Genomic DNA, 103,371 nt, shown 5'->3' with positions numbered 1-103,371 from the left:
CCCCCCACAGGCCAGACAGGCAACGGCCGTCACCACCAGGAGCGGGGAGACGGCAAGGGGCCAAGGGGCGGCGGTGGGGCGCTGCTGAAGCGACGGTAGGGCGGCGAGCTGCCGGGCCGGAGAACCGCCTGACCAACGCCCCGGCCGAGGCGACAAGTGGGCTGAGGAGGAGCGGATCCCCAAACACGCCGAGCGGCACTGGGCCGGAAAGTGGTTGGGCCCCAGCTAGTGCCAGCTCCACAGGCGGGCGCTGAGGCGGGAGCAAAGGCACTGCGGTTTACAGTAGCCAACCCACCCACGCATACAAGACGAGGAAGGCCGAGCGCAAGCGGCGCAACGGTAGGCGGAGATGTTGGCAGAGAGGCAAACAAGACACGGTTGAGCGGCGGCACAGCTGGTGGGGATCCAGCAAGAACGGAAGGGGCCAAGGTTGCGGCGGGGATGGGGCGCGCGTAAGGAACCAGGAGCAAGAGCGAGGCGCCAAAGGGAAAGTGGGGCGGGCCTTTGCTAGTACCGGCCCGACGACGTCGCACAGGCTGACGGGTTACCGAACGATCATGGCGCCCATGTCAGCACCCCAGATGCTCCATGCCCTCCCTTACTGTGTTTAGTTCTCCTCTTTGGTGGCCGGCGTTCCCTCCCTCAGCCTCTATAGCGGCGATTTCGCCTTCGAGTCTGCTCTCAGCGTTCCTCAAAGCAGTGCAGCCGTGATCAACACCGTCGGGCATCTTCGACCTTCCGAACTTCTTCCCGAGCCATCTAACGAACCTTTGCCATCTGCTCTTTTTCGCCACGACCAGCTCCTTTGCCTAGACCTTGAGGTTCCTCCTGCACCGGGGGAAGGGGCAAGGGATTGCCGGCTCTTCTTGGGACTGTCCGATAAACGGTGTGTGGGGGCCGGCGCAACATGAGCAAACAAACCAAACGAAACAAGCATTAAAAGTAAGAAAAGCGCTTGCACACCCAAGGCAGCCAGGGCACGAGGCACGGGACGGCACGCGGCCGCAGCCCGCAGCAGCTCCGACGCGCAGCGCCAGCGAGTCTTCCTCCATGTCTTCCCACACGTCGCTTTGCGCCGTCGCCAGACTGCCCAAAGAACGGCCCGTCAGCTATCGAGCCGCATAGGTCTTCCCGAAAGGAAAAGTCCCACTCTCGACCCTGCAATTCGCAAGCCAAATCGGGCTAAGCAGTTAGACACCCATGCCGTAGGTGTCTGCACTACCGACAGAAAGGCACGACGCCATGGAATCAGACACCCTCAGCACCGTCCTGGAATGCATCCAGGCATTCATCCGACTCATCCCCCACATCAAGCCCGTTATCCGCCATGCCCGAGCTCTAGGGGAGCGGAGGGAGCGGCAGCGCACCGCGCGACGTCGCCAGCGTGGAGGCAACATCGAGACCTAAAGCGGCTCTCAGGTCATCAGAAACGTCTCGCCCCCCGCGAGGAATCGCGGTGGATCGTCGCTATTTATACAAACAGGTGGGGGTGTCGGAATTCCGACACCCCCACCTGTTGGTCAGAAGACTTTCAATTTGAAGCGCCTGCTGGCTGCTTCAAGATCAGGATCGTTGAAGTGAATCGGGCTCTCCTGTAGGAGAACCAGCCCGTCGCCACCTGAGACGTTCAGGTCGTGGTTACGTAGCCATACAGCCCAATTCACGAATCCGCCGTGCCGGCTTCCGAACCTGATGCCATGGGCGTACGAACCATCGAATAGGACCAACTCGCGCAGATGGTCTGCAATCGCAGTTGTCACCTCGCGCCGGTTGGAGCGAAGAAGCCCCGTATCGACGTGAGCCACGCCAAGGTCTTTGAGTGTGTCCGGTATCGCCGCCTCAACGGCTGCCATGGTTTCGGGGTGTTCTACGTCAATCCACCAGCCAGGAAACGGCAGCTCCACGATGTGAAGCTGCCGCTCTGTTCGCCATATCCGGGGCAAGGTGCCCGAGTACATGAAGGACTTCTCCTGCCATTGAGAGGCGACTTCCTCATAGAAATCTTCCAAGCTCATCTCAAGAGCGTCAGCGTCCTTTTGGAGAGGGTCCGTCGTGCCTATCGCGCGTTTGAAGGGGGCCAGGCACTCCGAGAACGCACATTCGGCGGTCTGGGCCAGGTAGAGCGTGGTTCCGATGGTGTCATATCGGCCCCACGCCATCCTGTCCGTCTCGTCACTACGCGCCGGAGCGCTCAACGCCGGATAGCTGCTCTTTTGGACGCGGAAGGATGTTTGCCTCCGTGCCGGTAGCAACCAAAGACCCGTAGTGGGGCAAGCGAAGCCCTCATTTTGGCTCACTCTTTATGCTCCGCCTGCACCCTCAATGAAGGCCGCTACTGCTGCGGCGACTTCCTTAGCGCGATCTTCTCGAATCGCGGTAAGCGGTGTGTCCTCGTCCAGCAGCGGGTTTCCGCCAATGAACCAGCCGCGTGCGATGTGCTCGCCCTCGGCCTGCTCCAGCCGCGTCCAGAGGCGGTGTGCCAACTGCAGGCGTCGCGTAAAGTCGGTGCTTGGCTTCGGGCCATTGGGCTTTGCCCACCGGATCGGCTGCTTCCGATCCTTTGAACCAGTCAGAGCCGCCACAAGCGTAGAACCAAGGGCTTCATTCAACGCCAGGACAATCTGGTGGATGTCCATACGGGCTGTTGCGCCATGAATCTCTGTCTCTGTGAGTATTGCCATACACCGAATCTACACCCGAAATACACCCCATAAGAAAAGAGTGTGGCAAGGATCACACCATGATCGAGCATCACACCCGCTGTCGGGCTGTGCCCCACGTCACCAACCAGCCCACGATCGGCGAACACGCCCAGGATGTCACCGAGGATCAAACCGACCTCAACACACACCCGTTCACCACAACCAAGACCCGAGCCCGAAAGCCCATCTCGGATAAGCGAGCTGACGGCCAGCTCTGGGTAACCAACTCCGAGCCTTAGCAGTGGACGAAATCGGAGACACAGTGCCCTTATGACGCCTTTGTACCACGAGGCTTACGCAGCATCCGAGCAGAGGGAACAGGAATACCGAGAAACCGTGAGAGCCGTTACAGCGGGCTTAAAGCCATAGCCTGATCAGGCCATGGAGGGGTAACTGGCGGTCCTAGTAGGGCCGCGCATATGTGGGAAACCAGAGCCCGACTCCTCGAGGTTATTGTTTTGCCGTAATCGGAAGGTGTCCAATGGCCTCATGAACTCGCACCTGCGCATCCTTTCAGTCGATGGTGGCGGCATACGTGGGTATCTTCCGGCCTTGATCCTTGCCGAGATCGAACGTCGCGCCAGCCGTCCAGCTGTTGATCTCTTTGACTTGGTTGTCGGAACCTCGACTGGAGGAATCATTGCGATAGGTCTGGCGGCGGGGGTGCCCGTACAAGATCTAGCGGAGTTCTATCCCAGATACGGAAGAAGGATCTTTGGCGGCTCCGAGCAGCCCGAATGGTCGAAAAGGCTCTTCGGTACAGGTGCTACCTGGAGTGAGCGGCTTATGGGGCCCGCCAACACCATTGGTGCACCGTTCGGGAGGGATGACCGATGGGGAGGCAACGCCCGCCATCAAGCCGCTGGTTTGGAGGGCGTCCTGGAGGAGGTGCTTGGGGACACGATGCTGTCGCAAGCGCGATTACCTCTGTTAGTGACCAGTTACGAGGCGCAAATGGGACTCCCTGTGGTATTCAGCTCCGCAGAAGCGAATCACGACCCTGCTCGGTTCGATCTACCGCTACGTTCCGTCGCGAGGGCAACATCGGCGGCACCCACCTTCTTTGCACCTGCCATGATGACTTGGGCCGGAGGCCCCCGCCAATTCGTCGACGGTGGGGTATGGGCAAATAACCCGGCGGCTCTCGCAATCACCGAATCCATTAGAATAACGGCCTCCCAGCGACGGACTGGCACCTCTGTATTCCTGGTTTCTCTTGGAACCGGAATGGCCGCATCTACCCCGGCTTTCGCCGGTGAAGGGTCATGGCTTGCTGCCTTTTCCGACCTCGCCAAGATCGCCACGAGTATCACCGGGAGCGACATACTCGCCACCCGTGCGCTCGGCGACTCTTATGCCAGGCTGCAAGTTATCGACGATCGTATCGCCGGTGCCATGGATGATCCCTCGCTTTCACGGTTGGAGGCTCTCCAACAGGCCGCTCAATCTCTCATCCAATCGGAATCAGGCGAAATTGACCGCATTGTGGCCAACATCAAAATCTAGGCCGCGTCAGGACGGCCACTTGCCACAGAAGCAGTTCCAGCGGGCCCCCAGGATGACGCGAGAAGCCGCTGCAGTCTGAATGAGCCGCAATGTCGCCAACGATTTGAGGGAAGGGCCGATGCCGGCCAGCCCTACAGCCTTCCACCCAGGGAACGACTAGCACCTAGGTATGATCTTGCAGGCGCCGGCCGCCCAAGTTAGGTACTTTCCAACCTGGAGTCCGTTATCAACTTGCCCTGCCAGAGTATCCACATGCTGGATCCACGTGCCGCCTCTGGCTTTTGGAACGTTGCGTAGGGCATCGGCCCCTTGATCCGCTTCGCGCATCGCAGTAGCGCAAGAGGTGGCAGCCGAGGTGGCTTTAAGTTGGTTTTGGGTACGATCGACAAGGTCGCTGGTTGGCTCTATCTCAGAGTTTGACTCTGTGGCTTTGTAGGCAGCCAGCATGCACTTCGGAATGGCCGCCGAGTGCCCGGTTCTCCTTTGAAGCGTAAGTGCTAGGTAGTCCACGCCGCGTTCCTGAAGGAACTCTGATGAAAAGTCCTGAGTTGCCCAGGCGGCGGTCAACTCAACGTGGGGGATCCAAGAAATTTCGGTCGTGTTAATGACGGTTATGGATTCCCCAGGAACCATGATTGCGAGATTGGGATCAAGAACCGATTGGAAAATCTGATCACGAAGAGCCCAGCGGAAAAAATTTGCCTTATCAGTGGGTTGATAGACCCGATAGTTGTTTGCTGGTCCTGTGAAATACCAAACCCCATCACTGGTGTTGGCGAGGAATGTCCGTGGTTTGCCGTTAGGTACCGGAATGTCATTCCTATGGTCACAGACCAGAACATCGGCATACACCTTGGCTTCGCTGTCCGTAAGGCCTGTGTACCCAATGCTCCGGTAATCGGGATCCGGACATGGACCCGGAAGATCGGCAGCAATCTGCTCCAGCAGCGCGTCGATAGGGTCTGGTGGAGGCGTGGTTTTTGGGGATGGGATCGGGTCCTGTCGGGGTGGTGGGGTCGAACCCCCGCCTGTTCCGCCGGTTACTTCCGGTACGCAGCCAGGTAGGGTGACTGCCAGCAGAAGCGCCACCACAAATAAGGTCTTTGTTCTCACTGACTTCTCCGCTCACCCTTGAGCTAATGTTGCCAATGCTACGCCTGCGTCCAACCTGCTGTAAGTCCACGCCAAAGAGAACTTTTGACTGCTTGCATTGTCGCCGAAACTGGTTTCGGAAGGGCCGGCGGAACACTGTAAGTTCATTTTCATGAATGTGATCCCAACCGCTACTGCCGAATCGAATCTCAGCCCAGGCCAGGCTGAGTGGCAGCAAGTCAAACAGGCTGACACTGAACTGGTTCCGCAGAAATTCCTCGAGAAGCACCCAGCCCTTCTACCTGGCGCATGGGGCGATATTGGCCCGGGCGGACACCACGGTCCCCTCTACAGCACCGTCTTTCGGCAGCCACCCCTACGAGGTCTCGATGCAAAACTAGTTCCCGACTTCATGTGGATCACACGTTCTACTGTGAACGTATCGCCGATTTGCATCGAGATAGAACGCCCAACCAAAAAATGGTTCACGGACGCCGGACAACAGACAGCAGAACTTACCCAGGCGTTGAATCAGCTGCTGGAATGGAGAGGGTGGTTTAGCGACCCAAAGAACCAAGAAATTTTCGCCGAGGTATACCTAAAGGGCAAGTTCCGGGAACGGGCCCTGACGCCTCAGTTCGTGCTTGTCTATGGCCGAGAGTCCGATTTCACGGCCCCGCACAAGCTGACAACAAAAGCTCGCCATCGCAAAAGACACCTCATGGCCAGACAAGCTGACGAACATCTATATACGTTCGACTCGCTCAGATGGGATACGAGGAACGAGACCATGCTGACGACATCCGTCCACGAAAATGGCCAATTCGAGGTAAACCGAATCAGTAAAGACTTCGAATACCTGGGCGACCCAACAGGCGCATACCACCTAGGGGACATCGAACCGGCACTCGCCGCCAACCCCGAGATAACTACCGCCCGGGCCGACGAAATCCGCGCAGAATGGGCAAAGGAACAGGCGGAGGGCACCAGATTGATCGAAGGAAAAACCCACCGAGAACCCGACTGGTGACCGCTAGACGAAGCGGGCCAGTACGAATGATGGCAGTGACAGCGAGCGCCATGAAGTCAGGGAATGAACGGTAAAGGTGCTGTTCCAAGGTCTTCCTGAGCCGTCAGCTTCGCCGGTCGGGAAAGATGTTTAGTTCCAGTTTCCTAAGAGATCTGGGGAATGCCGAGGACGAGTAGGTGCGACTGGCACCCAACCTAAACCATCTCTCCAGATCCTCGCCGGTCGATGCTTCACTGAGTACACTCGTGATCTCTTGCCCGAATTTATAGGGGTATGCCACTTCAGTTCCGCCCGTCGCGGCCTTGGCGATGACCCGTACTTGCATCGGACCGAAGTGCTGACAGTCGTTGTGTCCTTGCAGGATATTTAGGGCGCTCTCAAACATTTCCTTGCGGGCGCTCCGAGCCTTGCCTTTGTTTGCGGTGATGCTGTGGAAGGCGTGGGGGCCAGTCGATGGGTAGTTTGCGACCACAACCAGGGCATCTGTCGCGGCTTCGATGCGAAGGCTCATCTCGTCCCGTGAGAGCCCAGTAATGGAGGCAATTTCCTCTTTGATTGCTCTCGCGCTGGTGAGGTGGTCGACCTGTCCCGTCCAGTTCGGAATGTCAGGGCTGTTGATGACCCACCCATCGCCGTTTTGAACTGCGGTGATCTTAAAGAGTGTCACTGCTTCTCCTTGGTAGGTGCGTCGTCACAGCGCGGTGACATCGCATGGACAGGCCCAACACCCGTAGGGGTCGCTGTGTTCATCGAGGGTGTGGGTACACGCGTGGCATGGGTGCTCTTCCCCTTCGTCAGACCATGTGAGTCCTTCGAGGTGTTTCGTTAGCTCGTATGGGAGCTGGCCTTGGACCCATCCGGGACAGAGACATGAACCGTCTTCGGAGGTCGGTGCTGATTTGATTTGGTCTTTGATGAGTGCATTGAGAATCGGATAGGGCTTGTCCGAGACGCAGCCTTGATGCCCTTCCGAGTTCCGTAGTGTAGATGGAAGGAATGTCCGCAGGAGTGGCATGTGGTTGTGCCCGAGACCGCGCCGGACCGCAGGAGCGCTTCTCTGGCATTTTCCAGTGTGCCGATGAGTTGGTGCATCACTGCGTTCCCTTCAACCGGTCATGGTGTGTGTCTGAGTTTTCGGCGAGCGCCGAGACCTCTGGCTTTAGCTTTTCGGGGTTGCGGTCTCGTGGTGTGGGTCTTAGTAGCGGACACGTGTCCTCTGTCGATGCGCGCCGTGCGAAGCTGCCCTTATTCACTCCGCCTCGTCAGTTCGTCGGCTGTGTCAATCGGCCAGCATGTGGGGCATGGCGGCTTTGAGGGTTGCGCGAACTTTGGCCATGGCCTCAGCGCGTCCATCTGCTGTTGCATCCTCCCCGGGAATCCCGAGCAGCCCGTCCTCGATATAGAGCCGTGCGCCACTCTCTCGCTGCGTATGTAATCACTTCGCATCTTCCTTGTTTCGACTCATTGTTGCGTGTGGGGCCGACAGACTAGCTGTGGTGTGGGTTCACGGGGCTAATCGTGAGGTATAGGGGCATGTTGGCTGTGCTGTAAGTGGAGGTTCCTTCGGATTCCCAGTTGTCGATGGTGGTCTCCCCTTCCATGGTGAGCGCTGTAATGAAGTATTCGCTTTCGTAGTAGGCCCATTGCCTGATGACGTCGTCCTCTCTGGGGCTTCTTTCCAGGCCTCCAGGATCTGCCGTGCCTGGTCGGTGTTGATCAGCCAGTCGGTGTCGGCCATGTCATCAGGCTTTGCCAGGATCAAGGTTTCGTTCAGGGGAAGGGGCTGGCCTCGATTTTGATCGTGGACATTTGCGGGTTTCCTTTCAAGATGGCAGCGGTGGGCTGTCGGCCCGGGAGAGCGCTCGGTAGGCCAGTGGCTGCACCAAGAGATCCGGTTGTGTTGAAAGGCGGCGGCGACGAAGTCTTTTCACCACGTCCCGGATGCATGAGGTCGGTTACGACGACCTAAACCGGGTGCATCGTGGGTGATCAGTACCCGCCGCCGGTTCCGCCGTCGCTCGGGTTCGCGTTTCGGTAGGTCCCGCCACTCCCCTGCCTCGTTGGGACTGTCGCTTCCCCCTGTGAGCCGGTGGGGACTCCTTGGCTTTCCTGGCTTGGCGGACGTTGGTCACGATGCCGGCACTGAACAGCGCCGCGATGTCTGCGGGCACCAGCCAATTCTCCACGGTCAGCCCGCGTGTGCGCTTGACCTGATGCGTCCGAGTTCGCCCTTGGGGTAGAGGCGTTCGGCGTCTTTCATGAAGTCCTCTTTGCTGATGAGGTTTGACCAGCTCGTGCCCGGTTCACGAGCTGTCACGGCTCGTGCTTGATCCCAACTGTCAGCTTCGATGACCAGCCAGCCGTCGGGGGTGTGCCTGCTCAATCGTTGGGTGGTGTTCCCGGGCGTATCGCGGCCCGAAGGTGACGAAAAATTCCATCATTGGTGCTCCCCTGCTAGCCGATCATCGGTGTGGGCCGGCTGCCGCCTTTGCTGTTGTCAGACTAGCGGCTGTAAGTCTTCCCGTCCGAGGTCATTTAGGTTTTTCCCATGGACACGACGAGAGCATCACTGATCTGGGCGCTACTGGGACTTATGTACGGCGCGCATTGCGCCCTGACCACCGGTGGGACCTGGTATCTCATCGCGTCCGCCGTAATTCTGATCGCCTCCGGTGCTGTCTGCCGTGGAAGCGCGATTCAGATCGTGCGGCGGCCGGACCAGCAGCGCTACTAAGAGCGGGCCATATTTTTGGCTGCATGAACAGAGTGAGTTCTCATGGACGAGTCCATTCCGAGGGCCCTGCATCCACCGGTTGCCGTTGCCCTGGCGAAACTCATCAAGACATTCCCTTGCCCGGAGCGTTCTCGTGCGGCCTGTATTCAGAGCCCAAATGGGACGGATTCCTTCACTGCACTCTGTCACCCGGGGCCAGTCCGTCCTGCCACCGATCAGGTAGCTGCTGACACGCCAATTCGCTCTAGCCTACGCACGCGCACCTGTCTCAAACTAACGATGAGTGCTCGATTTTGCCTGAATGTTGCAAGACATAGTTACGAGAATTGCCCTGCCGCCGCACTTCCACAATTCCGCCGAGAATCCGCGACTGTGTAGGTGAAGCGGCGGCTGTTCGCTCGTTGAGACGTCTCGTTTCCCAAGGCTTTCGAGACGATCCGCAGTGGAGCGGTAAGGGCACCCCGGGCGGTTTTGCAGGCGGGTGTTATAGGAAGTAGCGAGTACCCACATGACGGCCTTCCCGAACAAACGATGCGCCCCAGTTGTCAGCCGAAAAGGAATGCGAAGTCCTGCCATCGGCATCTCGGGGATACCGTTCACCCGGCTGCCCACTTCCCGAAATCTCAACTAAACAGCCCCGTAGAGTTCGTAACAAACTCTACGGGGCTGTTTAGTTGAGATTTCGGGAAGTAGTAATGAGATCGGAAACGACGAGCCGTATGGAGTCCTTGGGTCGTAGTTACTGTTCCTGTCCTGGCAATCCCTCGTATGCGAGGTTGCCGGTTTCCAGGTTCTTGTCGATGAGGTCGGTCAGCTTGTCCAGGAAGTCTTCCCGCTTGTTGACCACGTGTTCGAGGGCGGCGTCGACGTTGTCTTTCGTGATGGCTGCCATCTTGTAGGTGCCGTGGTTATCGACTTTTTCGCCGCGGGCAATTTTGGCTGCCACAGCGACTCCTGCGGCCAGCTCGACTGTGCCGTTTTGGAGCGAAGTACCGATGAAGTCGCCGTTCTTGACGGCGTTGAGCCCGTCCTGGATACCGTCAATGCCGACGATGGGCACGTTCGTGATGCCGGCCTCGCGCAGGGCCTGGAGAGCACCGAGGCCCATATCGTCGTTCTCCGCGATCACGCCCGTGATCTCCGGGCCGAAGGCCGAGATCCAGTTCTTCATTTTGTTAACCGCTTCTTCGCGGCTCCAGTTGGCGGTGTCCTTGGCTAGAACCTTGACGTCCGGGTTCTTCTTCAATACGGATTCGATACCCGAGTAGCGGTCCATCTGCGCCGACTGACCGAGGGGTCCTTCGAGGACGACGACATTGCCTTTGTTACCCAGTTTCTTCATCATCATCTCGGCTTCCTGGGCGCCGGCGGCCACGTCGTCGGGTTGGACGCTGCCTGAGAGGTCAGGGTTTTTGAGGCTAGCGTTGACGTCCAAGATCGGAATATTAGCTGCCTTTGCTGCAGCTACCTGCGGCTGGAGCGAGTCCTGCTGGACAGGAACAATCAGGATGGCATCGACCTTCGCGCTGACGTACTGGTCGATCTGGCTTGCCTGGGTGCTGACATCGTTGTTTGCTGAGTTCCAGAGGACTTCAATGTTGTTGTCTTTCGCATATCGGTCGATGCCTTCCTTCCCCGCAGTGATGAAGGAGGACATGTTGTAGACGCTGACGCCGACCCGTACTGGTTTCTTGCCTCCTTCGCTGGCCGCCTTCTGGGCACTGGGGTCACCGGCGCCGCATGCTCCCAGGGTCAAGGCCAGGGCTCCGGTGGCGGCCACGGCAGTTCCGCGGCGAATAAGCTGGCTAATCTTCATTGATTGGTTTCTCCTTATGACTTGCTTGTTGGTGGGGTGTAGCGGTGGGGTCAGGTTCGGCGTTTGCTGGCCCATACATCGATCGCGACTGCGGTGACGATGAGCACGCCCTTGATGACGTCCTGCCAGTAGGCAGGGACGGTGAGGATGTCCAGGCCGTTGTTGAGGGTCTGGATGAGCAGGAGGCCCAGGACTGTGCCCCAGATGGTGCCGCGTCCGCCCATCAAGCTTGCCCCGCCGATGACGACGGCAGCGATGGCGTCCAGTTCGTAGCCCTGGCCCAGCGTCGGGGACCCGCTGATGACGCGGGAGGAGAGCATGATGCCGGAGAGGCCTGCCAGGGCGCCGCTGATGGCGTAGACACTGAAGAGAACGCGCCCGGTTTTTACCCCGGCGATCTCGGAGGCGAGCCTGTTGCCGCCCACGGCGTAGATCCTCAGCCCGTAGGTGGTGCGGCGCATCATCAACCCGAAACCCACGATGCCCAGGATCATGAGCACAACCGGGATGGTCAGGCCCAGGACCTGGGTGTTGGCGACCTGCCCAAAGGCTGCCGGAAGTCCGTTGATGGGCGCGCCGTTACCGACGACGAAGGCCAGTCCGGAGGCCAGGGTCAGCATTCCCAGGGTGGCGATGAAGGGCGGTACGTTGATCAGAGAGATAACGGCACCATTGATACTGCCGGCTATCAGCCCGACGAGTACAGCGACGAGGACGGAGAGCCAGACCTGGTCTGGGAAGGACTTGGCGAACAGGGCACCGGACATTGCGCTGACGGCGATGACGCTGCCTACGGACAGATCGATGCCGCCGGTGAGGATGACGAGAGTTTGTCCCAGGGCGATCAGGGCGAACGGGGCTGCCGCGATGAGGATCGTTGTGACGTTATCGACCGTGCCGAACCGCGCACTGCGGTAGAGAAAAAAGGCGATCACGAGCAGCATGACGATGACCATCGCGTAGCGAATGGCTAGGTTTTGGAACCATTCACGCGAGAAGCGTTGGGTGGTTGGATTAGCTGGGGCTGGAGGTGTAGTTGTGGTCGACATCGTTGTTTTCCTCTGGGGATTTACTGGGTCAGGCCGCTGGCGAGCCGAAAAATCTTTTCCTGCACGTCGGATCGGTCAAGGTCTTCACGGCTGAGTTCGCCGGCTACTTCCCCGCCTCGCATGACGAGGGCGCGGTGGGACAGGCTGAGTACTTCGGGCATGTCGCTGGAGGCCATCAGGACGGCCATGCCCTGGGATGCGAGCTCCACGATGATGCGGTAGATCTCGCTGCGGGCTCCGACATCGACTCCTCTGGTGGGCTCGTCCAGGAGCAGGACGTCGACAGGGCCGGTCAGCCAGCGTGCCAGCACGACTTTTTGTTGATTGCCGCCGGAGAGGGTTTCCATCGGTTGGCCCAGGCCCCGGCTGCGCAGCCGCACCGAGTCGGTTGCCTTTTGTACTGCCGCGCGGCGGACGCCCTGCTTCAGGAAACCTGCTGTGGAGTAGTGGGAAAGCCTGGGCAGGCTTCCGTTGTCCAGGACGTCCATGGACAGGATCGCCCCGGAGCCTTTACGGTCTTCGGGAACGATGGCGATTTTCGAAGCGATCGCAGCCGACGGAGAGTGCTTTTTGACGGATTGGCCTAGGACCCGGACCTCCCCGCCCATCGTGCGGCGCATGCCGAAGATGGTTTCGAGCAGTTCGGTCCGTCCTGCTCCGACGAGTCCGGCCAGGCCGACGATCTCGCCGCGACGGACTGTAACCGACACAGGACCGCCTGCTCCATCGACGTATAGGCCATCAACCTCAAGCACTATTTCCTCAGCCGGGGTGTTGCGTTCGGGAAACAGGTCTTCGAGTTCGCGGCCGATCATGGCCGTGACTATGTTATCGTCGCTGAGCTCGGCCAGGGGTTTGTCAAGGACTAGGCCGCCGTCGCGGAGGACGATTACCCGGTCGGCCACCGCCCGGATTTCCTCCATTTTGTGGGTGGTGAAGAGCAGTGCCACCCCGCGGTTGCGCAGGTGGCGCATCACCGAAATCAGTCGTTCGACTTCGCGTTCAGCGATGGCACTAGAGGGTTCGTCCAACAGGATGGCCCTGGCGCCGGTGTTGGTAGCCTTGATGATCTCGATGATCTGGCGGATGCCGACCGGCAGGCTCCCCATCCTGGTGGCCGGATCAATGTCCAGGCCGAACACTTTCAGGTTCTTTCGGGCCTCGTCGATCATCCTTTTGCGCTGGAGGCCTAAAGGACCCCGGATTTCACGACCGATGAAGATGTTCTCGTAGACGCTGAGATCCATGACTGATGCCAGTTCTTGGGGAACGATGCTCACGCCCAGCCTGTAGGAGGCCTGGGCGTTGCCGGCGGGAAGGTCGTGTCCCTGAACGAGGACTCGTCCAGCGTCAGGGCGGTACTGTCCCGATGCGATTTTCATCAGTGTTGACTTGCCGGCGCCGTTTTCGCCGGCGAGGGCGGTAATGGTTCCGGGAAAGAGCTGCAGGGACACGTCCTTCAGCACGGGTACTCCGCCGAAGGATTTCTTGATATTGAGGCACTCGAGGCTTATGGGGCTGCTGAGGCCCGTCTCGGGGGACTCACCTGACCGGTGACTCGTCGTTGGGCTGGTCATCTTCGTTCTTTCCGCCCACAAGCACCATCGCCAGGAGCTGATCCATTTCACTGTGATTTCCGGTATGGTCCCGATGGAGGGGACCAGATGGGCCTACTCGTTGAAGGGAGAGGGCGCTCGTGGAGCGTGCTCTCCGCTGGGACGTGTCCTTGCGGCCTGCCCCAGCGGGGTTAGGGCTGGCCGCCGGTGGGTTGCACCCCGTAGCTGAGGAAACCGGTCGTGACCCGCTCCATCTCGTCCGCTGGAAGGAGCGCCGGCTCCCCGACGCTGCGGGCTCTCAGCCAGACATCGCACAACCATTCGAGCTGACGGGCACGGTCGTAGGCCTGCTGGAGGTTATCCCCGACGCAGATGGTCCCGTGGTGCTTCATGACAGCACCCGTGCTTCCGCTCAACGCGTTGGACACATTGTTCACAAGGGCCTCCGTGCCGTAGGTCGCGTACGGTGCAACCGCAACGGACCCTCCGAACATCGCCAGCTGGTAATGCACAGGCGGGACCTCGTCCTGCAGCAGCGAAAGGGCCGTCGCCGCGGTGGAGTGGGTGTGGACGACCGCCTGGGCGCCGTGGCGTGCGTAGCACATCAGGTGCAGGGGCATTTCAACGGTGGGGTTGAGGCGCCCGTCGACCCTCTCACCGTCCAAAGTCACCACGACGATGTCTTCGGCGGTCATTGTGTCGTAATCGGTTCCGCTTGGCGTGAGCAGGACGTTATCCCCGACCCGGCGGGAGATGTTCCCCGACGTTCCGACCACGAGGCGGTCGCGAACCATGCGTTGGGCAAGGTCTACTACGGATTGGCGCTCGTCGGCCAGCAACAGGTTGCTCATGCTGGCAGCGACGGGTCGAGAAGATACTTGGCGCCTTTACCCTGGGCCATGTCTTCGAGGCTCTCGACGAGTGCTTCGAGTGGTCGCGTCTCTGAGATGAGCGTTTCACCATCCAGGTCCCCGGAGCTGAGGAGGTCAAGGGCGACCTTTGTGTATTCAGGTGTGTGATGGAAGACGCCCTTGAGTGTGTACTCGCTGTAGTGCATCGCCACGGCGTCCACAGAGAAGCGGGAGCCGGCTTTCGGGCCGCCGAACAGGACGGCTGTGCCGCCCGGGCGAAGGCATTCCACGGTCTGTTCCCAGACTTCGGGAAGCCCGACAGCCTCGATGGCGACGTCGACTCCTCGCTTGCCGTCTGTGAGCTCGCGGACGGCAGCCGCACGGTCAGCCGTGGTGGCGAGATCGGTGAGGTCCAGGACCTGGCCGGCCCCGGCTTCCTTGGCCTGTTGCAGGCGTACGGCGGAACGGTCGGTGGCGATCACGTTTGCTCCCCGCAAGCGGGAAAGCTTGATGAACATGAGCCCGATGGGCCCGCAGCCGTTGACGACAATCGTGTCTCCGAGCTGCATCCCGGTTTCCGCCATGCCGTGGACGACGGTCGCCAGGGGCTCCAGGGGAGCAGCGGACGCGAAGCTTACCGAGTCGGGAAGGTGGAAGGTGTTCCGTGCCACGATTGCCGCGGGAATGACCACCTGCTCAGCGAAGGCACCGTTGAGGAACTCAAGGTTTTCACACAGGCTGGGGCGCTGCTTCGTGCAGGCCCAGCAGCGTCCGCACGGTGCTGTGTTGGCGGCGACGACGCGCTGGCCGACTTCGAAGCCTTCGACGCCGGTGCCTACAACTTCGACGACGCCAGCGAACTCATGGCCGAACCGGGCCGGGAGGACCGGGAAGAGTTTGGGGTGTCCCCGACGGTAGGACTTGAGGTCTGTTCCACAGGTGGCTGCGGCGCGGACGTTGACGGAAATTTCACCTGGGCCGGGTAGGGGGCGTTCAATTTCCTCGATCGCGAGTTTGCCTGGGCCGCGGAAGATTGCGGCGCGCATGGTGTTCATGGTTTAGTTCTCCTGGCTGACGGGGTAGGTGTTGGAAAGCCCCAGTAAAGGCGGGGCCGTGATGTCCTCCGGGAGGACGTCGACGACACTGATTTCCGGGGAAAGCTGCTGAAGTTCTTCCAGGTGCGTGTCCGAAATGCCGCTGTCGGTGACGACGACGTCGAAGTTGTCGATGGAGCCGACGCGGTATGACGCGCGCTGGTCGAACTTTGAAGAATCGATCATGAGGATCCGGGTTTCGCCGATTTCGGAAAGCATTTTCTTGCGCCGGGCCGTATCGGGCGACGGATGCAACAGCCACCCCTTGTGAACGGAGGCAGCGGAGAGGATGGACACGTCGGCGTTCAGTAGTGCGAGCTGGTCTATGACCGCCGGGCCGTCGAACGAGTCCAGGTTCCGGTCGTACTGCCCGCCCAGGGACACGAGGTCGATGTCGGGGTCAGCGGCTGCTGCGTTGATGGCAGGCAGGAAGTTCGTGATGAGGGTCATCGGGTGAAGGCTGCGGAAATACGGCAGCAGAGCGGCCGTGGTGGTGGAGTCTTCCATGGCGATCGTCATACCTGGACGCAGGTAGGACATGACGCCCCTGGCGATGGCCCGCTTTTGCGCAGTGTTTTGGCGGTATCTCAGGGCAACGTTGCGCTCGTGAAGACGCAGGCCGCCAGCGCGGGCGCCTCCGCGGGTCTTTTCCAGCCACCCCTCATTGGACAGGGCGTCCAAGTCGCGGTGAATAGTCATCAGGCTTACTCCGAAACGTTCGGCCAGTTCCTCGTTGCGTACTGCCCCGGACTCTTTCACGTACAGGGCTATCTGTTCGCGGCGCCGGCTCGGAATGTCAGGTCCCATCTCAACTCCTCGTTGAATTTCGTGGGATCAGAATAACCTCAAAAAAATAACAAAAACAACAGTTGACTTGTTATGTTTGTTGGAGTCATGATGTAGGTCACTACTTTCGCGAGAGCGACATGCATTCGAAGGCGAGGCCTCACCATGCTCCCCCCAACCACCGCCGAACAGCACGAGGTGGTCATCGCGATTGACTGCTCCACGACAGCAAGCAAGGCGGTCGCAGTTGATGCGCAAGGCAACACCGTCGCCACGGGACGTGGCAACCTCACACTCAGCAGCCCGGCAGCGGGCGAATACGAGCAATCCGCCGAAGAATGGTGGCAGGCTACCGAACAGGCCATCAGAGCTGTGACTGCTATCGTGGGCTCCACGAGGATCCGCGCGTTGGCCATTACCTGCCAGCGTGAGACCTTCGTCTGTTTGAACGGTGAACAGCCGATTCGGCCCGCCATGGTCTGGATGGACACCCGGGCAAAGAACGAGGTCCGCGATCTGGGCAACGACCGGGTACACGCGATTTCTGGCCGGCCGGCCGACACTACCCCGAGCTTCTATAAGATGGCCTGGCTCCGCCGTCACGAACCGGTGACTCTGGACTCTGCAGATAGGATCGGCGATGTCTCCGCGTACCTGAACCTGCGCCTGACAGGGCATTGGGCGTCCAGCCGGGCAAGTGCCGACAGCACAGGCATGGTTGACATGGTGCTCGGAACCTGGTCTCGGGAGTTGTGCACCTCAGTGGGCGTGCCGATCGACAAGCTGCCCCGGATCGTCGACCCGGGCGCTGTAATTGGCCTGGTTACCGATGAGCTCGCCGCTGAACTTGGTCTACCCGCGTGCCTCCCGGTCGTCGCAGCTGCAGGAGACGGCCAATGCGCCGCCGTCGGAGCAGGTGTCATCGCACCCGGAAGCGTCTACCTAAACATGGGTACCGCTGAGGTGTGCGGCACCATCTCGGAAGACTACGTCTGGGGCCGCGACTACAGGACTGTCGTAGCCGCAAGCGGCAACGGGTATCTCCTGGAAGCCTTTCTGTCATCCGGAACATATTTGGTCAATTGGTTCTTAGACGGCTTTGGCACGGGCACACCGGCATCTGAACAGATCGCTGATCTGGAAGCCGCCCTCACCGAAATCGGCCCGGGAGCCGAGGGACTCCTCACCCTCCCATACTGGCACGGCGCCCAAACCCCGTACTGGGACAGTGCAGCCCGTGGTGCGGTCATCGGCTGGACGGGAACCCACACCAAAGCCCACTTTTACAAGGCCATCCTCGAAGGCGTCGCCTTCGAGGTGAAGCTGCAGGTGGAAGGACTTTCCCGCGCAGTAGCTGAAAACCCGACCGAAATCCTTGTCACCGGAGGCGGTTCCAGAAGCCTCATCTGGGCCCAGATCGTCGCCGACGTCCTGGGCAGAGACCTCACCCTGTGCAAGGCTCCGGAGACGACAGCGCTGGGCGCCGCCATGTTCGCTGCAGTGGCCGTAGGAATCCACGCCGACCTGCCCGCAGCTGCAGCCGCCATGTCACGACGAGGCGTAACCATACGTCCGACCCCAGCCGCCGAAGCAAAATACGCGCAGCTGTGGAAGGTCTACCAACACCTCTACGAAACCCTCGCCCCGGTGTACAAGGCATTGGACGCCGTCCCCCGCTGAGGGTTTGCCGGTCAAATGGGTGCCACGACGGGAGAATACCCTGCTGTAACAAGGAGATTTCATCGTGGCGGTTGCGATACAGATCACACTTGATGGTCCGAGGGAGGATACGTTCCTCGCCATTCACTACCGCGGGAGCGGGCCCAACGCCTAAGTCCGCACTCATAGGGGCCATGTCTGGAGGTCTTCCGCACCAGACACTCCGCTATCCCTCCGGCTATTCGCCACGGAACTGGTCAGTTCCGGACTGCCCTTGCATATTGTCTCGACCTTGTTCGGCCACCTGAACCTGGAAACTACCCGCGGTGCCGGCTGCGGGTATTAATCGTCTTTGACCCTAATATGGTGTCCTTTGACCAAAACGGAACGAGCCCCCACCGGGCTATCAACAGGCGGCGCTCAATGACTCCCTCATCCAGTCGTTCAGCAACTATCGGAACGTTCTGGGTCGGGGGCGACATTCCGGCTCGGCCCTGGTGGCTGCCCTCAATTTCCTTGGCCTCGAAGTGGCTCGGAAGGTCGCTTGCTGCTTTGGACATCACATATCCGCCGCACATGACCCTATTCTCTCCGCTTAGCCACCCAGTGGGAGCCACTGCGAGCAGCCACCGCTACTTCAGGGCATTTTCCGTTCCATGCAAAGACGTGAATAAGTTCCACCGACTATAGTCAGATCGTCCAAATTTGGCTGAAACGAATGAGCGGAAACTGCGTGGAGGACACCGGGGACAACGGCGCGGCCAACGACGCTACGGATGAGGAAAACCCGGGCAAGGACGAGCAGGAGCATGGCAATCAAAGTCCTGCGCGCATTAGCCGATCCGTCAAGATCGTCCTTGCATCCATGCTTGTCGGCGTTGTCGCTGCTGGAATAGCACGGTGGAACTTCTTACCAGCCAGTAGCCGCTACTTCTTGCCGGCCTCAGCTGACGATTGGGCTGCGTGGGGCACTTGGGCTGGAGCGTTCGGGTCTATTGGTGCTGTTTTCTTTGCCTCGCAGTCGATCAAACATGCGATTGAGGCTCAAAGGGGAACCGAGAGAGAGCTGAAGAAGGACCGTGTACACGACAGAACAGAGCGCGAAAAGGAACGGGCCCTTGTTCGTGAAGAGCGGGAAGCGCTGACGAAGGAAGCTGACCGTATCGCTCTGAATGATGCGCTGAAGCTGACCTTCAAGTATGGGTGGGGCGCGCCGGATGACGCCGAATACTCGGAAGTGCAGTACAGGATTTCGGTAGCGGATCGTGAGCACTACGAGCAATGGTTGGATGCCGTTGAAGAGGACGATGCCAGACAACTTCAGTCCGCCTATGTGCTTATTCAGAACGCTTCGAAGGACAATACCTTCGATGATCTGACTCTGTGGCTCCGCGAGGACACTCTTAATGTGACCGGTGTTGAAGTTGCCGACCGTGATGCACCTCCCCTAAGAAGGAGCAGCGAGTTCCTGGAAGGGGAGCCCCCAAAGTGGCAGTGGCGAACCGACTACGAGCCCGTATTTCCTCCTGGCTCAAACCAGTGGGCACTCGGTTCAGTGTCGCCCGGCAGACAGATGTTGATGAAACTTTCGTTTGCGACTCCGCAGAACTATAACGAGTGGGATCCAATCCATCTATGGGCTGATGATGAGCAGGGCCCTGCGCATCCCCGTCATTTGATTCTTGGGTATCGAGACTCGGCAGGACGCCGCTGGATACGCTCGACCCGCTCTGCCCGGAACCAACCTCACCGGTTGCTGGACGCTACGAGTCTCACCGGAGAGAAGTCAAAGAAATGAACAACACCCCCACTTTTCAGCTGGACACTAGAGAGTCTGCAGAAGAAGTTCAGACCGGCATGCGCTATTTGGCCCAACTGACGGAACGCATGGAACCGATTGTCGGGAAAATGGACACCGACTCTCTTCCTAAACCCTCAGATTCCAGCCTCATCGCTATCGTAGATTCCTTCAATTCCTATGAGCCGCTGCCGCATCAAGTGGAAAGCCTGCTCGCCGTCGCCATCGACAACGTTCGCACCACTCTTTCGCACGTGAAGATGACAGAAGATCTGCCTATGACGGCTCTCTACTCAATGATCCGCTCGGCGATCGAAGCCACCTCATATGGCCTCTGGATCCTCCGCGCAGGAACTCAGGATAAGAACGCGTTCTCTCCCTAAGACTCAGCTACCAGAACAATCAGGACCTTCAAGGCTTGGAGAAAGTCCTGATGACAGGCCGCCAGGAGGCCACTCCCAACACCGGGCGGCAGACCGTCGGCCGCCGCCTACGCGAGCGACAAAGGAATCTTCGTAGCTACGCCAATCACGACATCGAAGCGCGGCCGAAAATCACTCAGACCATCACAGAGGCCGATAAATCCGTGAGTCACCGGAACTTTGTCTCCGGCGTCCAGGCGTGGAAGGTCTGTAGTGGTATAGCTCATGCCAACATGTCGGTGATCCGTGCAGTCCTGGAACGCGTGCCGGTCGGAAACCCCGATTCCTCAGGGATATCTTTCCAATTAACGTCTCGTGTAACCCTGATTGCCGCACTCCTAGGAGCGGCGGTTGAAAACCTTGGAGACACTATTGTCCAAATACGAGCAAGCCTGTCAGCCGCGTCCGGAACGCTCCGGGCGTTTAGAAAACCCGGGTGCCGCCCACACCTGTGGTCGCTCGACTTCGATGCCTCCGAGGAAGACGCTGCCACTTGGTTAGAAGCGGCAAAGGCTAGAGAAGTTACTTTGATAAGCGGTAACCACCTACATTTCAGTGAAGATGAGCTCGACCTCAAGTGCGCAGCCCAACGCGCACCCCTTGTTATTGCCAAGATCCCTGCAAATTTGGTCCCCTCGCCGCGTGCAGCCTAAGTCAGCAAGAACCAAGGGAGCTCCTAGACGGATCTGTCTGGCAGCTCCCAGGATGGTTTCAATGCGGGTTGCCATTGGGTGGCTGGCCTCTCCGTTGGTTCTATGGGTTTGCTGGGCTGCGTCGTTGGGTGGACGCTGGGGGGCGGCCGCGGCCGCCGGCGTTGCGGGTCTCGCGTTCATTCCGGTATTGCTCGATGTCCGCAATTCGCCATAGTGGGCCGTTGGTGAATGGAGGTGGGAAAGTTTTGTCTCGGGACATCGTGACGCGCAGTGATTCAACGCTTCCTAAACCTAAGAGATCCCGGGCGCCGTCAACGTCGACCATGTTTTGCATTGCCGGATGGTCCTTGGGATTAAGCTGTTCGGCGATTGTGCGAATTCCCGCAATTTGGTCGCTGCTCGGATGTTCAATCCCGAGATGTTTAGTGATCATTCTCGCAAGCCACCGGTCGTTCATCGTCTCCACTTCCGTCGGCGGGTGCGGGCAAGGTCTTGGGCCTTACGTTCGCTCTTGGGCCGGTGGGCGTTGAATACTGTCATCCGGATACTCACAATCGGGCTCGCTTTAAGGTCGAGCTCGTCATATCGGCCTTGTGCTTGGGATGCGAGCCAGGCAAGCATGTCGCCGCCGAAGTCATTTTTGACGTCTGCCAGGATGTCGGAGGCGTGGTAACCGGACTTATCACCGATGGACATGACTCGGCCTTGGCCGCCTCCCACAGCGAAGGTAGCTTCGAGCTTTACGCGCTTGTCGTCACGACGCTGGGCTTTTGTGACATTGCGGATTTGGCCCTCCAGTCCGCTGATAGCGGCCTTCCTGCCCTTTGCTCCGCGGGTTTTGGGCATGGTTACTTCGATTTGACGGCCGCCCTCAGGGAAATCCGTTCGGGCAAGGGTGTATTTTCCGCGTCGAGGGACGTCTTTGTACGCGCCAATGGTGTCTTTCGGAACATAGGTGGCTTCGGCTGCACCGCGTTTCGCTCGCACGGGCACAAGATTCCCTTCTTTATCCCTACGTCTGGCGGGTAGGTGACGGACTTCCCCGTGGGTGAACAAGTCACTAAGCGCTTCCCTGTACTTCTCACCGCTCGTCTCGCCCTTGGCGACTTTACGGAGCATTTTCTCGGATCTGCCTAGGCGTTCTCCCATTTCGGCCCAGGTGTATCCGTAGGCTTCCTTGACTTGTTGGACGAGTTGCTGGGGTGTGAGTCCTGACGGATCTGCTGCCATGGTTTAGTCCTCGGGGGTACGGAATTCGTCGTCGAAGAACGCGGCATCGATGCCGGCCTTGACGGCCTTTATGCGGAGTTTGTTGCGCTCATCAGTTGTCAGGGGTGTTTTGACGTTGTTCAGGACACCTTGGAGGCGAAGCCGGCCGACTTTCCCGTCATCTCCTCCCCCATGCCCGGTAGGCAGGGACCATCCGGGGACGAAGGTTGTGTAAATGGCGTCACCGTTGATGCCCAGGAGGGTTTCCGGGGGTACTGTCAGGGCGCCCGCCGTCTCGGGGCCCAGGGCGGAAGGGCCAAGAAGCACTTTCGCCCGTCCACGGGCCCAGACCTGGACGGCAAGTTCTGGACGATAGTAGGGTCGGAGCTGGGATGACAGAGGTGCCGGGACCTCATACACGTATGCCTCGCCCCTGCGTTGGACGGATTGCAGGTATTGGGCCGGGACATCTTGGGGGCTCCAAGCAACGACCGTTGAGCTGCGTCCGCGGGAGGCGAAAGCACCGATGGTTTGGATCAAGATGGCGCGCATCGCTGCGGATACGGCTGCTTTGACCAGCAGCGGCATTTCGGGATCCTCATCGACTGTGTCCCAGATGTTGATGATGCGTTTAGCGAAGGTATCCAGAGGCCGAGCAGCGACCATCGCGGGTTCCCCGTCCTTACCCGTGCCGGGAACAAGCTTTGTGAACTCCACGGCTTCGATCGGTTCGATAAGCCATCCCATTCTTTGGGCGACGTGGATTTCGGACATGTCTGCCCATGCTTCCCCTACCGCTCCAGGCCTGTTTGGGTAGTACCAGTCCTTCCCGGATCCTGGTTGCTGCATTCCAAAGATTCCCACGTGCCGCCAGTCATGCGGCACTGTGAACTTTACGTACACTCGCGCCCGGGCGTAGCGGTCGTGTGCAATCAGGTCAGCTGTGTCGGCCCGGTTCAGGCGCCTCCCGGGTCCGACCCCCAGCTCCCGGCACAGGGAGGCGTACATGCGTCGACCGTCAACGTATGCGAAGGTTTCCAGTTTCGGCGTAGCAGTGGGGTCAACCAGAGGGATGCAGTCCTCATGAGTTGAGAAGGAGGGCCCGGCGACCAGGTGCTCAAGGTGGTGCTGGCCGGAAGTTCTATGCAGCTCCTGGGCAATGTCGTCAGAGACCTGCTCCGGGTCCAGTTTGGGAGGCAGTGAAACTGCCCAAAGGTTGGTCCCGGTGGACGCCGGCGTCTTACCAAGCTTCGCGGGCTTCGTTTCGCCGTGCTTGTCACGTATTGGGAACGCCTTGCCGACCAGATATGCCGTCGCGTCCCACGCCTGGCGGGCCTGCTCAGGATTCAGCGGGACATTGCCGAACCATTCCGCAGCTGTCTTGACCTCGACGCGCTGGCCTGTGGCCTTCCGCTCGAAACGCCCAGTGACTGGTTTGCCTGTCCAGTGTCCTTCCATGCGCCCGTCTTTACCCATCCAGCCCGGCTCCCAGCCGGGTGTTTGAACCAGCAACCAGTGCCGGACCTCACGGTCGCCAGCCAGAGGGTCGTTGTCTGGGACGTTGCCCGTAAACATGATTCGTGCCGCTCCAACGGAAGCTGCGGTGTCCAACATGTCCTGCAGATTTGGGTTTTTCCGGCGTTCCCCGATTTTCGGCGCTACGAACTGGCCGTTGGAGAAAACGCCCCGGCCCGTCGTGTAGTCCGCGAACAAAGTTGGGATGTCCCCAAAGTTCCAGGGTCTGGGCCGCACGAGAGCACTCCGATCATTTTGTTAATTCTCTGATAACAAAAACAGTAGTTGATCCATGGATCGCTGTCCACCTTCGAGAGGTAGTGGAGCGATATCAGTTCTCAAAAGGGTTGTAACCGTTCAGACCCTGGATTCAGCAGTCATCTCAAACCGGATCGGATCGTCCGGCTCGAAGAGCCAGTATGGGTATTCCTCGTCAACCTCGGCGATTTGTCCGGGATGGTGTTGCCTTGATTCAAGCCAGGCGTGCCATCTCACGCGCTGCTTCTTGTAGAGCGATTGCTGTCGGATGACTGCCTCGATGACACCCAGCAGTTCAGCGCAGGCTTTCAGACATGCCGATCCTAGAACCCAGCCGGTTTTGTTCCATCTCGCCAGCCCCCAGGAGGCAAGCGTTTCCAGGGCGCGGTGGATGGTAGATCTTCCGAGACCGGTTGCCTGAACCAGATCTGAAGTTTGTAGTGGGTCGCCGGAATTCTCGAGTTCTTCGTAGACAAATGCAGCGGGAAGGCCTAGTTCCCGAAAGGCAGGTCGAACGGCATGTACCTTGCGGCGTCGATTTGGGGGCAGCTCTCCGACGTCGGGGAGCTGCAGTTCATAGGTATCTGCGTCACGGCCACGCCCTGTGGCGACCTTCCTGATCAGGGGTGCATCCATTTCACTTAGCATCTGGAGCTGACCGGCTACGGTTGAGGGGTGAGCACCGGTGGCCAGAGCATGGGAGCGGACTCCGAAGCTTATTTCACGGGCGCCAGTCTTTGCTGAAGCCTCTTCCAAAGCTCTGAGCATCATTCGCAGCCCCAAGTTGTCTTTAGCTTCCATGAGGCTCCGCTCGCATGCGGACCGCGCCTGGGACCAGGCTTTGAGGAATTCATCATGCGTAGTTTGGTGCCCCCCCTGTGTCTTGTTGTTGCTTGTGTCGGATCTATAGACACTCTTCTGGGCTTCTCCGGTTGTTCCTTTTTGAAGCGAGAGCGCTACAAACTCTTGGGCTTTACGCCACTCTCTGGAGAGAACGGACAACCTTGTTCTAGGTGCGTACTTGGCATAGAGGCCAGCCAGGGCTGGCCAGGCACCGGTGAGCATCCTCTGCTGAATGTCTGTCACTGTCAGGCCGTGGCGTACGGATCCAGCAATTACGGCCATCCTCGCCTCTGAGGGAGAACGGTAGCGGGCGTGGTCGTAGGTGCCTTCTCGTGCGATGCGAAGGACTTGAGAGGACAATCCGATCAGTTGGTCGCGGTCAATCTCACCAAGCGCGGGCGTAGCCGGCTGATTGATTCTGGATCGTAGTTCGGCGGTCTCCTGCCAGAGGGTCCCCCACACGTCTGGGCCGTTTCTTTCTGAAACGGCAAGGATGGCTTCCCCTATTACTTGGGTCAGTTTCTGAACTCCGCCCGAGCGGTGTGCGCTTCCTGGCACGCGGCAGCATCCGGAAGCTACTGATCTGTGGGGAGAAGGATCGATGGTCGTGAAACGGAGTTCCAGAGCCTCTACGAAATCGCGGGCTTCGGTGAACGGAATCGCTTCAGCCAGTGGCAGATAAAGGTGCCGTCCTCCGCTGGGTGAGACGTCTTCAACCCATTGGGCCCCGTTGCGACCCAGCCAATCACGGAGCCCCTCCGCGTCTTTCGTGACGGCGTCAACGCCGCCGCGGCTCGAATCCAAGTCAAGGAAGATTGTCGAGGCCGTGCCTGCGAGGGAATAGACCATTACCGCTGCAGGTGCTGCAGGGCGTCGGGCGCGGAGGTCTTGTTCGCAGCGCGCAGGATAATTTTTGCCTCGGTCCAGCGAGACTCTGACGCGGGTTCGGCCGGCCAAGGCAGGAGCCAGAAGCTCCCATGCGCGGTCTTCCGGCGACACGCCCGAATGGTACGTCCCCTGCGTGGGTGCTTCTACAACTGCTGAAAGTTGTCCTATACTCAAGCTGTAGTCCTTGCTGTAGTGGTGAGGGCACGACAAAGCCCTTTGCGGGGGTTAGCTGTTTACATAAGCGACCGGTTCGGCATGATCGGTGCTAAAGATTTGGAGAATTGATCAGTTGGCGCTGATCGATCTCAATGATTAGAGGGCGTAGGGTCTTGGCGGATCCGGCGCCCTCACTCTTTTAAGTGCCTGTGATGGGCAAAGCCTCCTGATAGTTCGGAGCTGCTGGATCAAGCCACCACTCAGGGAGTCCGTAAGGATCGAGGCGAATGCTGGTGATGAACGCGTTCATCACCTGGGCCATCGAAGTGGAGCCGCCGTTCAGCTTCCCCAGGCGCTTGACCTTGGCCTTGCGTGCCGGAGCGACAAGCCCTGTGAGAATTTCATCGCCGGTGTGATCCTTGGTCCTGTATTTTGCAGGATCACCGTATGTACCAGGCGAAACAGTCTCTGGCATGTGATCGATGATGGCTTCGATCATTCTCGACAGGGTGACCGAAGCTGCGTCGGCCATTTGGTCGGCTTTATGCTTCGCGGGTCCCTCAACATAGACGAGGAATGGCATGTTTCCAAGACCTGTTCCACGCTCGCGTTTCGCTCGCTTCTGCTCCATGAGATTGAATCTACCCCCAGTGACGATTCATTTAACCTATTAAGTCCGGTGGCGTGTCGCCGCGTCTGAACTGGGGCTTCTCTGTCTGGCGAGAGATGTCCGCACTCAGATATGGCCCGCGAAAGGCTTTGTGGCAATTTTTTGCCCACATGAGCGGGTCGTCGTAGAAAAGTATCCGGCCTTGAGGGTGGGTGCGGTCGAGTATCGGCGTGTCCAGGATGGCTGCGGGCAGCTCCCCTGTGAAAGTGTGGCTGCCATCATCGAGAACAACAAGGACTGCCGCGACGGCAGTTGTCTGTCGGTCTGTGGCTAGCTTCATGAAACGAACCTCGATCATCTTCGTACCTCCTTCACTTCAGGCCGCTGGATATGTTCATGCAAGATTAACATATTAGAATTCCTTGTGTTCCAGTTGGCCCGATGTGAGCATCCTTGCGGCTCGTGCTCTTAGCGCTTCTGATCGTTCTGGTTCAAGTGCTTGGGATAGTCCGAAAAGATCGTGGGATCTCAACACGTTGCGTAGTGCTTTGGTTTCATGAGGAGTCAGTGCCAGACCTCCGCGTTGTATTCGGAAGTGGACCAGCATGGAGACGTTGATGGTGTCGCCTGGGCGGGCGAAGGTGAAGCCGTGGTCGATGAGGTGCAGTTTCGAGGACTGGTTATCGATCAGGAGGTTTCCGAGGTGCCGGTCCCGCTGGCCGACGAGGCAGTCAAAGAATGCGGCATCGTCGGCCTCTTCGCGGAGATGGGCTGCGGTGGGGTCGCCGGGGTCCCCTGGTACTCCGAGTGAGAGGGACCCCATTCGATCATCGACAACACGGATTACACAGGGAGGGACCAACTTTTCGTACCGCTTGCCTAAATTTCTGGCTAGGTGCCAGGCCGCGGCCTCATGTACGGGCTGGATTGCGGATTCCTGACCGTAGTCCTCCGCGCAATCAGTGTCCAGCCCGGCGAAGGGTTTGTGGAACGCGATATCTCCGTTATCAAAGCAAGCTATTCGGGTTACGTTCACAGGTCCGTCAAGGGGGTAGTACGCGGACCCGTCGCTGTGCCCGTCCAGCCTCATCGTTCTTTCGAGGTGTCCGGTCAGAAGGGATCCCTCGCGTAGGTGTTGGCCCTGCAGCGACTGCATTGCTTCGATGCTTCTCGCCAGTTCCGGTGTCACCCAGAACTGGTCCGCTAGGTCCAGCTGCCGTATGACAGCCTTGCCATCGTGTTGTTTGGGCTTTGGTGGGTTAAGAATTGCAGCTGGAGCTCCTCGCTGCCGGGCCCATTCCTTCGCTTGCACCGGCGGGAGGACTTTGAGAGCTTCCACGGATTTTTGGTGTTCCGGCTCCTCGGCGGCCCAAGCGAGGATCTGCGCCTTCACTGCCCGGTTGTCCCGCCGGCGCGCGTTGTGAGCGTCCCTGGCGGCCGGACCCTTGCAGCCCGGGCACCGGCGTGCTCCTACTTCCTTGGATCGGCACATGCCTCTGCTACATCCTCTATTCCGCGTCTGATTCCCGGTCTCTCAGGGTGTAGGTATGGGGTTCTGTATTTTTGCCACGGTCGTGAACGCAGAAAGGGCGTTGGCAGCAGAATGCGGCCAACGCCCTTGGTACGTCCCCGATTAGTCGTCGACGCTTCTTCTCCTGACGATCAAAACGGTTCCGGCTATGATCCCGACGGCCGCTGCAGCGAGGATGATAAGCCTCGGCAGATCCAGTCCGATTCCGGTTCCCGGGATCTCGATTAGTGCCTGGGCAGAAGGAACCATGACGTGGCTGGCCAGCAGCCAATCCCTGACCGGATCAAGGAGGGCCCCGAACGGAATAAGGCCCATAGCTAGAGCGAGAAAGCCAATACAGATCAGCTGCATCTGATCCGGGGTCAGGTCTCCACTGCCGCCATTGTTACTCATAGGTGTGCTCCTTAATCAACTGTGGATGGGTGCCGCACCGTCAGTGCGGAATCTGAACTGAGCATGATCGTTTCGGGTTCACCGGAGTCGAAGTCCCTGAAGTCGATGGTCATGACCGAGTCGTCCCTGTAGTCGGGCTCGATCGACTCGACAACGCCCCATTGGCCGATATTCTCGTCAACGCAGAACAGATCGCCGGCGCTCAGATCTTCAGGACCCGAATACGTCTCTGCGTCGTATCCGGTGAACTGATCCTCTTCACCCGCGGCGTCCTCTACTTCCACCCGCTCTGGTTCGTCGACTGCATCCTGGAGCGGCTGTTGTATTGCCCTTGAGAACGCGTTCTTGCGCGGCGTATCTCCGGCCGGGATATGAGCATGCCGCTTTTCGTAGTCCGAGTCGTACTCGATGATTTCGGCCACCGCATAGTCGTCGAACGTCAGCGGGAGGGTTTCACCGTCAAGGTCTTCCTTGGGTTCGAGGACCTCGACCATCTTTCGTGAGTAGTAGGTGACCTTCGGGCGCACTGATTCAACGAAGGCTTCGTCAAAGCCGGGTGAATTGGGATCCGGATTAGGCGAAAAGAACGTTTGTGCTTCCACTGGTCGGGATTTGCTGTCCAAACAGATCGCGCGGCCCCGGGAGGTGCGAGGAATGGCTACGCCAATCGCTGCGGAGTCCCACATCATTTGGGCTCCCTGAGGAGACAATCGGCCCATCGACACCCTGGCGCCGAAGTTGTCGCGCATTTCACCGCCGACGAATTCAACGTCCGGGCGCTGCAGACCCACAATCATGTGGATCTTTGCGGAACGTCCGAGCCGGGCAAGATCTGCGATGAGATCAAGAATCGGTGGCCTGGCAGGCGCCCCTTTGGGCTTGACCTTCTTCCACCACCGTTCAACTCGCTTGAGGAACGTGGTGAGTTCGTCAATCACCAACAGGAGCGGCTCGAAGTCCGCCAAGCTGGCCTGGCCTACTTCTACCTGGCTATACCGTTCTTCCATGAGCTCGTGAGCTGCCAGAACGGCACGCACCTGATGTTCGATCCGGGCGGTAACCAATTCAACGTTTGGCCACCCCCGAAAACCGATGAACTCGATACGCTTGCCATCAATAATCCAAGTACGCCAACCAGCTTGCGTTACACGTTGGGTTACTCCGTGAAGGAGAACGGTCTTACCGGATCCCGTACCACCAACCACCATGAGGTGGGCTTGAACGGCCGGCCACCATTCGAGAAGCTCGTCTTCTTCTGCCACAGCAAGGGGAACCTTGAAATCGGTATAAACCCTGTGGTCGAGAGCAAGCGGCGAGTGCTCCTCTGGCGGCCTGACCATAGTGGGCAGAGGGATACGGCGTTTGAATTCCACCGAGGAATGCTGCAGATCCCAAACAGCCTTGAGACGGCCCGGCAAAGTTGCTGCAATGACCCGCTCGACCCCTGAACGGCGAGACCCAATAGATAGTTTCGCACTTGGCAGTCCGCTGACCCCGATGGTCTTGATGCCCTCGTCATCCTCATTGGTATCAATGGTGACGTCCTTGCCAAAAAGCTCCGTGATGACCGATTCAGCCCTCAAAGCATCAGCGGTCTTTGAAGACTCCTTCTCCATCTCGGTGATATCCAAGCGAAACCGGATGTGCTTACGCCGTCGGTCATGGGCGTCCACCTTATAGGTACCGTCGAAATTCCTGTCAACAACTTCCCCCAGTTTGGCCAGCCAGATACCGTCATGATCGTTGACGGTCCTCCCATACCGGACCGAAACCCTCGCTGGATAGCCCGTGAAACCTTCTCCCCATTTCGAAGCCCTAACCAGGCTTCGGGAGACCTTCCTGACCCCGAGGTGCGGAGCGAGCGCTTCAACAGCATTGTCGACGATGTATTGCCGGCGCCTGTTCCGGACAGCTGCCACAGTGGCTGCCGCAGTCGACAGTCCAGAAAAGGTTGCTGTAGCGATCGCCCCGACGGTAGACCCCTGGATCCAAAGGATGCATGACCCGATGACCCCCAGAACAAGGCACACCAGCATGACGGGCGTCCATGGGTTGTGAGGAGGAGGAAGCTGCGCCCCGGGCGGTTCAGCTGTCTGTGTGCGGCCGAATGCTGAGCTCATAGCTCACCAACCAAAAACGCAACGATGACCCTGGACCAAAGGCGGGATGACCGCAGCGCTTCCTTGTTACGACTGTTCATGATGTCTCCGTGTTTGCGGTAGCTAAATGAGAGCGAGGGATCCGCCGCGGCGGGGCGTATACCGGCTGCCGATGAGTTCGCTGAGCCAGGCCTGAATATGTTCAGGTTCATCACGATCGATGGTGATGGCAGGATTCACGTTTCCCGCGGCCGGCGGGCGCAACCTGGCAATGGCATGGCCAGTCAGATGGAGGGTGGAATCCGGTCCTGGAATGAGTTCGTGGATACGAAGGGCACCGGTGATGAACGTCCCTGTCCCCACTGCCAGGATCTTGCCCGTGCTGACCTCGTCGTAAGGGAAGCCACGATTAGGCCAAGGGCCGAAATACTGCGAAGCCCAACGCGAGTCATCAAGGTGTTGCGGCCCAGGCAACGACTGAGCAGGTGTCTGCGCCAGAGGCAGCCGCCCCTTACAACTGACCTTGGACGCGTTGAGCATCCACTGGATCTGACTGAAAGGGGTATGTCCCCTGGCAAGATACCCAGCCTGCTCCAGCCGATCCACCAAACTTGGACCCACACTCAAGGCGCGGGTCAGCTCGCTCCTGGACAAGGTCCACTGAGTACTCGTCCCTACGCCCTGACGCTTTATGGCAGGCGCATCACGCCGATGATCCAGAAGTTCGACCGATCCCATATGGGCCCCTTGTGTACTCGCAATTTGCAGGTGTACACGGGGTAGGTGCCGGAGAACCGAAGATTACAAGCCCGGCAGGCTACGGATCCGCACGCGAACCACGTGGGGAACGGGAATGCTCACTGACCGGCCAACCTGCCCGGACATGACGACGAACCCAAACATCCGACCCGGCAGAGTCAGGCGCTCGCAGGGGTTCAGCGCTTGGCTCGGGTTCGGCCAGCCACCCTGAACCTGGAATCCATGTGATGTTGGAAGGGGCCGGGTCCGGCGCCAGTGCCGGGTTGACGAGGGCAGCTACGAGTTCCTGCGCATCCGCCACATCTGTTATTCCACCGGTTGATGGCGTGGACTTGGCCAGGGCTTGGTACGTTCGCCTCCATCCTTCGGGAATTGTGAAGGTGGAGACTTCGCCGATTTGGGACATTAGTCTTTTGGCGTCTATCGCGCGCTGGAGTTCGCGGGCGTTGAGCCGTTGGGTTCGGGCGATCACGACAAGGTCAATCAAGTCTTTTGTTCTGCTGCTGGGGACTCCGCCGTATCGCGAGAGAGTGGCGCACACCTTCTCAGCGACCTGGTCGGCCAAGGGGTATAGGCGGTAGGGGTGGGTTGGGATAGGACGCGGCAAATGGATTCGGTTCGCGGGGTTCACCACTTCCGGCACCCCGACCGGTGGAGGTCCCACAACGATATCGACTGGTATGTCCCCGATCTTCTTCCCTGTGTCTGCGTCGTAGGCAGTGAATTGAGCCCTGCGGGTTTGGGTGCCCGGCTGGTTGTCCCCTTGTCCGGTGTCGGTGGTGCGGGCGAGCTCGAAGCGAATGTGATCGCCAAGATCTACTGAAGCTCGTTCTTCCAGAGCATGGAGGGCTTCGTCAAGGTCGGCGGCGCTGGCCGCTAGGTCGAGGTCTTTGGTGCCTCTTGTTAGGGGCACGCGTGCGAGCATGGCGCCTCCGCCCTTGAGCATCCATTCTGATTTCTCGCCGTCGGCGAAGACCCGGGAGAGGAAACGGTCAAACCTTGCTTGAACAAGCTGTGAGTTGATGTCGTGGGCTCCCCCGTCCTTGACGGACTTGGCTGCGGTGGCTTTGAACGCTGCGACCAGAGCTGTCCAGGAGCTGTAGCCGGCTTCAGACACGGGGCGCCCATCCCGAAGGGCTGGTGCCGGCCAGGTCGAACAGTTCCTGCGCCAGTGCTGCGCCGTCGTTGACGTCGTGACCATTGGCGGCTGCGAGAGGTGCAAGATGTTCGACCAGTCGTTGGGGATGGACAAGCCGGCCTTGGGCAATGGCGTCGCGAATGGTGTCGGAGATGAGCGATCTGTCCGTCCAGGATTCGACGAGATCGGCAATCGTTCGCTCGATGGTCAGCGTGGGTAGAGCTTGGACGTAGGTGACGTCCTCGGGGGTGAGGGTTCTGATTTTGATTTTCACTCCGGGCAGGCGCGTGCCTTTGCGGGTTGGTGAGATAAGGGTGTGGCCTTCTGGGTAGAAATCGCCGATACCGTGCAGGAGGGTTGCATCGATTCCGGCAACGACGAGTCCAGGTGCTCCGGTGGTAGTCCGTGCGGCGCTGTCGCCACCGGTGGCCAGCCAAGTTGCGATGATGTCTTCGTGTTCCAGCATGGGCGCACCCGCCATCCGGTAGACGCCTTGGAGGACGCGGGTTATTGCTCCGGCCGCTGACAGCCGAGAGAGCTGCATGCGGGAGATCCCAGCGCGCTCGGCTTGTGAGGTAGTCACAAGCCCCCAGCGCTGCTCGGCAATTGCCCCGAGAAAGGCGACAGTCTCAGCAGTCATGCATCAATTGTATCCATAATAGATACAAATGTTGTAGCTCACATGAAGCTGTGATTGGTGCGTGGTGCGCCTGGAGGGTCAGTTGCGTCGCGTTTCGTTGTTTCGAGATTGGGCCGATTCCATTTGGTCCCAAGTTTTACCCTCGAAGTTATAAACGCGTTTATGGCGGCGAGGGTAAAACTCGAGACCCCGAATCAAGAGAAGTGATCCAGAGTGTGGAGGTGGGTGTTGTCCTTCCAATATGAGGGCACACGAGGTTTCCATCAGCTTGGCCCGCTTGGCACTGGGCAAGTCTTCCCTCCATCCGTATGGCCTTATCGTCGGCGCTGCTTGCAGCATCGCTTACCGTGCTAGCTGATGTGGGGTGTTCTGTGGATGGTCTGGGACCACCGGCGTTGGTCTGTTCACCTGTCTTTTCCCCCGCGGGGTGAGCTCTCCGTGATGACGTTGGGATGGAATGTCGTGGTCACGGTGAGGCCTCCGGGGCGCCTATGCCGGATAGCAATGAGCACACCTGTGGAGCGTATACGACTGGTTGTACAAGCGCGGAGGCTGGTCGTGTTTGGCTTGAAGGTGTTCCTGTGCGCTTGTGGGGTTAGGCGCGCTCAGTGGCTGCCTTGGCCCGCGGTGGTCGTTCCCGCTAGGCCGTGGGCTCGCCTGAGAGATTTGAGAGGGATGCAGCTTTCCAGCTGTCTCCTACTCTGACCAGTTCTACTGTTCGCACGTACGGAGTATCGGCCGCGGCGACCATTGGGTCCTGGCTTTGGGTGGTGACGGTGTAGTCAACGATCATCGTCATCTTGCCGGTGGGGTATTCCTCGGTCCGTCCAGGTTGTGTTCGCAGGATCCGTGCCTCGGTTGTTGAGCGGCCTTCTACGTAGCGCGTCCACTGAAGTCCACCGTCACCTGAAAATCTTGTCGTCAGTTCTGCACCGAATTCCGGTGTGCAGTTGGTCAGGGCGTTTGTCAGCCATGACGAAGCACTGGGGTCCTCGAATGAGCGGCGGTGGTATGAGATGACGAAGTCTCTGGCCGCTGTGTCCAGCTCCGCTATCTGTGCGGTGCTCAGGACGGGATCTTCAGGGGCTGGAGCTTCTGGAACAGTTGCCTGGGTTCCTTGTGTTTCCGGGGTTTCCGGGCCGTTTTGTCTGCCATCTGTCGCTGTTGGTTCTGATGCCTGTGATGGCTGTTCCAGACGTGCTGGTGGCTCGTTGCTGGCTGGTGAGGGCGTCTGGAACAGCCAGATTCCCAAGGCTGCAAGGGCTGCAGCTGCCGCGACGATGCAGCTTGTTATCAGGGTGTGCTTGGTCATGGGGTGGCCTTGAGCAGAGTGAAGTATTCGGTGTCGGTCTCCCACGTGGTGGCGTGTAGGAGCGTCCCTTCCTGAGGGTTCAATGCGCTGTACATCTGTCCGTTGCCTGCATAGATTCCGACGTGTTCCCAGTGCCCGGGGCTGCTCTGCCGTTGCACGACGAGATCCCCTGGCTGGGGGTCGGTGGTTTTGCTTCCGGCCGTCCACTGGTTGACGCGTGGAAGTTTGATGCCTGCCTGGTCATAGATCCATTGGACATATCCCGAGCAGTCCCAGGCTTTGAAAGTGGTCCCGCCCCAGACGTAGTCTCCTCCTACTCCTTGCTTGGCGGCTTCGATGATTTTGGTGCGGGTGCCGGCGTTGTCTGCTGCCGTAATGGGCTGATCGGCCCCTGGAGTGCATTGGGTTGGGATGGCGCCGCCGGCGGATTCAAGGAGTTGCTGGGCGGTTGTCTGCCACTTGGCGTAGGCGTCCGGGAAGGCCGAAACCTGCACGGTCTGGGCGGCTTCGGTGAGGCTCATTTGTTCCCATCCGGGGATATCCAAGAGTCCTCTGGGGGATCCGTGGTTTGGTCCTTCTTTCCCACCGTAGAAGGCCCGGGCTGCGTAGGTGGGGTCCATCAGTTCCTCGACGGTTCCCCAACTGGCCGCGGGGCGCTGCTGGAACGCATTGACGGAATCGTGGTCACTTCCGACTTTCATGTGCGGGTACTTCAGAGATTCAGGGACTCCGGAATTGGCGTAGGTGTTGATCCCTGATTCCTGTAGGGCAACCATGAGCGCGATGAGGATTCCGTTGGTCGGAACTCCGGCGTTTTTGCCTTCTTTGACGATGATGGCCACCAGGTTCATTTGCTCACTGCTGAACGTGAGGGGTAATCCGTTGGGGCCTTTGACCGTAAGGCCACCACCTAAGACAGGGGCTGCTTGGGCTGGGGCATCGCCGGCAGTGGCTCCGCCGGCGCCGAGGGTGATCCCTCGTTCTTTCATGTACGTGTTGGGGTCTACGTGTTGGCCGTTGACGTGGATCTCGAAGTGAAGGTGCGGGGCGGTTGAGGCGCCGGTCGATCCGACACCGGCCAGTTCGTCGCCGGCCTTGACGGTCTGGCCTGCTTTGACTTTGGACGTGCCGTCGGCGGCGTGCCAGTACCAGAATTCGGTGTTGTTTCCGGCATCAATGATGATGCCGTTGCCTCCGGCGTTGCCGCCGGAGTCGACTACTCGGACAGTGCCTGCGGACGCTGAGTAGAACGGGGTACGTTCGGGGACGCCGGCGATGTCTTGGCCCGCGTGGAAGGTCAGGGCTGATTCATCAGGAAATCCGGCGGGCACAACACCGGGGCCGAAGGGGTTGGGGCGTGGACCGTAGCCGGAGGTCAGCTGGCCAACTAAGGGGCTGGCGTACCCTCCGGCGAAGGTGGGGGCGATGCACTTGGTGGAGCCTGTTTGCGAATCTGGTCCGCCTCGAGCGAGCACGGCGCCGGAGCCTGACAGGAAGAAGGCGGCCCCGCTGAAGAAGATAACGGTAACGAAGAGTAGAGCCGCCGCCGCTACTGCGGCGACGGCGATTACTGCCTTTTTCATCTGCTGCCTACCGGCCGTACTGAGCGGAGTTGGGCGAGCTTGGCTGAGAGTTCGACCGAGCGGGCACTGCGCGGGGCCGGCGGGGCTGCCGGGGCCTCAATGATTGTTCCTTCGACAGGCCGATTAACGGATCCGTTGCCCCTTTGGTCAACGGATAGGCGGGGGGTGACTGATCCGTTGCCATGCGAGTCGACAGTGATACGGCGGGTGAGGTTGTCGTGGGCAGGGTCGGGGGTGCTGCCTTGTCCCGTGGTTCGCTGGCCAGTCGCGGGAGCTTCGATCGCCGCTTTGGTGCGGGCGGCTGTGGAGCCGATTTTCGCTGCGGCGCCGACGGCCTTGGCGGCCGGGTGGGGAATGAACTGTGCCGCTGTTCCAACGAAGTCCAGGCTCGTTGCTGTCTTGGCGGATGCTGACGGATTGCCGTCTGTTCCGCCTCCTCCTGGTCCTCCTGGAGCAGGAGTGGGGGGATTGTCCGTGGGGCCTGCGCCGGGGCCGGAGGTCAGGGCGGGCATGACACGGGATCCGAGGGTTGGCGTGGGTGTGATCTTCTCGCCAAGGTCGGTGAATGTGCCTCCCCCGTTGGGAGCCCACCCCAATCCCGGTTGTGGTTGTGGTTGCTGTTGTTTGGGTTTGAGGTTCTTGGTCAGACGGGCATCACGCCAGGCATCTCGTACCCAGGGCTCCACTCGGTTGGTTAGTTGTTTGACGGTTTGGCTTCGGGGTTTTTCGTCTGCTCCGAGGCCGAGTTTCCCCAGACGCTGGGCCAAGGTTTCTCCTGCCTTTTTCGCGCGGCGGTGCAGTCGCCACAGGCCAATGAGGAACACGAGGACGGCGATGTTGACGAACGCCATTTGGAGGACGATCCCGAAGCGGCTCATTAGGGCGGTGATGGAAACCAGTACCTTCATGTAGCCGGCGAGGAAGATGAGGGCGACGACGATCATGACGCAGGAGGAATAGATTCCGATAATCGACCGCCACAGCCCTGTTCTTGACGTTGATGGCAGGACGGCCCAGAGGGACGCGAACATGGCTTTGAGCCCGTTCCAGAGGGATGAGAACACGGAGCTGATGATGTACAGGGACAGGCCGAGAATCAGCAGGTTCATAAAGAAGCTGCCGGACTGGATGTTGGCCATCACGCCGATCTTCGTGATCACGGGCGACTGAACGTATTCCTTGGCGTCCTTGTCGCATTCCCCAACTCTGTCTCGAACATTCGTTTCAGCGACGTTGATGGGGTTCCGGTCATTGAAAGCTTTGTCGAAGACTTTGTCGCAATCCCCGGTCAGGACGTGGCCGAAAGTCACGGTTTGCGCCGGAACTCTGACGAACGTATCCACGAGCTGGGCGATGACGTTCTCGGCAAGTACTTTGTCCGCGGACATGGTCGTATCTGCGGTGGGGCGTCGGCAGTTGCCGCCGGGCATGCACGGTTGTCGGTCTGTAGTGATGGCGACGGAGATCTCACCACCCCAGATTTTGGCTTTGTTCAAGATCCCGTCGGGCCCGGTAATGGTGGCGACGGGGTTTGCCAGGACACCGGTGGCAGCGATGGCGATGACGACGGCGACTACGCATTCGATGAGTCCTGAAGAAAATTTGCCTCTCAGGATGTAAATGCCGGCGACGAAGGCGGTCACCATGAGGGCAAAGGGTATCCAATAGATCTGGTTGACCAGGGCTTGGAAGGAGACAGCTATCCCGTTCAGGGGTGAGGCGATGAATTCGATCCATTCAAAGGCCAGCAGGAACTTCACCATGGCAAAGAGCATGGCGATATAGAAGATGTGCCCCACCCAGAGGAAGTCCAGAATGCTGGTGATCCACATCTTCTGGGGTGTCCAGGCGTCTCCACGGTCCAGCGGCAAGGACATGTACTTATCGATCGGGATTCCGTGAGTGTCATGGATGCCAGCAGTGGGCAGGAACAGTCCGGAGCCCTGGCCGGTGCCGTCGGCGGCGAAGGCGGCCGTGGCTCCGGCATGAATGAGGACAGCCCAGAGGAAGAGAATGCTCATGGTTCGGCGGGTCCGGGGATGCTGATAGAGCCAGAACCGTACCTCTGCGCCGATCCTGGTCAGGATACTGACCCGGAACTCTTCTGGGCGGTTGAAGAGCGACAGGAGCCAGGTCACGCTGCCATCTCCTTCTGCCTGTCGACTTTGGGAGGCGTTGTCAGTACTGCTTTGGCCCGGCGGGGTTCGCGGGGAATTTGGATTTTGACGGTGGAGATCCGGTTCCTGGCGTCGCGGTACAGGCATTCACCACGGCGTTCCAGCGGCACGCCCTGGGCTCCTTGAGGAGACAGATGCTTGGTGACGGTTTCAACCCATTCGTCCGTGTCCATGGAGGCGAACCATCTCAGGTTGTTTCGGGCCAGCGTTTCATCACGGTTCCTGAAGACGAAGCGCTGCGGTATGAGCCCACGGAGCACCTCGGATCCAAAGTCGTTGATGGCGTCGTGGCTTCCCAGTCCGAGCGCGGCTTTGTGCTTGCGTCCGTAGCGGATGAAATCGACGATCTCCTCTTCCCCCTCCGGGGAGGACGTCATGTGGTGGCACTCGTCGACGATCATCAGCGCTTCGCGGGCGTCGTCAGCAAAGCAGATCGTTTTACCGATGCTGGCCAGCAGCGCGTACATGGCACGGCCGAAGATCTTCTCTATGCTCATTTCCTTCTTCAACGACTCGTTGAAGAGCTCATCCTTGCTGGGCAAGTCCAAACCGTGGGTGCAGAACACCACTGCTTGGGATGCCATGGACAGTGCCGGCAGTTCGTCGTTGAAGAGAACATCTCCCAGGTCGATCGTGGCGATGTTCTTCAAACGCCTGGCCATGCGGTCGCAGACGTCGCGGTTACGTGCTGGAATGCCTGTGTCACCTTGCATGTGATCCAGAAGCTTCGACAGGGAGGTCACCCCGTGCTCGATCATGTAGTTGGGTTCCAGCAGAGAGCTGATGAGGTCTCCGTCGTCGCTCATGGTCTGGATCGCGAAGAGCTGAGCGAAGAGTGTTTTCACCATTCGTGAGCCAACTTTCGGACCGAAGATCCTTAGCGGGTCCATGGAGTATTTCGGCGCCATCAGGTCAATGATTGAGGTGCGTTCCGGGTTCAGTGACTTGGCGAAAGCGGCCCATTCTTGGTTGTCTGAGCGGTCTACGACAACCAGGAGCCCGTCACGGTCGAAAGTGTGCCCGGCAACCGTTTTGAGGAACGTCGATTTTCCGGACCCGTTCTCCCCCGTGGCTCCGAAGGAACCGGAAAGGTCTCGTTCCATGTTCCCGCCGATGTTCATCAAGACGGGAGAACGACGACCTGATGAGATGTTGTACCCGGCCATGAACCCGGTGGCTTCGCCTATTGCGTTTGAAACGACCGGTACGCCCATGGCAAATTCGCGCCCTGTGGTGATCTGGGCGAGCTCGTTGACGAGCCGGGAGGCGGGGATCCCTGGGAGCATGGCCCACCACAGTTCTTCTTGTCCTCCGAGGGGTGCCTCGAATTTGAATTCCTTCCGCTTGTAGAAGTCCGTAATGAATTTGGCTTTTGCTTTGGCGTCCACTGGGTTGTCTGCTCCGACGGCAATGATGGTCGTTGCCTGGACTTCGACTTCACTTTCGGACTGGTTCAGCGATGCCTGATAGTCCGCGAGGACTCTTGCAATGTCATCCAGGTCGTTTGTGCTGCCGGTGATGGGATTGCTTTGGCCGCTTTGCTGCTCGTACTGGTCGTTGAGGGTCGATTCAGCGCGGGCATTGCGCTGTTTCGCTTTCTCGGCCTTCTGGATTGTCATCCTGATGGCGAAGTCTGCATCAACGGGCAGATCGTCGATGGCTTTGATGAATTCAACGCCGGGGAACACGAATCCGCCCTGGGGGGTCCCGGTCATGGCCATCAAGACTTGGTACGAGTCAGTCTCACTTTCGACGTGGCCGACTTTGAGGTAGCGGCGTTTGAAGGGCAGCGCACGGGCCGCTGCCGATGTCTGGTCAGACTGTCCGCCTTCGTCGATCCAGGGTTCAGAGAGCAGGGTTCCGGAAATGACCCGGCCTTTCGGGGCGTTGCTCTTGGGTTCCGGTACGGCTACATCGAGGCTGAGGCCGCGCTGCTGCATGTGGTCGTTGATCCACGCCAGTTCGTCTGGTGTTGCCGGTTTTGCCTGAAATTCGCGAGGTATGGCTTTTTCGATCTGTTTAGCCGCCTCTAGGGCGTGCGCGATTTCCGTCGGCGTGGGAACCCGTCGAGGCAGAGCCAGGTGACGTCGGACAATGGCGTCTACTGCGTGGAATTTGGTTTTGACGGCTTCTTTGATGCCGAGATCTGCGATGGGGGCCGCCAGCCAGAAAGCACGTGTACCGACGGGGTTGTTTTCCAGTTCATCCAGACTCAGCTCAACCTCGGTGAGGTACTCGGGGCAGCGATCCATGGGGACCCCGTCCATCATGTTCTCGATGACCACGGCGGGATCGAGGTTGGCGCTGAGCCCGAGCAGCAGTGATTCACCGGTCAGGGACTGGTACATGGCCTGGTGTGCTGCCTTGACGAGCATTTTCGATTCGTGCTTGCCGTACCCGTAGGCGAGAGGATCCAGTCGCCACATGGCCCAGATCATGCCGCCAGTGGTCCACATGAGATGGTCGGCCAGGGACGAGAACGGGATGCGCTGCATTTGGGGTTTCCTCCTACTTGGTGTTCACCTGTGCCAGCAGGCGTTGAACGGCTGATCCACTCATGGGGAGGGGATCCGGTGGCCCTACAGGAGCCTGCGACTCGGGTTCAACTGGAGTAGGTGGGATTGGTTCTGCTATTTCAATGAATTCGGTTTCCGGCAGTGGGCGCAGGCGCGGCGCGGGCCGTGGTCGGGGTTCTCGAATGCTGAGAGATTCTCCGCGGTAGCTTCCGGTGGCGGGCCGGAACACGGCGCCGGAAGCGTCGACCATCACCAGAGCTGGGTTGCGGTTCGTTGAAGGCAGCCGCCCGGTAAACCAGGCCAGTCCCCAGACCACAAGGCCACCAAGGATGATGTCCACGATCGCCATTCCGGTGGTCCATAGCCAGTTGGTATTGAGAATCACGAAACCGGAGACGACCCCCACACCTCCTTGTGTCAGGGTGTAGGGGCCGCCCCAGATTTTGGAACCATCGTGAAGGCGTCCCAGCATCTTCTTGACCTTGCGGGCACGGGTGTAGAACCGACCTACTTCTGTTGTGACGGGGGTAGACAAGGCTCTATTCCAAGGTCAGGAAGGTTTCGTGCCCGGCCGCAGCAGATTGCTCGGTGACCTGGCCGGAGGCTGAACCCGGGAGTTCAGAGCGCATCTGGGTCTCCATCCATCCGATGCCACCGAAGACACCCCAGGCAAAAAGTCCGCCCGCGACGATGCCCATGATGATTCCCGTGAATTTGAACTTCTTCATCAAGGAGATGAAGAATGCCGCGCCGAGGGACACCAGAACGGCCCCGCCCTTCAAGAGGTTGATCAGGTCTGTGATCTTTTGGTTGGCAGTGTCGATGACCCCTGTCGGAACGTGGGTGACAGCGGCTTGGTGAATCTGGGAGACGGTCCCGACAAGGTCAAGGGAGGTCTGCAGGTCGATGGTCATGGCGTAGGCCTTTCTGTTGGTGTCTTCGTTGATGAGGGCTTGTTGGTCTTTTCGATGTCGGGAGTGGGGTTGAGGGCACTGACTTCCCACCGGCCGGCACGGGCATTGAGCGTCATCGCATAGGTCGATGCGCTGCCTTGGTTCTGGGCGGTCTTGAAGGTCACGCCAACGAGGACATGCAGTGTCTCGCCGTCCTTGGGCGCAGCAGAAGGAGTTTTATCGGCGTTTAGGGATCGCAGCGAAGCACTGCTGAACGGGGCCGGGGTTATGGGGGCGATGGCGCTCCCCGGGGTCGTGTACCTATCCAGCCCGCCGGCTCCGGTTGCGTAAGCGGTGATGAACGAGCTCACGGTGGTAGCAGCATCGGAACTGGTCGAGACGGTTTCCGGGTATCGGAGGGTGATTTCTGATGCGGCAGGGACCGGTCCGGATACCGGAGAGGGAAGCCCAACGGGACTGAGTCCGCCGTCGGAGTTCACCACGGCCCGGAAGTATCGGCGCGGCCATGACTCGGTCGCTTTGCCATCCACAACGGCGGTTTCTTTGACGTTTGCGGCCACGGTGACGGCCGTCAGGGTGGAGCCTTCCGGTGTTTCCGTACCCGCCAAGCCAAGATCCCGGTAGACCCATCCAGTAGCCGGAAGCATCCCGACGCTCGAAGCATCAAGGTAGGTGTCCAGGGCGGCATGATCAGTGCTGGAAGCCGACAGCCAGGCACCAACGAAACCCTCAGCGTAGGCCGCCGGAGCGTTGTCAGTATGAGGTTGCTGAACCGTGGAGGCATCGGCTGAGACAGTGATGTCTTTGCTGAGCGACAGCACCAACGCAGCGAAGGCAACCACAACGGTCAAAGCCATGACGAAGTAGAAACCACCAACCAAAGCCTTAGTACCCAGTGAATGGACGCGGCTCATGGACCCGGCCACACTCGGAACTTTGACGTCCTCGGGGGCATCAACATCGGCCTGACGTTTCCATAGCCGCTTCATGAGGACGATCCCCGCTCTGGAGAATGAAGCCGAGCTGCAGCCTGATTGGCCGCTGCCATTGCCGGGGAAGTCAGAACCTCAGCAAGCTCACATTGCCGGGAAGCATCAAAGGGGCGCTCCAGCAGACCGGCTATGCCCCGAAGCATCTTGTCCTCGGCACTAATCGTGACGGCAGCGTCACCAATAAACCCCGCCAGGTTCTCGTCGGAAACAGATTCAGGTAGTGCGGCGGAATCCTGCATCTCATCGCCCATCGAAGCTCCTCATGGATCGTCAGTAATCAGTCCCCCGATCTGAGTCGGGGATGGTCACTGCATGTAGGTGCCTGGATCGATGGCTTTGCAAAAAAACTTTGAAAACTTTTCACCGGGCCCCGTTCCAGAAGTGCGAACCCAGCTCTCACCTACGCGAAAGCCACTTATTCCAGAAGGACTTACACCGCGCGAAAGCAGCGTCTTTCAGCGCGCAGGGAACTGATCCAGAAGCTCGTCCAGAGCTGCTGAGGAGCGTGGTTGGTACCACCACCAACCGCCTCCCGAGGAGCCCTCATGAGCATCAACGAAACAACAACCCGCGCCCGCCGGACCATCGGCCTCATCGGCCGAATGAACCACGAATGGGACACCATCATCGCCCCATCCCGTAAGCACTATGGCGCTCTCGGATACATCACCGGAGCCCAAGCCCTCTCAACGCTCACCACCGCCGGCATACAGGACCGCGACGGGATCTACTGGGGAATGCTCTCCGAAGTCCAGGAAGGCAACAAAGACGCCGAACGCCTCCTCCTCCAAGCCATGCTCGCCAAAGCCGTAAACCTCAGCCGCAACTGCCGCGGGCTTATCGCCATGCCCAGCCAGGACGCCCTCTGCGTCGCCGTGGGAGCCATGTGGGAATCCATCCGCACCTTCCCCCTGCACAAGACAGAAAAGGTCGTAGGCAACCTGGCCATGAACGCACTCCAGATCATCACCCTGACCCACCCAGCACCGGCCAACCTGCCCGACGCACACGAAGACTCCGAACTCGACCGCATCATCGCCGCTGAACGCGAAACCGACGAACACGTCATCCACTCCGCCACACCCCTGGAAGAACTCCTCAAAGTCATCCTCTGGGCTACCGAAACAGGAACCCTCACCCAAGAAGAAGCAAAGCTCCTCGGTAGGTTCACGGTCTCAACACGCGAAGAAAAATACGCGCTCGCAGAGGAGCTGGGATTGGGCCGGTACAGCCTTACGACTTACGCCAGCCTGATCAAGGCCAAGCTTCGTAAAGCCCTGGCAGCAAACAATCTTGAGCGTGGATGCCTTTAGGAACAGGAAGCTCGAAGGGCCCAAAAGTGGCCGCGATTCGCGATGCCCACAAATCCACAACCCGGGCTCGAACCACTACATGGGGAGCTACATGTTTTTTAACACTATATGGGGACCCTCCTGCTTCCCAGTGCTGGCGCGGGAAATCGGAGCATGGCCGTCACAAGATGCACGAGGTCAGGCGTCACAAGATGCACGTGGATAACTTCCGGTTTATTAATGCGCGACTAACAAACCGTCACAAGATGCACGTGGCCTGACCTGCGGAAATACGCGGAATCGCAAGCTTTCTCAGGACCGGAAATGGGTCAAAACCCCTGCGTCACAAGATGCACGTGGAAAAACTCCGTCATCCACAACCAAAACCACCCAGCAGAAGGCAATGGCAAAACGACGGCTACAAGCACCTGCTCGCAGGGATTGTCGTCTCAGAAAGGTTGGTCACTTACATGACAACGCCAGCGGAAGAGCCAGCTGCTTTGATCAGCGATAGGGAGCTGCGGCTCCTCAATGTCGGAGCAGGCCTTGAGCTCTCCCCCGACGGCTCAGAACCTCTGAGCTATTCCGCACGGCTTTGGGCCCAGCTTTCGCTTCCCTACAGAGATCCAGGCCCTGTCCCTGAATGGGTCCGGCGCAACAACAGCATCACGTTGAGCATCAGCCCCGGAATGACCACTGCCAAAGACGGTTCTCGCCGCCCGGCATATCCCTTTGGTGTCATCCCTCGATACCTCATGACATGGATGACAACTGAGGCTGTCAGAACCGGAAGCCGGCAACTCCACCTCGGACCTTCCCTGTCAAAATTTCTTCGGAGCCTTGGAATGAACTCTTCAGGAGCTTCCTCGGCCAGAGCACTGGACCAGCTCCACCGCCTGGCCGTAGCCAATATGAACATTGAGGATTTGAGAACCAGTGGAGACCGCTGGGGCATCGCCGGGGCGAATTTCAACGTTGCGAGCCGATACGAGCTGTGGTTCTCCAAGGATCCCGCCAAAGCTCCGAGCGACATTCTGGGATCAACGATCACGCTTTCCGAGGACTTCTACCGGTCCGTCCTTGAAGCCCCCGTCCCTCTCCGCCCGGAAGCGCTCAGAGCCCTATCCGGATCCCCTATGAGGCTCGACCTCTACGCATGGCTCGTGTACCGCCTTAAGTACCTTGAACGCCCCACTACGGTCTCCTGGGGCCAACTGGCAGGCCAGTTCGGCGCGGACTACAAAGTCAAACGCCAATTCAAGGCAGCCTTTGAGAAGAATCTCCGCGAGGTCTTGGTCCTGTATCCGCAGGCCAAAACGTTCGTCACTGAAACGGGGATACGGCTTCTGCCATCCGCTGAGCACATCTCCGACCGGAAACTCCGCGCCATCTAGGCAAAAGAAATGGGTGGCCGCCGTAACTGGCGCGCCACCCATTAGTTCCTGCTCTCTAAGTTCAGCCTTCTTCAGGGCGGAGGAACAGCTCAAAGACATACGAAACGAACGCGCTTCGGGACGGCGCCCCCGACCAAGCAACCTTGTCAGAAATCCACTTCTCCTGGACCTTGTCCAAGCGAAGCTGGATTTGAATGCTTCCCGTCCCCCTCTTACGACGGACCCTCCGATGAATCCCGGACGGGCCTACGTTCAGCTCAGGACGGAAATGCTTCCGGACTTCTTCGAAATCAATGGCATCAAAGGCATCGAACAACAAATCGGTGTAGGTGACGTCGTCATTGGTCCTGGCCTTGACCAGCTTCAACAGGTCCGGAGGGAGATAGGTTCCTTTGCTCCGAGCCGCCCCGATGACCTGTTCCGAAGCGACGACGCCCTCTTCCACCTCGGCCGGCGCAGGCTGCGGAGCAACCACAGACTCTTCAGCTCCCGTCACCACAAGCGTTTCCGGAGCGGCCGCTGATTCCACAGGCTCATTGACAACGCTGATATTTGTACCACCCGACTCTCGCCTGGTACGGGGCCTCAGAAGCTTGGCCTTGTCCGCCGGTGTTGATTTAACAGGGGCAAAGATGTCCCCAAAACCCTTCTGCGCGTCAGGCATAGCTACTCAGCCTCTCCTTCCAGTTCGCTGATCCGAATCAGAATCTCCTGGGTCAAGTTCTCATAGTCGGCTGCCAGCCCGGACGCATTTGACGTGTGGAACTTCGGCGAATGCTGGATCCCGCGCTTGAAGTCAGCGAACCGAGTCTTATTCGCCAGATCCACCTCACCCTCAAGCTCGTGAATCAACCTGCCGTGCTCGCGAGCATCACGAGCGGCACCCTCAGAGTGACGAATACGTGTAGCAAACACCGGCGCCGCAGTCTCCAGAAGCTCTGAAAGCTCCTTGCGCAGATTCCGTTCAATCTTCCGACTGGTCGACCCCACGTCGAAGAGCACCGCGCCCGCCACGGCAAGACGGGGATTGCGCTCGCGCACGGCTTTGAATCGGTCCGCTACGCCTTCTACGGCATCTGTAGACCCTCCGTCGGCTTTCGAAGGGATTACTACTGCGGAAGCGACGGTGAAAGCTCCCTGGACGATGCTTGCCTCTCCGGGCGAAGTGTCAATGAGGATCAGGTCATAGTCCTCGGCGATTGGTGCTAAGCCCGCGTAGAGGAGATCTGCGAATTCGCCCGATTCCGGGTTGGACATCTGTCGGACCAGCAGCATGCCGGCAATGTCCTGCATAGCTGCCCCGCCCGGTACGACATCCAGGTTGGGGCGCACGTCTTTGAGGATCGGCAACGGCTTAACGTGCACCAGAGCATTGAAAAGAGCCGTACCGTCTTGCCTCACGTAGCCAAAATCGCGGTGCAAGCTGCCTCTGGGATCCAAGTCGATGACCAAGACGTTGAGGTCCTCTGCGGCTTTACCGGCGACGTTGGCGACTATTGAGGTTTTGCCGACTCCGCCCTTGGCGCTCGCAAGTACCACTACCCGGTCAAGGTACCCGGCCGTCCCTCGTCCTCCGTGGGACGTAACGGCCTTTGAAAGCGTGTTGGACATGGGAACTCCTACTGTTTGTGCGGTTAGCACTGCTGACAATCGTGTAGGCGATCTTACGGGCAATATTGCAATTTCCTTGGTAGGCGCGCCCGCGTTGCAGACAACGTTGTCTAAAGCGTGTCTGACGGCTGTAGTCCACGTGGTGACCAACGCGGCGCGTCTTGCGGTCGGGAAAGTATGTCTACATGCGTTTTGGAATGTTGTTCATGTTGTTATTACTGCAGTAGTACCAAACGTTGTTTGTACTGCGTTCGTGTCAACGGTGCTACACGCGGGGCTAAACATGGGTTTTGACGCGTGTGTTCCTACAGAGCTTCACGTATGACGTACCGCATGGCTTCACGCCTTATCTAATGCTTGTTGCAAAATATGGCACCTTCCCACCTACCTCTGTTGATCGGCCCAATCAACGAACTTCAGGGGAAACGGAATATGGTGATTCAGAGAGGTAAATCCTGGCTTTGTCGACAGGTTGTGCACTTCTGTGCCACTAATCAACGTCAGGTGTCTAGAGGAACGGGTAAGCCCGCATCCGCCCGAACCCCATGGAGTTCCGCCAGAGGATTCGGCTTGCCGCTCGTAGGACAATGGAACATTGGGGAAAGTTGGGGGTTAGGTGACATCCAGTGCGCTTCTGAGCGCTTTAAGCAGGGCGTCAATTCGCGCAGCATCTGCACTGTACATGACTCGTTTTCCGTGGCGCTGGTCCATGGGGGAGTCGCCAATGATCACACCCAGTTCTTCTAGTGCAACCAATGCTGCAGCAACAGTGGTCCGGGAAACGTTGAGGTCCTTGGCGATTGTTCCCGTCTGCGCCGGCCCGTTCTTGCGGAGATATCCCAGGATCCCCAGGCGCGTCGTTGTGCCGAAGACGGCGGCAACCTCTACCAGTTGCTCGCTTAGACCCGCGTCGACCACTTTAACCACGCCCTCAATCATGCCGCATCGAAACACTAAACACGCTAACTCATCATTTGACTTGTTGAGTTGCGATATGTTCAGATTACCCCATCGACTAGCTATGGGCACACAAAGCCACAAGGAGGCGCTCCGGTGAGCACCGTTAAGACCCGATCAAGCCGCAGGGCAAGCAGCACCGAATCGGCGCCGCCGGAGCCCCCGGCTTTTTCCGCGCCCTCAAAGCTGGCACGAAAGAGGCCAGCACTTGTGGCTCTTTGCATCGCCTTGGCTTTGGTCGGTGGCCTCGTGACATATTTCGGACTATCGGCCAACAACCAAGTGGCAGTGCTCGTTGCTAAAGACGGTCTGGTCAGAGGCCAGGAGATCACCGCCGCAAACTTGACCAGCATCAACATCGCATCTGATGCAGGCAACGGCGCAGTGCCAATCGAGCAATCTGGATCCGTGGTCGGTCAGCAAGCAACGGTGGACCTGCCGAAAGGCTCCCTCATCACCAAAAACAACGTCGGTCCCAACCTCGGGATAAGGGACGGCACTTCCGTTGTCGGTGTAGGCCTGACCACTGCCCAGGTCCCCTCACGCCAGCTCCAAACAGGCGATCATGTACGAATCATCAGGACCCCCACACAGGGCGGCCAGATCGACACCAAGGCAACGCCCGTGGCCGGAATTGTGGACTCCACACGAGCTGACGATGTCAAAGGTTTGATCATCGTCGATGTCGTCGTCCCCACTGATGCTGCGGCCGAGGTCGTTGCCTGGTCAGCTTCGGGCAATGCGGGCCTCATCCTGGACCCCCTGCAAAACAGCGAGTCGGGGAAGTAAATAATGGCAGCGATCTTCCTATGTAGCGTTACCGGATCACCAGGAGTAACGACTACTGCGCTGGGTCTTGCAGAAGTCTGGCCCCGACCGGTCATCCTTGTCGAAGCCGACACAACAAAGCCCAGCAGCATAATTCCCGGCTACATGCAGGGCGCACTGGACAACAGCCGCGGACTACTGCCGCTAGCCGTCCAGATTCAACACGCCGGACTCACCAACGAGGCGATGTGGGACCAGCTAGTCCCTCTCGCCGCAGATCCCAACCGGGCAGACCCAGCGTCCGGAAAGTACTTGCTCTCCGCAATCTCGAACTCAGCGGCGGCCCGAAACATGGTGGGACTGTGGTCTGACTTGGCTGTACTGCTGTCCCAACAATCCGACAGCGGTGTCGACGTCATCATCGACGCCGGACGATACACCCCTGAAGACGCTCGTACACCGCTCCTGCAAATGGCAGACGCGGTCCTCGTGCAGGCATGCCCGGTCCTGCCGGACATTGCAGCCCTGGTGGATCCGTTGGCCTCAATACGCGCGATACTCACCCGGGTCGGACACGAAGACTACCTAGGCCTGGTCCTGAGGAAAACCGTCGTCGGTAACTACGGCGTCGGTGACATCGAGAAAAACCTGAAAACCCCCGCCGTCGGCAAACTCGGATGGGACCCAACAACCGCCGCCGTATTCTCCCAAGGAGCTCCCAAACCCAGATCCTTCAAGCGCTCGGACCTGCTCTCCGGCCTCGTCGCACTCGCGGCTGCCGGGGATACGCAGATCCGGGACCGGGGACAGCGTTTGGGAAGCCGTCCTTCCCAACACGAGGAGGCACGTCCGTGAACAACTTCGACGACACCCACAGCTTTGACCCTGCGGCAATTCCCTTCTTCCAGTCCAACTCAACGACCCAGCCCGACGCACCTGCTACGCCGTTTCAAATTCCCGCCGCAGCCAGAGCCCACCTGGGTAGGGCAGGTCGTACTCGGGTGAGCCCACCCAACCCGACGTCAGACATTCCCGCGGAAGAGGTAAATCGACGAGTCCCAGCCTTTGAAGATGAAATCCGCGACGTTGGTCAACCCTCCATCGGGGATGAGTCCTTCTGGCTTGCTGTAGCCGAATTCCGACGCAAAGCTGCAGACCGCCACGTGCAGTCCCTTGAAGGCCGGCATGGACTCAACGAGGAAGCTCGCGAAGAGATGGGCCGGCAACATGTCATCGACGTTGTCTCTGAACACGTGGCTGAACAGCTCCGTTCTGACGGCCAGCGCAGCGTGTGGTCTGACAGCTACCACCAACAGGTCATCAAGGCGACCTTCGACCAGATGTTTCGACTCGGCCGGTACCAAGAACTGCTGGATGACCCCAAAGTAGAGAACGTCCACATTCATGGCCACGACCTCGTGTTTGTCGAGTACAGCGACGGGGAAATGGTCAAGGTTGCGCCAGTGGCATCCTCCGACGAGCAATTGATGGAGGACCTGCAGTTCTTCGCCAACCGCAACGGCGATGAGGCGAGGCCATTCTCCTCAGCTCAGCCTGACCTGGATATGGATTTGCTGGGCTACGTTCGCCTCGCGGCTGTTGCGATGCCCATCGCGGAACGTCCCTCAGCGGTTCTGCGTATCCACCGGTACATCAATATCAGCCTTGATCAGCTGGTGGAATTCGGGACGCTCAGCCACGACATGGCCCACCTATGCGAAATGATCGTGAAGGCAAAAAAGACGGTAGTGATATCGGGTGAAGGTGGCGACGGGAAGACGACCCTGATGCGTGCCATGGCCGGAAAAATCGGACCGATGGAACAAATCGTGACCATCGAGAAAGAACGAGAGCTTCACCTGAAGCAGCTCCACGGACGCATCGTGCCACCCTTCGCGCTGCAATACCGCCCCGGTAGTGGAGAGCGGGACGCCTACGGCCATTCCCCCGGGGAGTACACCCTCGAAAAGTGCATGGAGAAAGCCCTGCGACTCAATTCCCGCCGCATCATGGTGGGTGAAGTTCGCGGTCCGGAAATCGTCTCCATGATCCACGCGATGCAGGCCGGCGCCGGAACCATGAGCACCACCCACGCGGATGGGCCAGATGACTGCATTGACCGCCTCGCAGGGCTCGGCATCGAGCGCTACGGTAAGTCCTACATGATGGAGCAGCTCGGCCGGCACATCGACTTTGTGATCCAGATGGGCAAGGGTGTCGATCAAGACGGAAACTCCGTGCGACGCGTGACCCACATCAGCGAAGTGCTCCCGGCAGAAGGGGAGCGGGGCGTTGCAACACAGGATGTCTTCCGTCTGGACCCAGGGGACCGGCAAGCACATTTCCGCCGGCTGCCGTCCAACGAAAGATTGCTGCAGGACCTCATCCGGGCAGGACTTGATGTCTCCAGGTTCAGGGGAGGCCAGCAATGACCCCGGCAATCCTCACAGCACTGGGCGTAGTCCTGGGACTAGGCGGGATCTTTGCTGCCTTGCTGACCTTGGTTCCATCTCCGGAGAACACAGCAACGAAGGCGCCAGGACGGCTTCAGATTCGCCTCCAGAGAATGAGGACAGGGGTTTCCCGCAGGACACGCATCCTCCTGTTGGTGGGAGCTGTCACCGGCGTTGTGTTCTGGTTCGCTACAGGCTGGGTAATCTTCATCGTCGCCATTCCGTTGGCCATCCTGGGTATGCCCGCGATTTTCTCGGATCAAGGTGAAAAGACCCAGACCGACAAGCTGGAGGCCATCGAAACGTGGACGAGAAGTTTGTCCGGGTTGATTGTTACCGGCACTCCACTAGAGCGGGCGCTGACTTCGTCCCTGTCCAACGCCAAACCCGAGATCTACCGAGATGTCTCCAGACTGGTGGCCAGGTTGGAGGGCCGCTGGCCGACGATGGATGCCCTCCAGGCCTTCGCAGATGACCTAAACGATCCAACGGGCGATTTGGTGGTCATGAATTTGATGCTCGCCGCCAAGCAGCGCGGACAAGGGCTTGTAAACGCGCTCAATGACTTGGCTCAAACCGTCTTTGAGGAAGTCCGGGTACGTCGACAGGTCACGTCGGACCGCTCCAAGCCGCGATGGAACGCCAGGGTCGTCACCGGGCTGACAATCGGGCTGCTGCTGGCCATCCCGTTTATGTCAGCGTTCTCTGAACCATACAAATCCCCCATTGGCCAGATCATGTTTGCCGGATGGCTCGGCATTATTGCGCTGATCCTCGTGGCCATGAAGCAAGTGGTCGCCGCCCGGCCGATACCGCGAATGCTTGTGAATACCGGAAGGAGGTCCTGATGATTGTCTTTGTTGGCGGTGCGTTGATAGGCCTCGCCGTATCTCTGGTGGTTGCCCAGGCCCTTCCTTCCCGCCCCAAGTTGGGTGCTGCCCTGGACCGTTTGGGAACAACCACTGCTGCGACTGACGGTGGACGTCGCACCCTCGAAACCCGCGTCGCATCATGGGTTATCCAGCGGCTGCCAGCCATTCCAGGGTTTAGCATTCCCGAAATGGATTTGGCTCTTGTGGGCACGACTGTCCATAAGTTCATCTACACCAAAGCTCTGTGGGCCGTGGGCGGGTTCACTTCGATGATCCTCATGGGACTCTACGTCCAAATACTAGGTATTCTGCCCTTCGCGATCCCTGCCGTATTCGGGCTCGTTGCAGCGGCTACGGCCTGGTTCCTTCCGGACATCTTCCTCAAAGACAAGGCTGCTGCGGCCCGGAAGGAGTTCGTTCGGTGCGTAGCGGTCTATCTGGAGCTCGTCGCTGCCGAGCGCCGCAGCGGTAAGCCGCCGGCCATTGCCTTGGAAAATGCTGCAGCCATCGGCAAAGCCTGGCCCTTCATTCGAATCAATCAGGAACTGACACGGTCCCGGTACGACCACACTCAGCCGTGGGACGCATTGGTTGCTCTATCCAAGGACATCTCCGTGCCGGAACTGGGGGAGGCAGCAAAGATCGTCCGCCTCTCTGGAGACGACGGAGCATCCGTATACGAGGCGCTCCGATCCTCAGGACAAGGCCTGCGAGTCAAAATGCTCAACGAAGAACACACACGAGCAAACAAGGCCTCCGAAAGGGTCACCATCCTGATTTCGGTTCTGGCCCTCATCTTCGGCGGCGTTCTTATGACACCGCTCATTCTCAAAATCATGTAACGCTGGCCCCTTCGGATGAAGGGCCAAGGACACGAACTCAACAACCAACAATTTAGGGAGCAACAGTGAACACCGTAATCAAGATTTACCTTCTGGCCCGAATCCTCATCAACGGGTTGCGTGAAGAAGCAGCAGAACGCTTCGGCCGCCTACGCCTTCGGGCTGAAGCAGGCGATGGCGCGGCCGGGTGGGTGCTGATTCTGATCGGCGTAATCGCCATCGCAGCTATCGTCATTGCCGCCGTCACCGCTTTCGTCCAGTCAAAGACTGCACAACTCCAGTAGAACGAAACCAACCCTTGAAGAAGATGAGAAACCACATGGCCGAAGGCAGAGAACGCGGCAGTGCGCCCGTGGAATTCGTTCTCATCATCCCGGTTGTGCTCTTGATCTTCTTCGGCATCATCCAGGGATCCCTGTGGTACCAAGCCCAGAACGTCGCCCACGCGGCGGCGGCCGCCGCCTACAACGACGCACGGGTCAGCAACGGCTCGGCTGGTAGCGGACAAGCTGCTGGGAGCCAAGTCATTGCAAACCACGGCGGCTCTCTCAATGGGGCCTCCGTATCGGTCAGCCGTACAGCCAACCAAGTCAGTGTCACCGTCACGGGAAGCGCCCCGACCATTGTTCCGGGGTGGGGTGGCCCCTCAGTGACACAGACAGTGTCCGGACCAACAGAACGATGGGTGAACCGGTGACGATGATCCGTGAATTGCTTAGACGATCCGAGGAGGGGAGCTCCTCGGTGTCCTTCGTGATCATCGCTCCCGCCATCGTCTTGGTAATTGGGTTCTTGATCTTCGCGGGGAGGGTATCCGTGGCAGGGAATGTTGTGGAAAGCTCGGCAGCGGCTGCTGCCCGTGACGCTTCTCTGGCCCGCACGGAGGCTGGGGCCCGGGCCAACGCGTCCGAAGCTGCTCTGAGAGTTATGGCCCAGCAAGGAGTGAACTGCTCCAGCCTGAATGTGGACATTGATACCTCCGGGCTTCGTGTGCCCCTGGGAGAAGTAGGGACCGTGAAAGCCACGGTGACATGCCAGGCCAATCTCAGTGACATCGGGATCCCCGGGATCCCCGGTACCAAAACCCTAACCAGTGCTGCGTCGTCCCCCGTGGACGCCTTCCGGCAGAGATGAGAAACCACGTGATTACTCGAATCATGAAGACACTCCGGATGGCCAAGGAAAGGGGTGACGCCGCCGTGGCGTTTGTACTTCTGGTCCCCGTCTTGATCCTGGTCGTCGGCCTCGTCGTGGACAGTGCAGGGCAATTCCAAGCAGCGGAACAAGCAACAACGATCGCTCAGGGTGCCGCACGAGCCGGAGCCAACGGGGGCGTAAACGCCAAGCTCCCAAGCAGCGGTGCGGTCAACATCTCAGCAGGCCAATCCATCGCCGCCGCGAACAAGTATCTGGCAGCTGCAGGCGTATCTGGTTCCGTTGAGGTCAGCGGCCAGACAGTTACCGTCACCGCGCAAAAGGAATACAAGCCAAAATTCCTATCACTCTTCGTCGGCACCCTCCATGGAAAAGGGACCGGGTCGGCGCAGTTACTGAGCGGGCCGTGAACAGTCATGCAGCAGAAGCACTTCAAAACCCCGGTCGTCCCCTCCGATGCCGCGCCTGTACCGCCGGGAACGATGCTCCGAGAGTGTCGGACCCTTCTACTAGCGTTGGCCTCATGAGTATCCGGCAGCGCCTCTATCCATGCCCGGACCAGAGGGCGGTTTTGGTCGAACACTGCCACCATCATCGTTTTGTTTACAACATCGGGCTGGAGCAGCGTTCGATGTGGAGGCGTGACAAGCATCTGCGGGGTGAGCTATCGCCACCGAAAGTTTCCACGCTGACGCAGATGCGGGAGCTCGCTGAGCTGCGCGGGGAACTCGACTGGCTTCGCGCCGGTTCTTCCAGTGTGCAGCAGGCCGCACTGCGAGACTTGGAGCGTGCATTCCAGGCCTTCTTCTCTGGTCGGGCGAAGCATCCATCATTCAAGCGTCGAAACGACCGCGAGGGGTCATTCGTCGTCCGAGACCTGGCTGTGAAACGGCTCAACCGGAAGTGGGGAGTGGTGAACGTCCCGAAGATCGGGAAGGTCCGGTTCCGTGCGTCCCGGCCCTGGTACTGCATCAAAGCCGCAACCAGTGCTCGGGTCACCCTTCGCTACGGCCACTGGCACATCGCCTTCACTACGCCGCCTGCCGCGAAGATAGAAGCCCGAACAAATGCTGTCGTCGGAATAGACCGGGGTGTGAAGAACACACTCGCCACCTCGGACGGAAAGATGCTCCAAGCGCCCGCCTTGACGGACAATGAGCAATTGAGGTTCCTCGCCCTCCAGAAGCAGCTGGCCCGGCAACACAAGGGGTCAAACCGTCGTGGGCGGACACTCGACAGGATGGGCGTACTGCGGACTCGTCTGGAGCAACGCCGCGGAAATTGGGTAGAGCAGACAACCACAACCCTCGCGTTTGCCTATGAATTTGTTGCCGTTGAAGACCTCCGGATCCGCAATATGGTTAGGCGCCCGCAATCGAAGCCTGACCTAGACACAGATAACCCGGGCGCGTTCCTTCCCAACGGGGCACGAGCGAAGGCCGCGCTCAACAAGGCGATTCTGGCTTCCTGCTGGGGCCGGCTTTTAGACCGACTCGGACACAAGATGCCCGACGGGGCCGTGGTCCGGGTGGATCCGAAGAACACAAGTCGAACATGCGCCGTTTGCGGGCACTGTGCACCTGGGAACCGTGAGAGCCAAGCGGTCTTTGAATGCATAGCCTGTGGGCACGAGGCGCATGCCGACTTCAATGCAGCCGCAGTCATCCTTGATCGCGGATTAGCAACACTGGCCCCGGGGCACGGGGCGTCAGGACGTAGAGGTCCAGCGGTTCACGCTGGCAGCGTCAACCAATCGGCCGCGATGCAGCCGAGAATCCCCGACTTTCAGTTCGGGGAGGATGTCAAAGGAAAAGGAACCGGGTCAGCGCCGTTATTGAGCGACCCACGAGAGAGGAACAGATCCAAATGCAAACCAAGAGTTTGAGCGCCCCTTCGATTGGCCTCGCAGCCCTTACGGTTGGCGTCTTGCTCCTCACCGGCTGCACGCAACCTTCGCCCACTCCATCGGCGACCGTTACAAGCAGCGAGACACCTACATCCACGTCACCTACCGCGAGCGCAGCGGCAACCGCGGCTGCTCCTAAGGACTCTGCTGAAGCTATTGCCGCCGCGACGGCTGTCACCAAGGAGTACTGGGCGGTCACGGACCAGATTCTCAATGACGGTGGAAAGAACCCGGAGAGAGTCGATGCCGTCTCAACAGGGGCGGCACGGACTTATGTCCACGATGCAGCGGCTCAGGTTCTAGCAAAGGGTGTGAGTGTGGGGGGAAGCCGGGCTGTGTCTGTAACTCAGTCCTACGCATCTGATGCGACTCCTCCGGGGGGTGCCACGATCAAGAACGGGTTTGTTGGGCTCACGGTATGTAACGACATCAGTGGCAGTAAACCTCTGAATGCTGATGGAACACCGGGCAACAAGGGGGACGTGATGAGGGCAGCGGAAAACATCGAAGTGACCTACGACCCGGCAGTAAGCAAGTGGACGGTCAGCAACTACATCTTGCCAACGGGGGCAGTCATCTCATGCTGAAGAAAGTCTTGACCGCATTGACGGTCGCACTAATTGCAGTAGTCGTTCCGTTCGTTTCGGTGCCAGCAGCTTTTGCAGATGGTGTCCGGTGCAATCTGGGGACTTGCTCTGTCAAGCCTCCTCCTACGTCGGGGACGCCTGGTGGGGGAGCTGTGGTGGTCACAGACCCCGTGACGGGGTTTACTCCGGGGCCGACGTCGTGTTTCCGCCAAGGTGCTGAGGAGACCAAGGAGAATGAGATTCCTTGTAGTGATCCGGAGCGTGGGGCTTATCAGCCTGATCGTGGTTGCTACATGAAGTTGCAGGATCCTCAGGATGCTCCGCCCGCCGGTGGCACAGCCGGTGATGGTGCTTGGTATGTGTGTGTGGATCCGCCGTGTAAGGCCGCTCCTGCTGGTGGGGGCGCGTTGCCGTGTGTCACTTCGGTTTCGGCTCCTCGGTGGTTGACGACTCCGCCGGCAGGGATGAACACGCTTACCCCGGGACAGGCGGCTGCCGCTCTAATCAAGACATTCCAGCTGAAGGGTGTTGAGATCGGTTCGACCACTGAGGAATCAGGCAAGGGCGCAGTAGGTCTGCCCGTGTGGTTGTGGGTCAAGAATCAGGGTGACGCCCTTGCTTGGGGTCCTTACGAGAAGACAGCAACGCTTGGCGGAGTGACGGTGACAGCGACTGCCCGGGTGGCCAACGTTGCGTATTCGATGGGGGATGGGCAGACCGTTGTTTGCACGAACCCGGGGACCGTTTACCTCGAGGGAAATGGGAATACTGACAGCCCTACCTGCGGGTACCGGTACGGGATGATGTCGCCCTCTAACGGTGCCCAGCCGTACACGATTACTGCGACGTCCAATTGGGAAGTTTCTTGGACTGCTACGGGCGGCGCGAGTGGTGCGGTTGCCACCACGACTCAAGGCCAGACCCAGGCAAGGATCGGCGAGCTGCAGGCCGTCAACGTGAAGCGCTGAACTATGACCCGGGACTCACTATTGAGGTCTGACATCAACGGGTATGTGTCCCATTGGGGGAGAAAACGATGAAGACTTTACTGATTTTTCTGGTGTGTGCCGCGTCCGCGCTGTCAATCATAGGTGGCTGGCGACTTCTCACCTCTCCCGGAGTTCGGCGAGAGCTTGGATTGGGCCTTATGGGCGCTGGTGCAGTGGCAGCGGCTTCGCTGTCCCTGCTGGCGGGGTAGGGCGCGCATGCCTGACCCTATGTTCTGTGGCCACAGGGTTTCTGGACGGACGAACTGGGGGTGAAGTCATGGAGATTGCAAAGAGCCTGATCGATGGGCAGGAATGGGACGCGGCCGATTTCTGGGCGCAGAAGGTCCTCCACGACGATGGATGGTTCGCCAAAAGGACCGAGCGCAATAAAGCCTGGGTGTGCATCGGTAACGGCTGCCAGGCCATTGCGTACTTCCGCAGCCCAGCACGGAACAACGGGTCCCCAGCGTTCGGATCTCGGCACCACACACCCGAATGCGACTTCCGCACGCGCACCATCCAAACCGAAACCGACGAGCCCGAAGATGCCGCTGAGGTCGACGCCGTCTACAACGACGGCTCGGACCTAACCATCCGCTACGACCGCCCCAGAAAAATGTCAGTGACCGGTGTCATCGAAGACGAGGGCGGAGGCACCGGCCCGACGGGAAGAGCCCGTCAGGCCTACGTTATGGAAAGCTCCAACCCCACCAACCGCCAGCGCACATCCGGCCTTGCCACCCAACTGAAAAAACTGCGCAACAGCGAGAACTACCCGGCCCCGAACTTCAGAATCACAGTCCCGGACCGGGGACGGGACGTCCTGGCTACGGACTACTTCTGCCGGTTCGAGGACGCAACCGAACAACACGCAGCACCACGGGCCACCGGCGAGGCGCCCCTCATGGCGTTCTGGGGAGTCATTGCACGCCCCACCCTTACAGGGGACGGGACCCTCTTCCTGAACCCAGGACAGCCCAGTGCAGAGCTCATGACCGTCCTGCTGCCGGCGGCCGTCGCAAGCGAATGGCTTGGATACTTCACGGACCTGACCGACCCGACCCAGCTCACCGGCTGGCATCTCATCGTTGAAGGCAGACTGCGTAAGGGCCAACATCGGCTCTTTGTTCGGCTCGAAGACATCGCGAAAATCGACGTCCTACCGCCACTCAAGTGAAGCGCCCCAGTGCAGTACCCAGGTGAAATCAACTCCATCACCCGGGCCGCGGCGAGAAGCTATGCCACGATCAGAAGAAGCAGAATGTCCCACACACCCGGAACCACCTCAATCAGAAGTACTTTTGTCACCGCTGCACGTCAGGCCAGCAAAGGAGTCGGCCTGACCATCGGGGTAGGTGTTCTGTCAGCCTTCAGCTTCGAGTACCTAGCCACCGCTGATCCTCCAGCGCTTGATGCGCCCATCACAGCCAGTACAGAGAATCCCTTGCCCACCGCTGTTGCGACCCTGGTCCTGACTTTGATCATTGTCGTGCTGCTCCTGGCAGGTGGCTGCGGAAAGACGTTCGGGTTGCACCTTCCTCAACGCCGGCGGCCTTGGACGGTCTTCCTGGCCTGCACATTGCTCTCCTTCAGCACCATTCTGGTCAGCGTCACCGTCGTCGATGATCTCATTGAGAAATTGCTCGGTAGAGGACAACCATCCAATATCGCCGCCTCCTGGGCAGAACAGCCAGTGTGGACAAGATTCCTGCAGTCAGCTGACGCCGGCATCTTCGAGGAAGTGATCTTCCTGGCCCTGCCCTTCGGCTTCGTTCTGCTAGGCGCGTCGTTCGCTCGCAGTAGCGACCGACCATTCATCAGTCGCACCTTCTCAAGCCGTAACGCTCTCTGGATGGCAACGGCTCTGGCCACTGCATTCATCATCGTCCGCGTAGCAATGCACACATACCAAGGCTGGGCGGGGGCCCTCACCGTGGCCGTATGGGCCACTGGCCAACTCCTGATCTTCCGATACGGTCTCTCCGTCTGGCCCCTTGTCCTCGCCCACTTCACCTACGACTTCTTCGTCGCCGGCGGAACACTATGGCCGCAGAGCGAAACGTTCACCAACCTCGCAGTGATCCTGGGCTTCCTGACCGGCACAACCCTCCTCCTACTCGCCAGACAAAAACCAGCAACCGAAAGCCATCACCCATCCGTGCCGTCAACAGCCGGCGCCGTTGCCAGGCAACAGGGGCATTCAGGGGTTGATTGAGGATCTGCCCACGACAGCCCCGGAAAGGTCCTTGTCTCCTTTAGGGAGGTCCTAAGCTTTCGGGGGCCGCTTCTTCATGTAGACATGGAAGTCTCGCTTGCCGTCAGTCTTGGCCCAGTTGTCCGAGCTGGCATGCCCGAACTTCTCGACAAAGGACGCGAGGGCTCGATGGGACGCGGTTCGGGGGAGTTTAACGGTGCCTCCGAATTCGGTCAGTTTCTTGTAGGGGGCGCCCATGAGTTCCAGGAATTCCGTCACCACGGCAGTGCTTAGGGTCGTCAGAGCGGGTTCCAGAACGTCGATGAATGTCATCGGGTCAGCTTTCCCGGCTGCAAGGATCCGGAGTGACGCTTCGTCGAGTTCTATCTGCTTGCTGTGTGCGTAGCTTGCTACCTCCGTGAGGCCGGATCGGCTTGCCCCCGGAGCAAATTCGGGTAGGCGTCGTATCACCGCCGCTTTCACGTCCTCAGGCACTGCCTCGCTCGTCATTAGAGGTCCAAGGTCCTTTGCAGGTAAGTGCGCGGGACTCATGTACTTGTGGAAGTTTCTTGAGTGACGGATTGCGAACTCTCGCGTGTCCCAGGCAAGACCTACCGCGGAGTCAAACGATGCGACCTCGTCAACAACGATCCCGTCCCGTATCAAGACACCAAGAAGTTGGCCCTCGGCAACCTGGACAAGTGCGATGGAGATATATTCTTCGAGCTCAAGGCCTCGGACCAGGCGACTCTTGACTTCTGGCTTTAGGAGGGTTTCATCAGCGTTGAGGATGGTGACGGCGAGCGCCTGCTTGTTGTCTTCCGATTCGTCCTCGTAGTCCTGGATTTTATCCGTGGCGTTGAGGAGGACTGCCAGTGCGTCATCGACGCTGCCGAGAGTGTGGAGGTAGTTTTCAAGGTTGCTGAAAGTTGGCAGGAGCCGGTTATGTTTCGCCAGTGCGGGCCACAGGTCGCTGCTCACATCTTGTAGGTTGACGATCCCGCAGTCCGGTGAGGCATCAGGAATCAGGGCTTCGGCCGATGTGACATCCAGCGCGAGGGCTTCCTCGAGGATTTCAACGAACCGGTCCGGGGAGCTGATCGTGTGTGCAGGTGGGGTGGCGTTGGCTATGAGTTCTGCGTACTTGGGGGCGTTATTGAGGGCGTGGTTGTAGACCGTGACGTCGCTGTCTTTGATGGCATTCAGTGCCAGATTCGTCTGTCCATCCAGTGCAACTCGCAGGTTGGTTTGTGTTATCTCGTAGAGGCTGTGTTCTGCAGCGAGCTGCTTGAAGAACTGGTTCAGGGTCGCGATGGTGGGGAACAAGATTCCAAGGGAGACCATGATCTTCACCAGCGCGCCGGCCGTTTCAGTGGATTCGTCGTGGGCCGTGAAGATGCTCATCGAGGTGTAGTTTCCCTTTATGTAGGGCAGGAGTCCATCAAGCTTGTAGTCGATGTTCTCCTCGGCCCCCGACAGTGCCGCGTTGACCAACGTCGCTTTCACGTCGTTCTCCACATGCAGTTTGAGTATCCGTTGGAAGATGTTGGGTGCGCTGGAGGCCATTTTTCGGTAGAGGGCGGCCGGATGTTTTCCGCCTCTCAGGTAAACCTGCAGGAATTTCAGCTCGTCCTGGCCAGATGCCGCGGCGAGATTGCGAACAATGGGGTCGCATCGGGGATCGTCCTTTTCTAGGAGATAGTCCACGATGCCCAAGTTGTACATACTTCGTTCGCGCAGGTTGGTGTCGGGGTCGTTGAGGACAGCGTCGATGTCTTCCGGCTTCGAAAGATCGTAGAAGTTTCCCATGGTGTTGGGGTGTACATGATGGATGATGAAGTTCATTGCCTGCAGGCTGATATGAACTCCCTGGAAGTGTGAAGTGTAGAGGGCAAAATTCCTGTCGATATATCCCTGGGCGACCAGGTCCACTGCCAAACGTGACCCCAGGAGCTCTTTGCAAATGTCGTTGAAATCCCACCTCCTGTTGTGCCGGTCAAGCTTAAGGTCGGGGTGCTGGATGAGTTTGGCCATATCAGCACTCATCAGCACGTTGCGGGTAACCTCGATGGCCTTGAGGCGCATATCCAGCCTGTAGCGGTTGTGCAGTTCCCACTGAGCCGGAGACAGGTCCTCACCCAACTCCTCGCCTACGTCCTCGAAGGTGAAAAAGGCCTTATACCTACCCAGAGCCGTGACTGTGAGGGTTTCGCCTGTTTCGGTGTAGTTCCGCCAGAAACCGGGGGTATGGACTTCAGCGATAGGAACAGGAGTCGACTTCCACGACACGGATGTGACCATGTCGTACGGTTCGCTTATGTTCTGGTTCTGATGCCGGAAAACCCGCTCAAAATACCGCTCCAAGGCCTCGCCCAGAGATTCTGCCATCGACACCGCGGCATCTCGGCGAGAGCGCTTCGCCCGAATATCTTCGGCTTCCTCGTCCAGATTGGTCACGTTCTCCTCTACCAACGCCCGGCTGGCAGCATACAGTTCATCCAGTTGGCTGGTTCCAGCCTTGATCCGCTCAAAATCGGACAGATGGATGTTCTTATAAACGACCATGGCGAACAGGGAATCAGCGTTCAACCCCTCCAACCGGTCTGCGGGTAGCAGCAACTGCTCCCGGAAGACTGCAAACTCGTTATGGATGTTCTTGAGCAGACGCATGTCCACGATGTGCCGCGCAACCAAGTTGATCAGGTCCCGGGAGATCTCGAAGCCGGACTTTGCGAGCATGGCGGTCAAGTGATCGCGGGAACTGCGGTGCGTGATGAAAGGGACCACCGGTATGACGACGTCGAAGAACTTCGTCCGATTAGCCCGCTCGGTTTCTGCTTTGGCGGCGTCAAAGCTCTGGACTGGCCCCTTAACGTTTGAAGACCCAGCACCCTCGGTGCCGAGCTGCTCGAAGATGCTGTCCTTGATGGCGTAAACGAAGCGGATGTTCCGACCGAGCTGCGTCGAGTTGTTAAGAATGGTGTTCAGTTCCCGAAGGGTCTGGAAAATGTGCGGATCCTCGAACCGGTCAATGTCTTCAAAGATCACGACGTCGTACTTCGTGGCTTCAAAAAAGTAGACGATCTCATCCAAGTACTCATCGAAGTAACTGCCGGATGCGTTCGAAAGAGAAATGGTTGCCGGGCCCGCGACGAACTTATCGATCCAGAGACGGTTATGGAAAACCCGTCTCACCCCGAAGAACACCAACGCGACGAACACAAAAAGTGCCAGGTGCATGCCCAGCCGGCCGGAAGGGAAGGTGCCGGCGAAGTTGATCCATCTATCAGTGAACCGCGTGATGTATCCCAGAACGACCAAGACTGCCGAGCCCATCAATGCTGCAACAAGCTCCCGCCGCCACTGGAAGGACCCAAGGCGCCGGTACCTGGAACCGGGAACTTTCTCCTCACGATAGAGGAGCTGCTTCACCAGTTCCTTTTGGATCCGGTTGGTCTTAGAAACAGGTGGGGCATCCCCGGCTAAAGACTCGTCGCCCAATGTAGATAGCGCGAGGCTGAGGATCCTGCTCTTCGGCTTCTGTTTCTTCCACAGTTTCCGCTCGGAATCACCGGCGTCCAGGGCCTCCAAGATGCTGCTCTTCCCACTGCCGTAACCACCGGTTAAGGCAATGTTGCGGATCCGTCCCGAATCCTCGCCCTCAAGGGCATTCTTCAAATGGCGGACGTAAGCGCCGTGCTGCACCTCGTCATACCCAGCCGATAACAGAAGCAAGTTGGTAGAGGTATCTTCTGTTGACGGAGACTCCGCTTCCTCGGCGGGAGATTCAGCTACATGCTCCAGCCCCTCCGTTTCATCGCTCTCGGAAACGGTCTGAGCAACAGAGGCATCCATGCCAATAATCCTATTTGGCAAACACCTCCCTTCTTGACGGCAACGTGACCGAACCACGCTGATCTGGAACCTAACGACCTAGTCATCATTGATCCCGTTACAAGGACAGCTGCACGGAGCCAGAAACACGAGCGTGCTTAGCTGTACGGTTTTGCAATGACGTACGACGCGCTCGCAAAGTTCGAGGACCTTTGGAAGAGGATCGACTCGACACTGAATCCTCAGTGGCAGAAGGACATGGCGAACATAACCAACATGTACGCCAAGGTGGCGATGCCGAAACTCGAGCTGCCGACACTTTCGGGGCCGAAAATTCAAGACATCGTCGGCACCCACCTCAGCGGGCTAGGACAGTCTCCGGCGCTCAATAACGCACTTAAAGCGTACGGAGAATCTCTCGCCTACGTTAGAACCCAGGCTCGCCTCCAAGAGGCAATCAAAGGGCTTAGCCGTCCACTCGATCTGGGCAATCTGGGCGGGGTCACTGTATGGCGTGATCTCCTGGCGGCGGATCCGGCCATACTCAGAGGCGTTGCTGAACACGCCGTTTTTTCAACGGGCATCAGCATGCCTGGCGGTCTAACAGGCGCCCTCGGCCCCAAGGCGAGCGCCGCGGCAGGTCTCTATGGCTTCACACGGTCTGATTCGCAGGGGGTTCGCCTTAGTGAAGATCGTGCTTTGGGCATTGTGCTGGAGGCAACGGAACTCCTCAGCGATGAGGATCGCGTGGCCGCGCTGGCGGATGTTGAGGTTGATGAAGAGCTTGTCGAGGAGCTGGAGGCGTTTTTCCTTACCAGCGAGGCGTCATTGGCGGCGTACGAGGCTGCGACCCGCGAGATCGTCATTCATGGACCAGGTCCGCGGGAAAGGCTGCTGAGGCGCGGGATGGTGGTATTGGCGATCTACTTCGTGCTGTACGGGTTCTTGATATATGGGACCGCTGATGCCAAGCCGGGCCAGGAAGTAACGCTGGCGGATCATCAGGCGGCGGCAGTGAATGCGATTCAGTGGACCGGCGGCGTAGTGGGCGCGGGACTGTTCGTGGAACGACTGATGAGAACCCCTGAAGACGACGAGGAAGACTTGGACGAGGCTCGTCGACGGGATGAGGAGTCATAATTGTCAGCCGTCGGTGAGAGTATCTGGACATGATGTTTGAGGATGACCGGACAGCCGTTCCCCGCGCTTATGTGGCGCTTCCCCACGACCACCTCTATGAGGACCACGATAAGGACCTGACGTCGGCCATCACCTGGTGCCTGAGCCACGCAGACGGGGACCCGCGCGGAGTCGGGATCCAAGCGGGCCGTCGTGACGATCTGGAGGACGCGCCCATGCTCGCTGCCTTGGCCAAGGCAGGGGCAAAGATCTACACGGACTCCCGCGGAAAACTCGATTCCCTCCCATCCGGGCCCGTGTTCCTGTACCGGCCCCAACCGGCGCACTTGTGGCAGGTCGAGAGGAAGCGGATGCCCTCGGCCGTCCTGGCATTCGGCATCACAGGACCCGCCCATCACGACCGGCACTATGGAACTGAAGGGATGGTCGGGGCTCAGCCGTGGATCACGGCATTCAAGCCTGAGCACCTCGGCGGCCCGGTTATTGAGGCCAAAGAACCAGCTATCGCTGACCCCGTCGTCGCGGCTGCCATGGATCATTTCACGAACAGCATTAACTCCAGCACCGGCCTATCGCACAGCAGCGACCACTCCACCGTGACCGAAGGTCTGACCAAGCTAAAGGCAGCTGGCCACCAGTTCGACCCCAACGATCTGCTTGCCGGAGCATTGGCCCGCAACTGGAGAGGCGAGGCAGCCCGGGAGTTACTGAATTTGGCCACTGAAATCAACGCAGGCAAAAAGAAACGCTTCACCACCAGGCTCAACCCCGACATCCTAGAGATCTGGCGGAAGAAAGCCGCAAAGGTAGCGGGTTAGAGTCCAAACCGCTATAAAATCCCACACTATCCACGTTTATCTTGAAATTTAGATAAAAGCCGATAGTGTGGGATTCATGATCTTGAACGCCCCTAATCCCTTCCGGCCCGGAGCTGGTCGGGTGCCCCCGGAGCTAACCGGCCGATCGAACGTGCTCGCAGACTACACAGCCCTTCTTGGTTCCGTGGCCACTTCCGGAGAAGGCGAAAGGCCCTGGATCATTTCCGGGCTCAGGGGCGTCGGCAAGACCGTGTTGTTGAACCAATGCGGCAGAGACGCCATCGACGCCGGATGGATCGTCATCAAACTCGAAGCCTCCAGCAGCCAGCCACTGGCCGTGCAACTGGCCAAGGAAATCTATGTCGCGCTTCGGAAAGCGGCGACAGCGTCAGAGAAGGTCAGGAAAGCATTCAAGGGAACCTTCGCGGTTTTCCGGTCCTTTCAGATAAAGATCGACCCCAACGGCGCCTATGGATTCGGTTTCGATGTCCAGCCGGCGGCCGGTAAGGCCGATAGCGGACAGCTCTCAACGGATCTGGCTGAAATGCTTGAATCACTGGGCCTAGCCGCCCGAGCCGCCGGGTTCGGTGTGCTGTTGGCAATTGACGAACTGCAGGAAGCGCCCATCGCCGACCTGGAGGCAATGAACGTCGCCCTCCACCAGTTGGGTCAAGACCTCCGGCCCGTGCCGCTGATGTTCCTCGGCACAGGGCTACCCTCACTACCAGCAGTCCTGGCCAAAGCCTCCAGCTACGCAGAACGGATGTACCTCTACCGGACGCTGGACGTACTGAGCCCAGAGGACACTAAAGAAGCCCTCGTCGCACCCTCCCAACGAGAGCGCGTGACCTGGTCCTCCGGGGCCTTGGACATGGTCCTGGACACCTCCGGCGGATACCCCTACTTCGTGCAAGCCTGTGGCAAACATATCTGGGACGTCGCAGCATCCCGAACGATCGATATCGACGACGCCCGTATCGGAATCGGACGGGCACGCGACGAAGTCGACGCCGGCCTCTACAAATCCCGGTGGGAACGAGCAACAAGCGCCCAACAGGAATTCATGAAAGCCATGGCCCAGGACAACGACGCCCCCTCCCTTGTCAGCGAAATCGCCGCCCGCCTCGGCAGAGCCCAAACAGCGATTTCCGCCCCGAGACAATCCCTCATCCAAAGCGGGCTCGTGTACACACCCCGCCGCGGATACCTGGCCTTCACCGTCCCCGGCATGGCCGACTACATCAACAGGCACGGGCACTAGAGGCCAGCATGAAAAATGCCATCTCCAAACGCCTGGACCAGGAAACCTCACGGATGCGCGCCAGCGACGGATTCAACCCCTTCCCCCTCGCCATCGCAGCAGCCATAGGAATGGCCGGATACATCCTCATCGCCAGCTCCACAGGAGCCGACGTTCCTTCAGCAGCGCGGGCAGCTGTCCTGGTCGCAGTGCTGGTCTTTGGTGTCTGGGTAGGGTGGGTCGACGCCCGATCCCACAGGATCCCGGACGCCGTGACCATTCCCATGGCGGCCGCCGTCGTTGCCGGCGTCACCACCTGCACGCTGCTAACCGGTGACTGGGCGCTCGCCGGGCAGGCATTGCTGGCCTCGGCAGCACTGGGCATCACGTACCTGGTGGCCGCCATCGCGGGGGGCCTCGGATTGGGTGACGTCAAGCTCGCCGCGATCCTCGGACTTGCCCTGGGCTTCAACAGCTGGACGACTGTGCTGTGGGGCGGCCTACTTGGCCTGGTGTTGGCTCTTCCACACGCGCTCGTAGTCCAAAAATCCCGCAGGCTCATCCCGTTGGGCCCCTATATGTCAGCCGGAGCAATCGCTGCGCTGGCGGCTGATCTCGTCAAGGAATGGATGATGTCCTGATGCCCCGAATGGTAAAGCATCCGGGAACGGCACCTACGTGCCGTAAGTGTAGAAACCATGTCCCACGAAAGGGATCATTGTGAAAATCGTCAAGGGACTGGCTTCCCTGGTACTGCTGCTGGTGCTGGTCATCGGCATCCCAGCGGTACTGGTTCTGATTGTCGGGAATCCTCTGCCATCAGGGGAGACCCTCCAAGACCTGCTCACGACGCCCGACTACGGCGGCCGCTTCCTCTTCGGAAGCTTCCTGCCAATCGTCGCCTGGATAGCGTGGCTGACATTCGCCGCCTCAGTGATCGTCGAAGTCCCATCGGCCGTCGGCGGGATCCGGGCGCCAAGGATCAAAGGCCTGGGTGCACAACAAGCACTGGCAGGTGCCTTGATCGGCGCCGTCCTTCTCATGTTCACCGCAGGCTCGCTCATCTCTGCGCCCAAAGCCCAGGCAACTGCCCCGGAACCATCGGAAACCCAGATCTCCGCCCCCGTGAGCGTCGAAGCCAACACACAAAACAAAGCCCCGGCCCTCAACCAAGCACCCGAGCAGACCAATGCACTTCCAAAACACACCGTTGTGGCGGGGGAGTCGCTCTGGTTGCTGGCAGAAACCTATCTAGGTGACGGCGCCCGCTACGGCGAAATCGCCGAGCTCAACTACGGCGTAGCCCAAGCCGACGGCGGGGCACTCTCAGACGGGCACTGGATAGAACCCGGCTGGGTCCTCAACCTCCCAGCGAGCGCACAGGTCATTGAGAAGCGGGCCACGACGCACGTTGTTGCTGAAGGTGAATCCCTGTCGTCGATTGCGGAGCACTACTACGGAGACGCTGGGGCCTTTGAGCAGATTTTCAAGGCATCGCTGGGCGTGGCTCAGCCTGGTGGCGGGTCTTTGACGGACCCCGACGTCGTACTTCCGGGATGGGTGTTGACCGTTCCCGCTGCTGCGGTTGTTGCGCCGGCCTCCGTCGCGCAAGCGGCCACACCCCCGGCGGTTGCAGCTGAAGTTCCGCCTCCCGTGGCAGCTCCTGCCCCTGCCGTGGAGGCCCCTACGGCTCCCGCGCCGGCCGTAGGGACCTCTGCGCCGACAGTCCCGAGCGTGGAGGCCCCAGCGCCTGCCGTGGAGCCAGTCCCCGCTGCGGCGTCACCCATCCCGGGGGCGTCGTTGTCCAGCGGCCCTGTTGCAGTAGATGAGGCAGAAACAGTCGAAGAGACACCTGCGGATTCTTCAGCTGAGGCCGAATTCCCGGTTCGAACCATTGGCGGGATCGGCGCGCTCCTGGCCTCCGGACTCCTGTCCGTCCTGGGACTTCGCAGAATCGCACAGCGACGGCGGCGCCGTGCCGGCGAGCGCGTGGCTGTACCTTCACGTGAAGACGAGAACCTTGAGCTTCAACTGCGCGCCGTTGAGGAGCCCAAAACCATCGACGATCTGGATCGGGCACTGAAGTTCCTCGCTGTGTGGGGTCAGGATAATTCCATTGCTCTGCCTCAGATGTTCTGCGTCAGAGTCGCTGCCGACGAAATCGCGATCTACCTGGCAGCTCCGGCGCAGCTCCCCACCCCGTTCGTTGCCGTCGATGACAGCAATACCGTCTGGACGATTGAACCGGCGACCATCGGCGATCTGGACCGCGAACCGACAGCACCCTACCCCGCCCTCGTCACGATCGGGCAGGACGCCAAGGACGCTCATTTGTTGATTGACCTGGAATACGTTGGAGCCCTCGGAATCGCAGGTGAAGAGGAACTTGTCTCCAACGCTCTGACCGCGCTCGCCGTGGAGCTTGCCACCTCGAAGTGGGGTGAGCAGTTGCAGGTCACTATGGTGGGTGTCTCCGATGAGCTGCCGGCTGCGCTCTCTACGGGCAAAGTGCGCCATGTCGATGACATGGATGCCCTTTTGGTGTTGCTTCGCGGGAAGGCCAAGGCCACGAAGGAGGCGTTCGCGCGCCTGGGTGTCAGCGGGGTCGAAGAGGCCCGGACCTTGGGTCGGGATGCAGAAGGTTGGATGCCTGAGATTGTCATCCTGGGCCAGCAACCGTCAGCGTCGCAGCGGACTGAGCTCGAAGAGCTGGTCACCGCAATCCCACGAATCGGTATTGCCGCGGTGAGTGCCGGAAAGGTGACAGGGGATTGGGAGATCCGTATCGGCTCCAAGGGTTCAGCGACGCTGGAACCCCTTGGGCTGGAGATGGTCCCGCAGCTGATTACCGACGAAGAGGGCAAGAAGATCATGTCTTTGCTCTCCGTCGCTTCCCAGGACTGCCAGCCGGGCCCGGAGTGGGCTGCCAGCAGCACCCAGGACGATATTGCCGTTGAAGATGTACCCGTGGCAGCAGCCGAAGCCGCGCAGGAGGAGCGCAAACTCTACGCCCTGCCCCCTGAAGATGCTCCTGTGCCTGAACCCGTCCCCGAGGTTCAGGAGGAGCCGGTCCCGTCGGAGCTGGTGGCTCTTATCGATCAGATTGACCCGACAGTTGAGGGTGACGGAGCGCCGATCATTGCGGTATTGGGCACGGTTTCGATCATCAACCCCCAAGGTGAAGCTCCCCGGACGCCGGGATCCGGATCCGTGTCCGCGGCCGCTGTGGCACGCTGCACCGCGCTGGCAGCATTCCTGGCCTTGAACCCAGGGGCTTCGATGGAGACCTACCATGAGGCATTTTGGCCGACGGCTGATCCGAACGGGAAGACGGCTTCTTCGAACCGGAACAAGCTCTCCAATCTGACAAGGAACTACTTGGGCCAGCGTGCCACCGACGGCGAAATGTACTTCCCGCACGTCGGGCCAGCCGACGGCTATAAGCTCCACCCGGATGTCACAACGGACTGGCACGTCTTCTTGGATCTCATCGGCGAGGATCTGGCCAGGACCAGCACGCCGCGCCTTGTGGCAGCCCTCCGCTTGGTCCGCGGCCGACCGTTCAGTGGCGTCAAAGACCAGCTCTATACGTGGTCAGAGCACGTGATTGATGGCATGCTTTCGGGCATTTGCGATGCGGCTCATGAACTGGCCAGAAGGTCCCTGACAACCGGAGATACGGCCAACGCACGACTGGCAGGATCTGTTGGCAGGATTGTGGATCCGGCCAACGAGCAAATGTGGCGGGACGCCATCCTCGCAGAGCACGCAGCGGGCAACAGTGCTGGTGTCGAGGAGCTCGTGTCAAAGCTCCACACGTACCTTGATGGCTTCAACGAAGACTACGAGCCCGACGAGGAGACACAGGAACTCATCGAGGAACTCCGCCGTCACGGTCACCCGATCGCGAGCTGAACAACCACGGCGAGGATCGGACCAGAGCCAAACAGTCAATTAGTTGATATGATATTAACTAATTGAGGGAGTTTGAATGAGAGTCACCAAAGCGAAATTAGTGGATGTGCCAGCGCTGGCGTGGACGTCAGCGCTGGCTTTCACTCGCCTGGAGGGCCGCGACAGGCCACTGCGGGCCGCGCTCGAATACTTCCTTCAACTCACTGCCACGCTGGGACAACAGAACAACGGCAGCCTCTTCCATCACGAACGCGTTGTCATGGTCGGCATTGAGAACCACCGGAAACCACAACTGAGGTCCCGGCTTGTCGGCTCCATGGCGCTCCTCGTCCCCATGCTTGTGGTGTACCTAGTGATTTCCCCGGACACCGGCCCGGTGGTTGGCATCATCGCCGCGATGGTGGTGCTGTTCGTGCCCATGGTGCCGGCCTTCACCCGGATGCTAGGGCCAGAAGCCCGTACCGCCGAACGGGTGCACCAGAAGGCCCTCAACGCACTGCCCGAGGACCGGCAGGTATACACCTACACCCAGTTGGCGCGCCGACTCACTGCCCCGGCAGGATCAGCACAGGAACTCCTGAGGGAAGTCCTTGACCAGCAAGTACCCCCGGGGGCCGCGATCTCCTGTATAGCAGCGGACCGGCGTCTGATCCCGATCTACGAACGATTCGGCCTCCGTCAACAGGGCGACTCCCTGGCCATGCTCACCCCCGAACCCAGCGCTGGGGCAGCCGAGCACAACGGGATGACCCCAGAGGCCGGGGCAAGGGACACTGGAACCAAACGCAACCCGCCGGGTAGCAATATGTAAATCCGGGATCAGGCATACCTACACCTGCCGACGACGCCATATCGGCGTCCACGGCGGGAGCAGGGGCCACTTTCACTGACCACACCTGCGACGCCGCGAAAGGAGGACACCATGGCCACGAACGAAAACAACACCGACGCGAAGATCCAGTTCGGCAAAGACCCGAAGGAAATGAGCAAAGACGAATTCGTCCAACTGCTCAAGGACATCAAAGACGGGACCGTTACACCGGTAGTTGAGATCGACGACATAGGACAACGGAGCAATCTCCAGCCAGGAGACGCGATCGCTTTCCTGCCAGCACCCAACGGGGGTGCCTAAGACATGTGCCGTCCCAAGAGTCACCCCCGCGGCGGCTACCAGTGCAAAGATCCAAACAGCATCGCCGCGGCTGCAGCCGGTGAACTCCAGGCCTACATCGGAGCTACGCCCTTCCGGCCTGAAAGCGCCGAGCTGCTCTCCCTAGATTCCCGCCCCAACTACTACTCCTCAGAAGAATGGCGGGAGTATGACGACACCATCCGAAACGCCGGGGCGTCCCACGACATAGAACTCCTGGACGATAAGCCGGCAGACGGGCTGTGGGAAGGCGAAACGGAACCCGCCGGCGCCTACACGGCGCGAGGATCCGAAGAGTGCATCAGATCCTGGGCCGCAGAAATCGCCGGCCGCTACAACCAGGACTCTGTCATGGTCGCCTTTGTCGACGAAACCGGACCAGACCGGATGTACACCTTCGGCGGAGAGACGAACATCGACGCCGAAGACGCCCTCGACACGCTCAGACTCGCCGGGATCCCCGGCGGCAGAGTCGTCGATGGCAGGTTGCAGATCCTCCAGACCGACGGGCAGCCCGACAAGCTGGCCCTCTACGCCATCCAACGCCGCTACGGCAGCCCCGAATGGACGCCCGTCCGGGCCGAATTCGTAGTAAAGAACACCGACTACGCCAGACACGCCCCCATCCGCGAAATCCAAAAAATTCGCCAGGACTACCGCGAGCGCCACGGGTTCACTGCCCGGACGGAAATGCCGCACATGTCCGATCTCGATGATATTGCCGCAGCGAAGGCCTACGGGGAAGCGGTTCATGATCCTCGGGATCCAGCGGTACGGCGTTCGTATCGTTCCCTGGGGAAACATGTCCAGGACCAGTACTCGGACTTTGTCGCTGCAGGCTTCAGCTTTGAGCCGTGGGAATCAGCGAGCAGTGAGCAACCTTATGCCGACTCGGCCGAAATGCTGGCGGATCTGCGCGAGTCCAAGCATCTGTTTTACTTCCGGACGGAGGTCTCGGACGAGACGGAAGGAGCGTTGCCGGCAGGGCATCCCATGGCCCGCACCATCACCGTTCCAGACGGGCGTGGGGGGAGCCGCCATGTGCCGCTCAACGATGCCTTTCGAGCTGTGCACGACGCGATCGCCCACGGGGACGGTCTGATGTTCGGGCCTGAGGGTGAACGACGTGCGTGGTGGACCCACCGAACGTCCCTTCCCAAGGAAGCCCGGCTCGCGTTGTTCTGTGAGACCAGGGGGCAAAACACTTGGACCAACGCGGGTCCCCACATGAGGGACGGCGATCGGGTACTGCGGCGAGGGGAGCACGGCTGGCTCGCTCAACCTGAACGCCCTTATGCGGTTCAGAAAGCGGCGAGGATCCCTAAAGGTCTCTGCTGACAGGGGAGGTCGTCCGGGGTAGTCCCGCCCCATACTCTTGCAAAGGGGGTGGGACTATGACCCACCGAGGTGACTGGCAAACGGCCGCAGGCCAAACCTCGGGGGAGGGGAGCGGCAATATGGACTTAGCGAGAAAGCGCGAGGCACCATGGTGGACAGATTCCAGGCCGAACTCGCCAAAGAGGCTGATAGACCAATTATTGGATTTGGGTGCTGGTCCATGGCAGAAGCAGTACGGGGACAAGTCCGCCCGCCCGGATACCGTTGGGAGGAACGACCATTAAACCGTCCGCTTGAGCCAATCCGCGCATCATCCCCGGCCCTGTATATGAAGTAGGCATGGCCTGTTTTTGAACAAGGCTGCATGGAACAAGTCTTGTCTGGTCAGGGAACGGATCAAGGTCTTTCCCTGAGGCCACGAGGTCCGTGGGTCGAAAGGGCTTGTTGGCGAGGGCGGCCAGCAGGGGCTCGGCAAGGGTGATGAGGGCCACCATGGCGGCCAGCGGGTTTCCCGGGAGGCCTACAACCAAGCGGCCGCCAGGAAGTTCGGCCAACACTGCAGGGTGACCTGGTCGCATGGCGATTCCGTCAATCAATAGATTCCCGCCGAGATCGGTAATCGCGGTACGGAGATGATCGGTGGCGGATCTGCTGGTTCCACCTGTAGTGATTGTGACGTCGCTGTTTCTCCCATCTGCTGAGCCAGAGAGTGCCGACAGCCAGTCATCGTAGGAATCACCGATGTGCAACTGACCCTTAGGGATACCACCTAGCTGGGGGATGATTGAGCCCAGCGCCGGGCCTATTGTGTCGCGGAACTGTCCCGGTCCGGGACGACCTGACGTAGACAATTCCGAACCAGTAAGGACAAAGTCCACAGTCGGTTTGTTCTGTACCTGCAACTCGTTATGGCCAGCGGCAGCTGCGAGGGCAACGTGCGCGGGAGTGAGGACCGTACCCGCAGGTATGAGCACCTCGCCTGCGTGGGATTCTTCCCCTGCAGGGCGTATATGACTGCCTGGAAGCGTTTCTCCGAGCTTCGCTTCCGGTCTAAGACTGAGGTGCCTGACGCTTGCGGCACCCTCCAGGACTTGGCCGCTTTCTTCGCGAAGGACGGCCGTTGCGCCCTTAGGGATCAACCCGCCGGTAAAGACAGCGACCGCTTGACCTTCCTTAAGTTCAGTTATGCCGCCTTGCCGAGGGGCATGCGGTACAAGTAACCAGGGCCCGCTGCCGCTAACTGACCAGCCGTCCATGGCCGAAGCCGCGTAGTGAGGGAGGTCCTGAAGTGCGTCCACGTCGGATGTAAGAGTGAAGCCAACGGCACTTGTGAGAGGAAGGGCTATCGATGCCAGCGGTGCCGGGTAATCAAAAGCGATTTGCCGAGCCCCCCACCATGAAGTAGTTACGCCCAGTCCTTCGAAGGTCGATGGCCTGTAAATGCCAATGTCTGTTTCTTGCTGCGGCAAGGATGCCTTACCTTCCTGGTCCGGAGGGGATCTGCGGAGCATGTCCAATTGCCCGAAAACGGTGCTTCGGTGAAGAGACCTCCCCAGGTTTCAGGTCACCGAAGCACCAATCACGGACAACTGGACCTTCTTTGCGTGGCTATGAGTTGCACGCGCACTACGGCTACCGCGGCGAGAGCGGAACACTCCATGTAGCAGCTGCCAAACAGAGGGAAAGTCCCTCAGCTCATTGAGCGAAGTCTTCATCAATGCCCGTGATGGCCTGCGGCCAGTACCAGCGCCAGCTTGCAGGCGGTTCACGCCCACGCAGGCACTTCCCTGGCCCGTTCCCATCCCTAGGCCCCCGCCTGTCCAAGGAAGGAGGAACGAAACCGAGCGGCACGTCCTGAGGCAAGCATTGACCTCGCATTTGGCGTTCTATTGCTCCGAAGCCGTCACATCACTTCCTAGCCGTGGTACGAAGCGAACAAACAAGGCCTTATAGCCAGGCGTATTGGATTCTCTTGCCACGTTATTTCTGTGAACCAGAACGTTGGCTTCGGGAAAGTACGCTGCCGCGCACCCCTTGGCCGTTGGGTACGAGATGAGTCGAAAGTTATCGGCACGGCGGTCCAGTCCCTGGAAAGTACTGATCACATCAACTAGTTGACCATTTGTGAACCCTAGCTCTTGGAGATCTTCAGGATTTACAAGAATGACCCGGCGGCCGCCGGATATTCCGCGGTACCTGTCGTCGAGACCGTAAAATGTCGTGTTGTATTGGTCATGGCTACGCACCGTTTGAAGTACGAGATGCCCGTCTGGCGGCGCCAGATACTCCAAGGGACTAACAGTGAAGTGCCCCTTGCCGGTGGTGGTCCGAAAGGAACGGCTATCACGGGGCGGGTTGGGCAATACAAAGCCGTTCCTGGCGCGCACCCTCTTATTGAAGTTATCGAACCCGGGAACCACTCGTTCGATGTGATTCCGTATGACGTCGTAGTCTTCGGCCATGGCCTCCCAACCCACTGGATGGCCAGGCCCGAACGTGGCGTGAGCCATACGTGCGATAATCACAGGTTCGGCGAGGAGATGATCCGAGATAGGCCGCAGCCTGCCCTGAGTGGAATGGACCACTGACATCGAATCTTCCACCGACAAAAATTGTGCACCGTTTGGGTGCTTGTCATCTTTGTCAGTTCTGCCCAGCGTCGGAAGAATCAGTGAGGTTCGCCCGTGCACAATGTGGGAGCGGTTCGGTTTGGTGGAGATGTGGACTGTGAGGCCGGCTCGACGCATTCCTGCCTCAATGGCGTCCGTATCCGGGCAGGCCAGAGAGAAGTTTCCACCCATGGAGACAAACACATCCACTTCTTCGCGTTCGAAGGCTTCCATGGTTTCGACTGCGTCATAGCCGTGATTCCGAGGAGAGACCATGGCGAACTCATTATCCAGGGCGGCCAGGAACTCTTCCTTCGGCTTTTCCCAGATTCCCATCGTCCTGTCGCCTTGGACGTTGGAGTGACCTCGAACCGGACACGCACCTGCCCCCTTTTTGCCAAAGTTCCCTTGCAGCAGTAGAACATTGACCATCTCCCTGATGGTGTCAACGGAGTGGGGCTGTTGTGTTACGCCAAGTGCCCAGCAGAAGATCGATGCCTTTGAAGCGATCAGCATCGATGCAACGCTAAGGATTTCGGACTGTGCAAGTCCGGTTGCTTTTTCCGTTTCCTTCCAATCGATGACTGCTCGTGCCCGGCGATATTCCTCAAAGCCCTCTGTATGTCCATGCACGAAGGCTGCGTCAACGACTGACCCCGGATTGGCGTGCTCTTCTTTGAGCAGGAGGTGCCCTAGGGCTTGAAACAGAGCCAGGTCACCTCCGACCTTGATTTGCAGATACTGGTCGGCTATCGGGGCTCCATCACCGAGCACACCCGAGAGAGTTTGGGGATCTCTGAAGTTGAAGAGTCCGGCCTCCGGGAGGGGATTCACCGCGACGATCTTGCCGCCGTTGCTCTTACACTCTTTGAGCGCGGACAGCATTCGAGGATGGTTGGTCCCGGGGTTCTGCCCGACCACAAATATCAATTCGGCATCGTGGATGTCCTCAAGGGATACAGTGCCCTTGCCAATGCCGATGGTTGAATTCATCGCGCTCCCAGACGATTCGTGGCACATGTTGGAACAGTCCGGCAAGTTATTGGTGCCTACAGACCTGGCAAACAGCTGGTAAATGAAGGCCGTCTCGTTGGCAGTTCGGCCGGAGGTGTAGAAAACGCAGCGCTCGGGAGGCGCTTCCCTTATGCGCTCCCCAATGAGAGCGAAGGCCTCAGCCCAAGCTATGGGACGGTAATGGGTATCTCCTTCACGGAGTACCATCGGTTCGCTCAACCGTCCTTGGTTACCTAGCCAATACTCGCTCTTTCCAGAGAGTTCCTCGATGGAATGGGATTCCCAGAAATCAGCGCCAACCGATCTGACGGTGGTTTCCTCGGCTATGGCCTTTGCCCCGTTCTCACAGAACTCCGCGGCCTTTCTTCGTCCTTGAGACTCTGGCCAGGCACAGCCGGGACAGTCGAACCCGCCACGTTGATTGACACGAAGCATCGAATGAGCGGTTCTGGAAAGTCCTGCCTGGGCTACCCCGCGCTCCACGGCGACTAGTACAGCTTTGACTCCTGCAGCGTGCTCTTCAGGAGGAGCGATCTGCAGGTTGGCTTCGTCAATATCAATGCCAGGGGCGGGACGAGCAAGAAATTTCATGATGGTCACTCAACTCCGAAGGGACGGACGACGGTGGAAAAGCAAGTCTCTACGGTTTTGACTACAAGTAGGCGTTAGACGACAAGAAATTTGCCCTACTCAAGGAAGATTCAAGTCCTAACTATCCGTCTACGACTGGATCCCATGGCGAGGAAGTTAGCCGGGCCCAAGTTCGAATCTGGAAAGAACGCCGTTGTACGAACGACGAGTTACCGGTTCAGGTCTTGCCCACTCGCGCCGCAGTGCGTGGTGGTTTGCGGCTGCCCGCAAACCACCACGAGGTAACACCGAGGACCTTCATCCGGTCCTTGGCCGTATCGGACGTTGTCGCCAAACAACGCCGGTCCAGCATGATCCGGTGTCCGGACCACGGAGTTATCCTAGAGCTGCGCAGCGAGCACTGGTGAGTCAGCGTACAACTTGTTCAGATCTACCCTGCGGTTATCCCGGTAGGGAGCCGGAGCGACGATGGCCTTAATGTGCTTCTGAATCTCGCCGGGGTTTCCCCACACTACGGAAACTTCAGTCCCCAGCTCTGCAAACTCAGGTTCGATAACGACGAGAGACAACATTTCTCGTGAGTGATAGCTGTAACCGCGAGACGTTGCTACTCCCACTTCGCGGCCGTTCTTGAGGACCTTGTCGGCGGTCATAACCGCACGCTGCTCGCGGGGCATTTCCATGAAGTGGTAGGGATCGCCCTGCCTGAACATCGATGAATAGACGTCCAACACATCGTCGGCGTCCCAGACCAGCGTTCTGATAACCCGGCGAGGAGAGGCCAGCTCCTTCTCCAGGGCTGAGCGGCCGATAAAGTCATGATCGAACTTAATGTTCTTTCCCCAGCCAAGTTCGATGGGGCTTCGATACCAGTCTGTAACGTCGCTTCCCTCGAAACTGCCGCCGACGGCGAACTTCGCAGCAAAACCGGGCATGGATGAAAGGAACCCTTCACGGTAGCCCTTCATATCGTCCCCGAAGATGGCCGGAAGGTAGTCCAGACCAATCGTCGGGAAGCAAGCCTCCAAGTGCCCAGTGTTGCTTGCTCGTCCGCCGAGCTTGCGGAGACCAAATTCCTGCCCTACGCGCACAATTTCTGCGTAGACTTCTTCCTGGTGTTCCCGGGGGCCCTGAAGCTCAAAACCTGGCTCTCCGGACATTCCCTGACGGAGGGCGAGGAGACGATGGCCGGCGATCTCAATTTCTGCGTTGTGCATGAACTTCGTGTTCCGAAGATTGCTGCCTGACAGTTTCTCGAGAAGAGGAAGGGCGTTGGGACCCTGAACCTGTAGGTTGTACCAGTCCTCGTGCGTGGATTCGACGTCGTAGTCGCCCGTCCGCAGCACGTGGTCAACCCAGAAGCTGCCCCGACCCATGAGGACGAATTCATCCTCAGCCAGACGTGTGAGGATGCCCTCGGCAATAACTTTGCCTTCTTCATTGCAGTGCGTAGCGTGCTTGGACTGCAGGATATCGAACTTTGCGAAACTGTTGATGACCGTTCCGCTGATCAAGCGGGCAGCGTCGGGGCCTTTGAAGCGTCGCTCCCAAATCCAGGACCAGTCACCGATGGAGCACGTGCGCTTCCACGCCATGCTTTCATCGATCCAGTCCGTAAACTCGATCTCACCGAAACGCTTCGTGATGTAGCCCTCGGGTGTAAAGCGGAATTCTTTCGGATCCATCTTCTTCTTCTTTCACTTTTAATTCGACTTTGAAAATATTTGTTGGCCTGTTAAGGCTTCGTTACCTGATCGGGGTCCGAACCAGCAAATTCAAAGTGTATACAACTATTTTAGAGGGTGAATACACATTGATCAAGGTGCGCAGGTTTCACTGTGCAGGGCAACCTGGATCGGTCTGCACCGCCCAGCGCCTATCTCATGCATCTATGACGAGACGGTTTCGTCGTGCCACCAACCTTCCCAGGCGTTGGATGTGATAACTCCGGCAGGGAAGGATGGCGAAGGCACTTCCTTGTCTGAATTCTTCCCAATGGTGGTTCCGTCGAACAGCAGCGGGAGATTGTTCCAAGGCATTAACATGAGTGCTTTCCTCCGGGTTTGAGATTTCCTTGTCAGGGCTCCTCGTCCCAGAGGGAGCCTTCGAATGCTGTTAGCAGACGACTGTGTCTGCATTCGGGTTGTGAGAGTGGCCGGAAGCCGGGTCTACGCCGTGCCCTCTATGGCAGAAGTTTTCCGCCCCGTCGGTACCGGCGCGTGGATTCTACGACGAAGCGGTGAGTACTGGCGCGGCCGGAAACTTTGAAGCACGCGAGGCGGCCCAATCGGCATAGCTTCGGGGCGGTTTTCCCGTGATGCGCTCGACAGCGTCGGTCAGGCGGGCCGGCGCACCAATGGACTGTTCCGCATAGTTGAGCACCGTTTCTACGTGCTCCTCGGCAAGGCCGTTGGAATGCTGAACCGGGAAGGTTGCCAGCAATATGCCCCTGGCTTCCTCCCGGGTAAGTTCATGGAATTCAAGTTCGCGCCCGATGGCTTGGCCGATGACTCGTACTTTGTCCTTTTCAGTCATCGACTCAGGGCCGGTGCACTCGTAGACGGCTCCACGATGGGCAGGATCCATAAGCACGTTGGCGACAACCGCTGCGATATCCCGCTCGTCCACAGGTGCTGAATTCGCATCACCGTACGCTTGGCGAACGATGTTGCCCATACGTATCTGGGGGGCGATTTCGAAGAACGCGTTACTCATCAGCATGTTAGACCGAACATGCGTCCACCGGAGACCCGAAGCCTCGATCTGCAGCTCAAGCATTTTATGACGACGAGCAATAAAGCCAGGCTGCTTTTCAATGGGTAGATCGTCGCGGACCGGCATGGCAGACAACAGCACTATGTGCTCGACCCCGAGATCTTTGGCGTGCGCCAAAAGTTCAGATGGATCCCGGACGGCCGCTGGGTTGAGAAAGATTGCGTGAACACCTTCGAGGACCTTCCTGACGGAGGTGGGATCTTCCTTGAGGTCGGCGACTACTACCTCGACCTCTTCAGGAAGGTTCGAGGAGCCGACGTCTCGTGTCAGTGCCCTCACTGGCACATCCTGGGCCACAAGGATGTTGACGAGCTCCCGTCCGACGTTGCCGGTAGCACCCGTTACGAGGATCATGGCTTGGCCTCGCTCCCGGACGCGAGCAGAGCGCGTGCTGCCTCGAAGGGGGTGCGATCGAAGATGATCCTGATGTAGCTGATCTTGCCACCTGAGACCTCAAGGTACTCGGTTGTTGGTGCGTGAGCGACCAACTTCGTTTCGTTGTCATAGTGAACGAGCGCTGTATTCTCGTCACCGTGCGCAGCGATTAGGGAAGAACCGGTCAGGATTCCCAGGTACTCCTCAAGCACGCCCCGGTAGTCCTGGGCACCGACAACGTGCCCTGCCCGCGGAGCATCCACCACTAGGTCTTCGGACAGGAGGGCTACGGCGTCATCGATGCGCCCCTCCGTCCATGCGTTGTAGTAGGCAACAGCGACATTCGCTGCAGTTCCCTGATTCGGCATTCTGAAACTTCCTCTCGTACAAAAACGAAACGTGTGTTCCGTCTCACTGAGGAAACTGTGACGTAAGGCACTGCGGTAGACAATCCACTAAACGACGTCCTATCCAAAAAGCGATGAAACGCTGCATCCAGCCCATTTTCTAAGCACCCAAAGCATCCCAGCCGGTGGGTGAGGGCGGTGGCATCCGAGAGACTGGGCCTAGTCACCCACGCCTTCAGAGTGGGTGCTGACTAGAATGTCCCAATACCGATCCACCGAAGTCAGCGCTAACCATCTTGAAGCAACCGGAGGCAAAAGTCGTGTCACTTCGCATGGCCGTGCTTGCGATCCTGGAGGCCAAGCCGATGACAGGGTACGAACTTGCCAAGTTCTTCGATCACTCGATCGCCCACATCTGGCAGGCGAGTCATTCTCAGATATATCCCGAACTCAAGAAATTGGAGCGAGAGGGCCTCATCGAGGCGAAGCAACAGGCGCGCGGCAATCTTGCGACTAAAAGTGTCTATGCAGTAATGCCGGCGGGAGGCGATGAGCTAGAAAGATGGGCCAACCAAGTGGTGCCGCCACTTCACGAGCGGTCGCCGGAACTCCTGAAGGTCATGTATCAGGAATGGGCAAGCTATCAAGTCGCTGAACAACAGTTTGAAGCTCACCGGGTCTATTACCTGCAGCTGTACGTGAAATGGGCGGCACACGCTGAGGACCTACGTCTTGGCAATACGGACCTCATGAGGCACCGTCTCAAAGACGCTTCAGCTGAGGCCTCAGCTGCTGTGCTGGCTTACAAGGTACACGTCTATGAAGGACTACTGGAGCGTGCGCAAATGGAAATCGACTGGGCAACAAAAGGGATAGCCCTGGTGGAGAGACTCCTGGCTGAGGCCGGGACGCCGCCCGGCCATCGAGCCGCATCACCTTCCTCTGCACGCCGCCGCTAGCGTGCGTCATCACGACAAACTTCGGGGTTGAGACTGCCATTTTATGTAACTACTTACCTAAACTTTGACATAAGTTTGGCAGCTATATAGCCTCGTCAAACTACCGGCTCCCACCGATCCAGGGCCGCCGCGCCAAGGAGAACGCAAATGATTACACCCTCGTCCATCAGTGCCTTCGCACAGATTCCTTATTCCCAACCCGCAACTCGAACATCTTCCGATGTGGCCGTGGGAAGGGTTCCGCTGACTCTTGCCTGCGGCGATTACGATCGAACCTGGGCGTTGCGGACAGGATCCGTGCAAATTCCCGGCGTTGCCCTCACCTATCTGCCTTTAAAGGTCGAAGAGACCTTTTTCCGCATGGTCAGTTACAGGGAATTCGATGTGGCCGAACTCTCGCTGTCCACCTACCTCCTGACGCTTAGTCAAGAGACTCCCCCATTTGTGGCCATCCCGGTGTTTCCCTCTCGCATGTTCCGGCACAGCGGCATCTACATCAACACACAATCTGGCATCAGCAGCCCATCGGACCTGTCGGGCAAAGTCGTCGGAGTCCCGGAGTACCAAGTAACCGCCGCTGTATGGATCAGGGGGATTCTTGAAGAACATTATGGTGTCCCTGTGGATTCAGTGCGTTACAGAACCGGAGGGCTTCACGAGACAGGTCGAGTCGAGAAGTTCCCGCTTCGTCCCGGTACTACTACGGAAATCCGCCCCATCGGGCCTGAGGAGACGCTGTCTCAACTGCTCGTGGACGGGGAGATCGATGCTCTCTATAGTCCCCGCACGCCGCAGCCCTTTGTCGACAATCACCCCAACATAGCCCGCCTTTTTCCCGACAGCGGCGCCCAAGAGGCTGACTACTTCCGGTCAACGGGCATTTTCCCGATCATGCACGTAGTGGTCATCCGTCGGGAAGTCTATGAAGCCAACCGCTGGATCGCCCGATCCCTCCAGAATGCTTTTGAAGAATCAAAGCGCGTGGCTGCTGCTGACATCGACCAGACCGTGGCCCTGGGTTTTATGCTTCCGTGGCTGCATGACGAAGTCGCGAGAACACGCTCCATAATGGGTTCCAACTGGTGGCCCTATGGAGTCGGAGAGAACTCAACTACGCTGTCGACATTCCTCCGCTATTCCTTCGCTCAGGGGTTAGCCGACAGACTATGGGAGCCCGAGCAGATATTTGCACCGGAATGTCTCAACGAAGTCAGGATCTAGTTTGGAGACTCTCGCTCATACGACGCTTAAGAGGTCGGTTCACGCCGACTTATAGGTCCTCGCGCTCAATGTCTCCTGGCTCAACTGACCAATAGAAGATCCCGACAAACTCTCACTCAAGCCTCGGAGGCGGACAGTGTTGTTAGGTTGAATGCCACTTCACGCAGCACCTTGATGCGCCTGGGGAAGGCTGTCCAAAGGACGTGAACCTCAGGTAGTGCAACCGGGCCTTTGCAGACACGGGGGAGCGTGATACGAGGGCCGTGAGGGCAGCAGTCCGAAGTGTGTAAACTTTGACCAGGTAGCGTGGCTCCAAGATTAAGGCGGTGTGGGATGTCAGTGCGTGCTGAAACGGCCTATGAGGACCTTGTCGTTCCGAAATTCACAAAAACCCGGGATCTAAGCGTGCAGGTCCATGCATTTCTGCGTCACCTGATCATAGACGAGGTACTGAAGCCCGGCTCCACGCTCAATCAAGCCAACCTCGCCCGAAAATTGGCCGTAAGCCGGATACCGATGAGGGAAGCGTTTCGCATGCTTCAACAGGAGGGCCTTATAGATGTTCAAAAGGATCAGAGGGCCACTATACGTTCGCTCAGCGCGAGTGAACTAGATAACCTTTATGGCACCCGGATCGTGCTGGAAAGTCTCGCAGTCCGCGTAACTGCCGGGAGATTGACCGACGCCGAAGTGCAGCAGGGACGCCGGCTGTTGGAGGAGATGAACGAGGCGCTCACCAGAGCTGATGTGGACACCTGGGTGGAGGCGCACAGATTATTCCATGCAACATGCACGGCCCGGGCGGAAGACCCCTTGTCCCAGTTGATCCAATCACTATCCGAGCGGACCGAACGCTACGTCCGTTTCGCCCAAGCAGCTCATCCTGACGCATTTTCTATGGCACAGGCAGAACATGAGGCAATTCTTGACGCTCTGATCTCCGGCGAGAGAGAAAAGGCGGGTGAGTTGATGGGGGAGCACCTGTCCCATACAGCGAGCCGGGTACTACCCGACTTGGACGAAAACAGTGAAGGCACAACGTTCCACGAGGCGCAGAGAATGGCCGCTAGATCATGATTGTTGCGTTCTCACATGAGTTGGAACGTTCGTAAGTGGACCACGGGCCGGATGCCGGAATTGCTCCACTGAGATGAGCTTAGGAGACTCCATGCCCGGAGCGACTAGCAGGGCTCCCAAAACCTTTGGTCGTGTCAAGGCCAGATGTCGGTGCCAAAGTCCTACCAAAGGCGTGGTTCGGATCTCGATCGCGCACGGTCCATCTGCGCGGCTTATGTCTCGACTTTGACCGGCCCTCTGAATCAGCGGCTCGACCTCGGCGCAGGTATTGAGGTGGAGACCTTCTAGACAAGTCTGACCGGACAGCCCTTGGTTCCCGTACCCGCTCTCCGAGAGTCTGTTGGCACCTGGTACTCGCGAGATGCTTGCCCGAATGCTGGGATGGCTTGTCAGTATCCATCCCCATACGCGAAAGCTTCACTTCGGGGACGTATTTCGTCTCGCGACGTCTGGGCTGCATTTGGTGAACGATCCCATACAAGGCCAGAAGCGAAAGCACGGCGTCTGAGCGCCGATGATGGCGAATTCGACCAATGAATTGACGGTGCGGCAATCGATCGACTGAGTGAGGCTATGCGTGCAGTGCCTACGATTCTGAGGGCGCCGTCCAGCGCCGGGCGGCGCTGAACGAACAGGTCCAAGACTCACAATTCCGTTGAGATTGTTCCCATCTGCCGTAAGGTCTGCTATAAAGTGTATGCACGTAGAGAACAAAAGTCGTTCGTTAATGATCAGGTGTCAGCCAGCCGCGACGATGCGGACGGGCGTCAAACCGCAAGAGCGGAGCGAGGGAGGGACGATGGCGAACCAGCGTTCGTACTGGCTGCATCCATGCAAGCGACCTCCCGTGAGCAAACTCTGCCAGTACATGATTCCAACAGGACTTTTCGTCGCGTCTGCCTCCTGCGGCAGTTGCCTTCCGGCGAGCCGCGGAGAGGCACCCTGTCACCCGTCCTCCCGCCCCTCGACCAAGGGCAGCCATTCACACGCCGTACAGGTGTTGCAAACAACCTAAAGAGAGTTGAAAACAATGAGTGATACGACCTTATCCGTGGGCATCGTTGGCGGCGGTCTTGCGGGGCTGGCCACTGCGGTGGGGTTGACCCGAGAGGGTCACAACGTGGAGATTTTTGAGCAGGCCCCGGCGCTCGGTGAAGTGGGCGCAGGAATCAACATCAGTACCCAGGCGACGAAAGCCCTCATCGGCCTAGGCCTGGGCGACGAGCTTGCGAAAATCGGTAACGTCGTTACCGGACAAACAATGAAATCGATGTACAGCGGTGAGCAAATCACAGAGACCCGCTTTTCCGGTGATCCTTCTTCCGGCGGTCGCTTTTCAGCTCCCTACTACGTGTTTCACAGGGCCGATCTTCTGGGCCTCCTGGCCGATGCCGCCGGCTCAAACCGGATCAATCTTGGACATCGGCTAGCGAGCCTCTCCGAGCATGACGACCACGTGACCCTGAACTTTGAGAACGGAAGCCAACGAAAGTTCGACATCGTTATTGGTGCAGACGGCATTCGGTCTCGCGTGCGCCAGGAGCTATATGGGGTAGACGAGGCCACTTTCACTGGACAAATGGTTTGGCGAGCCCTCCTCAATGGAAACGATTTTCCTAAAGACATTCTTGGGCCCCACGGCTTCACCGGCTGGGTCGGACGCGGCCGCCACATGATGGTCTACCACCTTCGAGGTAGCGATTTGATAAACATCGTCACCCAAAACGATTCGGATTCATGGGTTGAAGAGGGCTGGTCAGTCCCTGGCGATGCGGAAGACATGCGGGCAACGTTCCCTGACGTCGAGCCCGTCCTCCAGCAACTTCTGGCTCGCGTAACCTCCTGCACGAAGTACGGGCTATTTGGCCGGAACCCCTCAAAGGACTGGGGCAGGGGCCGAATTCAAATTATCGGAGACGCGGCCCACCCAATGCTTCCCAATGCTGGACAGGGTGCGGCACAAGCTTTCGAGGACGCCTACGTCCTTACCAAATGGCTGGATGTAGGACGGGATAATCCACAGTCGGCTCTCTCCAGCTTCCGGGAGGTCCGCATACCACGCGCCCAAGCCATCCAACGGCAGTCCCTGCTTAACAGCAAGGTACTCCATGCCGGCGACTGGGAGAAGCGCCAAGCCGCGTTCAAGGAACGCGAAAAAAAGGGAGATACAAACCTCGGGTTGGGATGGATCTTGGACTACGAGCCCGAAGAAGAGTGGTCCCAGGTTCGAACCTACCCACTCTCCGTGGAGGAACCTGCGGCTTAGTTCCAAAGGTAGGTGTCTGCGCTGCCCTGCTCCAGAAAGGTCCAGCGCGGACTGAAGTACTTCGAGCCCTGACAACAGGACCTAGCTTCAGGGCCGGTACCCAATGAACCCGCGGACGAGGCTCCCAGACGGGAGTCGACAAGGATCCAGGGCTGAGACAGTCCGACCGCGGCCAGAGCCGCCATCACATCGGAGTAAAACCATGAGCATTGAAACTACAGCGGAACCGACTTTGGCGCCTCCCAGAAGCGTCACTGGCGAACAACAAAAACGCGGTCTGCTCCACGACCACGCCAGCCTTATCGTCTACGGGCCCGATAAACCTGGGATTGTAGCTGCCGTTACTGCCCTTATTACACGAAACAAGGGCAACATAGTTTCGCTTGACCAGTACACGGACGACCCGACCGGAGGAGCCTTCTTCCAGAGAGTGGTCTTCCACTGCCGCGACCTTAAAGTAGCGATGACTGAAATTGAAAACGATTTGGAAACTACTTTGGGGGCATTGGGCCTCACTTGGAAACTAACAGACCAATCCATCCCGAAGCGCATGGGCATCTTGGCATCGACGTCTGACCACTGCCTGTTGGATCTCCTCTGGCGACATCGGAGGGGAGAACTACCTGTCACCATCCCAATGGTCATCTCAAATCACTCCAATGCCGCCGACGACGTACGCTCCTTTGGCGTCCCTTTCTTCCATGTCCCTTCCTCGGGTACCGATAAATCAGCTGCGGAAGCGCAAATCGTCAAACTCCTCGCGGAAAACGTTGATTTTATCGTACTGGCGCGCTACATGCAGATCCTCTCACCGGATTTCCTCAAGAACGTGGGAGTCCCAGTTATTAACATCCACCATTCCTTCCTGCCAGCATTCATTGGCGCCGCTCCCTACAAAAAGGCCAAGGCCCGGGGGGTAAAACTTATCGGTGCAACGTCCCACTACGTCACCGAGGAATTGGACGAGGGTCCAATCATTGAGCAGGACGTCGTCCGTGTCACGCACGCGGAATCAGCAGCGGATCTCCAACGCAGGGGCGCCGATGTAGAGCGCGCAGTACTTTCGCGGGCCGTTCTTTGGCACGCCGAAGACCGCGTAATTCGCCATCAAAACCAAACCATCGTCTTCTGAGGCACTGCCCAGGATGTTCAGGATCAAAATGACAACAGACTTAGCCGAGGACCACCGGGAACCTGACTCGCCTCCTTTTAGGGAGGATCAATCGAGGTTTTCTCGGCTCCCGTCGGCGGCAGGGAAAGCAACATGACACCCCAACTAGTTGGGAGCCCCACATCTGATGGTGGAACCGGCCTGGCATCCGTCCTCGACGGCAGGGCCTGCGCAGCCGTCATCAAGTCCGAGCTCTCAGGCCGTGTGACCGCACTGCGGGATGGTGACGTAAAGGTTGGTCTGGCGACTGTTCTAGTGGGAGCAGACCCAGCCAGTCAGTCATATGTTGCGGCAAAGCACCGGGACTGCTCGGAAGTCGGAATCGAATCCATCCGTTGTGACCTGCCTGCGTCGATCACTCAGACGGAATTAGAGGACGTGCTGGATGAGCTCAACACGAACCCGGCCGTTGACGGGTACATCGTACAACTCCCATTGCCGCCGCATCTGGATCAAAACTCGATCTTGGAACGAATCTCCCCAGACAAGGATGCCGACGGTCTTCATCCGACCAATCTTGGAAAACTTGTCCTCGATGTTTCTGGGGAATCTGATTCTCCGCTTCCGTGCACTCCCAATGCCATTGTCGAGCTCCTTGGAAGGCACGAAATCTCCTTGGACGGACTCGAAGTCCTTGTTGTCGGCCGGGGGATAACTGTTGGCCGCCCTCTGGGGCTCCTGTTGACGCGCCGTTCGATAAACGCAACGGTTACTCTCGCTCACACAGGTACCAAGGACCTTCCGTCTTTGATCAGTCGTGCCGACGTGGTCATAGCCGCCGCTGGAGTACCGGGCCTAATCAGAGCAAACGACGTTAAACCTGGTGCAATCGTCCTGGACGTCGGCGTCTCGCGGACAATTGACGCAGACACCGGAAAAGCCCGGCTGAACGGAGACGTTTCGCCTGAGACGATAAGGGTCGCGAGCTGGGTTGCCCCCAACCCCGGCGGGGTAGGCCCTATGACTCGCGCGATGCTCCTGGCAAACGTCGTAGACAGTGCGGAACGAAAGGCGGCTGTTTCGCAGCTGGCTCGCTGACCGCCCCTGCCCGTATCCCCGTCAGGGAAGAGCGACCGGAGAGCCGATCGCTGGCGAGCCCATTGACGAGAGCACTTGATCAAGGCAAAGGAAAGTCCAAATGAACACAGTCCTTCCAACTAATAGTCCCGACACCGGGAATTGGCCCGATGTTGTCCCAGTTCCGGATTTCATGAGCGCCGTCGTTTTTCACCGTTTTGGCCCCCCCGACGTCCTTGAAGTGCAGTCAATGCCGGTGCCTGAGATCAGCCCCAGGGAAGTACTGGTAAGGGTAGCTGCAGTGGGGGTGGGCAGACTGCTTGACCTTGTCGCTAGGGCAGGGAAACACCCCTATGCAAAGTTCAATCTCCCGCACATTTTAGGAGCCGAACATGCAGGGACAGTGGTAGCCATCGGCTCGGAAGTTGAGGGCGACGTCTGCGGAACCATTGGGAGCGTTAGGGTCGGCGATCGTGTGGCGGTCTACCCTGGCGTGTCCTCTGCAGATGACGTCGACGCGCAAGAGGGACGTTCGGAGTTTTCTCCTGCCCTGAGCATCATCGGCACCCATCGTCCCGGCGCCTACGCTGAGTATTGCGCCGTCCCCGCTTCCAACGTCTTCGTCGTACCTCCCGGCATGTCGCCGGCCGACGCAGTGGCCGTCATCAACGGCGGCGCCGTTGCCATGAATCAATTCGAAAAGGTCGGCGGAATCCGACCCGGACAACGAGTTCTTGTACAGGGAGCATCAAGTGCGCTGGGTTCGACAACGGCTCTGCTGGCAAAACATCTCGGCGCAGAAGTTATTGCAACCTCGCGGAGCTCTTCCAAGAGGAAACGTTTGCGAGAACTCGGGCTTGAAACACTTGACGTTAGCGACGGTTCCTTCGCTGAAGACGTGAGAGAACGCTTTGGTGACGGTGGAGCGAATCTGGTTGTGGACAACCTGGGCCAACCCGAAATTTGGCAAAAGAACTTCGAAGTCTTGGCTTCCGGAGGGTCTGTGGTCACCTCCGGCGCTTTCCTAGGGCGGGAAGTCACGATCAATTTGCAGCAACTGTACTCGAGAAATCAACGAATAGTTGGTGTCCGGACCGGCAACCTCGAGTCAGCTGCCAAAGTGTGGCAAGAAGCAAGCAGAGGCTTCCGTTCCGTTGTCGACCGCAGCTTCCCCTTCGCCCAAGCATCGGAAGCTCATCGATACATAGAGAACGGCGGAAATGTCGGACGGGTGCAGTTGGCTGTGGGCTGATGTCTCCTTGGACCAGCATCCCAATACTAGCCTTTGACCCAAAAGTACGGGGGCTAGTGCCATCACGCCCAGTGAACCCTTCGGAGATGACTGGGTCGGCCCTTTAAACCGAAAGCTCACGCCAACAAAGAACTGACAACCGCAACCCGCCCTGACAGTACACCGGGCCCTCGGAGGTCCTCAACGGCTCGCTATCAGAGCAACCCCTCTGCCTGCGGACAGCACGCCGTTTGACCCGGCGCTGGCGTGCCATTGTCTACGAGCTACGGCGTCCGCGCTTCCATTAGGAGCGTGCCGTCCAACGACACCGAAACAGGCCCCCGCAGAATGTCGTCATGGACATCGCTCATGAGGTCTGTTTTCTCCAGCTCTCCCGTATCAGGACACCTGAGGCGTAGGCAGCCCGACGGCATCGACTAGCATCGGATTGGTTCAAACTCCTGCGCAGCGATGCCCGCGATTGCTGGCGGCCGGTAACCCTGGCAAGCGCACAGCGCAGCGGCTAGGCCGGGATTGACGGCGTCATCGATCCCCACCGGCTTCTTAATTCAAATTTCGGCTCGCGCTCCTGGCGGGTCGGCGCACTGCCGGCACTTGGCTATGGGAACAGAGAACGGAAGAACGGTGAGTCAGCTCCGGTTCGTGCTCGACGCCTCGTGGGCCGAGGCCCTCGAGGAGTTCCATTCGGGCTTGTAGGTGTACACAACCGGATCCAGTCCTTCCCCTGCGGCGTAGGATCCTCCAAAGACAGTGACCGCTGATGTCATGAGGTAAGTAGATGCCCGAACTACCATTACATCTGGACGCGCATGCGTGACGTTGAATGGGACCAATTTGGCCAACGGAATACGGGAATTAGGCTGCATCGGGTTCGCAATTGTAAGGGTCGTTTCTCCGTTGTTGTTCTCAATCCAAGGATTCAGAACAACAACGGATAGCATTCCGGAATATCCGGTGAACTGAACATGGCCACGGTACCTGAGCGGCCCTGGAAACCTATCAGCTTCGCGGCCCACGGGTGGGCTTGTGTCGAGCGCGAAGTGATACAGGCCCTCGGACGTTAGGGTCGCCCCGTCTCCTACGTACTGCTGGCAGTCAGGAATCCTTGAAACATACCTCAAAAAGCTCTGCCGGATTCCCCAGAGGAGTCCTGGCTCGGGTGCATTTTCAGACATTTGTTACTTCCGCTAGTCTCCGTGGCAGCTTGACGGTTGGCCGTCAGCCGTCCCTTCCTCCTCCCTCTCGAATGCTGAAGGGAGTGGCGGGGTCTTTCCCGGTTGAAGTGTTCTATTGCAAAAAGCGGATGGGAAGTCTCGAAGGACCAAGGTGATGGCCGCCTTCAAGGTGGGAAAAACTGGGTTCTCCCGCCAGCTCAAAGGTGGGAAGTTCGCGCAGTTCGGAGAGCAGGGTTCGCATTTCCATTCTTGCAAGGCCGGCGCCCACGCATCCGTGGATTCCCCAGCCAAATGACAGATGCACCATATCGGACCGGTCCGGGTTGAACGATTCAGGATCTTCGAAGCGGTCGGGGTCGCGATTGCCGGCCGCGTAGGCGAGCAGCACTCGGTCACCCTGGTTCAGGGTCGTATCCCGGACCGTGATGGTTCTCGTGAGTTTTCGTCCAAACAACTGTGCAGGAGCACGAAGCCTAAGGCTTTCCTCCACCACGGCAGGAATGATTCCGGGTTCGGTGCGTATCCGCTGTTGCAGAGAGGGATCGAGGGCCAGCTGGTAAATGAGGTTGCCCACAGCATGCAGCGTTGTCTCATGGCCGGCCACAGCCAGCGACACCAGGACGTTCAGTGCTTCGTCTTCTGCGACCGGCCGTCCGTCCATGGTTGCTTCGTCGTGAAGCCAACCCAGGAAGTTATCCTGGCCAGAATTCTTTTCGTATTCTTCTTTCATTAGCGCGTACAGGGGGGCCCTGGCAAGCTGCATAGGTTCTTGGCTGATGCGCTCCCAGGATGCTTCGGTCAGCGACCTTAATTTCCCCACGGATTCGTTCGACATTCCTGTCAGCTTGGACAGCATCCACAGCGGAAGCGGAAGAGCAAGTTCGGCAACAAAGTCGGCCTGCCCGTTAGCGACTAGACGGGTGAGTCTGCTGCGAATGAAGTCCTTGACGTCTGGCTCAAGCGATTTGACGACCTTGGGTTTCAGCGCGTGAAAGAAGAGTGCTCGGTACTGTCCGTGTTCCGGTTCATCGAAGTCGATGGCCGCCGCCGGTTTGCTCTTGTTCATTGGAATCAGGTGCGCCGATGCGGAAGAGAAGGTCTCAGGCGTTGAACCCGCCGCTACGATGTCTTCAAACTTGGTCATCACCCAGAACCCCCCATGTTCCTGGGAGTAAGTAAGGGGTGATTCCGCGAGCAACTCCCGGTATCGCGTCCAGATTTGGTCGTAGTCCAAGGAAGCGTCATGGTGATCGAAGGACGCGAATCTATTGGTTGCATCGGTTTTTTCTGTTGCGGGTCCCATGAGATCTCCTTCTTTTCGTGGGGACGAACTGGTGTGGGTCACTTGGCGATCAGTGATTTGAGAGGGAAGTTCGAATCTGCGGCCTGGTCGTGAGTGGGGCTGACCCGCGCGGCCAGTAGTTTGCGGGCTTGTATGTGATCCGCCGGCTTTCCGATCGAGTCCACAGCCAGCAGCTTCTCGTCCTGGTAGCAGAAGACGCTGAATTTCCCTTCGGCTACGTCCCCTCTGACGATGTAATCGGTGGCCCCCGCATTTATCCCGGCAATTTGCAGCTTTAGGGCGCCTTGGTCGCTCCAGAACCACGGGATTGCCTCGTATTTTCTTGGACGGCCCGCAATGGTGGCTGCGACGGCACGTCCATGGTCCGTTGCATTCTGTACTGACTCAAGCCTCATCAATTCATTGGTTCGCGAGCTCTTGTAGCGGGCACAGTCTCCTATGGCGAAAATTGCAGGGTCGCTGGTACGTAGGAACTCGTCCACCAATATTCCTCGATCAACATCGAGTCCTGCTGATTTGGCTAGTTCGGTGCGAGGGAGAGCGCCGATCCCGACGATCACAGTGTCCGCCGCGTGCACGTTTCCCGAATCGTCTTTGACGGCAGTGACGTGACCGTCTTCCCCGACGATCTCAGAAACTGACGTCCCGTGAAGGAACCTGGCACCGGAGCTGCGGTGCCAGGAGTCAACAAAATCCGCTGTGGGTTGCGAGGCAACTCTTGCGAGAACGCCGCTGTCCAGATTCAGGACGACGGGGGAGTGCCCGAGCTTGTAAGTCGCCACAGCGCATTCCAAACCGATGAATCCGGCACCGATAATCACGACGTTCTCTGAGTTCGTCAGTGCCTCAGCCAGCGATTTTGCATCGTTGGCGTCGGCGAGTCGGTGGACGCCTTGGAGTTCGGCGCCGGGGACATCCAAGCCACGCGGCACCGAACCGGTAGCAAAAATAAGGTACTCATACTCCAGGAGCATTGGGAGCCCGCGGCTGAGCACCTCCGCCGTGCGGGTGGTCCTGTCAATCGTCAGTACTTTGGAGTCCGTAAGGACTCTGATGTCGGCCAACTTGTAAAATTCCGAAGATCTGATGACCAGTTGATCAAGGGTTGCCAAGCCCAGCAGGTAGTCTTTTGACAACGGCGGCCGCTCGTATGGGAGCCCGACGAATGTATCGATAACGGTGATGGGACCGGTGTAGCCCTCGTCCCTTAGGGATGTGGCGCAGCTGATGCCCGCGTGTCCGCCACCAATGACTATGCAGCCGGCGCTCATCAGTATTGGGTCTCGGGTACGTAGACAGTGAGCTCTTCGACGGGCACAGTCGAACAAAACAGCTGGCATGACAGACGCGAGTGTTCCGTCCGTTCTGTGGCCACGCCTTCGAGCATCTCGTCTTCCTGGTCGCTAATGGGAGGCAGGCTGTCGGCTATGTCCTCATCAACGTATACGTGGCATGTTGCACACTGCATAACGCCGCCGCATTCACCGATAATTCCTTTGACCCTGTTGTTGACTGCAGCCTTCATCACGGATTGAGCATCGTCCGGTATTTCCAACTGCTGGCTACTGTCGTCTCTTTGCTTGTAAGTAACCCTTAACATTGCAAGTCCTTTCGCTTGTTTTGGGATTGTGTGTTGCTGTTTTCCTGGACTTTGTGGGTCGTTTCTGGTTCGCCCGCCTAAGCGCAGTGCCGGTCTCGGTGTTCCAAGGGTTCGGGACGGCGTTGGCCGGATCTGCTCAGGCCAAGTTGCCAGGATGATGCCTTGCAGAAGACTCAGAACATAGGGGCATGCTCGCAGGATCTGGTCGACGTGGTGGCTGCTAAGCCGACTGCCGAACAAGATAGTCCCACGCTTGGCGGATTGCCGGAGGAGAATATATGTGCTCTAGCTTCGCCAATGACTCGTCAGCGTCGGACCAGGACGGCGAACCGCCGTACTGCACAGTAAGTAGCTGTTGTGCGCATGCCCGGTCCAGAATGACCGCTGCGAAGGTTGCTGTCTGGAGGTCCGGTCCCACGCAAACGACACCGTGGTTTACAAGGAACAGCGCTGAGGCTTTACCTAGTGCGTTTGCAACGCTCTTCCCGAGCTCACGTGTGAGGATGAGATCAGCCGTTTCTTCATACCTGGGAACTCCCAGCGGGGCAAAGTAGTTGGCTTCGTGGCTAACCGGAAGAAGCGGGGAACCGCTTGCAGCGAGTGCGACTGCGAATCGGCTGTGAACGTGTACAACGGCGCCTACGTCACTACGTGCTTCCAAGATTTCCGTGTGGATTGGATACTCGCTGTGGCGTTGTCCGCCGCCCTCAAGTACTTCACCCTCAGGAGAAACAAGGTGAACTCTGTCCTTGGATATTTCTTCAAGGCCGAAGGACGCCTGCTTAAGCCAGGCTCCGCGGCCTTCTGGATCCCGAACCGATACGTGACCCCAAATGAGGTCACCGCTTCCGTTCGCTGCTAGAACCTGTGAGGACTGTCCTATGAGAGTCCGGATATGTTCAATTTCTTCGCTCATTGTTAGTCCTCGATATTGATGTGAACGTTTTTGGCCTGAGTGTAGGAAAGAAGCTCTTCCAAGCCTTCTTCCCGGCCGATGCCGCTGTCTTTGACTCCTCCGAAACCGGTCCCAGCAACGTGGCGTGATACTTCGTTCACCCACACGTAGCCGGCCTCCACATCCCGGGCGAAACGGGTTGTAGTCTTCAAACTCTCGGAGAAGACGCTCGCCGTAAGTCCAAAGCGCACTCCATTGGCTATCGATAGTGCGTTGTCGTAGTCAGTGAAGGGCATCGTGGCGAGGATTGGGCCGAAGACTTCTTCCTGCGCGAGCCGGGAAGAAGGATCGACGTTCTTAAAGACTGTCGGCCGGACGAAGTAGCCATGGGCAAAATCGCCTTCATTGAGAACGTGACCTCCTGCAACAACGGTTGCGCCGTCTTCGACACCCACCCGGAGGTAGCGCGACACTTTGTCGAATTGGAGTTGGTTCACGATTGCACCAGTTTGCGTGCTTTCCTCGTCGGGCATCCCCGAGCGCATTTTTTCCACTGAAGCCGCGAGTGCTTCGACGAAGTCGTTGTAGATGTCCTGCTGTACGATCAACCGCGATGTGGAGCCGCAGGATTGGCCTTGCCAGGAGAAGTTCATCCCCCGTTGGGCCGCTTCGATCGCCTTGTCAATGTCGGCGTCGGAAAATACAACAAGGGGGTTTTTCCCTCCCAATTCGAGAGTGATAGTTTTGAGGGTAACCGACGCTGCTGTTGCCTGAATATGACGGCCCGTCTCAGCCGATCCGGTGAAGGCCATCCGTCGGATTCCGGGGTGCCGCACCATGGCATCTCCAGCAGTGTTGCCATATCCGGTAACGACGTTGAAGACACCGTCGGGGAAGACCCCTTTGGAAAGCTCCGCCAGTCGAAGCGCTGAGAGCGACGTGTATTCGCTGGGCTTGACGATTACGGTGTTGCCCGCCGCGATGGGTGCGGCGATCTTGGAGGCCGCGAACATGAGCGGGTGGTTGAATGGAACGATTCGTCCCACTACTCCGTACGGCTGCAAAAGCGTGTAGTTGAGTCTGTTCCACGTGGTGGGGATGGTTTCGCCTTTTGCTTCCAAGACAAGTCCTGCGTAGTAGCGGATTTGGCTGACGGCCGCGGCAGCATCCTTACGCATTTCTCGAATCGGACTGCCGTTCTCAGCAACGTCCAGTGCAGACAGTTCCTCAGCATGTTCCTCCACTACCGTTGCAAATGCGAGGAGGGCTTCGGCGCGTTCCTCGGGGCTTGTGCGTCGCCATAGTTTGAAGGCCGCAGATGCCTCAGCGACGGCCAGGTCTACGTCCTCGACGGTGGCATTCGGGATTCTGGCAATAATCTGACCCGTGGCTGGATTGACGGTGTCGATAGTCTCACCGTTTGATGCAACCCTGGAAACGCCGCCGATGGTCATCGGAACGGTGTCTAAACTGACGGTGATCATAACTGCTCCTTTGTCGGAATTAATTTGTGGGAATTAATCCAATGTCTGTACTTTGGGTGTCTTCCTGCCAGGCTTCAGTGCATCAGGACTTACCCCGGCAATGCGGGGCGGGCTTGCCCGGCGACCCGATTCCCTTGGTCAGTGTCCGGCGTTTCTTCTCTACTGAGCATCCCGAGTCAAGAGACTGACGTTGCCGCGCCGTTTCGGGAATCCGCCGTGATTCTCAGAATGGCCGACAAACCCTCATGACCCAAAGCTTTTCTGCCTGTCAGAACCAACGCCGCCACCCTGCCAAACCATGGGTCCCGGCCTGGCGGTGAGGACTAATAAGAATTTGAACCAAGTGGCCGAAAACACTTGTGCACTGACTTGACAGCATGCTATGAAGTGTATACACACGTAGCCGCCGAGCACAACTGCATATGAAGAAGACCCGGTTTTGACCCCAAGGAGACCCAAGAGCCCCCAAACGCGTAGGCACGAAAGATCTTATTTTGGAACCGGGTCAGTATCGAAGAAGATCGTTCACTTCCAGTTGGCGACCAGCGCGCTGCGAGTCGAAGCCCCGCCACCGATCTCGGGTTCAGCACCTTCCCGGACTTCCGGAAATTGCAAATTCGACAAGGCCTCGGTTCAAAGTCCTGAGACTGGTAGCGGAAAGCTTCTCCATCCTTGGACGTTCGCCCTGAACGTCCAGACAGTAGCCATTGAAAGGTTTTCCATGAGCACCGATTCTCCCCCAAGGACAAGTCTTCAGGACTTCATTGATTCAGCTCCCCTCAGTCGCCGGCAACGAATGATCGTCCTGCTGCTGATGATCGTCATGCTGGCTGAAGGCATGGACTACACGGTCATCGCTCAGATTTTTCCGCGTCTGATTCAGGAGTGGGGGACTCCTGTATCAACGATCACGACCATTGTTGTGGCCTCAAGTGTGACCGTCGGCATCGGCTCGATTGTGGCCGGTCCGCTTGCATACCGACTAGGACGTAAGAACGTCGTGATAGCTTCTGTTGCTGTTTTCAGCGTATGCACCGCTGCGATTGGTTTGGCTCAGAGCATTGAGGTCTTCATGCTTTTCCGCATCGTTTCCTGTTTGGGTATCGGTGCGATCGTGGTGTGCGGCATGACCGCCGTCGCCGATCTGGTCCCTAAGCCCAGACGGGCACAAATGATGACCCTCGCGTTTACCGGCGTTAACCTGGGCGGCATTGTTGGCGGATTTCTTGCTGCCGCGATTATCCCCAAAGCCGGCTGGCCAATGCTTGCGATGGTTGCCGGAGCAGTCGGCCTTGTTTTGATACCGTTTATCGTCGCTGTCATCCCGGAATCTCCGCAGATGCTGATAGCGCGAGGGAAGTCCCCGGAGCTGATCAGAAAATCTCTGGGAATCGTAGTACCAGGGCGCGACTCGTCCGATGTAGAACTAGCACTGCCGAAGACCGAAACTGGTGATAAGAAGAACCTAGGTGCGCTCTTTGTTCGCCGTCTCTTGCCGCAGACCATGGTGATTTGGTTCCTATATCTGATGGTCTACGGCGTCCACACAATCGTCCTGCAGTACCTTCCCACACTGCTGCAGCAACCCACTCCCGGCTTCACGCCCGCTCAGAGTGGACTGGCTTTCGTAACACTTTGCGTTGGTGGCCTCATCGGCGGTGTTGTGACGTCATTCGTCCTAAAGCGAGCGGACCAATTCTTCACTCTGGCAGTCGTCTTCGCTGGCGTCGTGACATTTGCCCTCGTCATAGGACTCGCCGGTTTCAATGTCACCGGATACTTCACCGTGCTTTTCCTCTTCGGCATGTTCGTCTTCGTCCCTGGCACTGTGATCGGCGCCATCGTCGTGCAAATTTATCCGGCCACTCTCCGGGATCCTGGAATGGGAGCCGCAATGGGTGCTGGCAGGGTGGGTCAGCTCCTTGGCGGTCTGGCAGGCGGCGTCATGATCGGGGCCGGTTTCGGGCTTTCGGGTGTGTTCATTGCGCTCAGCCTTCCAATCATCCTGGCCATAGCTACGGTCCTAGGGCTCCGAGGGCTTAGCCGTCGGCTCCAGGCGGAGGATCGAATGCCGGAGCACATAACAACCTAGCAAGGCAGCCGCGGGCAGAACAGAACGAGCTGGAGTGCCGTTCTGCCCGCGGCTGTTTGGGGGAAGAGCCCGTTAGGTTTTGCGGCCTTTAGGCGACTGGGGACCGCTGATTAATCGCTCCACAGCCTTGTTGAAGGCGTAACAGGGGTCGGCAGCCGCCGAACTGAGGTAGACAACCCATTGACCCAACATGGAATTGCTGACGCAGCGCGGAACCAGGTCAGTTTTTCCTAGACGAAGCAGTGACAACAAATGCCTGCTGGCCAGCGGCGGGGTCTATATTGTCGCTGGCCAGGAACGGCACTATGAGGTTCTAGCAGCGCTCTCTTGAAGCAGAGAGCGGGTCCAGCCGCCCCTAGGCAGGGGAGTTGCCGTGCCGCCGAAGACTGGCAGCCGGTAATGAACGCGATTCAAGGAATTGAAGTTACTTCGCCTCAGATTTTTGTCAGAGTTGGCGCTGACGGCCTCATAAAGTTTTACTCGTTCCCGTTTCCTTTGCCGGCCCGAGCGAGTTCGCCAGGTCTGTCAGGTGAGCTCCAGGACCTGTAGGCTCCGCCGCGGGCTAGTCTCAGCGCCATCATCAGGTCGGTGGGTCAACGTCACTCTAAGAAAGTGAAACGTGCCTTGCGTTACTGCGGAAGCAGCGGGATGAACACTGTTCCGTGCCGGGCCGGGCGGTCTCTACGAGTACGGCTGATTCGCGACGGTTGACCGTTTTTGCTTGGTGCCCGCCTTCTGCAGCATAAAGAAGCCTGGGTTTGGTGAGCAACAAGAGGCCGCACCAACAATGACGAAGGTACACTTCAGCATGCGGGCAACCAAGGGCTTGAGGGGCAATGAATAAAAGGTGAACACCCCGGTTAGAGCTGGGGTGTTCACCTTTTGTCGCAGGCCCGGTTCTAGCGTTGGATTGGAACGGAGCGGCTCAGAGTTGAGCTAGCGATCGGTTTCGGAGACTGACGCGGTTCTCCAGACGACCCAGGCCTTCAATCTCGACGCTTATCACGTCGCCTGGAGCTAGGAATTCGCCTCGAGGCATCCCGACTCCTGCCGGGGTACCCGTAAGAATGAGGTCGCCCGGCTCGAGTGTCATATGACGGCTGGCGGCAGCGATAAGTTCCGGGATCCCGGCAATGAGATTCGAAGTGCTCGAATCCTGTTTTGTCTGCCCGTTCACTGCGAGTGTGATACGGAGGTTTTGGGGTTCCCCGACGAGCCATGCAGGTACAATTCCCGGTCCGATGGGGCAGGAACCGTCGAAGGCTTTGTGGGCAAACCAGTCCCAAGCGAATGCGGGAGCCATGGGGTCGCCGCGGTGAAACAGCCCACGGGCGGATACGTCGTTGGCAACGACGTATCCGGCCACGTGCTCCATGGCGTGGGCTGCATCGATCCCTTGGCAACGATCTGCGATCACAACGCCAAGTTCTGCCTCGAAGTCGAGTTTGACCCCCTCGCCTTCGGGAAAGAGAATATCGCTTCCCGTCCCAACAATTGTGGTGGAGGGAGGTTTTAGGAAGAAGAACGGCTCGGAGGGTACGGATGGGACAGTTCCGCCCATTTCCTGTACGTGATCGGAGTAGTTGGCCCCGGCACAAACAATCTTGCGGGGGTAGGTCAGTGGGGCGATGAGCTCAGTCTCCGTGAGAGTTTGAAGCGAATGAACATCCAGATTGCGCAGTTTTGCTTCCCATTGCCTCCACTCGTCAAGTAACTGGGCCGCGTTTTCCGGCCAGCTCGCGGGAAGGGCATGTACGGCGTCCTCGAAAAGGACACCAAGATGCGTGGAATCGGATTCGCTGCGACGGTACTGAATCAGCGACCAGTGTGGTGAGCGCATACGTCTACTTTCTTAGGTTTGAGGAGAGCTAGCGCTGCATCATGTCTGGGTTGATGGGACCCCAGCTGTTCATGGAAGCGATATCTACATCCCAGGTCTTGGGATACTGAGGGTGGTCGGTGTGCCAGGGGCGTGGCTCGAAATAGCCGGCCGCTTCGTCAACGATGGTGTCAAGTTGGGTGAAAAGTTCTACGACGTTTCCGTCGGGATCCTTGTGATAGGTGAAGACATTGTGTCCGGGACCATGCCGGCCGGGTCCCCATTCAAGTTGCCGCTGGTTCGCGGAGAGGTGATCAAGGAGCGTCTGAAGATGGTTGAGATCGCGCATTTCATAGGCAATGTGGTGCATTCCACGTCGAGTCTGTGACGCCATAAAGTTGGCGGCGTGGTGGTCTGCATTGCAGCGGAGGAAGACAAAGAAGTCGCCGATAGTGTCTGACCATTTGAAGCCAAGCAGGTCTTGGTAGAAAGCCTGTGTTGGCCCCAGATCATCTGTAAAAGCAGCCACATGTCCAAGTTTCGTCGGACGCACCGGGCTGTTTGCCGGAGCAGAACCGTGTTCCTGTGTGTTGTACAGGTGAATGGGCGTTCCCGATCGGGGCTCCTCGATGATGAGTACACGAGGGGTCCCGGGAGCGATGTCGGACCGGGACTCTACCTCGTAGCCTGCGCTACGTAAACGCTTTTCAGCGCTTTCCAGGTCTTGAGCTATTTCGTAGCCGACGATGTTCCTCGGGCGAAGGCCACCTTTGGTGAGCACGATGGAGTGGTGCTCAAAAGTCGTAGTCAGATACGACTCCGTATCGGTTTTTTCGACCAGTTTGAAATCAAGTGTCTTGGTGTAGTAATCGGTCAGTCGCTCGAGGTCGGGTGTTTCAAATCCCACATAACCCAACTTTGACACCGTGACCGGAGACTCGGTGCGGTTCGTTTCAGACATGTTCAGCACTTCCTTGGGATGGGGTTAGAGCGTATTTGCTGCTGAGAGAGGCCCAACGGCGTCCGACTTCTGCTCCGCCGTCGAGATACTCCTGGGGAGCGGTTGAATACGGATGACGTGCTGGACCCGGGGTAATGTAGCCAGCAGCCTCAAATTCCGCGCGGTCAATCTGAATGCTGTACGGCATGAACTTCGTTATGTCGCCATTTGGGAAAAGTGTCTCGCTGGCCCACATAATGTCATCATGCACAGCCTTTGCTGTCTGCCAATCGCTGGCGCCAATTGCGCTTCGAAGGGCTATGACAGGTTCCGGGCCGCAGGCGACGTCTCCGCTCCATGCTGCAGGAACCTGCCCTGGAAAGGCCTCGAGTGTCGGAAGCCAATTGTCCGCGGTAGGCAACAGCGCGAATTGACCCTTGACGGCGGCGAGGTCATTGGCGTACGCGTCGTTGCCGGGCAACGCTCCAAGATGCTTTGAAGCGACAATCTGTTTGATGCCAGCGAGACCGCCGTAGGCCTCAGAGGAAATTTTGCCTTTGAATACGCCCGTGTTGTCGTAGATGACCAGGGCCGCATGCGGGATGGCCTCTGCAATGGCTGCGTGATACGAAACAAGTTGCTTATCGTCCAGGGGGAGCCACATAGGGCGCCCAACGAACAACCCCGCGGCCCCGAGGTCCATCAGTGCTCGGCCTCGGGTGATGGTGTCACGGGTGTTCGGTGTTGACGCCCCGCAAAAGACGGGGATCCTGTGATCCACAGCGCGGAGCACGGCGTCGTTAAAGGCCAGAAGTTCGTCATAGGTAAGGGTTGCAACTTCACCGAAGGTTCCATTGGTCAGCAACACATCGACGCCGGAGTCAACGATGCGTTCAACCATGCGAATTGTTTCATCCAGGTCCACGGTGTCGGTGGCAAAAGGGCTGTCGGAGCCCGGTTTGGACGGAGTCGGGAGGATACCGACGATGCCGGTGATGTCGGCTGAAGTTACGGTCGGAGTGCTCACAGTTCATCCTGATCGTAGAAGGCGCCGTGCCGGTAAATTGGCTTCAACGGTGCTGTTGGATTGGCGGGGGAGGAGGCAGCATTCAGAATTGCTTCGGGTTCCTCATATAGAAGCCCGAATGCTTCCAAAGCCGGAATGTCGTGCATCGAAAAGAGCAGAACCGGTTCAGTGGCCGATTTGTTGGTCCACCGGAAGTTGGTCCAGTTGGGCAACACGATTGTGTCTCCAGCCGCGAAAGTGATGCTTTCATCATCGGTTTCGAACGTTCCTTCGCCCGCAATGACGTAGGTGATGGCGCTCGAACTACGGCGGTGGGTCTTGCCATCAAAACCGGGCCCCAGCCGTTGAATCCAGCAATCCATAGTCGGCATGGTCGGTCCGCCGTTGGCCGGATTGGCGTAGCGCAACGCCAAGCCGTCATAGGGATTTCCTGCATCGGGCTCGTACATGTCCAGACGCGTCTTTACTTCGCTCCAGGGGTACCGGACGGGCAGCCGACCGGACCTGCCCCGTTCCCAGGTAGGGCGGAGCCAATGGCTCCGAGTCCCGATGCCCTCGCTGGTGCCTTCCCGAAGTTTTTGGCTGTCTTCGCCATAGGGCTCGTAGTAGACGGCACCCATGGCAAGCAGCAGGCCGATGTCGAGTCCGTCGAGCCAGACAACGTCTTGATCGCTGGGGTTGTGGTGGTCATGCCAGGAGAACCGCGGAGTGATGAGCAGGTCGAAGTCTTCCATGGCGAGCTTCTCACCGTCTACTGCCGTGTAAGCCTCTGGATGACCCTTCGTTACAAAACGGACCGCGCCCATGGTGTGCCGGTGGGACCAGCACACTTCGCCAGATTTTACGAGCTGGAATCCGGCAGAAATGGTATGCGTCGTGGCCGCGGCACGGCCGCTCATGCCGGGATTGATGAAGGTGAGGTGACGGCGGGCAGTGTCCACCGGGCCCAGGGCAACGGTCGCTTCCTCAAGAGCTGTCTCGACATCTTTCCAGTGCCAACGGAAGGGGATCCCTGCAGGACGGGGCCCACCGATTGCGCGCAAGAGGTGCTCCTCCGCGATCCACTGGCCTTGGAGGTTCTTTTGGGCGGCGCGCTGATTGAAGGCTTCCAACGGACTTAGTTCAGTTTCCTGGCTGGTGTTGAGGGAATTCATGGTCGTCTCCTTCGACGCTAAGTGAATACACTACGTTCTGAAGTGTATGTTCTTCCTGACCCGCGGGCAAGGGCTGCTCGGACCGACAGAAACAGCCGGCGCCTTTGCACGGCAGCGCGTCCTGGATCACCTGGTTTCAGTGGCCATTTTCTGGCGAGTCTGAGTCACGGGCTGCGTCCTCTCCCTTGGCCATTGAATCGAGCACAGTCAGATGGTCGGGGGCGAGTTCGAAGTCGAGAATGTTGAGGTTCTGCTGCAGCTTCTCGATTGTGGACGCCCGGGGGACTGGCACTGCACGCTGTTCGATGTGCCATCGTAGGAGAATCTGCCCAGGGGTGCGACCCAGTTCGTCGGCGATCTTCAGCACTCGGTCGTCCTGAAGCAGGGGAGTGCCGCGGCCAAGAGGACTCCATCCTTCTGTAAGGATGCCTTGTGCGGCGTGGAATTTTCGGGGTTCCGTGCGTGGGAGGTC

General features: G+C 58.7%; 94 protein-coding genes (1 of these 94 cut by a window edge). 41 read left to right on the top strand and 53 right to left on the bottom strand.

Features of this window, described 5'->3' with window-relative positions; all coding sequences use genetic code 11:
• Positions 1-569 precede the first annotated feature (569 nt).
• Complete coding sequence (locus KCX59_RS22865; protein WP_179016977.1) at positions 570-794, bottom strand: hypothetical protein; 225 nt, start codon at positions 792-794, stop codon at positions 570-572.
• Between the two features lie 448 nt (positions 795-1,242).
• Here KCX59_RS22865 and KCX59_RS22860 point away from each other — a divergent pair, with 448 nt between their 5' ends.
• Positions 1,243-1,407: a hypothetical protein gene (locus KCX59_RS22860; RefSeq protein WP_179016976.1), complete on the top strand. Its 165-nt coding sequence runs from the start codon at positions 1,243-1,245 to the stop codon at positions 1,405-1,407.
• 113 nt (positions 1,408-1,520) lie between these two features.
• Here the strand turns inward: KCX59_RS22860 and KCX59_RS22855 are convergent, their stop codons facing one another.
• Both KCX59_RS22855 and KCX59_RS22850 read right to left on the bottom strand, forming a co-directional pair.
• Positions 1,521-2,297, bottom strand: coding sequence for an RES domain-containing protein (locus tag KCX59_RS22855; protein WP_179016975.1), 777 nt, complete (start codon positions 2,295-2,297; stop codon positions 1,521-1,523).
• Between the two features lie 3 nt (positions 2,298-2,300).
• Positions 2,301-2,681: a hypothetical protein gene (locus tag KCX59_RS22850; protein WP_179016974.1), complete on the bottom strand. Its 381-nt coding sequence runs from the start codon at positions 2,679-2,681 to the stop codon at positions 2,301-2,303.
• Positions 2,682-2,740: 59 nt separating this feature from the next.
• On the opposite strand from KCX59_RS22850, the gene KCX59_RS22845 reads away from it, so the two are divergent.
• On the top strand, positions 2,741-2,941 hold the full coding sequence (locus KCX59_RS22845; protein WP_179016973.1) for a hypothetical protein: 201 nt from the start codon (positions 2,741-2,743) through the stop codon (positions 2,939-2,941).
• 250 nt (positions 2,942-3,191) lie between these two features.
• A complete protein-coding gene (locus KCX59_RS22840; RefSeq protein WP_179016972.1) occupies positions 3,192-4,208 on the top strand; it encodes a patatin-like phospholipase family protein in 1,017 nt (338 codons plus the stop codon).
• Positions 4,209-4,364: 156 nt separating this feature from the next.
• Here KCX59_RS22840 and KCX59_RS22835 read toward each other — a convergent pair whose 3' ends face one another.
• A complete protein-coding gene (locus KCX59_RS22835) occupies positions 4,365-5,321 on the bottom strand; it encodes a hypothetical protein (protein WP_179016971.1) in 957 nt (318 codons plus the stop codon).
• 97 nt (positions 5,322-5,418) lie between these two features.
• Between KCX59_RS22835 and KCX59_RS22830 the strand changes: the two genes are divergently transcribed.
• Positions 5,419-6,330, top strand: a complete 912-nt coding sequence (locus tag KCX59_RS22830) for a Shedu anti-phage system protein SduA domain-containing protein (RefSeq protein ID WP_218648916.1) — start codon at positions 5,419-5,421, stop codon at positions 6,328-6,330.
• A 103-nt stretch (positions 6,331-6,433) separates the two neighbouring features.
• On the opposite strand, the gene KCX59_RS22825 is transcribed toward KCX59_RS22830, so the two are convergent.
• Positions 6,434-6,997, bottom strand: coding sequence for a hypothetical protein (locus KCX59_RS22825; protein WP_179016969.1), 564 nt, complete (start codon positions 6,995-6,997; stop codon positions 6,434-6,436).
• Positions 6,998-8,518: 1,521 nt separating this feature from the next.
• On the bottom strand, positions 8,519-8,713 hold the full coding sequence (locus KCX59_RS22820; RefSeq protein WP_179016968.1) for a hypothetical protein: 195 nt from the start codon (positions 8,711-8,713) through the stop codon (positions 8,519-8,521).
• Between the two features lie 165 nt (positions 8,714-8,878).
• On the opposite strand from KCX59_RS22820, the gene KCX59_RS22815 reads away from it, so the two are divergent.
• Positions 8,879-9,064, top strand: coding sequence for a hypothetical protein (locus KCX59_RS22815; protein ID WP_179016967.1), 186 nt, complete (start codon positions 8,879-8,881; stop codon positions 9,062-9,064).
• A 739-nt stretch (positions 9,065-9,803) separates the two neighbouring features.
• Here KCX59_RS22815 and KCX59_RS22810 read toward each other — a convergent pair.
• The 6 genes from KCX59_RS22810 to KCX59_RS22785 form a co-directional block, all read right to left on the bottom strand.
• Complete coding sequence (locus KCX59_RS22810) at positions 9,804-10,880, bottom strand: substrate-binding domain-containing protein (protein WP_218648915.1); 1,077 nt, start codon at positions 10,878-10,880, stop codon at positions 9,804-9,806.
• Between the two features lie 50 nt (positions 10,881-10,930).
• The gene (locus tag KCX59_RS22805) at positions 10,931-11,929 is read right to left on the bottom strand and encodes an ABC transporter permease (RefSeq protein WP_179016966.1); all 999 of its coding nucleotides are present in this window, start codon (positions 11,927-11,929) and stop codon (positions 10,931-10,933) included.
• A gap of 20 nt (positions 11,930-11,949) precedes the next feature.
• On the bottom strand, positions 11,950-13,506 hold the full coding sequence (locus KCX59_RS22800; RefSeq protein WP_179016965.1) for a sugar ABC transporter ATP-binding protein: 1,557 nt from the start codon (positions 13,504-13,506) through the stop codon (positions 11,950-11,952).
• 170 nt (positions 13,507-13,676) lie between these two features.
• Positions 13,677-14,336: a class II aldolase/adducin family protein gene (locus KCX59_RS22795; protein WP_218648914.1), complete on the bottom strand. Its 660-nt coding sequence runs from the start codon at positions 14,334-14,336 to the stop codon at positions 13,677-13,679.
• A complete protein-coding gene (locus KCX59_RS22790; RefSeq protein ID WP_218648913.1) occupies positions 14,333-15,391 on the bottom strand; it encodes a zinc-binding dehydrogenase in 1,059 nt (352 codons plus the stop codon). Before KCX59_RS22790 ends, KCX59_RS22795 begins: the two co-directional genes overlap by 4 nt.
• A gap of 3 nt (positions 15,392-15,394) precedes the next feature.
• Positions 15,395-16,237, bottom strand: a complete 843-nt coding sequence (locus tag KCX59_RS22785; protein ID WP_179016964.1) for a DeoR/GlpR family DNA-binding transcription regulator — start codon at positions 16,235-16,237, stop codon at positions 15,395-15,397.
• Between the two features lie 144 nt (positions 16,238-16,381).
• On the opposite strand from KCX59_RS22785, the gene KCX59_RS22780 reads away from it, so the two are divergent.
• Positions 16,382-17,896 (top strand): xylulokinase, encoded by a 1,515-nt coding sequence (locus KCX59_RS22780; RefSeq protein WP_179016963.1) that lies wholly within the window; start codon positions 16,382-16,384, stop codon positions 17,894-17,896.
• Positions 17,897-18,192: 296 nt separating this feature from the next.
• On the opposite strand, the gene KCX59_RS22775 is transcribed toward KCX59_RS22780, so the two are convergent.
• Positions 18,193-18,453, bottom strand: coding sequence for an SOS response-associated peptidase family protein (locus KCX59_RS22775; protein ID WP_179016962.1), 261 nt, complete (start codon positions 18,451-18,453; stop codon positions 18,193-18,195).
• A 155-nt stretch (positions 18,454-18,608) separates the two neighbouring features.
• Between KCX59_RS22775 and KCX59_RS22770 the strand changes: the two genes are divergently transcribed.
• From KCX59_RS22770 to KCX59_RS22760, 3 genes are all read left to right on the top strand, one after another.
• The gene (locus KCX59_RS22770) at positions 18,609-19,673 is read left to right on the top strand and encodes a hypothetical protein (RefSeq protein ID WP_179016961.1); all 1,065 of its coding nucleotides are present in this window, start codon (positions 18,609-18,611) and stop codon (positions 19,671-19,673) included.
• Entirely contained in the window at positions 19,670-20,056 is a 387-nt protein-coding gene (locus KCX59_RS22765) for a hypothetical protein (protein WP_179016960.1), read from the top strand. The genes KCX59_RS22770 and KCX59_RS22765 overlap by 4 nt, the downstream gene beginning before the upstream one ends.
• Before the next feature lie 753 nt (positions 20,057-20,809).
• The gene (locus KCX59_RS22760; RefSeq protein ID WP_179016959.1) at positions 20,810-20,962 is read left to right on the top strand and encodes a hypothetical protein; all 153 of its coding nucleotides are present in this window, start codon (positions 20,810-20,812) and stop codon (positions 20,960-20,962) included.
• A gap of 239 nt (positions 20,963-21,201) precedes the next feature.
• On the opposite strand, the gene KCX59_RS22755 is transcribed toward KCX59_RS22760, so the two are convergent.
• The 19 genes from KCX59_RS22755 to KCX59_RS22665 all read right to left on the bottom strand — a co-directional run bounded on the left by KCX59_RS22755 (position 21,202) and on the right by KCX59_RS22665 (position 42,532).
• Positions 21,202-21,978: a hypothetical protein gene (locus tag KCX59_RS22755; protein WP_179016958.1), complete on the bottom strand. Its 777-nt coding sequence runs from the start codon at positions 21,976-21,978 to the stop codon at positions 21,202-21,204.
• Positions 21,979-21,981: 3 nt separating this feature from the next.
• Positions 21,982-23,709, bottom strand: coding sequence for a hypothetical protein (locus tag KCX59_RS22750; protein WP_179016957.1), 1,728 nt, complete (start codon positions 23,707-23,709; stop codon positions 21,982-21,984).
• A gap of 120 nt (positions 23,710-23,829) precedes the next feature.
• Positions 23,830-25,635, bottom strand: a complete 1,806-nt coding sequence (locus tag KCX59_RS22745) for a helix-turn-helix domain-containing protein (protein ID WP_179016956.1) — start codon at positions 25,633-25,635, stop codon at positions 23,830-23,832.
• A 181-nt stretch (positions 25,636-25,816) separates the two neighbouring features.
• Entirely contained in the window at positions 25,817-26,248 is a 432-nt protein-coding gene (locus tag KCX59_RS22740; protein WP_178993112.1) for a hypothetical protein, read from the bottom strand.
• Positions 26,249-26,279: 31 nt separating this feature from the next.
• Positions 26,280-26,585, bottom strand: a complete 306-nt coding sequence (locus KCX59_RS22735) for a hypothetical protein (protein WP_179016955.1) — start codon at positions 26,583-26,585, stop codon at positions 26,280-26,282.
• A gap of 54 nt (positions 26,586-26,639) precedes the next feature.
• Complete coding sequence (locus tag KCX59_RS22730) at positions 26,640-27,719, bottom strand: hypothetical protein (RefSeq protein WP_179016954.1); 1,080 nt, start codon at positions 27,717-27,719, stop codon at positions 26,640-26,642.
• Positions 27,720-27,860: 141 nt separating this feature from the next.
• Entirely contained in the window at positions 27,861-28,151 is a 291-nt protein-coding gene (locus KCX59_RS22725) for a hypothetical protein (protein ID WP_179016953.1), read from the bottom strand.
• An 11-nt stretch (positions 28,152-28,162) separates the two neighbouring features.
• Complete coding sequence (locus KCX59_RS22720; protein ID WP_179016952.1) at positions 28,163-30,271, bottom strand: type IV secretory system conjugative DNA transfer family protein; 2,109 nt, start codon at positions 30,269-30,271, stop codon at positions 28,163-28,165.
• Positions 30,272-30,373: 102 nt separating this feature from the next.
• Positions 30,374-30,988, bottom strand: a complete 615-nt coding sequence (locus KCX59_RS22715) for a hypothetical protein (protein WP_178993117.1) — start codon at positions 30,986-30,988, stop codon at positions 30,374-30,376.
• Between the two features lie 79 nt (positions 30,989-31,067).
• Positions 31,068-32,126 carry a nucleotidyl transferase AbiEii/AbiGii toxin family protein gene (locus KCX59_RS22710; RefSeq protein WP_370629167.1) on the bottom strand — a complete coding sequence of 353 codons (1,059 nt, stop codon included), beginning with the start codon at positions 32,124-32,126 and terminating at the stop codon, positions 31,068-31,070.
• The gene (locus KCX59_RS22705; RefSeq protein ID WP_179012544.1) at positions 32,119-32,787 is read right to left on the bottom strand and encodes a type IV toxin-antitoxin system AbiEi family antitoxin domain-containing protein; all 669 of its coding nucleotides are present in this window, start codon (positions 32,785-32,787) and stop codon (positions 32,119-32,121) included. The genes KCX59_RS22710 and KCX59_RS22705 overlap by 8 nt, the downstream gene beginning before the upstream one ends.
• Positions 32,788-33,427: 640 nt before the next feature.
• Complete coding sequence (locus KCX59_RS22700) at positions 33,428-34,099, bottom strand: hypothetical protein (protein ID WP_179016950.1); 672 nt, start codon at positions 34,097-34,099, stop codon at positions 33,428-33,430.
• Complete coding sequence (locus KCX59_RS22695; RefSeq protein WP_179016949.1) at positions 34,096-35,682, bottom strand: peptidoglycan DD-metalloendopeptidase family protein; 1,587 nt, start codon at positions 35,680-35,682, stop codon at positions 34,096-34,098. Before KCX59_RS22695 ends, KCX59_RS22700 begins: the two co-directional genes overlap by 4 nt.
• Positions 35,679-37,820, bottom strand: a complete 2,142-nt coding sequence (locus tag KCX59_RS22690; RefSeq protein ID WP_179016948.1) for a hypothetical protein — start codon at positions 37,818-37,820, stop codon at positions 35,679-35,681. Before KCX59_RS22690 ends, KCX59_RS22695 begins: the two co-directional genes overlap by 4 nt.
• Positions 37,817-40,354 carry an ATP-binding protein gene (locus KCX59_RS22685; RefSeq protein WP_179016947.1) on the bottom strand — a complete coding sequence of 846 codons (2,538 nt, stop codon included), beginning with the start codon at positions 40,352-40,354 and terminating at the stop codon, positions 37,817-37,819. The genes KCX59_RS22690 and KCX59_RS22685 overlap by 4 nt, the downstream gene beginning before the upstream one ends.
• Positions 40,355-40,367: 13 nt before the next feature.
• Entirely contained in the window at positions 40,368-40,910 is a 543-nt protein-coding gene (locus KCX59_RS22680; RefSeq protein WP_178993124.1) for a hypothetical protein, read from the bottom strand.
• Positions 40,911-40,914: 4 nt separating this feature from the next.
• A complete protein-coding gene (locus KCX59_RS22675; RefSeq protein WP_179012557.1) occupies positions 40,915-41,289 on the bottom strand; it encodes a hypothetical protein in 375 nt (124 codons plus the stop codon).
• Complete coding sequence (locus KCX59_RS22670) at positions 41,286-42,278, bottom strand: conjugal transfer protein (RefSeq protein WP_179016946.1); 993 nt, start codon at positions 42,276-42,278, stop codon at positions 41,286-41,288. The genes KCX59_RS22675 and KCX59_RS22670 overlap by 4 nt, the downstream gene beginning before the upstream one ends.
• Positions 42,275-42,532: a hypothetical protein gene (locus KCX59_RS22665; protein WP_179012559.1), complete on the bottom strand. Its 258-nt coding sequence runs from the start codon at positions 42,530-42,532 to the stop codon at positions 42,275-42,277. The genes KCX59_RS22670 and KCX59_RS22665 overlap by 4 nt, the downstream gene beginning before the upstream one ends.
• Before the next feature lie 294 nt (positions 42,533-42,826).
• On the opposite strand from KCX59_RS22665, the gene KCX59_RS22660 reads away from it, so the two are divergent.
• Both KCX59_RS22660 and KCX59_RS22655 read left to right on the top strand, forming a co-directional pair.
• The gene (locus tag KCX59_RS22660; protein WP_179016945.1) at positions 42,827-43,594 is read left to right on the top strand and encodes a hypothetical protein; all 768 of its coding nucleotides are present in this window, start codon (positions 42,827-42,829) and stop codon (positions 43,592-43,594) included.
• 449 nt (positions 43,595-44,043) lie between these two features.
• Entirely contained in the window at positions 44,044-44,967 is a 924-nt protein-coding gene (locus KCX59_RS22655; RefSeq protein WP_179016944.1) for a replication protein RepA, read from the top strand.
• A gap of 61 nt (positions 44,968-45,028) precedes the next feature.
• On the opposite strand, the gene KCX59_RS22650 is transcribed toward KCX59_RS22655, so the two are convergent.
• The 3 genes from KCX59_RS22650 to KCX59_RS22640 all read right to left on the bottom strand — a co-directional run bounded on the left by KCX59_RS22650 (position 45,029) and on the right by KCX59_RS22640 (position 47,517).
• The gene (locus KCX59_RS22650) at positions 45,029-45,631 is read right to left on the bottom strand and encodes a hypothetical protein (protein WP_179016943.1); all 603 of its coding nucleotides are present in this window, start codon (positions 45,629-45,631) and stop codon (positions 45,029-45,031) included.
• A gap of 2 nt (positions 45,632-45,633) precedes the next feature.
• Complete coding sequence (locus tag KCX59_RS22645) at positions 45,634-46,578, bottom strand: ParA family protein (protein ID WP_179016942.1); 945 nt, start codon at positions 46,576-46,578, stop codon at positions 45,634-45,636.
• A gap of 612 nt (positions 46,579-47,190) precedes the next feature.
• Entirely contained in the window at positions 47,191-47,517 is a 327-nt protein-coding gene (locus tag KCX59_RS22640; protein WP_179016941.1) for an ArsR/SmtB family transcription factor, read from the bottom strand.
• Positions 47,518-47,631: 114 nt separating this feature from the next.
• Between KCX59_RS22640 and KCX59_RS22635 the strand changes: the two genes are divergently transcribed.
• The 14 genes from KCX59_RS22635 to KCX59_RS22570 all read left to right on the top strand — a co-directional run bounded on the left by KCX59_RS22635 (position 47,632) and on the right by KCX59_RS22570 (position 59,322).
• Positions 47,632-48,324 (top strand): SAF domain-containing protein, encoded by a 693-nt coding sequence (locus KCX59_RS22635; RefSeq protein WP_179016940.1) that lies wholly within the window; start codon positions 47,632-47,634, stop codon positions 48,322-48,324.
• Between the two features lie 144 nt (positions 48,325-48,468).
• Complete coding sequence (locus tag KCX59_RS22630; protein WP_179016939.1) at positions 48,469-49,158, top strand: hypothetical protein; 690 nt, start codon at positions 48,469-48,471, stop codon at positions 49,156-49,158.
• Positions 49,155-50,735 (top strand): CpaF family protein, encoded by a 1,581-nt coding sequence (locus KCX59_RS22625; RefSeq protein WP_179016938.1) that lies wholly within the window; start codon positions 49,155-49,157, stop codon positions 50,733-50,735. Before KCX59_RS22630 ends, KCX59_RS22625 begins: the two co-directional genes overlap by 4 nt.
• On the top strand, positions 50,732-51,604 hold the full coding sequence (locus tag KCX59_RS22620) for a type II secretion system F family protein (protein WP_159701387.1): 873 nt from the start codon (positions 50,732-50,734) through the stop codon (positions 51,602-51,604). The genes KCX59_RS22625 and KCX59_RS22620 overlap by 4 nt, the downstream gene beginning before the upstream one ends.
• The gene (locus KCX59_RS22615; protein WP_179016937.1) at positions 51,604-52,470 is read left to right on the top strand and encodes a hypothetical protein; all 867 of its coding nucleotides are present in this window, start codon (positions 51,604-51,606) and stop codon (positions 52,468-52,470) included. The genes KCX59_RS22620 and KCX59_RS22615 overlap by 1 nt, the downstream gene beginning before the upstream one ends.
• A 65-nt stretch (positions 52,471-52,535) precedes the next feature.
• Entirely contained in the window at positions 52,536-52,754 is a 219-nt protein-coding gene (locus KCX59_RS22610; RefSeq protein ID WP_159701393.1) for a hypothetical protein, read from the top strand.
• Positions 52,755-52,789: 35 nt separating this feature from the next.
• A complete protein-coding gene (locus tag KCX59_RS22605) occupies positions 52,790-53,167 on the top strand; it encodes a TadE/TadG family type IV pilus assembly protein (protein ID WP_179016936.1) in 378 nt (125 codons plus the stop codon).
• A gap of 47 nt (positions 53,168-53,214) precedes the next feature.
• Complete coding sequence (locus tag KCX59_RS22600) at positions 53,215-53,604, top strand: pilus assembly protein (protein ID WP_218648912.1); 390 nt, start codon at positions 53,215-53,217, stop codon at positions 53,602-53,604.
• Between the two features lie 23 nt (positions 53,605-53,627).
• A complete protein-coding gene (locus KCX59_RS22595) occupies positions 53,628-54,035 on the top strand; it encodes a pilus assembly protein TadG-related protein (protein ID WP_179016934.1) in 408 nt (135 codons plus the stop codon).
• A 113-nt stretch (positions 54,036-54,148) separates the two neighbouring features.
• Positions 54,149-55,510, top strand: a complete 1,362-nt coding sequence (locus KCX59_RS22590) for an RNA-guided endonuclease InsQ/TnpB family protein (protein ID WP_179016933.1) — start codon at positions 54,149-54,151, stop codon at positions 55,508-55,510.
• Positions 55,492-56,118, top strand: a complete 627-nt coding sequence (locus KCX59_RS22585) for a hypothetical protein (RefSeq protein WP_179016932.1) — start codon at positions 55,492-55,494, stop codon at positions 56,116-56,118. The genes KCX59_RS22590 and KCX59_RS22585 overlap by 19 nt, the downstream gene beginning before the upstream one ends.
• 464 nt (positions 56,119-56,582) lie before the next feature.
• Positions 56,583-57,086: a hypothetical protein gene (locus KCX59_RS22580; protein ID WP_179016931.1), complete on the top strand. Its 504-nt coding sequence runs from the start codon at positions 56,583-56,585 to the stop codon at positions 57,084-57,086.
• Positions 57,087-57,384: 298 nt separating this feature from the next.
• The gene (locus KCX59_RS22575) at positions 57,385-58,284 is read left to right on the top strand and encodes a hypothetical protein (RefSeq protein ID WP_179016930.1); all 900 of its coding nucleotides are present in this window, start codon (positions 57,385-57,387) and stop codon (positions 58,282-58,284) included.
• Between the two features lie 84 nt (positions 58,285-58,368).
• A complete protein-coding gene (locus KCX59_RS22570; RefSeq protein ID WP_179016929.1) occupies positions 58,369-59,322 on the top strand; it encodes a hypothetical protein in 954 nt (317 codons plus the stop codon).
• Positions 59,323-59,373: 51 nt separating this feature from the next.
• Here KCX59_RS22570 and KCX59_RS22565 read toward each other — a convergent pair whose 3' ends face one another.
• A complete protein-coding gene (locus tag KCX59_RS22565) occupies positions 59,374-63,156 on the bottom strand; it encodes a hypothetical protein (protein WP_179016928.1) in 3,783 nt (1,260 codons plus the stop codon).
• A 156-nt stretch (positions 63,157-63,312) separates the two neighbouring features.
• On the opposite strand from KCX59_RS22565, the gene KCX59_RS22560 reads away from it, so the two are divergent.
• The 8 genes from KCX59_RS22560 to KCX59_RS22525 all read left to right on the top strand — a co-directional run bounded on the left by KCX59_RS22560 (position 63,313) and on the right by KCX59_RS22525 (position 72,736).
• On the top strand, positions 63,313-64,275 hold the full coding sequence (locus KCX59_RS22560; protein ID WP_179016927.1) for a hypothetical protein: 963 nt from the start codon (positions 63,313-63,315) through the stop codon (positions 64,273-64,275).
• 29 nt (positions 64,276-64,304) lie between these two features.
• A complete protein-coding gene (locus KCX59_RS22555) occupies positions 64,305-65,093 on the top strand; it encodes a hypothetical protein (protein ID WP_179016926.1) in 789 nt (262 codons plus the stop codon).
• Positions 65,094-65,169: 76 nt separating this feature from the next.
• The gene (locus KCX59_RS22550; RefSeq protein WP_179016925.1) at positions 65,170-66,354 is read left to right on the top strand and encodes an ATP-binding protein; all 1,185 of its coding nucleotides are present in this window, start codon (positions 65,170-65,172) and stop codon (positions 66,352-66,354) included.
• Between the two features lie 8 nt (positions 66,355-66,362).
• A complete protein-coding gene (locus tag KCX59_RS22545) occupies positions 66,363-66,974 on the top strand; it encodes a prepilin peptidase (protein WP_179016924.1) in 612 nt (203 codons plus the stop codon).
• Positions 66,975-67,053: 79 nt separating this feature from the next.
• Positions 67,054-70,248, top strand: a complete 3,195-nt coding sequence (locus tag KCX59_RS22540; protein ID WP_179016923.1) for a LysM peptidoglycan-binding domain-containing protein — start codon at positions 67,054-67,056, stop codon at positions 70,246-70,248.
• A 76-nt stretch (positions 70,249-70,324) separates the two neighbouring features.
• Positions 70,325-71,059, top strand: coding sequence for a hypothetical protein (locus tag KCX59_RS22535; protein ID WP_179016922.1), 735 nt, complete (start codon positions 70,325-70,327; stop codon positions 71,057-71,059).
• Positions 71,060-71,170: 111 nt separating this feature from the next.
• The gene (locus KCX59_RS22530) at positions 71,171-71,380 is read left to right on the top strand and encodes a hypothetical protein (RefSeq protein WP_179012592.1); all 210 of its coding nucleotides are present in this window, start codon (positions 71,171-71,173) and stop codon (positions 71,378-71,380) included.
• A 3-nt stretch (positions 71,381-71,383) separates the two neighbouring features.
• Positions 71,384-72,736, top strand: a complete 1,353-nt coding sequence (locus tag KCX59_RS22525) for a hypothetical protein (RefSeq protein ID WP_179016921.1) — start codon at positions 71,384-71,386, stop codon at positions 72,734-72,736.
• A 197-nt stretch (positions 72,737-72,933) separates the two neighbouring features.
• Here the strand turns inward: KCX59_RS22525 and KCX59_RS22520 are convergent, their stop codons facing one another.
• The 6 genes from KCX59_RS22520 to KCX59_RS22495 form a co-directional block, all read right to left on the bottom strand.
• Positions 72,934-74,247, bottom strand: coding sequence for a molybdopterin molybdotransferase MoeA (locus KCX59_RS22520; protein WP_179012594.1), 1,314 nt, complete (start codon positions 74,245-74,247; stop codon positions 72,934-72,936).
• A 375-nt stretch (positions 74,248-74,622) separates the two neighbouring features.
• Entirely contained in the window at positions 74,623-76,950 is a 2,328-nt protein-coding gene (locus KCX59_RS22515) for an FdhF/YdeP family oxidoreductase (protein ID WP_179016980.1), read from the bottom strand.
• 380 nt (positions 76,951-77,330) lie between these two features.
• The gene (locus KCX59_RS22510) at positions 77,331-78,635 is read right to left on the bottom strand and encodes an aminomethyl transferase family protein (protein WP_178993156.1); all 1,305 of its coding nucleotides are present in this window, start codon (positions 78,633-78,635) and stop codon (positions 77,331-77,333) included.
• A gap of 204 nt (positions 78,636-78,839) precedes the next feature.
• A complete protein-coding gene (locus tag KCX59_RS22505; protein WP_179016920.1) occupies positions 78,840-78,989 on the bottom strand; it encodes a hypothetical protein in 150 nt (49 codons plus the stop codon).
• A 187-nt stretch (positions 78,990-79,176) separates the two neighbouring features.
• Positions 79,177-80,079, bottom strand: coding sequence for an NAD(P)H-binding protein (locus KCX59_RS22500; protein WP_179012595.1), 903 nt, complete (start codon positions 80,077-80,079; stop codon positions 79,177-79,179).
• On the bottom strand, positions 80,076-80,468 hold the full coding sequence (locus tag KCX59_RS22495) for a nuclear transport factor 2 family protein (RefSeq protein WP_178993159.1): 393 nt from the start codon (positions 80,466-80,468) through the stop codon (positions 80,076-80,078). The genes KCX59_RS22500 and KCX59_RS22495 overlap by 4 nt, the downstream gene beginning before the upstream one ends.
• A gap of 311 nt (positions 80,469-80,779) precedes the next feature.
• Between KCX59_RS22495 and KCX59_RS22490 the strand changes: the two genes are divergently transcribed.
• From KCX59_RS22490 to KCX59_RS22460, 7 genes are all read left to right on the top strand, one after another.
• Positions 80,780-81,406 carry a PadR family transcriptional regulator gene (locus tag KCX59_RS22490; protein WP_179016919.1) on the top strand — a complete coding sequence of 209 codons (627 nt, stop codon included), beginning with the start codon at positions 80,780-80,782 and terminating at the stop codon, positions 81,404-81,406.
• A gap of 228 nt (positions 81,407-81,634) precedes the next feature.
• Positions 81,635-82,627, top strand: a complete 993-nt coding sequence (locus KCX59_RS22485; RefSeq protein ID WP_179012656.1) for an ABC transporter substrate-binding protein — start codon at positions 81,635-81,637, stop codon at positions 82,625-82,627.
• Positions 82,628-82,960: 333 nt separating this feature from the next.
• On the top strand, positions 82,961-83,704 hold the full coding sequence (locus tag KCX59_RS22480; RefSeq protein WP_178993161.1) for a GntR family transcriptional regulator: 744 nt from the start codon (positions 82,961-82,963) through the stop codon (positions 83,702-83,704).
• Positions 83,705-84,734: 1,030 nt separating this feature from the next.
• Positions 84,735-85,970, top strand: coding sequence for an FAD-dependent monooxygenase (locus KCX59_RS22475; protein WP_179016918.1), 1,236 nt, complete (start codon positions 84,735-84,737; stop codon positions 85,968-85,970).
• A 202-nt stretch (positions 85,971-86,172) separates the two neighbouring features.
• Entirely contained in the window at positions 86,173-87,102 is a 930-nt protein-coding gene (purU, locus tag KCX59_RS22470; RefSeq protein WP_179012598.1) for a formyltetrahydrofolate deformylase, read from the top strand.
• 132 nt (positions 87,103-87,234) lie between these two features.
• On the top strand, positions 87,235-88,179 hold the full coding sequence (locus tag KCX59_RS22465; RefSeq protein WP_179016917.1) for a bifunctional methylenetetrahydrofolate dehydrogenase/methenyltetrahydrofolate cyclohydrolase: 945 nt from the start codon (positions 87,235-87,237) through the stop codon (positions 88,177-88,179).
• Positions 88,180-88,279: 100 nt separating this feature from the next.
• Positions 88,280-89,410 (top strand): quinone oxidoreductase family protein, encoded by a 1,131-nt coding sequence (locus KCX59_RS22460; protein WP_218643741.1) that lies wholly within the window; start codon positions 88,280-88,282, stop codon positions 89,408-89,410.
• 629 nt (positions 89,411-90,039) lie between these two features.
• On the opposite strand, the gene KCX59_RS22455 is transcribed toward KCX59_RS22460, so the two are convergent.
• The 6 genes from KCX59_RS22455 to KCX59_RS22430 form a co-directional block, all read right to left on the bottom strand.
• Complete coding sequence (locus KCX59_RS22455) at positions 90,040-90,585, bottom strand: HtaA domain-containing protein (protein WP_179012601.1); 546 nt, start codon at positions 90,583-90,585, stop codon at positions 90,040-90,042.
• A 112-nt stretch (positions 90,586-90,697) separates the two neighbouring features.
• Positions 90,698-91,729, bottom strand: a complete 1,032-nt coding sequence (locus KCX59_RS22450) for a cytochrome P450 (RefSeq protein WP_179016916.1) — start codon at positions 91,727-91,729, stop codon at positions 90,698-90,700.
• A 197-nt stretch (positions 91,730-91,926) separates the two neighbouring features.
• Entirely contained in the window at positions 91,927-93,159 is a 1,233-nt protein-coding gene (locus KCX59_RS22445; protein WP_179016914.1) for an NAD(P)/FAD-dependent oxidoreductase, read from the bottom strand.
• A complete protein-coding gene (locus KCX59_RS22440; protein WP_179012604.1) occupies positions 93,159-93,488 on the bottom strand; it encodes a 2Fe-2S iron-sulfur cluster-binding protein in 330 nt (109 codons plus the stop codon). Before KCX59_RS22440 ends, KCX59_RS22445 begins: the two co-directional genes overlap by 1 nt.
• Before the next feature lie 220 nt (positions 93,489-93,708).
• Positions 93,709-94,404, bottom strand: a complete 696-nt coding sequence (locus KCX59_RS22435) for a class II aldolase/adducin family protein (RefSeq protein WP_178993169.1) — start codon at positions 94,402-94,404, stop codon at positions 93,709-93,711.
• Positions 94,405-94,406: 2 nt separating this feature from the next.
• A complete protein-coding gene (locus tag KCX59_RS22430; protein WP_179012605.1) occupies positions 94,407-95,867 on the bottom strand; it encodes an aldehyde dehydrogenase family protein in 1,461 nt (486 codons plus the stop codon).
• 721 nt (positions 95,868-96,588) lie between these two features.
• Here KCX59_RS22430 and KCX59_RS22425 point away from each other — a divergent pair.
• Entirely contained in the window at positions 96,589-97,959 is a 1,371-nt protein-coding gene (locus KCX59_RS22425; protein ID WP_179016912.1) for an MFS transporter, read from the top strand.
• Positions 97,960-98,884: 925 nt separating this feature from the next.
• Here the strand turns inward: KCX59_RS22425 and KCX59_RS22420 are convergent.
• From KCX59_RS22420 to KCX59_RS22400, 5 genes are all read right to left on the bottom strand, one after another.
• Positions 98,885-99,799 (bottom strand): fumarylacetoacetate hydrolase family protein, encoded by a 915-nt coding sequence (locus KCX59_RS22420; RefSeq protein WP_179016910.1) that lies wholly within the window; start codon positions 99,797-99,799, stop codon positions 98,885-98,887.
• A 28-nt stretch (positions 99,800-99,827) separates the two neighbouring features.
• Positions 99,828-100,739, bottom strand: a complete 912-nt coding sequence (locus tag KCX59_RS22415; protein WP_178993173.1) for a VOC family protein — start codon at positions 100,737-100,739, stop codon at positions 99,828-99,830.
• Complete coding sequence (locus tag KCX59_RS22410; protein WP_179012608.1) at positions 100,732-101,745, bottom strand: dihydrodipicolinate synthase family protein; 1,014 nt, start codon at positions 101,743-101,745, stop codon at positions 100,732-100,734. Before KCX59_RS22410 ends, KCX59_RS22415 begins: the two co-directional genes overlap by 8 nt.
• A complete protein-coding gene (locus KCX59_RS22405) occupies positions 101,742-102,899 on the bottom strand; it encodes a cupin domain-containing protein (protein WP_178993175.1) in 1,158 nt (385 codons plus the stop codon). Before KCX59_RS22405 ends, KCX59_RS22410 begins: the two co-directional genes overlap by 4 nt.
• A 136-nt stretch (positions 102,900-103,035) precedes the next feature.
• Positions 103,036-103,371: the end of an aldo/keto reductase gene (locus KCX59_RS22400; protein ID WP_179012610.1), read on the bottom strand. The gene runs 498 nt beyond the window's last position; 336 of the gene's 834 nt are visible here — the last part of the coding sequence; its start codon lies off the right edge, out of view; it ends in the stop codon at positions 103,036-103,038.

Source organism: Paenarthrobacter nitroguajacolicus (genome assembly GCF_051027655.1).
In the GTDB taxonomy this organism is placed as follows: Bacteria; Actinomycetota; Actinomycetes; order Actinomycetales; family Micrococcaceae; genus Arthrobacter; species Arthrobacter nitroguajacolicus.
This window is presented reverse-complemented; position numbering and strand designations above follow the sequence as displayed.

Excerpts from the sequence above, each read along its gene's own strand:
- KCX59_RS22860 (WP_179016976.1), top strand. The coding sequence starts at position 1,243 with ATGGAATCAGACACCCTCAGCACCGTCCTGGAATGCATCCAGGCATTC.
- KCX59_RS22850 (WP_179016974.1), bottom strand. The coding sequence starts at position 2,681 with ATGGCAATACTCACAGAGACAGAGATTCATGGCGCAACAGCCCGTATG.
- KCX59_RS22845 (WP_179016973.1), top strand. The coding sequence starts at position 2,741 with ATGATCGAGCATCACACCCGCTGTCGGGCTGTGCCCCACGTCACCAAC.
- KCX59_RS22840 (WP_179016972.1), top strand. The coding sequence starts at position 3,192 with ATGAACTCGCACCTGCGCATCCTTTCAGTCGATGGTGGCGGCATACGT.
- KCX59_RS22815 (WP_179016967.1), top strand. The coding sequence starts at position 8,879 with ATGGACACGACGAGAGCATCACTGATCTGGGCGCTACTGGGACTTATG.
- KCX59_RS22810 (WP_218648915.1), bottom strand. The coding sequence starts at position 10,880 with ATGAAGATTAGCCAGCTTATTCGCCGCGGAACTGCCGTGGCCGCCACC.
- KCX59_RS22805 (WP_179016966.1), bottom strand. The coding sequence starts at position 11,929 with ATGTCGACCACAACTACACCTCCAGCCCCAGCTAATCCAACCACCCAA.
- KCX59_RS22800 (WP_179016965.1), bottom strand. The coding sequence starts at position 13,506 with ATGACCAGCCCAACGACGAGTCACCGGTCAGGTGAGTCCCCCGAGACG.
- KCX59_RS22795 (WP_218648914.1), bottom strand. The coding sequence starts at position 14,336 with ATGAGCAACCTGTTGCTGGCCGACGAGCGCCAATCCGTAGTAGACCTT.
- KCX59_RS22790 (WP_218648913.1), bottom strand. The coding sequence starts at position 15,391 with ATGAACACCATGCGCGCCGCAATCTTCCGCGGCCCAGGCAAACTCGCG.
- KCX59_RS22785 (WP_179016964.1), bottom strand. The coding sequence starts at position 16,237 with ATGGGACCTGACATTCCGAGCCGGCGCCGCGAACAGATAGCCCTGTAC.
- KCX59_RS22780 (WP_179016963.1), top strand. The coding sequence starts at position 16,382 with ATGCTCCCCCCAACCACCGCCGAACAGCACGAGGTGGTCATCGCGATT.
- KCX59_RS22775 (WP_179016962.1), bottom strand. The coding sequence starts at position 18,453 with ATGTGCGGCGGATATGTGATGTCCAAAGCAGCAAGCGACCTTCCGAGC.
- KCX59_RS22765 (WP_179016960.1), top strand. The coding sequence starts at position 19,670 with ATGAACAACACCCCCACTTTTCAGCTGGACACTAGAGAGTCTGCAGAA.
- KCX59_RS22760 (WP_179016959.1), top strand. The coding sequence starts at position 20,810 with ATGCGGGTTGCCATTGGGTGGCTGGCCTCTCCGTTGGTTCTATGGGTT.
- KCX59_RS22755 (WP_179016958.1), bottom strand. The coding sequence starts at position 21,978 with ATGGCAGCAGATCCGTCAGGACTCACACCCCAGCAACTCGTCCAACAA.
- KCX59_RS22740 (WP_178993112.1), bottom strand. The coding sequence starts at position 26,248 with ATGGAGCAGAAGCGAGCGAAACGCGAGCGTGGAACAGGTCTTGGAAAC.
- KCX59_RS22735 (WP_179016955.1), bottom strand. The coding sequence starts at position 26,585 with ATGATCGAGGTTCGTTTCATGAAGCTAGCCACAGACCGACAGACAACT.
- KCX59_RS22730 (WP_179016954.1), bottom strand. The coding sequence starts at position 27,719 with ATGTGCCGATCCAAGGAAGTAGGAGCACGCCGGTGCCCGGGCTGCAAG.
- KCX59_RS22725 (WP_179016953.1), bottom strand. The coding sequence starts at position 28,151 with ATGAGTAACAATGGCGGCAGTGGAGACCTGACCCCGGATCAGATGCAG.
- KCX59_RS22720 (WP_179016952.1), bottom strand. The coding sequence starts at position 30,271 with ATGAGCTCAGCATTCGGCCGCACACAGACAGCTGAACCGCCCGGGGCG.
- KCX59_RS22715 (WP_178993117.1), bottom strand. The coding sequence starts at position 30,988 with ATGGGATCGGTCGAACTTCTGGATCATCGGCGTGATGCGCCTGCCATA.
- KCX59_RS22705 (WP_179012544.1), bottom strand. The coding sequence starts at position 32,787 with ATGACTGCTGAGACTGTCGCCTTTCTCGGGGCAATTGCCGAGCAGCGC.
- KCX59_RS22700 (WP_179016950.1), bottom strand. The coding sequence starts at position 34,099 with ATGACCAAGCACACCCTGATAACAAGCTGCATCGTCGCGGCAGCTGCA.
- KCX59_RS22695 (WP_179016949.1), bottom strand. The coding sequence starts at position 35,682 with ATGAAAAAGGCAGTAATCGCCGTCGCCGCAGTAGCGGCGGCGGCTCTA.
- KCX59_RS22685 (WP_179016947.1), bottom strand. The coding sequence starts at position 40,354 with ATGCAGCGCATCCCGTTCTCGTCCCTGGCCGACCATCTCATGTGGACC.
- KCX59_RS22675 (WP_179012557.1), bottom strand. The coding sequence starts at position 41,289 with ATGACCATCGACCTGCAGACCTCCCTTGACCTTGTCGGGACCGTCTCC.
- KCX59_RS22670 (WP_179016946.1), bottom strand. The coding sequence starts at position 42,278 with ATGAAGCGGCTATGGAAACGTCAGGCCGATGTTGATGCCCCCGAGGAC.
- KCX59_RS22665 (WP_179012559.1), bottom strand. The coding sequence starts at position 42,532 with ATGGGCGATGAGATGCAGGATTCCGCCGCACTACCTGAATCTGTTTCC.
- KCX59_RS22660 (WP_179016945.1), top strand. The coding sequence starts at position 42,827 with ATGAGCATCAACGAAACAACAACCCGCGCCCGCCGGACCATCGGCCTC.
- KCX59_RS22655 (WP_179016944.1), top strand. The coding sequence starts at position 44,044 with ATGACAACGCCAGCGGAAGAGCCAGCTGCTTTGATCAGCGATAGGGAG.
- KCX59_RS22650 (WP_179016943.1), bottom strand. The coding sequence starts at position 45,631 with ATGCCTGACGCGCAGAAGGGTTTTGGGGACATCTTTGCCCCTGTTAAA.
- KCX59_RS22645 (WP_179016942.1), bottom strand. The coding sequence starts at position 46,578 with ATGTCCAACACGCTTTCAAAGGCCGTTACGTCCCACGGAGGACGAGGG.
- KCX59_RS22640 (WP_179016941.1), bottom strand. The coding sequence starts at position 47,517 with ATGATTGAGGGCGTGGTTAAAGTGGTCGACGCGGGTCTAAGCGAGCAA.
- KCX59_RS22630 (WP_179016939.1), top strand. The coding sequence starts at position 48,469 with ATGCAGGGCGCACTGGACAACAGCCGCGGACTACTGCCGCTAGCCGTC.
- KCX59_RS22620 (WP_159701387.1), top strand. The coding sequence starts at position 50,732 with ATGACCCCGGCAATCCTCACAGCACTGGGCGTAGTCCTGGGACTAGGC.
- KCX59_RS22615 (WP_179016937.1), top strand. The coding sequence starts at position 51,604 with ATGATTGTCTTTGTTGGCGGTGCGTTGATAGGCCTCGCCGTATCTCTG.
- KCX59_RS22605 (WP_179016936.1), top strand. The coding sequence starts at position 52,790 with ATGGCCGAAGGCAGAGAACGCGGCAGTGCGCCCGTGGAATTCGTTCTC.
- KCX59_RS22595 (WP_179016934.1), top strand. The coding sequence starts at position 53,628 with ATGAAGACACTCCGGATGGCCAAGGAAAGGGGTGACGCCGCCGTGGCG.
- KCX59_RS22590 (WP_179016933.1), top strand. The coding sequence starts at position 54,149 with ATGAGTATCCGGCAGCGCCTCTATCCATGCCCGGACCAGAGGGCGGTT.
- KCX59_RS22585 (WP_179016932.1), top strand. The coding sequence starts at position 55,492 with ATGCAAACCAAGAGTTTGAGCGCCCCTTCGATTGGCCTCGCAGCCCTT.
- KCX59_RS22580 (WP_179016931.1), top strand. The coding sequence starts at position 56,583 with ATGAACACGCTTACCCCGGGACAGGCGGCTGCCGCTCTAATCAAGACA.
- KCX59_RS22575 (WP_179016930.1), top strand. The coding sequence starts at position 57,385 with ATGGAGATTGCAAAGAGCCTGATCGATGGGCAGGAATGGGACGCGGCC.
- KCX59_RS22570 (WP_179016929.1), top strand. The coding sequence starts at position 58,369 with ATGTCCCACACACCCGGAACCACCTCAATCAGAAGTACTTTTGTCACC.
- KCX59_RS22565 (WP_179016928.1), bottom strand. The coding sequence starts at position 63,156 with ATGGATGCCTCTGTTGCTCAGACCGTTTCCGAGAGCGATGAAACGGAG.
- KCX59_RS22560 (WP_179016927.1), top strand. The coding sequence starts at position 63,313 with ATGACGTACGACGCGCTCGCAAAGTTCGAGGACCTTTGGAAGAGGATC.
- KCX59_RS22555 (WP_179016926.1), top strand. The coding sequence starts at position 64,305 with ATGATGTTTGAGGATGACCGGACAGCCGTTCCCCGCGCTTATGTGGCG.
- KCX59_RS22550 (WP_179016925.1), top strand. The coding sequence starts at position 65,170 with ATGATCTTGAACGCCCCTAATCCCTTCCGGCCCGGAGCTGGTCGGGTG.
- KCX59_RS22545 (WP_179016924.1), top strand. The coding sequence starts at position 66,363 with ATGAAAAATGCCATCTCCAAACGCCTGGACCAGGAAACCTCACGGATG.
- KCX59_RS22535 (WP_179016922.1), top strand. The coding sequence starts at position 70,325 with ATGAGAGTCACCAAAGCGAAATTAGTGGATGTGCCAGCGCTGGCGTGG.
- KCX59_RS22530 (WP_179012592.1), top strand. The coding sequence starts at position 71,171 with ATGGCCACGAACGAAAACAACACCGACGCGAAGATCCAGTTCGGCAAA.
- KCX59_RS22525 (WP_179016921.1), top strand. The coding sequence starts at position 71,384 with ATGTGCCGTCCCAAGAGTCACCCCCGCGGCGGCTACCAGTGCAAAGAT.
- KCX59_RS22520 (WP_179012594.1), bottom strand. The coding sequence starts at position 74,247 with ATGCTCCGCAGATCCCCTCCGGACCAGGAAGGTAAGGCATCCTTGCCG.
- KCX59_RS22515 (WP_179016980.1), bottom strand. The coding sequence starts at position 76,950 with ATGAAATTTCTTGCTCGTCCCGCCCCTGGCATTGATATTGACGAAGCC.
- KCX59_RS22510 (WP_178993156.1), bottom strand. The coding sequence starts at position 78,635 with ATGGATCCGAAAGAATTCCGCTTTACACCCGAGGGCTACATCACGAAG.
- KCX59_RS22505 (WP_179016920.1), bottom strand. The coding sequence starts at position 78,989 with ATGCCTTGGAACAATCTCCCGCTGCTGTTCGACGGAACCACCATTGGG.
- KCX59_RS22500 (WP_179012595.1), bottom strand. The coding sequence starts at position 80,079 with ATGATCCTCGTAACGGGTGCTACCGGCAACGTCGGACGGGAGCTCGTC.
- KCX59_RS22495 (WP_178993159.1), bottom strand. The coding sequence starts at position 80,468 with ATGCCGAATCAGGGAACTGCAGCGAATGTCGCTGTTGCCTACTACAAC.
- KCX59_RS22490 (WP_179016919.1), top strand. The coding sequence starts at position 80,780 with ATGGCCGTGCTTGCGATCCTGGAGGCCAAGCCGATGACAGGGTACGAA.
- KCX59_RS22480 (WP_178993161.1), top strand. The coding sequence starts at position 82,961 with ATGTCAGTGCGTGCTGAAACGGCCTATGAGGACCTTGTCGTTCCGAAA.
- KCX59_RS22475 (WP_179016918.1), top strand. The coding sequence starts at position 84,735 with ATGAGTGATACGACCTTATCCGTGGGCATCGTTGGCGGCGGTCTTGCG.
- purU (WP_179012598.1), top strand. The coding sequence starts at position 86,173 with ATGAGCATTGAAACTACAGCGGAACCGACTTTGGCGCCTCCCAGAAGC.
- KCX59_RS22465 (WP_179016917.1), top strand. The coding sequence starts at position 87,235 with ATGACACCCCAACTAGTTGGGAGCCCCACATCTGATGGTGGAACCGGC.
- KCX59_RS22460 (WP_218643741.1), top strand. The coding sequence starts at position 88,280 with ATGAACACAGTCCTTCCAACTAATAGTCCCGACACCGGGAATTGGCCC.
- KCX59_RS22455 (WP_179012601.1), bottom strand. The coding sequence starts at position 90,585 with ATGTCTGAAAATGCACCCGAGCCAGGACTCCTCTGGGGAATCCGGCAG.
- KCX59_RS22450 (WP_179016916.1), bottom strand. The coding sequence starts at position 91,729 with ATGACCAAGTTTGAAGACATCGTAGCGGCGGGTTCAACGCCTGAGACC.
- KCX59_RS22445 (WP_179016914.1), bottom strand. The coding sequence starts at position 93,159 with ATGAGCGCCGGCTGCATAGTCATTGGTGGCGGACACGCGGGCATCAGC.
- KCX59_RS22440 (WP_179012604.1), bottom strand. The coding sequence starts at position 93,488 with ATGTTAAGGGTTACTTACAAGCAAAGAGACGACAGTAGCCAGCAGTTG.
- KCX59_RS22435 (WP_178993169.1), bottom strand. The coding sequence starts at position 94,404 with ATGAGCGAAGAAATTGAACATATCCGGACTCTCATAGGACAGTCCTCA.
- KCX59_RS22430 (WP_179012605.1), bottom strand. The coding sequence starts at position 95,867 with ATGATCACCGTCAGTTTAGACACCGTTCCGATGACCATCGGCGGCGTT.
- KCX59_RS22425 (WP_179016912.1), top strand. The coding sequence starts at position 96,589 with ATGAGCACCGATTCTCCCCCAAGGACAAGTCTTCAGGACTTCATTGAT.
- KCX59_RS22420 (WP_179016910.1), bottom strand. The coding sequence starts at position 99,799 with ATGCGCTCACCACACTGGTCGCTGATTCAGTACCGTCGCAGCGAATCC.
- KCX59_RS22415 (WP_178993173.1), bottom strand. The coding sequence starts at position 100,739 with ATGTCTGAAACGAACCGCACCGAGTCTCCGGTCACGGTGTCAAAGTTG.
- KCX59_RS22405 (WP_178993175.1), bottom strand. The coding sequence starts at position 102,899 with ATGAATTCCCTCAACACCAGCCAGGAAACTGAACTAAGTCCGTTGGAA.